This is a genomic window from Billgrantia hypersalina (assembly GCF_052584175.1).
The window spans coordinates 112,548-224,837 of sequence record NZ_JBMIQI010000017.1; the positions used below are offsets into that span (position 1 = coordinate 112,548).

Here is a 112,290-nt window from a genome sequence, read left to right on the forward strand (position 1 = left end):
CCAGCTCCTCGCGGTGTGCCGTCTCGATGATGAACCGCTCACCGGTATAGTCGTTGACGAAGGCCTCGCCGAGCCATTCCGCCACCAGCCGCGCCGGTCGCACCGCCGGGTTGATCAGCGCGGCCGCCAGGCCGTGGCGCTCCGCCAGGCAGGTCGCCAGGAAGCCACCCATGGAGCTGCCGACCAGCAGAGGATTCGGCCCCAGGCCCTCCAGCAATGCTTCGCCCTGTTGCAAGGCTGCCATGGGTCGATGCGACAGCTGCGGCGTTTCACAGCGAAGCCCCAGCGCCGCACACGCAACCCGCATCAGCGCGGCCTTGGGCGAACCATGGCCGCTGTTAAAGCCGTGCAAGTAGAGCAGGCCACTGGCAGGTAGCGACGCCAATGGCGCGCTCAGCATACCGAACGAACTGTATACATTGCCAGCCCCACCTCCAAGCCTAGGCCACGACTGACTTCAACGGTCCTCATCGCGCTCGGCGCTCCATACCGCTTCGATCAATGCCCGAGTGGAAGCATCCATCCCCTCGTGCCCCCGCTTCTCGGCCAGGATATGCTCGGTTTCGCCGGCGATCTGCTTGCCCAGTTCCACCCCCCACTGGTCGAAGGAGTTGATGCCCCAGATAGTGGCCTGGACGAAGACCTTGTGCTCGTAGAGGGCAATCAACGCCCCCAGGGTAGCCGGTGTCAAGCGGTCGAGCAGCAGCGTGGTGGAGGGCTGATTGCCTCGGTAGCGCTTATGCCCCGGCCGTTCGCCGGCCTCGTCGATGGCATCGTCCCCCAGCATCAGCAGGCGCGACTGGGCAAAGCAGTTGGCCAGGGTCAGGCGGTGCTGGCCCTTGAGGTGATTGCGTGTCGCCACGTCCTCGACGTCATCGTAGCGCTTCAGCGGGGCGATGAAGTCGCACACCACCGGCTGGGTGCCCTGGTGCAGCAGTTGGTAGAAGGCGTGTTGGGCATTGGGGCCGAGCTGCCCCCATAGGACCGGGCAGGTGGAGTAGCTCACCTGACGACCGTCGTGGGTCGCCGACTTGCCGTTGGACTCCATCTCGAGTTGTTCCAGATAGGCGGCGAAATGCTCGAGGCGGCCGTCGTAGGGCAGGATCGAGTGGGCGCGGATGTCGAGAAAGTTGACGTTCCAGATGCCCGCCAACGCCAGCAGCACCGGCAGGTTGTCACTCAGTGCGGCCTGCTCGAAGTGGCGATCCATGGCGTGAGCCCCGGCGAGCAGCGCACGGAAGTTGTCCATACCGACCACCAGCGCAATGGGCAGGCCGATGGCGCCCCAAAGCGAATAGCGGCCACCGACCCATTCCCAGAACAGCAGCTGGTTGGCCTCGGCGATGCCCCACTCGCTCATCTTGTCGGGCTTGGCCGAAACGCCAATGAAATGCTGGCGCATCACCATCTCTTCGTCCACCCCTTGGATACCGTCCTCCACCAGGCGCGCCATCAGCCAGTCGCGGGCGGTACGGGCGTTCGACAGGGTATCGATGGTGGTGAAAGACTTCGACGAAATCACGAACAGGGTGGTTTCGGGGTTGAAACGCTTGAGGTAGTCGACGAGCTGGGAGCCATCCATGGTGGAAGCGAAATGCACTTCGACGTGATGGGCATCGGCGGGCCGATGGTCGGCCAGCGCATGGGTCACCATCAGCGGCCCGAGATCGGAACCGCCGACGCCAAGGTTGACCACATCCTTGATCGGCCGGCCCGTGGCACCACGCCACTGGCGGGAATGGAAGCGCTCGACCATGGTCGCCATGCGGTCCAGGGTGGCATGCACGCCGGGCACCACGTCTTCGCCGTCGACGACCAATGACGCCTCGGCAGGCAGGCGCAGGGCCGTATGCAGGGCCGGACGGTCCTCGCTGACGTTGACATGCTCACCGCTCAGCAATGCCTGGATGCCTTCCGGCACCCTGGCTTCCCGGGCCAGATCGAGCAGCAGTTCGAGCGTCGTGTCGCTCCAGCGCTGCTTTGACAGATCGAGGGTCAGGCCCGCCGCCTGACGCTTAAAGGTACTGCCTCGCGCCTGGTCGACGAACAGATCGCGCAGGTGGGTACCGCGCATCTCCCTGGCATGGTCCATTAGCCGCTGCCAGGCACCGGTCTGATCGATTGGGGCTTGGGTCATAGCTATCCTCCTTGACGTCTTGCGAAAACCACCGCGTCGTTGACGACTCCCAACAGGAGCCGCGCGAAATCCTTCGCCCACAGGCTAGCCTTGTATCCGCCTGTAAATCCACAGGGCCGACTCAATATACGATCATCAGCCAGATCTCGCGACGATGCGGCGCTGCATCCGTGCAGCCGACCGGCGGCCAGCGTAGAATACCGGCCTGTTCCACGTTACCGGCTTGCTCATGAGTGACGCATCTTATCGCGACGCGATCTTTTCCACACCCCTGGACCGGGTCGCGCGCTTCTCCTTCGACGAAAGGGTGGTAGCCTGCTTTCCGGACATGATCCGCCGTTCGGTGCCGGGCTATGGCCAGATACTGGGCATGCTGGGGCTGATCGCGACGCGCCACCTGCGCCACGGCGCCCACGTCTATGATCTGGGCTGCTCACTGGGCGCCGCCAGCCTCGCCCTGGCCGGCCAACTGCCGGCGGATGCCTTTCGCCTCACCGCCGTGGATATCTCCCCTGCCATGGTCGCCCGTGCCCGCGAGACGCTTGCCAGCGAGTGCCCCGAGCATGCCATCGAGGTCATCGAAGGGGATATCCGCAGCCTGGACTATCGACCGTCCGGCATGGTGATCCTCAACTTCACCCTGCAATTTCTGCCGCCGGAGGATCGCGAATCGCTGCTGGCTCGCCTGTTCGAGGCACTGGAGCCCGGCGGTGTGTTGGTCCTGTCGGAGAAGGTGGTGGACCCCGACGAGCGCGACAATGCCTGGCGGGTCGAGCGCTATCACGACTTCAAGCGGGCCAACGGCTACAGCGATCTGGAAATCAGCCAGAAACGCACGGCCCTGGAGAACGTACTGGTGCCGGACACGCTCGAGGCGCACCATGCTCGCCTGTCCCGAGCCGGGTTCACGCGCTCGCTGACCTGGTTCCAGTACCTCAACTTCGCCTCGCTGATCGCGTTCAAGGAGGCCTGAGGTGACGATTCCCGTCGAACAGCGTCCGCTCTATCGCGCCTTTATCGATCAGGGGCTGGACAGCTGGCTCGCTCGCCTGCCTGAACAACTGGCCCTGGGCCTCGATCGCAAGCGCTACGGCGACCTGCCGGCCTGGGAGAAGGCGGTAGCCAAGCTGCCTGCCCTGCCCGACTCGCGCGACGTGCAGCTGAATGGCGACATGGTGACGGTCGACTGCCGACTCGACGACAGCCAGCGCCGCCAGTGCGAGAATCTGCTGCGAAAGCTGATGCCGTGGCGCAAGGGTCCCTACCGCCTGGCCGGCATCCACATCGATACCGAATGGCGCTCGGACTGGAAATGGCAGCGGGTCGCGCCCCACCTGGCCGACCTGCACGGCCGCCGCGTCCTCGATGTGGGCGGCGGCAGCGGCTACCACGCCTGGCGCATGGCCGGGGCCGGCGCCGCCTTCGTGCTGGTGATCGATCCCTCGCCGCGCTTCTACTATCAGTTCCAGGCGCTGCGACACTTCGTCGGCAATGCCGACGGCGGTCGCACCCACTTCCTGCCGGTGGGCATCGAAGACGTGCCCGAGCGGCTCGCCTTCTTCGACACGGTATTCTCGATGGGAGTGCTTTATCACCGACCCTCGCCGCTGGAACATTTGCTGCAGTTGAAGGATGCCTTGCGCCCCGGTGGCGAACTCATCCTGGAGACACTGGTGGTGGAAGGCGACGCGGCAACCGTGCTGCTGCCGGGCGAGCGCTACGCCGCCATGCCCAACGTCTACTTCCTGCCGTCATCAAGCGCGTTATGCCTATGGCTCGAGCGCTGCGGCTTCGACAGCGTTCGCGTCGTGGACGAGGCTCCCACCACCCTCGACGAGCAACGCAGCACTTCCTGGATGACCTTTCAGTCCCTGGCCGATTTCCTCGACCCTGCCGACCCGACGCGAACCCGCGAGGGCTACCCCGCACCGCGCCGGGCGGTGGTGATGGCCAATCGGCCCGACTAGACGCCAAACGGATAGGTATCGGGCACATCCTCCGGGCGCCACAGGTCGCCCTTGTCGAATGGCTGCACGGCGCGGGTCTCGTCGACGTGGAAGACGGCGTCGAACTGCTGGGCCACCGAGGCCTGGAAATAGTGGCTGATGCGCTCCGATTCGGGACGGTAGATCACGCCGATGGCGCGTTCCCACAGCGGTTCCTTAAAGGGTGCGGCGCGCTCGCCCAGCGGCAAGTAGAAATCGCCGGGGCCGCTGTCGTGAAACAGCCGCTCGACACTTCCCTCCATGGCGGGCCTGACCTTGCGATGCTCCACCGGGCCGTCCCAGTCTCGGGCCGCCGAGACGAAGCCAGTGTGGGTGGTGAAACCCACCAGCAGCGCCTGGTCGGCACCGAAGCGATGGCGCACCAGCTGGCCGACGTTGTGCTGGCCGCGATGCCAGCCCATATCGGTGAAGGATGCATCGCCCAGATGAGAATTGTGCGCCCATACGACTACCTTACCCTGCCCGCCATGGCGGCGCAGGTGCTCGCGCAGTTCGGCGATGGTATCGGTCATGTGCTCGTCGCGCAGGTTCCAGGTATCCACCCGTGAGCCGAACATGGCCCGGTAGTAGTGCTCCGCATTGACCACGACGCGGGCATTCTGCTCGGCAAGGAACTGCTCGTCCCGCAAGCGACGGCCATCTTCGCGCAGGTAGCCGCTCGATTTCTCCAGCAGATCGGAGAGCAGGCGCACGGCAGCATCCTCGCAGATTCGGCTCAGCCCAAAGGCGGCATCGTGACCGTAGCGAACCGGATCGCCTCCGTGATCGAGGCAGCCGTAGCCATCACGGGCGATACGCGCCTGTTCCGGGTCAATGCCGTCGAGGTACTCGATCACCGCTTCCGCCGAGCGATGCAGACTGTAGATATCCAATCCGTAGAAGCCTACCTGCTCGTTGGCATTCTTGCCGGCGTTGTGCTCCTTGAGCCAGCCGATGAAATCGCGCACCTCGGTGTTGCGCCACATCCATTGCGGGAAACGCTGGAAATCGTCGAAGGCCGTCTTCAGGGTGTCGTCGCCTTCGCCGCGGGCGTAGCGGTCGAGCCGCAGCGCATCGGGCCAGTCGGCCTCGACGATCACCGCCTCGAAGCCCTTTTCACGAATCAGGCGCCGCGTGATCTCGGCCCGCATGTGATAGAACTCTGCGGTACCGTGGGACGCCTCGCCGAGCAGCACCAGCGGACGATCGCCCACCTGCTCCAGCAGCGTGTCGTAATCGGTACTGCGTCCGTCAAGTGGCTTGGCATGGTCGCGAACGTAATCCTGGGGAGTCGTCATGATCGCACCTCCTTCGTGAAGGTCAGTCACCGCTCCCGAAACTTTAGAAAGCCCTCCCGCTTACGCTCAAGGTGAGGGAGCGGTCAGCGGCGAAGTATCACCAGCCAGCGCCCCAGGTTCAGAATGCTTGCCAGCGACGCCGCAACGTAGGTGAAAGCACAGGCGGTCAGCACGTGGCGGGCGCCGGGCATATCGTAGGGCGGCACGTACTCCCGGAGTAGCGGCAGGGCGCGATTGAAGCTGGCATCGAATTCCACCGGAAGGGTTACCAGATGCACCAGCGCTGCCGTGCCGAAGCTGATTACCGCCGCCACGATCACGATCGCCAGGCCACCGGGTAAGCGAGTCAATATGAAAAGAAAGGGAGCGGCCATCATCAGCAGCGTGCCGATCTTCTCGGCCCGCTGCGCCACGCCTACCATCCGCGCACGGGCAATCAGCGGTGCGTAGCCTTCATGGTGCTGGATGGCGTGGCCGACTTCATGGGCGGCCACGGTGACTGCGGTGAGCGAGCGCCCCTCGTAGTGCTCGCGGGAAAGTCGAACCCGACGCGCCTCGGGATCGTAGTGATCACCCTGCTCGGTCATTTCCACCTTGACCCCTTCGATCCCCAAGCGACGCAGTAAGTGATCGGCCAGTTCGGCGCCGGTGCCCGGATAGTCGTTGCGACCGCGCGCATGGCGCGCCAGCACCCAGCGGGCCCAGACGTTGGGTAGCAGAAAGACGGCCAGCAGCAGGACAATGGCGACGACGATCATGGCGTCCGGCATCTCGTTCAGGTCGTGGTTTGGTCCTAGCGTACCCGGTTCGGGTTCATGCTGTCGCGTCACTCTACCCGCGAACGACAAAACCCCGACCAGTTGGCCGGGGCTGTGCTGTTCGGCGCGATTTTCAGGTCGTGGCGGGGGAAGCCTCGACGTCTCGCATCAGCGTTCTGAAAGGCATGCCGGCCCTGGTCGGGGTGACGGACTGTACCTCGCCACCGCTGTCATGGTCGCGGGTAATGGCATACTCCACCGCCTCGACGGCGCACTTGCCATGGTCGATGGCAGCCAGTGCCCACTTCCAGCCGGTACCGTAGGCCACGGGGCCGTTTACCGGGATGCGAACCAGCTTGTTGAACATCTCGAAAACGCCATCGGGACCGGCGATGATCATCTCGACACGCGTCACATGGGGCTTGTCGTTACGTGGCGCCCCGGCGTTGAGCCACTCCATGACCTCCCACCACTCCTGCTGTTCGCCGGCGAAGGCCACCCACTCACCGCTGTCGAGCCGAAATAGCTTCTGCGCGTAATTGTAGGTCGAGCCGTTGACACTGATCAGCGAATCCGTCGCAAGAGTCGTTCCATCCCATACGATTGTGGTCATGTTGGGCACCTCGGTATCGATAGCGCGCAGGCTTCAACGAGAAATACACGAAGCCCCTTGCGTCAGGCGCAGAGTAACGAACAAAAACGCAAGAAATCGACACACAGCGTAACGCTTTTATTGATCGTCAAAAGGCTCGTTAGGACGAATCCCTGCCGCCAAATCGTTCTATCGAGAGGATTCCCGGCGCACCTTCTGCAGCCCTTCTTCTGCGATAAGTCCCTGATCGAAAGCGTGTTCGGCCATGGCCAGGCTGTCATCGGCCAGTACTAGGTCACAGCCGGTATGGCGTATCTCTTCGCGCAACGCATCGATGGCACGTTGACGCTCGGGCTTGCGTTCCACCCGGCGGATGTAGACCGCCTGAACTCGCTCGGGATACTCGTGAACAATACGGGCATAAACCTCGGGATCGTGCTGGCCGCTGTCACCGATCAACACGCAGGGCAGTTCGTCGCGCATCGCCAGCATGTGCTGGATCATGTCGTACTTGTGGTCCTCGGCGCGGCGCGGCCAGGGCTTGCGCCAGGAGACGCCCCATTCACGCAGGAACAGAATGGGTCCCACGGGTATGCGGTTGAGCTGGAAGAACTCCTCGAGCATTTCGTAGATGCTCCAGGGGCCGCGAGAGACGTAGAGGATGGGTCGCTTGGCCTTGCCGCTGCTGCCCACGTGCAGGGCCTGGTAGAGCGCCGCGGCACCGGGGAAGGCCATGCGCTGATGAGCCTGCTTGACGAACAGGCGATGCATCATGCGCAGCTTGTTCGCCACGCCGGTATACATCACCGTATCGTCGATGTCGCTGATGACCAGCAGGTCGGCCTCTGCCGGTGGGATATAGACTTCGGTGAACGACTGAACCGGCTCCACGCCCGGCAGCACCACGTGCAACTGGGCGTGATGCCAGGCGGTGTCCGACGGCAGCGGATGCGTGAGCGGCATGTGAACGTCGAAGTAGCCGTCGCTGTCAGTGGTGACGGTAGTGACGTTCTCACCCAGACTTACCTCGACGTCGACCTGCGGCAATCCGTGGCGAAAGAGGCGCCGGATCACGTCGGCCAAGTCGCGCAGCATGCCGTAGCGGGGAATGAAATCGCCCAGGGCGGCCTGGCGAAACACGCGCCCCATCAGGAAAACCTCGTGACGGGAACCATAGCCGCGATAGGGATGAACCACGTAGCCGCCCCGCCCCCGATCACGCCTCATCGGACGAGCAGCGATACGCAACAGTCGCCGCAGGAAACCGCTCTTGCGATGCCGCCTTACCATTGGCGACCTCGCCTGGCGCCATGCGGGTAATGCCGGCACGGTCGTATACCCCGATCTTGCATGGTGTCCCTCCCTGGCACGTCCATGACACTCTCTTACGACAAGACCCGACCTGACGGCCGGGTCCTTATAGTGTGGAAGAACGAGCGACGAGATCAACCGAAGAGAGCAATGCCTTTCTTCAGCGCTTGATCAGCTCGCGCACGTCTTTCGCTTCCCAATGGGGAAAATGGCGGCGCACCAGGGCATTGAGCTCCCGTTCGAAGGCGGCCCAATCGACCTCGTTGCGCGGCTGCCCCGCGGAATCGGCGGCGGCACGCACCATCCCCGCGCCCACGGTGACGTTCGAGAGCCGGTCGATGACGATGAAGCTACCCGTCCCGGGGCTTTGTTCGTACGGATCGAGAGCCACCGCGGCGGTCAGCTCGACCCGGCAGCGGGCGATAGCGTTCAGCTCGAGGCAGTCCGCCTCGTGCCGCTCCAGCGTGTTGACGTCGACCTGATACTGGATTTCACTCACCTGCCCCGAGACGGAGCGCCCGGCCAGGCGGATATCGTACTGCCGGCCTGGTGCCAGCGGCTGCTCGTGCATCCACACGATATCCGCATCGAAAGCATTGGTCAGGGCCACCTCGGCATCCAAGGCGACGATCCAGTCGCCACGGGAGATATCGATCTCGTCCTCGAGGGTCACGGTCACCGCCTGACCCGGCCAGGCCGACTCCAGGTCGCCATCGAAGGTCACCACGCGCTCGACGCGGCTGGTCTTGCCCGAGGGGAGCGCCTTGACGGCCAGGCCGGGGCGCAGCACGCCAGCTTCCAGCGTGCCGGCGTAGCCACGGAAATCGAGGTTGGGGCGGTTGACGTACTGCACAGGGAAGCGCAGGTCGGAGAGGTTGCGGTCGCGCTCGACCTCCACGGTTTCCAGCAGCTCCAGCAGCGCCGGCCCGGTCTTGCCGCCTACCCGGTACCAAGGCGTGCGATCGCTGCGGTTGACCACGTTGTCGCCTTCCAGCGCCGACATCGGCACGAAGTGCAGGTCGGTGACAGAGAGCTGCTCGGCGAAACGACGGTAGTCGGCGACGATCTCGTCGAAGCGCGCCTCGTCGAAGCCCACCAGGTCCATCTTGTTCACCGCGATGACCAGGTGCTTGATGCCCAGCAGGTCGGCAATGAAGCTGTGCCGGCGAGTCTGGGTCTGCACGCCGTAGCGGGCATCGATCAGAATGATGGCCAGATTGGCGGTGGAAGCGCCGGTGGCCATGTTGCGAGTGTACTGCTCGTGCCCCGGCGTGTCGGCGATGATGAACTTGCGCTTGTCGGTGGAGAAGAAGCGGTAGGCCACGTCGATGGTGATGCCCTGCTCGCGCTCCGACTGCAGGCCATCCACCAGCAGCGCCAGGTCGACGGCATCGCCTGTGGTGCCGCTTTTCTTGGAGTCGCGGGTAAGTGCCGCCAAGTGATCGTCGAAGATCATCTTGGAGTCGTGCAGCAGTCGACCGATCAGGGTCGACTTGCCGTCGTCGACGCTGCCGCAGGTGATGAAACGCAACAGGTCCTTGTTCTCGTGCTCGTGCAGGTACTGCTCGATGTTGTCGGCAATGAGAGAAGACTGATGGGCCATGGTGACATCCCGAAAATCAATGGTCAGACGCTGAGCGAAAAGTCAGCGAGATGCAGCGAATTTTCGCCAGCGACTAGAAGTAACCCTCGCGCTTCTTCTTCTCCATCGAGCCCGCCTGATCGTGGTCGATGGCTCGACCGCTGCGTTCACTGGTGCGCGTCAACAGCATCTCCTGGATGATCTCGGGCAGAGTATCCGCCTTCGATTCCACCGCGCCGGTCAACGGGTAGCAGCCCAGGGTGCGGAAGCGCACCCACTTCTTCTCCGGTATTTCGCCGGGAGCGAGCGGCATGCGCTCGTCATCGACCATCACCAGCATGCCGTCACGCGCCACCACCGGCCGCGGCGCGGCGTAGTAGAGCGGCACGATGGGAATCTGCTCCAGATAGATGTATTGCCAAATGTCCAGCTCGGTCCAGTTGGAGAGCGGGAAGGCGCGGATCGACTCCCCCTTGTTGACCCGGGCGTTATACAGGTTCCACAGCTCCGGACGCTGATTCTTGGGGTCCCAGCGATGGAACTTGTCGCGGAACGAGAATACCCGCTCCTTGGCGCGGCTGGCCTCCTCGTCGCGGCGGGCACCGCCGAACGCGGCATCGAAGCCGTACTTGTCCAGTGCCTGCTTGAGCGCCTGCGTCTTCATCACGTCGGTGTAGCCGCTGGAGCCGTGATCGAAGGGGTTGATGCCCGCGGCACGACCCTCCTCGTTGATATGCTCGATCAGCTCCATGCCCACCTCCCCGGCCATGCGGTCGCGGAAGGCGATCATCTCGCGGAACTTCCAGGTGGTGTTGATGTGCATCAGCGGGAACGGCGGCGGCCCGGGAAAAAACGCCTTGCGCGCCAGGTGCAGCATCACCGAGGAGTCCTTGCCGATGGAGTAGAGCATCACCGGGTTGCGGAATTCGGCCGCCACCTCGCGGATAATGTGGATCGACTCCGCCTCCAGCTGCTGAAGGTGAGTCAGCCGGCGTGGCGACAGGGAGGCCGGCGAGTCGGGAGCCTGGGAAACCGGCTTGTGCTCGGGAGCGTGGAGACTGGTCATCGGCCCGGGTACCTCGCATGACGATGGGCAAGTAGGATCATGCGCACAGGGTAACGCCAGGCCCATAATAACGTAAAAGAATGATTACCTATCTTTTTAGATCAAAAAGGCATCTACGTTCACAGGTCGACGCGTTCCACCCAGGTGGTCCACTCCTCGCCTTTCAGATCGAAGAGCCGATAGCCGGGGCGTGATGCCTCGTCAATGGCGAAATCGTCGGAGCCGGGCAGGAACTGGTCGGTGGTGGAGGGGCAGCCGAATACCCGGACCACGCCATGGTCGAGCGCCTTGCTGGCGGCGAATGCCTGGTGAACATGGCCGCAGAGTATCACCTTGACCTGAGGGAAGGAGGCAAGGGCCTGCCAGAAGGCGTCGCGATCCAGGAGACCGATCTCGTCGAGCCAGGCCGAACCGACGGCGAGCGGGGGATGGTGCATGGCCAGCAGAGTCGGCCTCTCGTCCTGGGCGAGGCGCTCGACCAGCGCGCCGATCCGCTCTTCGCCCAGTGCGCCATGGGCGTGCCCGCGGACGCTCGTATCCGCTATCACCAGTCGCCAGTCGGCCAGATCGATATCGTCGTGGAAGGGCTTGGTGTCTTCCATCAACCCTGGCTGATCATGATTGCCCGCCAGCCAGAACCAGGGGCAATCGAGGGTCGAGAAAAGGCGATGGGCATGCTGATAGGAGGCCGACGTCTGATCCTGGCTGACGTCGCCGCTGACGATGACCACGTCGGGCCGCTTGGCCCGAACGGAATCCACCACGGCTTCCAACTGCCTCAAGGGAAAGCCGGCACGGGAGCGCGCGTCGGGATCGGCATGCAGGTGGCAGTCGCTGACCTGGGCCAGACGCATCATCCCGGCAGTTCCGTCACGCTGCTGGGATGGCCATGCTCAAGACCGTGGGCCAGCCACTCACCCAGGAAGCGGTTGAGTTGCAGCTTCTCGTCGGGTTGGAACATGCGCACGTTGGGATAGCGATAGCGTCCATTGAAGTGACGCTCGCGCTGGAAGTCGGTGACCTCGGCCATGCGCACATCGTGGTAGAGATGTACGCGCATCCGGGGCGGTTCGATGACGGTATCCATCAGCCCGCTCTGGCTCACGCGCACGATAGTGGTATAGGGCGCCTGCTCCAGCACCGACAACCACAGGGTACCAAACCGGCCGCGCCGGCCCGTCAGCTCGAGCTCGAGCGTCTCGCCCGCACTCAGGTCGCCCAGCAGCCGCGTCAGTCGCAGGTAGTTGGCACTGCACTCGCCCTGCAGGCTTTTCAGATCGGTGACATAGGCGATTCTTGCCACGCTACCCCCTTGCTCGTAGAGATGCCCGTTCCGCCGCCAACCAGTAGAAGGCGATCAGACACATGGCATTGTCGAGTCTTCCAGCCTGCAAGAGTTCCCAGGCACGTTTGAACGGTAGCACGTGAACCCGGATATCCTCATGCTCCTCCTCCAGGCCATGGACGCCCCCCAACCCCTTACTGTCGACCAGGGCACAGAACAGCGTAACACGCTCTGAACAGGCGCCGGGGCTGGGATAGTAGGTGGGCAGCTCGATGAGTTCGCTGACCTCGCAGCCAGCTTCCTCCATGGCCTCGCGCCGGGCCACCTCGGCCGCGCTCTCGCCCGCCTCGACCAGGCCGGCGACGATCTCCAGTTTCCATGGCGACTCGGGATCGCCCAGGGCACCGGCTCGGACCTGCTCGACCAGCGCCACGCAGTCGCGCTCGACGTCGTAGAGCAGCACGCCCACGGCGTCATGCCGTACATGGACTTCACGCACCGTGGGGGGACTCCAACCGCCTTCGAACAGGCGATGGCGAAAATGGACCTCGTCGAGACGGAAGAAGCCCTCATGCAGGCAGCGACGCTCGATGAGCTCGACGTCGGCAGCGTTGAAGCTGGGCAGGCGGGCGGCATCCCAGCCGCTTTCGTGATGATCGGACATGCAGGCCTCCGAGTCTGCGGATGCCGTCCATTATCATGACCGGACGCGGCCATGCCAACCGCCACAGGACGAAACCATGCGCCTTTGCGCGAGGCGCACGGCAAATTCGCATCAAAGACGAGACAGCAGTACCCTGGCCTCCTCGCGCAACGCCTCGTCGGATGTCTGACGATCCTCGCGAGCGGTGCCGTCGACGGCACGCTGGGCATGCTCGCGCGCCTCGTCCCGGCGCCCCTCGTCCTCGAGGAAGGCGGCATAGTAGTAATTGACGTCAATGCCGTCGGGGCGGATCTCCAAGGCGCGCTGGAACATACGCTCGGCCGTCTCGCTGTTGCCGAAGCCAAGAGGACGACCCGGTGCACGATCATACAGCGCCCCCAGCGTCACGTAGGCCGAGCCATTCCCCCCCTCGGGGTCGAGCTCGATGGCGCGCTCCAGGGCGTCACGAGCCGAGCGGGCACTGCTGAGCGCCCCTAGGCCGCTGCGCTCGCGCGCATAAGAGGCTTCGATGATGCCGTACCAGATCAGCGGCCGGGCCTCACCGGCATGGGCCTCGGTCAACTGTTCGGCTTCGCTGGCCAGTGACTTGAGCGCGCCACGGCGCTCACCTTCGGCCTGCTGGGTGTTGATCCGCTCCCAACGCTGCTTGAGCGACTCGACGTCGCTCTCCCAGGCCGAGGCAGCCGTAAAGGGGGCGAGCAGTAGAGCGGCCCCCAGGGCGGCACCGATGAGTTGATGTCGTAGCATGGGCTGACTCCTTACGCGTGACTAACGGGTTGTTCTTGGAAACGGTCTTGCCGCCTCCAGAATGTAACGAACGTTTGAATGATCCGCCAGTCCGAACTCGATATGGCCACTGGCTCCCTGTGGACCAATCACGTATCTTGCGTCACTTGCAGGATAAAATCAGGAGCGTAACGGCATGAAGGGCCGCAACATGACACGCTGGCGCGACCCGGCCAAGGATCCGCGCCAGGAACCCAAGAGCAACCTGATCACCGCCGAAGGCGCCGAGCGACTGCGCGGCATTCTCGATCATCTTTCGCGGGTCAAGCGCCCTGCCCTTTCGGCCAAGGTGGGCGAAGCGGCAGCGCTCGGCGACCGCAGCGAGAACGCCGACTACACCTACAACAAGAAGGAACTCAACCGGGTCATCGCGCGCATCCGCTACCTGACCAAGCGGCTCGACGAGTTGCAGGTGGTGGACCGCCTCCCGGCGGATATCGACAGGGTCTATTTCGGTGCCTTCGTCACCCTTGAAGATGAAGCAGGCGAGGAGATGCGTATCCGCATCGTCGGCCACGACGAGACCGACACCGCCAAGCGCTGGATCAGCGTCGACGCTCCGCTGGCCCGTGCCCTGCTGGGCAAGTCCCTGGACGATGACGTCACCGTGACCGCACCAGCGGGCGACACAAGCTACGTGATCACGGAAATCGCTTACCGGGAACCGGCCACGCGGGTTCGATAGACCCGAAAGCGACGGTCGTCGGCGGTAATCTCGAAGTCACCGAAGGCACGCTCCAGCAGGCTGGGATAAGGCAGGAAGGCATTGGCCACCAACCACAGCTCCCCACCAGGCAACAGGTGCTCGCCAGCCTGGCGAATCAGACGCCCCGCCGGGCCGTAGTCGATGCTGCGCTCCTGATGGAACGGCGGGTTGCTGACGATGGCGGCGAAGCGGCATCCCGCCAGGGCCGAATAGACGTCACTTCCCAGCACTCGCCCGGTGAGCCCGTTGGCCGCCAGGGTACGCCGGGTGGCCTCCACCGCGAAGCCGTTGACGTCAACCGCTGTCACAGCGTGTCCCCGGCGCGCCAGCCAGGCCGAGAGGATACCGTCGCCGCACCCCATGTCGAGCACCTCGGGCATCCGCTCGGCCCCCGGCAATGTCCGCGCCAGATGCTCAAGCAACAGGCGGGTGCCGTCATCGAGCTTGCCATGACCGAACACGCCTGGGTGGCTGACGAGCGTCATTCCATCGACCTCGAAGCGAGTCCAGGCGGCATCCGGATCGATGCCCACGGCGCCAAGGCGCGTCTCGAAAAGTATGCAGCGCCGAGCGCTATCGCGCTTGCGACAGCCCAGCCCCAACGCGGCCAGCACCTTGAGCACGCGCTTGATGCCCCCCTGGTTCTCCCCCACCAGCTGCAGCGGCGTACCCGCCGGCAAGTTGGCGCACAGCCACAGCAGCCACCACTCGCCCAGCGCATGGGCCTTGGGCCAGAACAGCACCGCGCCGGGGGGGTCTCCGACCGGCTCGGCATCGAAAGGCGACATAGCTGGGCGGCCGCGTTCGCGCCACGCCCCGAGTACCGCATGATCGGCGCTGACCACACGGCCCTCGCCCCCTTCGAGCCAGGCATCGCGCGGCGGAGCCACCCACAGCCAGCCACGATAGTCGGCTTCCTGGCGCTCCAGCAGCTGGCATACCGGCGTTTCAGCCCTCATCGGACGTGCTCCTCGGTCGTTCCTGTGCGCTTCACCAGCGTGTAGAGCAGATACCGCCCCAGGCGCCAGTGCGGTTCAGCCCGGCAGCAGCGTTTCTCAAGTGCCACCAGGCGTTGCCAGTCGGCTTCGCTGGCCGGCGGATGGCGCAGATAGTCGTGGAAGATGCGTATGCCCGCCACCGCCCGAATCGTCAGGCCGCATTCGCGGCTCCAGACGGCGATGTCCTCATGGCAGAGCGGCGAAATGGGGGTCAGCCGCTGACGCCGACCGGTACCCTCGAGGCGGTCATCCAGGGCTTTTTGCAGGTTGCCCTTGACCACGTTGGAGAAACGCAGCGCGTCGCGGTTGAAAACCATCAGCGACAGTTGCCCCTCGGGGGCAAGCTGTCGAGCCAGCGTAGCGAAGGCGGCCCGGGGATCGCTGAGCCACTCCAGCACGGCGTGGCAGGCGATCAGCGGCCAGGGGCCGGAGAGGCGCTCCGGCAACGCCTGCAACGGCGCCTGCACCAAGCTCACCGGCAGGTCATCGAGCGTCTTGCGGGCCTGGTCGAGCATATCGCCGGCCGGCTCCAGCAGGGTAACCGGATGGCCTCGCTGGGCGAACCAGGCGGAAAGCTGGCCCAGGCCCCCGCCCACGTCCAGCACCGGCTGGCCGTCGAGATCGAGCATTTCCGGCAGCAGCGCATCGAGCATGGCCAGGCGCAATTCGCCACGCGGACCGCCGTAGAGGCTACCGGCGAACTTGTCGCCCAGCCCGTCGAAATGGCGGTCACCGGCCGGCGATAGCGGAGAGGAGTCGGTCATGGCTAAGCCCGGCAGTTACGTGTGGCGCGCATTCTACCCGTCCTGCATGCGCCTGGGCAGGTGCTCCCCCCAGTTCACCTCGGCCTCGACCTGTGCCGCCAATGCCAGCAGGCGGCGCTCATCGCCCATGGCGCCCATCGCCTGCACCCCTACCGGCAGCCCGTTCGCGGTGACATGCAGCGGCAGGGACATGGCCGGCTGCCCGGTGAGGTTGGCCAGTTGGGTAAATGGCGTGCGGGACAGGGCATCGCGTGCCAAGCGCTTGAGCATACCGGCCTTGAGTGCCAGTTTCGGCACACCGGGAACGGCCAACAGCGCCATCAAGCGCTCCTGGGCGTGCGGTGGGTAGAGCTCGCCCAGGCGTGGCGGCGGTGCCGCTGCTACCGGCATCAGCAGTATGTCTTGGCGACGGTGGAAGGCGCCCAAGGCGCGTGCCGCCGAGTTCCAGTCGCGTTTGGCCAGCTCGTAGTCGCGCACCGGCAGGTGACGCCCCAACCGGGCAATGGCACGGGTGGAGGGTTCGACCTCGAGACGCGAAACGGGCACGCCGGTTTCGCGGGCAATCCATTCCAGGTCCGCGCTGAGATGACCGAGATAGAGTGTCAGGTAGGCATTGGCCAGGCGCTCGCCATCCACTGGCGGTTCGGCCCACTCGACGTGATGCCCGAACCCTTCAAGCATGATCGCCGCCTGCTCCACTGCCCGGCGCACCTCCGGATCGAGCGTAGAGCCGAGCGGCTTGCTCAAAGGTTCACCCAGCGATACGGCGACCCGCAGCGGTGCCGGCGGGCGCTCGAGCGCGGTCAGGAAACCGGACTCATGCCTCACCGGATAAGGCGCCCCCGTATCCATGCCGTTGATGGCATCGAGCAGCGCCGCACTGTCTCGTACCGAGCGGGTCACGGCATGCTCTACCACGGCACCCTGCCAAACCTCGCCGTGCAGCGGGCCCTGAGGCACCCGCCCACGCGAGGGCTTGAGGCCGAACAGGCCGCAATAGCCTGCGGGTATGCGGATCGAGCCGCCACCATCGCCGGCCATCGCCAGCGGCACCAGCCCGCCGGCCACCGCTGCGGCCGCGCCGCCGCTGGAGCCGCCCGGGGAGAAGCGCTCGTCCCACGGATTGACGGGGTGGGGAAAGGCACGAGGCTCGGTGATCCCCATCAGCCCCAGCTCCGGCGTGGCCGTCTGGCCCAGGATAGCGAGGCCCGCCTGGCGCAGGCGAGTGACGAGGGTCGCATCCCGGGGGGCCTTCCAATCCGCCAGCGCAGCGCTACCGAAAGCCAGCGGCTCGCCCTCGATGGCCATCAGCAGGTCTTTCGTCAGCGTCGGCACGCCGGCAAACGGCGATGTTGGATTGGTGGCATCGGATTCGGCCCGGGCACGCTCGAAGCGAGTCCTTACCACCGCCTTGAGCCTGGGATTATCGCGTTCGATGGCATGGCAGGCGGCATCGAAGACCTCCGTTCGGCTCACCTCTCCCCGGCGTATCAACGCGGCCAGCCCCAAGGCGTCATACCGGCGGTACTCATCGATCTCCATGTACTTTTCCTGCTAAGTCGGCCAATCGATGATGGCGGTTCGACTCGCTGCTGGCAACAACGCCAGGCCCAGCGGTTTATCTCGCTGTCACAAGCGCTTATAATGCGCAGCCGTGCTGCCCCCATAGCTCAGCTGGATAGAGCGTCCCCCTCCTAAGGGGAAGGTCCCAGGTTCGAATCCTGGTGGGGGCGCCACTCTTTCCTCGCCCCCCCTGCGCCGCCGCATCGCTCAGTATCAACATCGGATCCGCAACGGGCGTTGCACGCCGGCGAGTATGCTGGGGCGCGCCATGCAGGACGTGGTGCCCCGGCTCATTCCGTCAAACGGCCACGCGCCCCTCGAGGTGAAGATAAAGGGGGTCGAACTCCCCTGCTTCCTTCAGCTTCTCCCAGTCGGGAATGGTAACCTGCATTTTCCTGTACTCCACCAGTCCCTTGGCACGCAGCGCCTGGAACGTCCGGCTTACGTGGACGGCGCTTACGCCAATGGCATCGGCGAGCTCCTCCTGCGTGATCGGAAGCGCAAAGGCGTGGTTCTCGACCAGCCCCACCGCCTTCATTCGTACCAGAAGTTCACATAGGAGATGGGCTACGCGCGCATAGGCATCGCGTTGCCCGATGCTGAGTAGCCACTCGCGAAACAGGGAGGCATCCACCAGCGTCTCGCGCCAGAAAGCCGCGGTGAGGCGCGGGTGTTGTTCGCAGACATGGCGCAAATCGTCATGCTGGACGAACCCCACCTGACAGGCACTGATGGTCGCGATGCTGTTGTCCATGACTTTCAGGTGCAGGCTCTGCAGGTCGGGGATATCCCCCGGTACGTGCAGTGCCATGATCTGTCGCCTGCCTCCGAAGCTCAGCTTGTAGACACAGGTGAAGCCCTCGAGAACCATGCAGCACTGATGTGGGCGCTCACCGAGGCGCACGATGTCCTGGTCGGCCTTCAAGGCCACCACCTGGATCGGCAGGTCCTGAAGCGCCTGTTTCTCTTCGGCCGAAAGAGGAAAAATGCTGTCGAGCTTGCGAACAAGCAGGTCGTTGGGGGTAATCGGATCTACGGTCATCTTGCGCTCCGTGCCGGCCGCCGGGTGAGGTTATGACAACCTTCCTGCCGAAGAGTGTAGGAAATGAAAAGGGTCAGCGACCAAACGCCTCGTGGCTGCGGCACGCTTACTCGACGCCATGCGGGCTTGCACAAAGAAACATTACGACAAACCGGAAGCGCCATTCCTGTGCCACGCTAATGCATGCATGACAAGCCATGCAATGAACCTGGCAAACAAGGAGGATGCCATGCGTTTCATCTCGACACGGGTACACGGTATGGTCGACTACGCGATGGGCTTGCTGCTCATCGTGGCTCCGTTTCTTTTCGGATTCGCCACCGGCGGCCCTGCCCAGTGGGTACCGATCGTCCTGGGCATCATCATGTTGGCCCAAGCCGTCATGACGAAATACGAAATGGGGTTGATGCATATGATCCCCATGCCCTTGCACCTTACCATGGACCTGATCAGCGGTGTTCTGTTACTGATCTCGCCGTGGCTGTTCGGATTTGCCAGTGTGATCGTCTGGCCCCACGTGATCCTCGGCCTGCTCGAGATCGGCGCCAGCCTCACCACCGAGAAACAACCCCGTAACGTGCGAGCCGCTTCGCATTGATAAACCGTCATGAGACGGTAAGGAAATCTGTGGTAGGGTAATGGCTCCCAAGTGAACTTCAGGCAGGAGGCCCGAATGTTTCAGCGCACAAGGAAAGTGGCGTGTCCCGAATGCAACGGCAGCAACTTCTGGAACGGCAACCCGAAGCCGACGGACCGGCTGATTTGCCGCTATTGCGACGCTGTCGTGACGACCTATGCCGACTATGTCGAGCAGACGGCCAAGCGTGAGGCCGAGCGACTGATTGCGGAGTTCGTCGAAACCGATATCTCCCGTGATCTTGCCCATCTCAAGGCCGTACTGGCCGCTCCCGAGCAAAGGGCGACCCCCTAGGCTCGATTACGGCACGGCCACCTACGGGTGGCCGTGTCGTTTCTCATCTCTCGAATCTCTCATGGCTTGGCGTCCCTGCTTGCCCCGCCGGAACAACCGCTAGGCATTGAACACGGTGTAGACCATCTGCAACGCGAGCCCCATCAGCATGAGGGCAAAGACACGCTTGAGCATGGCCACCGGCAGGCGATGTGCCAGCCTGGCCCCAACGGGCGCCAGCAGAATGCTGAACGGTGCCATCAACAGCAGCGCAGGTAGGTAGACGAAGCCCAGCGCCGCGCCAGGCAGGCCGGGCGTACCCCAGCCATTGATGACATAGCCCAGGGCACCGGCCAGGGCAATCGGCAACCCGACGGCGGCAGACGTCCCGATGGCCATGGGCAACTTGACGTTGCACCAAGTCAGGAACGGCACGGTCAGCGAGCCACCGCCAATGGCGACCAGCGCCGATATGCCACCGATCCCCAGACCCGCGCCGCCGAGCCCGACAGGCCCCGGTAGGCTTCGCGTAGGCTTGGGCTTGAGATTGGCCAGCATCTGCAGCGACATCAGGATCATGAAGCCGGCGAAGAAGATGGCCAGGCCACGAGTCGGCAGCAGGGCGGCGACGAAGGTAGCCAGGAAAGTGCCCACCAGGATGCCGGGCGTCAGATAGCGGACGATATCCCAGCGCACGGCACCGTGCCGACGATGAGAGAGAAGACTTGCAGTGGATGCGGGAATGATGGCGGCCATCGCCGTCCCCAGCGCCAGGTGGGCCAGGTGTTCGTGCGGCACACCCTGCACGACGAACAACGCGGTCAGAATCGGCACCATGATGCCGCCACCGCCAATGCCCAACAGGCCGGCCATGATGCCGACCACCCCACCCAAGGCCACGTAGGCCAGCCAGATAATCTCCAAGACCGTTCCTCGCACAGTCGGGAAAAGGCGAGCCAGTTTATCAGAAAAACGTCATTTGGGCTGTGCGGGCAGTCAGGCAAAACATGCAGGCATAAGAAAACCGGCCCCGAAGGGCCGGTTCTGTCGTCGAGCGAGTCGACGTGTCTTCGATCATCGCTTGCCGTCAGGCAGGGCGATTAGAAGTGGTAGCGAGCGCCAACCAGCCAGTAGAGGTTATCGCTGTTCTCTTCGACATCAACGCCACTATCAGTGCTGAGGGTGATGTTGCCCTGGTCGGCACGGTTCAGCTCGCCGAAGACGTCGAAGTTGCTGGACACCTTGTAGTAGGCGCCGGCGGCCCAGGCGGTGCGGCTGTCGGCATTGTCCGGGCTCACGCGGTAAACGTCAGCATTGAAGGCCCACTGACCCAGCGAGTAGCTGGCACCCAGGCCCCAGACATCGTGCCCTGAATAACGGTTGTAATCGGAACGGGCTGCATTCTCTTCAGCTTCCGTTGTTGCCGCTTCAAAAGCATCGGCAGCCGCATCACGCTGAGTGTTATTGGTGCTCTGTGTTTCGTAGCCGATACGGGCAGAGAAGTTGTCGTTGAAGGCGTAGGAAGCGGTAGCACCGTAGATGTTCTCGTCAGCGCCGCGCAGGTCAGCACCATTGTAACGATGGCGGGTGCCTACGCGCAGATCATCGTCGTCACCATACAGGGCGTTGTCGTCACGATCCTGGGCGAAACCGACGGCCAGACGCAGGCCAGCCATTTCGTACTTCACACCACCCTGAACATTGATGGCAGAGTCGCGGTCTTCACCAGTCTCTTCCAGGCCGTTACCGGTGTAATGCTTACCCATCAGGAAGGCCTGGAAGCCGCTCAGGTCCGGCGTGATATAGCCGATGGAGTCGCCGCGGGCCTGCAGGTCGCCGCCCGCACCGTCGGAGAATTCCAGACCACGATCGATGTAGACATCGAACGGGCTCATGACGTGGCTGTTGTAGAAACTGTCGAAGTTACCCGCCATCACGGTACCGAACGAAGCGCTCTCGAGGCCGAGGTAGCTGTGACGCACTTCAGAGAAACCGCCAGACTGGTCACGCTCGTCACCATTGAAACGCCACTCGATACGACCGAAGGCGCGAAGGTCGCGGTTGATGTCGTGGCTCATGGTAAGGCCGAGGCGAGAGTAGATATTGCGGAACTCAGTGCCGCCAGTCTTCGCGTCGCCCGGATCGGTGTCTTCTTCACCGCCGCCGGAGATACCCAGGGCAATACGGCCGTTGACGATCAGCTGAGTGCCGTCCTGGTCGTAAACGGTAGCGGCCTGAGCGGCAGCGGAGGCGCCCAGGGCACCGGCAATGGCAGTCGCTAACAGTGTCTTTTTCATCGCGATAGTTCCTTTCACTAGCTTACTGTTTCGATCGTTGCTGCACGGATCGGTGATCGGTGCAGGTAGCTTGCCGGGCATGGGTCCCGCCGTGCTTGGCTCGATCCTTCTCAGGAGTGGCCTGGGCCGGTCATGACCGCAGCGAAGCCTTGTTATAGTCCAATGCTCGCAGGTAGAACTCTATACCGGGAAAAATGGGAACGCAATAAGAAAAAACACTGTTTTCCTTCAGCGCCCGCTTCCCCGACGGAACTTTTCCCTGCTGGTGCGGTCTTGGGCGCTCCCGCCCGATGGCCGCGTGCCGCAGGCAATGGCAGTATGTTTTGCCTGGCAGCGATGAGCCCGCACATCATGCCCCGCTGATGGAAGAGAGGCAAGAGCGCGCTTTAACGCTCGGCTTCGCTCAAAGTTGGCTGTGCTCGCCGATTATTGGACGAAGCCTGGTCGAGCCTGGCTTTCAGTGTCCCTTGGCCTGACCATGCTTGGCCAACAGCGCCGAAAGCTTGGCCTCCATGCGCGCCTCGGGATCGGCAGGCACCTTAGCGGTTTCGGCCGGGGTAGGCTTGCTACCGGCCGATGCCGCCCGGGAGCTGCGCTCGGCCTTAGGCGCATGCCGGTCACTCTCGCTGCGGCGGCTGCCGCGGGTCTTGCTACCGTCGCGACGGGCGGCGCCGCCCGCCGCGAGGCCGCGCTCACGCCGCTCGCTCTGTAGCCGTTCCAGCTTGCGCTTGGCGTGCTCGGCGGCCTGGGCGTCAACGCTGCCGGCGGGTGCGCCGTCGAGATCGATGCGCTCGGCGCCTTCGCGTACGGCCTTGAGATAGCGCGGCAGGTTGACATAGCCCGCCAGCGCCCGGCGCACGAGTTTCTCGGGCCAGGGTTCGCGGACGGTGAGGTCGTGGTGGATGCCGACCTTGAGCGGCCGGGTGTGCCCCTTGAAGAAAGTGCGCGGGTAGCGCTGGTACCACTGCTTGAGCAGGGCATCGGCGGAAGGCGCCTGCTCGATGGCAAGCGCCCCCTGGCGATCGTCTTCCTTGCCTTCACCCCGCTCCCGCCCTGCCCCGGACTGGCGCGAAGGCTCGGGCGTGGCCGGCGCTTCGTCGGAGGTTGCCGCGGCCGGGCTTCGGCTCGGCATCGCCTCGTCGCATGCCGCTTCGGCCTCGTCTTGCGTCTGTTCGGGGCCGGCATCCTCTACCGCCCCGCGCTGATTTCCCGGGGCCGGCTCCTCCCGCGGGCGCTGCCCAATGAGTGCAGCTAGCCCTTGGGCGCGCCGCGCCGTGCCGGGGAAGACGGGGGCCGGTTCCCCCTTGCGCAGCCGCTCGCGCAGGCGGCTGTTGTCCTCTTCGAGTTCTCGGTTCTGCTCATCGAGCTCGCGGTTTTCTTCCGCCAGTTCGAGACGGGCCGCCTCCAGCTCCTGACGCAGTGCGTCGGACTCCGCAAGGCGGGTTTCGAGCTCCTGCACCTTGGCGCGGCAAACACGCAGTTCTTCGAGCGCATCGGCGGCACGTGCCTCGAGGTCGCTGAATAAAAGCAATGAACGCTCTTCGATCAAACCGGCATCCTCCCGGAAAACGCTGCACCAATGCCTGGGCGAGCGAATCGCCGCATTGCCCCCGTGCTTCCACCTAGTTTGTGCTACAAGCGTGGCGCTTACAACGTACGGTTAGCGGCGATGATATTCGACGAAGCTATAGGTCGGCTGGCCCGGGCTGGGTGAGCCAGGCACCCGCTGCACTTCCTGCCACTCATGCTCGTCGAGCGGCGGAAAGCGGGTGTCACCCTCGACCTCGATATCCACCTCGGTCAGGTAGACACGGCTGGCATGGGCCAGCGCCTGGGCGTAGATCTCGCCGCCTCCCATGACCATGATTTCTTCACTGGCGTCGATGGTAGCCTGCTGGTCGGCCAGGAACAGAGCCGACTCCAGATCGTGACAGACCCGCACACCGTCGTGGTGGAACTCGGTATCCCGCGTCACCACGATATTGAGCCGCCCCGGCAACGGCCGGCCGATGGAGGCAAAGGTCTTGCGCCCCATGACCAGCGGCTTGGCCTGGGTCATGCGCTTGAAGAACTTGAGGTCCTCGGGCAGGTGCCAGGGCAGCTTGTTGTCGATGCCGATCACGCCGTTTCGTGCCACGGCGGCGATCAACGCTATCGGCACCAGGGTCTCGTCTGTCATACCGCAACCTTTGCCTTGATATGGGGGTAGGGATCGTAGCCTTCGATGGCGATGTGCTCGAAGCGGAACTCGAACAGGGAGTCGACGCTGGGGTCGAGCACCAGCCTGGGCGCGGAACGCGGCGTGCGCGTCAGCTGCAGCTCGGCCTGCTCCAGGTGGTTGAGATAGAGGTGCGCGTCGCCGAGCGTGTGCACGAAATCGCCGGGCTCGAGCCCCGAGACCTGGGCGATCATTCGGGTCAACAGTGCGTAGCTGGCGATATTGAACGGCACGCCGAGGAAGATGTCGGCGCTGCGCTGGTAGAGCTGACAGGAGAGCCGCCCTTCTGCGACATAGAACTGGAACAGGCAGTGGCATGGCGGCAAGGCCATCTCGTCGACCAGCGCCGGGTTCCAGGCGGAGACGATCAGCCGCCGGGAGCGCGGGTTGACGCGGATCTGCTCCAGCAGCCTGGCGATCTGGTCGACATGGCCGCCGCGAGGGTCGGGCCAGCTGCGCCATTGATAGCCGTAGACCGGGCCAAGATCGCCCTTCTCGTCGGCCCATTCGTCCCAGATACTGACACCGTGCTCCTTGAGATAAGCGATGTTGGTGTCGCCGCGCAGAAACCACAAAAGCTCATGGATGATCGAGCGCAAGTGAAGCTTCTTGGTGGTCACCAGTGGAAAACCGCGCGCAAGATCGAAGCGCATCTGGTGGCCGAACAGCGAGCGCGTGCCCACCCCGGTGCGATCCTCGCTGTCCACGCCCTGCTCCAGTACCTGGCGCATGAGGTCCAGATACGGCTGTTCGAGAGCGGGCTGTTCGAGGGAAGGCGGCTCTAGCCCGGGCAGGGCATTATCGTCAGGCATCGTTGCAAGGCTCAGGAAAAGTGATCGATAGGTCCGAGAGTCTACCGCCTCTCTGCTTGGCGTCCTACTCCCGTTCGACTCCTCTCCGCCCTTCCATACCGTCTACCGGCTGGCGCCGCGACCAGGCGATCAGCACGAGGCCGAAGGCGATCATCGGCAGGGTCAGCAGCATGCCCATGGTGAACCAGCCGAAGGCGAGATAGCCGATATGCGCATCCGGCAAGCGGAAGAACTCGACCAGGAACCGGAACATGCCGTAGAGCAGCAGGAACAGCCCCGACACCAGGCCGCGACGCCGCGGCACCGCCGAGACCCACCACAGCACGACGAACAGCACCAGTCCCTCGAGCAGCGCTTCGTAGAGCGAAGTGGGGTGGCGCGGCTCCGGCCCCATGCCGGGGAACGGCATGCCCCAGGGCATGTCGGTAACGCGTCCGGGCAGTTCGCGGTTGATGAAGTTGCCGATACGCCCGGCGCCCAGGCCGATCGGCACCATGGGAGCGAAGAAGTCGGTCAGGGTGAAGAAGGCCATGCGCTTCTTGCGCGCGAACCACAGCGCTGCCAGCAGCACGCCAATCAATCCGCCATGAAAGCTCATGCCGCCATCCCAGACGCGGAACACCCATAGCGGATCGGCCAGCCATTGGTCCAGGCCGTAGAACAGCGCATAGCCAAGTCGACCGCCCACCACGACGCCGAGCGCTGCGTAGAACAGCAGGTCGCCAACGTCATCCTTGGTGAGGCCGAAGCGCTCGGCCCTCAGGCGACCCAGCCACCAGGCCCCCACGAAGCCGACCACGTACATCAGGCCATACCAGTAAACCTGGAAGGGACCGAGCGAAATGGCGACCGGGTCGATGTCAGGATAGTTCATGTACACCTCAGAACAGGAAACGGAGCCCCACGATGGCCAGCAGCGTGGCGAAGGAAAGCCTGAGCATGCGGGCCGGGAGCGTATGGGCCAGGCGTACGCCCAGCCTGGCGAAGGGTACGCTGGCCAGAACGATACCGAGGAAGGCGGGCCACATGACGAAGCCGGTCGCGCCCGACGGCAGCGCAGGGTGATGCCAGCCCACCACGACAAAGGTCATGGCACCGAACAGTGCAATGGGCAGACCACAGGCGGCGGACGTCCCCACTGCCTGAGTCATCCTTGCCCCGCAGCGGGAGAGCCAGGGCACGCTGAGGGTCCCCCCACCTATGCCGAACAGCGCCGAAACGCCGCCAATGACCACACCGGCCAGCCCCATGGCGAGGCGCCCGGGCGCCATTCGCCCTGCACGGGGTCCGCTGCCCAGCGCCATCCTGATCGCCACCAGCATCACGAAGACCCCGAACAGGGACCCCAGCAGCCCACCCGAGAGCGCACCGGCGACGAATACCCCTGCCATCGCCCCCAGCACCAGCCCGGGGAGCAGCGACAGGAGCCATGCCCATTGAATGCTGCCCCGCTGATAGTGCGCCCATGCCGATGAAGCGCTGGTGACGACGATGGTGGCGAGCGACGTACCGACGGCCAGATGCATGGTAACGGCAGCGTCAACGCCTTGCAGCCCGAAGGCGAACACCAAGGATGGAACGATGATCAGACCGCCGCCGATACCGAACAGCCCGGCCAGAGTGCCGGCGGCCGTTCCCAGGAATAGGTAGCCGAGGAGCGTCAAGACAAGCGTCATGTCTCTGAGGCTTCCTCGAAGGCATCGGGGCGCCAGTGCCTCATCAGATCGATCAGCTCCCGTGGGCCATAGGGCTTGGCCAGGTAATCGTCCATGCCGGCATCGAGAAAACGCTGACGATCGCTATCCGTGGCATTGGCCGTCAAAGCCACAAGAATGCTGCGGCCGGCATCGGGTGACTGCGCTTCCTGTTCACGCCAGCGCCGCGCCACCTCCACACCGTCCATTTCCGGCATGAAGATATCCAGCAACACCAGATCATAGGCCTGGCGCTGCTGCTCCAGCGCTTCGCGGCCACTGGCGACACTGTCGACACGAAATCCCTGCGCTTCAAGGAGCTGACTGGCCAGCATGCGATTGACCGGGCCATCGTCGACCACCAGCACCCGCAGCGGACCCGTACGGCCGGGCGGCAAGCGCGCACGGCGCTGTTCCGCCACCTCCTGCTCGCCCGCCAGGCTGCCGATCAACAGCATGACATCCGCAATGCGCTCTCTGAGATGGGCGTGGCGTTGCTTACCGGCGTGCTCGGCATCATGGTTCATGCTTTCCGCCATTTCCGACAGCAGCGGCTCCAATTCCCGCTGCAGCAAGGTAAGGTAGCGCGACTTGAGCCGTGAATCCTCACGCGCACGCTCACGCGCGGCCAGCAGGTCACCGAATTCATGCAGCCCGGTCCGTTCGAAGAGCAACAGCTGATAGGAGGAGGCTTCCAGCCACTCGACCTGAAACGTGCGCCAGCGCCCCTCCCAATCCAGCAGCTGCACCTCGGCCGGCTTGCCGCCCGAGTCTACCTTGGCGATCAGGCGAGAGGCGGGGTCCTGCCCCAGCAGCGTCTCCTCACCATCTCCCAGCAGCTGCTCCATGGCCCGGCTGGCAGCCACGATTTTACCGCGATACAGCAGCAGCACCGGGCGCTGACTGGTCATCAGCAGGTTCTCGGGGCTCGGTGCCAGTTCGAGACGCGACTGCAGATCGATCATGCCATCGTGCAGCCTCTCCAGACGTCCCATCAGCGTGCCATCCTGGGTATCGAATCGCCTGGAATGAACAAGCCAGCGCGGCAGCATCTGCTCGGCCTCCTGAAGCAGCCGCTCAATACGGTCGAGGCGACACTCGACCTGGTTTTCACTCTCGCGCATGCGGTGGCGCAACTGCAGGAGAAAGGCCGAGGTGGTCAGGGTCGTACCGACCAGCAGGGCCAGCAGTAGCCAGGCGGATTCCGCCCAGGAGGTAGGATCGGGCATGGCCAACCACAGCACCAGCCCCATCAGCACGCACAGCAGCACCAAGGCCGCCTGGGCCAGCAGCAGCGGCCAGAGCAGTGGCCAGATGAGATGCGACCAGAAATAGTCCTTGCGGGTTTTCACGGGCATTCCCATCCCTGTGCCATGCATGATGCGGTGAGTTTACGCCGCCGCGTTTCGGCTGTCATGAAAGCCCCGGGTGAGCCGTTACACGGGGTGCAGAGAAACGCTTACCCGATTCGCGCCGAGGAAATGCCCGCCGGGACCGAACCGGCGCTCCTCCAGTTCGATGGCTTCGGCGTGCCACGCAAGCCAGGTCGTGGCGCGGGTGCCATACTGCTCGCCGACGATGAAAGGCGACGACAGGCGGCGCTCCAGCACCAGGCCGACTCCCGTATCCGGCAGCTCGGCATCGTCGGCCGGCGTGGCATCGGTCAACGCATTGAGGGCGTCCTCGGGCCAGTGGCGCCGCAGCGCTGTCGCCAGGCCCTGGCGGGCCGCTATCAGCTTCGGCCAGGGCGTATCCAGGCTGGCATTGGAGAGCCCATGGATCCCGGGCGCGACTTCGGAAAGGAGCAGCCGTTCGCGTCCACGATGCAGATGCCACAACCGGTGGCCATCGCCGGCCAGGAGGTTGAAGCCGGCATAGCGCCAGCCCTCGCCCTCGGCCAGTCTCGCCAGCCAGGTGGCGAGATCGGGGCACTCCAACGCCTCCCGCACGAGACGCCCCCGGCTCGGGGCGTCGGGCGATACCTTGATGGCAGGATCGCGCACGTTGGTGACCGCGGCGATCCGCCCGCGGCGGTGCACCGCCAGCCAGCTGCCGCCGGCCTCCAGGTCACGGCCCCCGACGATATCGGGAACGTCCTCCCAGGCACCCAGGGGGGCCGTCGGTCGCTGATGGAACTCGTCGCGGTTGGCCACCAGGCGCAGCGGTGTCGACTCCTGCGGCTGAAAATCGAAGGCGATGAGACACATGGGGTAGCGTTCAGTCCCGAGGCGGCAAGAGATGGGCCAGCTGCCATTCACTCAGCCGGGTGAACAGGTGGCTGCGCACCGCGTAAGGCGTGTTCAGCGCCAGGGTTTCACGTACCAGCGCCTTGGCGGCATCCAGCGAGACTCGCCGGATCGCAGCCCTGACCCGCGGCAGACTGGGCGCGTTCATGGAGAGAGAGTCGAAGCCCATGCCCATCAACAGCAGCGCGCCAGCCGGATCGCCGGCCAACTCACCGCACACGCAGATCGGCTTCTTGAGCCGCTTGGCCTCCTCGGCCAGGCGTGCCATGGCGCTCATCACGGCCGGATGGCAGGCATCGTAGAGGCTCGCCACGCGGGGATTGTTGCGGTCCACTGCAAGCAGGTACTGAGTCAGGTCGTTGCTACCGACGGAGAAGAAATCGACGCGCTCGGCCAGGGCATCCAGTTGGTAGAGCGTGGCCGGCACCTCCAGCATCACCCCTACTCTCGGCCGCGGCGCCACGATGCCCTCCTCGCCCAGCTCGCGAATGGCGCGATCGAGCATGCGCAGGGCGTCGTCGACCTCGTCGACGTTGGTCACCATGGGCAGCAGGATCTGAAGATTGTCGAGCCCCTGGGAGGCGCGCAGCATGGCGCGCAGCTGTACCATCAGCACTTCCGGGTGGTCGAGAGTGACGCGTATGCCGCGCCAGCCGAGGAAGGGGTTGGCCTCGTCGATGGGAAAATAGGGCAGATCCTTGTCGCCACCGATGTCGAGCGTGCGCATGACCACCGGAAGCGGTGCGAAGCTCTCCAACTGGTCGCGATAGAGCCGCGCCTGCTCCTGCTCGCCCGGAAAGCGCTCGGCGATCATGAACGGCACTTCGGTACGGTACAGCCCCACGCCGCTGATGCGTTTCCTGAGCGATACCGTGGTATCGATGGCCAGCCCGGTATTGACCATCAGCGGCATCACGTGGCCGTCCGGGGTCTCGCTGGGCAGGTCCTGCTCGTGCTCTAGCACTTCGGTCAATGCGGCTTCTTCGGCGATCAGGCTGCGGTAACGGGTCTTCAGCTCGTCTGAAGGGCGCACGAACAGCCGCCCTCGATGCCCATCCAGAACCACCTCGCAGCCGGAGAGCCGCGGCAGCGGCAAGTCGACCATCCCCAGCACGGTGGGGATGCCCATGGCGCGAGCCACGATCGCCACGTGCGAGGTGCTCGAGCCGCGAACCGAGACCAACCCGGCCAGGTGCTCCCTGGGCACCTCGCCGAGCATGGCGACACTGATCTCGTCGCCTACCAGAATGGTGTCAGCGGGGAAGGCATCGGGGATCTGGGGCGTCTCTTCCTGCAGGTGAGCCAGCACGCGACGTCCCAGGTCACGTACGTCGGCGGCCCGCTCACGCAGGTAGTCGTCATCGACCCGTTCCAGATACTGCACATGGCGACGAACCACGTCGGCCAGGGCGCCGGGTGCCCACTGCCCCTCGCGTATGCGCTTCTCCACCTCCTGGGAAAGCGCCGCCTCGCTGAGCATCTGCTGGTAGACCTCGAACAGCGCCAGCTCCTGGGCCGAGATGCGGTTGGCCAGGCGCTCGCCGGCGGCGCGAATCTCTTCTCGCACGCGCTCGATGGCTTCCTTGAGGCGCGCGATCTCGTGCTCGACATCGGTGGGGATCAGGTCGGGAACGCTGTCCAGGTCGGCCAGTGGCGCCACCACCACCACCTCGCCGATCGCCATGCCGGGCGAGGCGGCGACACCGGTGAACAGCGCCTGACCGCCAGGTAGAGTGGGCTTGCTCAGGCTGCCGGTGGCCAGCGCGTGGGCCAAGACGCCGGCAAGCTGGGCACCCATGGTGATGAGGAAAGCCTCGTCCTCCTCGTCGTAGCGACGCTTCTCCGCCTGCTGCACGACCAGCACGCCAAGCATACGGCGCTGGTGAATGATCGGCACGCCGAGAAAGCTGGAGTAGCGCTCCTCTCCGGTCGCCTCGAAGTAGCGGAACCGCGGGTGCGCCGGGGCATCCTCCAGGTTGAGCGGCTCCTCGCGCTCGGCCACCAGGCCGACCAGACCCTCGCCCACCCTCAGGCTCACGTGTCCCACCGCTCGGCTGTGCAGGCCGATGGTTTCCATCAGGACGAGTTCCTTGACCTCGGCATCGTAGAGATAGAAGGAACACACATCGGTGCGCATCGCCTTGCGGATACGGCGAACCATGGTTGCCAGCGCCGCATCGAGGTTGCGTGCCCCGTTGACCTCCTGAATGACCCGGCGCAGCACCTCGAGCATCGGCGTCTTGCTTTCCATTGTTGTCGTCCCTCGCCTGGCTGAGGAGTCAAGGCCAAGCACCGGCGTCCCGAATGCGCGGCGCTTCGTATCGGAGCCCTGGGTCGCTCCTCTTATCTATCGGGGCCCTGCGTCGCCCCTTCCCGTCCATCTGCGGTAATGGCCGATCACCGCCCTTCGAGGGCCAACCGCTGCGCCCGCGGCGAAAGCTCACTCAGCGCCCGGCGATAGACCTCGCGCTTGAACGGCACCACCTGACCCAGCGGGTACCAGTAACTGACCCAGCGCCAATTATCGAACTCGGGCTTTTCCGACCCATCCATGCAGATGCGGCTCTCCTGGCAGCGAATACGCAGCAGGAACCACTTCTGCTTCTGGCCGATGCAGACCGGCCTGGAATTCATGCGCACCATGCGTCGTGGCAAGCGATAGCGCAGCCATCCCCGGGTACAGGCCAGTAGCTCGACGTCCTCGGCGGTGAGGCCGATTTCCTCCTCCAGCTCACGATAGAGCGCCTGCTGCGGTGTCTCGGTTGACTTTATGCCTCCCTGGGGAAACTGCCACGCATTCTGTCCTACCCGACGCGCCCAAAGCAGTTGCCCCCTGGCGTTGGCAATGATAATGCCAACGTTGGGGCGAAAGCCGTCAGCGTCGATCACGGACGTCACCTTGTGAAAATCGTCATTGACTGCATTCTTCCACAATGGCGCGAAGCGCATCAATACAACGATCGAGCAGGAGACCTGGGCTCGGCCCGCCATGCCGCGATAATTAACGTCAGCGGACTTAGCAGTCATGGCGTTGTCTGACATAATCGCCAGCTTTCACGCAATGCAGCATGACGTTACGACAACTCACCACATCGCAAGGGGTAAGCCGTGAGTCTGGCTATCTTCGATCTGGACAACACCCTGCTCTCCATCGACAGCGATCACGCCTGGGGCGAGTTCCTGCTCGAGCAAGGGGCAGTGGATGCCGAAGCCTACCGTGAAGCCAACGACCGCTTCATGGCCGACTACGAGGCGGGAACGCTGGACATCCATGCCTTTCTGGCCGTGGCGCTCAAGCCGCTGGCCGACAACAGCCCCGAACAGCTCGCGGCGTGGCACCAGCAGTTCATGGCCAGCAAGATCGAGCCCAGCATCCTGCCCAAGGGGGAGGAGTTACTGGCGCGCCACCGTAGCCGTGGCGACACCCTGCTGATCATCACCGCCACCAATCGCTTCATCACGGGCCCGATTGCCGCTCGGCTGGGCGTCGATCATCTGATCGCAGTGGAGCCGGAAGTGCAGGACGGCCGCTACACCGGCAGGGTCAGCGGCACACCGAGCTATCGCGAAGGCAAGGTGAAGCGGCTGGAAGAGTGGCTGGCAGGCACTGACTTCACGCTGGATGACGCCTGGTTCTACAGCGACTCGCAGAACGACCTGCCGCTGTTGGAGCGGGTGGAGCATCCGGTGGCGGTGGACCCCGACCCCACACTGCGCAAAGAAGCCGAGCGCCGCGGCTGGCGCATCATGAGCCTGAGGGACTGAGCGGCTCTGCCGGTAGAGAGTCGTTAGAGCGGCGCTGCGCGCCTGGCGAGGTAAATACGAAAGAAAAGAAAACCCCGAAGGTTCGAACCTCCGGGGTTTTCCTGGTGCTTGCCTATTCTTTCTTGACGCTTAACCCAGCAGGTGCTCGACGGCGGCGCGCTCCTGGCGCAGTTCGTCTTCCGTGGCCTTCATCTTGGCGCGGCTGAACTCGTCGATCTCGAGACCTTGAACGATCTCGTAATCGCCATTCTGGCAGCGCACCGGATAGGAGTAGATGATGCCTTCCTCGATGCCGTAGCTACCGTCGGAGGGAATCGCCATGCTCACCACCTGGTCGGTACCCAGCGCCCAGTCGCGCATGTGGTCAATGGCGGAAGAAGCGGCGGAAGCGGCGGAAGAGGCACCGCGCGCCTTGATGATGGCGGCGCCGCGCTGCTGCACGGTGGGAATGAAATCATTCTCGTACCAGTCGCGCTCGACCAGGTCGAAGGCCGGCTTGCCGGCCACCTTGGTGTGGGCCAGGTCGGGGTACTGGGTGGCGCTGTGGTTGCCCCAGATGATCATCTGCTCGACGTCGGTGACGCGCTTGCCGGTCTTCTGCGCCAGCTGGGTCAGGGCGCGGTTGTGGTCCAGGCGGGTCATCGCGGTAAACTGGCGCGGGCTGAGGTCCGGCGCGTTGCAAGAGGCAATCAGGGCGTTGGTGTTGGCCGGGTTGCCCACCACCAGTACGCGCACGTCGCGGCTGGCGTTGTCATTGAGCGCCTTGCCCTGCACGGAGAAGATAGCCGCGTTGGCTTCCAGCAGGTCCTTGCGCTCCATGCCCGGTCCACGCGGACGCGCACCGACCAGCAGGGCGAAATCGGCATCCTTGAAGGCGACATTGGGGTCGTCGGTGGCGACGATGTCCTGCACCAGCGGGAAGGCGCAGTCGTTCACCTCCATGACCACGCCGTTCAGCGCGTCCATCGCCTGGGGAATCTCCAGCAGTTGGAGAATGACAGGCTGATCCGGGCCCAGCATGTCGCCTGCTGCGATACGGAAGATAAGGGAGTAGCTGATCTGGCCAGCACCGCCGGTAATGGCAATACGTACGGGATCTTTCATCGTTGCTCCTTCGGTTGAGCCGCCTGAGGATGAGCCTGGTGGATGTGCATCCGCCCTGGCCGGAATCCGGACCGCCAAGATGGTATGCCTGCACCGCCCGAAACTCAATCCGACCTCCGACTAGGAGGGGACTACAAACACTGCGTTCGGCCATGCTGAGTTGACGTCATTACCCTACCAGGCAACTGCTACCTTCCTGCACATGCGCTATGATGCTGTGCCGAATATGCTAATGCAGGTTTTTATCCAGGGAAGGCCTTATGCTCAGACGCCCCCCCATTTCCGCTCTGTTGGCCGCCCTGGTGCTGCTGGCGCTTCTGCTATGGCTGGCACTCGGCGACTGGCAGCGTTTTCGCCAGGATGCGCCCCCGGCCGAAGCGCCGGAAGGCGAAAGCCTGCCACGGGTCGAATATCGCCTCAGCGAGGCCACCTCCTACATGCCGCGCCGTAGAGTCCAGGGCCAGCTGGAGGCGCTTCGTGAAGTCGAGCTGCGCTCCCGCCATAGCGGACGCGTCACCGAAATGCCGGTCGCCCAGGGCACGAGGGTGGAGGCCGGCACCACGCTGCTGGCCCTCTCACGCGATGCCCTGGAGGCCCAGCTCGAGCGGGCCGAGGATCAGCTGGAACTGGCCCGGTCCGAGCTTGCCGGAGCCGGCAACCTACGCCAGCGCAATCTGATCTCCCAGCCTGAGCTGCTACGCCTGCAGAGCAGCGTCAGCGTAGCGGCGGCAGAGGTGGCCGAACTGCGCCAAGCCCTCGACGAGACGCGCCCCGAGGCACCCTTCGATGGCGTGCTCGACCGCCTTGACGTGGAACTCGGCGAGCTGCTTCAGGTCGGCGAGCCTTTCGCTCGTCTCATCGACGACCGGCGCCTCACGGCAAGTGCCTGGGTCGCCCAGCGCGACGTGTATGACCTGAGCCCGGGGCTGCCCGTCGAGGCGCGCCTGCTGGACGGCAGTCGCCTCTCCGGCGAGCTGACCCATGTCGCGAGTCGCGCCGATGACGCCACGCGCTCCTTTCGTATCGAAGCCGAATTCGACAATCCGGCGCGTCGTCGTTTGGCCGGCGCCAGCGCGACCCTGGCCATCGCCTTGCCCGAGCGCGAGGTGCACCGATTCTCTCCCGCCCTGCTCGAGTTGGACGAGGAGGGCCGGCTGCGGGTGAAGCACCTGGATGAGAACGACCGGGTGGTGGGCACGCCCGTCGATCTGGTGGCCGCCGATACCAGCGAAGCCCGCGTGACGGGGCTGCCCGAGACGATCCGCTTGATCACCCTGGGCAGCGGCTTCGTGGCAGCCGGCGACGAGGTCATTGCCGTGCCGGAAGCCGAAGCCGCCAAGGCGAATACCGACGAGCGGGAGACGCCCTGACCATGCGCACCCTCATCGAGGCCGCCCTGGACCGGTCGCGCACGACCCTGCTGCTGCTGTTCGCTCTGCTGATGGCGGGCCTCGCCGCCTGGCAGGCCGTGCCCAAGGAAGCCAACCCGGACGTCCCCATCCCCCTCATCTACGTCTCGCTGGCGCTCGAGGGCGTGAGCCCCGAGGATGGCGAGCGTCTGTTGGTGCGTCCGATGGAACAGGAGCTGCGCACCATCGAGGGCGTGCGCAAGATGACGGCCCAATCCAGCGAGGGGCATGCCGCCGTCACCCTGGAGTTCGACCCCGGTTTCGACCCGCGCCAGGCACTGGCCGATGTCCGCGAGCGGGTCGATATCGCCAATGCCTCGCTGCCCGCCGAGGCCGAGGAGCCGCGCGTCTTCGAGGTCAACGTCGGTCTCTTCCCCGTGCTCACGGTAGGCCTCTCGGGGCCGATCGAGGAGACACGCAGGCTGGCTATCGCACGCCAGCTGCAGGATGCCTTCGAAGGCATACCCGAAGTGCTCGAGGTCGAGATCGGTGGCGAACGCGAGGAGCTCCTGGAGATCGTCGTCGACCCGCTGGTTCTCGATAGCTACGGCGTGGACTTCGACACCCTGTTCAACCTGATCAGCCGCAACAACCGCCTGGTGGCGGCCGGCAGCCTCGACACCGGCGCCGGACGTACCCCCGTGAAGGTGCCGGGCGTGATCGAATCCCTCGACGACGTCAGGAACATGCCGGTGAAGGTCGACGGCGACCGGGTGGTGACCTTCGCCGACGTGGCCTGGATACGCCCCACCTTCAAGGATCCGGAGGGCTTCGCCCGCATCGATCACGAGCCGGCCCTGGTACTGGAAATCTCCAAGCGCGCCGGTGCCAACCTGATCGCCACCATCGAGGGGGTACGCGACATCCTCGCCGAGGCCGCGCCGATGCTTCCCGAGGAGCTCTCCATCACCACCATGATGGACCAGTCGGTCACCGTCGAGCAGATGCTCTCGGAGCTGCTCAACAACGTGGTCACCGCCGTGGTGCTGGTACTTATCGTGATCCTCGCGGCGATGGGCGTACGCTCGGCATTGATGGTGGGGCTGACCATTCCCGGCGCGTTCCTCACCGGCATCCTGTTGATCTGGGCGATCGGCTATACCCTCAATATCGTGGTGCTGTTCGCCCTGATACTGGTAGCCGGCATGCTGGTGGATGGTGCCATCGTGGTCAGCGAACTGGCCGATCGCCACCTGCGCGAAGGCCAGCCGCCCCGGCAAGCCTGGATCGATGCCGCCGCTCGCATGAGCTGGCCCGTGATCGCCGCCACTGCCACTACCCTGGCGGTGTTCTTTCCCCTGCTGTTCTGGCCCGGCGTGGTCGGCGAGTTCATGAAGTATCTGCCGGCCACGGTCATCCTGTGCCTGCTGGCATCGCTGGCCATGGCGCTGATCTTCCTGCCCACCCTCGGCGGCGTCTTCAGCGTGCGTGCCGGCACGACCCACCGCGACGAAGAGATGGTCACTGCCGGTGGACGCCTATACCGCGCCACCCTCGCCCGGCTGCTGGCCCGGCCCGGCATGACTCTGCTGATCGCCCTGCTGGTGATGGCTCTGATCTACGTCGGCTACGGCCGCTTCCACCATGGCGTGGAGTTCTTTCCCGCGGTTGAACCGGAGAACGCCCAGGTCGTCATTCGCTCCCGCGGCGATTTCTCCGCCGTGGAGAAGGACGCCATCGTGCGCCGGGTCGAGGCACGGCTTGCCGGGATGAGCGAAGTGAGGGCGCTCTATGCCCGCTCCTACGGGGTTCCCAACGAGCAGATCGGCAGCGACGTGATCGGCGTGGTGCAGTTCCAACTGATCGACTGGCAGGAGCGTCGCCCGGCCCGGGCGATCATGTACGAGATGGCCGAACGCACCGCCGACCTGCCCGGCGTGGTGCTGGAGTTCCGTGAGCAGGAGGAAGGGCCGGGAGGCGGCAAGCCCATCGTGCTGGAGATCAGCGCCCAGCAAGAGGCCGACGGCACGGCCGCGGTGGCAGCCATTCGCCGCGCGATGGAGCGGCTCGGCGGCTTCCGCGACATCGAGGACAACCGCAGCCTGCCCGGCATCGAGTGGCGACTCAACGTGGATCGTGCCGCCGCCGCCCGACTGGGCGCCGACGTGGCCGCCGTGGGCAGCGCCGTCCAGCTGGTGACCAACGGCCTGCAGTTGGCCACCTACCGCCCCGCCCATGCACCCGATGAGGTCGACATTCGGGTCCGCGTTCCTGAATCCTGGCGCCATATCGATCAACTGGACCGACTGACACTCAACACGCCACGCGGCCAGGTGCCGGTATCCCACTTTGCCAGCCTGGAGCCGGCCCCCAGGGTGGGCACGCTGCATCGCATCGACGGCCAGCGGGCGATCACCCTGGAAGCGGACGTTGCCGAAGGCTACCAGGCCGACGAGCGCCTGAACGCACTGCTTCAGGAAGTGGGGCCGCCACCCGAGGGCGTCAGGGTCAACGTGGCCGGCGAACAGGAGGACCAGGAGGAAGCCAGCCGCTTCCTGATCACTGCCTTCCTGGTGGCAATCGGCCTGATGCTGCTGATCCTCGTCACTCAGTTCAACAGCCTCTACCAGGCGTTGCTGGTGCTGTCGGCGATCGTCTTTTCTACTGCAGGCGTGCTGATGGGCCTGCTGATCAACGGTCAGCCCTTCGGCATCGTCATGGTGGGCATGGGCATCATCGCCCTGGCGGGGATCGTGGTGAACAACAATATCGTCTTGATCGACACCTACAACGAACTGCGCCAGAACGGCCTTTCGCCCTATGAGGCCGCCCTCGGGGCAGGTGGCCTGCGCCTGCGCCCGGTCCTGCTGACCGCCGTCACCACCGTGCTGGGCCTGATGCCGATGGTACTGGAGATCAACGTCAACCTGTTCGCCCCGAGCCTCGGCATGGGCGCCCCCTCCACCCAGTGGTGGACGCAGCTTTCCAGTGCGATTGCCGGCGGGCTAATATTCGCTACCGGGCTGACGCTGTTGCTGACGCCCTGCATGCTGGTGCTGTGGCAGCGGCGCCCGGCACGTCAGGCGGACAAGCCCGCCGAAGCGTGATGACCATGGCGGCCTGAGACGTCCCCGGCTCGCCCGGCACAAGCAAACGCCGCCGCCGCGAGCTTGAGCCCGGGGCGGCGGCGTGACGTGAAATCAGGATTGCGGCTCGGCAGGCTATTGAGCCTGGGCTTCGGTCTGCGGGGTGTGCGCCGCATGCAGGCGAGCGATCAGCTGGTCTTCCAGCGCGAAGCGCTCGGTCAGCCCCTTGGCCAGACGATCGAGCCAGGCCGGAAGGCGCGGCAAGAAGTGCTGGCAGCGAACCGGCGTCGAATAGTCGGAATCGAACGCCAGGACCATTTCGGTGGAGAGCTCGAGCCGCTCGAGCAGCTTTCCGGCGATACCCAGGGCTTCGTGGTCTTCGAAGGCATGCGCTTCTTCGCGCAGCTGCGGATAGATCTCGAAGTGGCCGGCGCTGATATAGTCCATCAGCAGCTCGCTGAAGCGATCGATCTGGGGCTTGCCCACGGCTTCCAGCTCGGTATCGCAGGCCTCCTTGAGCTCAATGAAGCTGACCAGTAGTTCACGACGTTCGTCGAGCCATCGGTCGATGAGCTGATGCACGCCACCCCAGCGCTCCTTGGCCGTCTTGCACTCTTCCAGCATCGTGAGCCTCCTTCCCTAGTGAAGCCTGTTTGCAGCCCGGCCCCGCCGAACTCGAAGCCCCAGACTCGCCGCTGCCAGCCTGGCTGTCAATGCTTCGACGAGCGAAAAGCGACGGTCTCGAACAGGCCGATATGCCCTCCCCCTCACTTCCTTTACAGCGGGATGAAGCTAAGCCCCGAAGGCCACGCTTTTTTTAACAACCGTCAACCCAGCGTTCCCTTAGCCGTCAACAGCAGACGGTTTCCCGCTGCGGCACATTTCGGTAAAGGAAAGGCCTGGCAGGAAAAACCGTTCAAGCTTGAAATTTTAAGCTTGAACTATTTTTCTGGTGGGTCTAGCCTGCAGTCAGCACAACAACGACAACGGTTCATGCCAATGAGAATCGCCTGCCTCGGTGGAGGCCCCGCGGGGCTCTACTTCGCCATCAGCATGAAGCGCCGCGACCCCGGCCATGAAATTGTGGTGATCGAACGCAACCGGCCCGACGACACGTTCGGCTGGGGCGTGGTGCTCTCCGACGAGACGCTCGACAACCTGGCCGCCAATGACGCCGATAGCGCCGCGCGCATTCGCGAGCACTTCGCCTACTGGGACGACATCGCGGTGATCCACGACGGCGTGAAGACCGTTTCCACCGGTCACGGCTTCTGCGGCATCGGCCGCCGCCAGCTTTTGATCCTGCTGCAGCAGCGTGCCCGCGAGCTCGGTGTCGAGCTGCGCTTCGAAACCGACATCCCCGAGACGGAGATCGACGACCTGCGCCGCGAATTCGACTTGGTGCTGGCCGCCGACGGGCTCAACTCGCGCACCCGCCAGCGCTATGCCGAGCATTTTCAACCCGATATCGACGTTCGCGCCTGCAAGTTCGTCTGGCTCGGCACCCACCAGACCTTCAACGACGCCTTCACCTTCATCTTCGAGAAGACCGAGCACGGCTGGGTGTGGGCTCACGCCTACCAGTTCGACCGCGACACCGCGACATTCATCGTCGAGTGCAGCGAGGCCACCTGGCGCGCCTTCGGCTTCGGCGAGATGAGCCAGCCGGAGTCGGTCGCGACCTGCGAACGGATCTTCGCGCGCCACCTCGACGGCCACGCGCTGATGAGCAATGCCAACCACATCCGCGGCTCGGCGTGGATCAATTTTCCCCGTGTGCTGTGCGAACGCTGGAGCTACGACAACGTGGTGCTGATGGGCGACGCCGCCGCCACCGCGCATTTTTCCATCGGTTCAGGCACCAAGCTGGCGCTGGAAAGCGCCATCGCCCTGGCCGACTATCTGCACAGCGAGCCCGACCTGGCCAGCGCCTTCGCCCGCTACGAGGAAGAGCGCCGCACCGAGGTGCTACGCCTGCAGTCGGCGGCGCGCAATTCCACCGAGTGGTTCGAGCAGGTCGAGCGCTACCTCGATCTCGATCCGGTGCAGTTCAACTACTCGCTGCTGACCCGCTCCCAGCGCATCAGCCACGAGAACCTGCGCCTGCGCGACCCCAAGTGGCTAGAGAGCGCCGAGCGCTGGTTCCAGGCCCGGGCCGGTAACGAAGGCAGCAAGCGTGCGCCGATGTTCGCCCCCTTCCGGCTGCGCGACATGACGCTTGCCAACCGCGTGGTGGTCTCGCCCATGGCCCAATACAAGGCGGTCGACGGTTGCCCCACCGACTGGCACTTCGTGCACTATGCCGAACGCGCCAAGGGCGGCGCCGGGCTGGTCTATACCGAAATGACGTGCGTGTCGCCCCAGGGACGCATCACCCCGGGCTGCCCCGGGTTCTATTCCCCCGAGCACGAAGCGGCATGGAAGCGACTGTGCGACTTCGTCCACAGCGAGACTCAGGCCAGATTGTGCGCCCAGATCGGCCACTCCGGGCCCAAGGGTTCGACTCAGTTGGGCTGGCAGGAGATAGACGCGCCCCTGCCCGAGGGCAACTGGCCGGTCATGGCGGCCTCCGCCGTCCCTTGGTCGGCGCGCAACCCAGTGCCCAGAGCCATGGACCGTGCCGATATGGACCGCGTACGCGACGAGTTCGTCGCCGCCGCCCGCATGGCCGAGCGTGCCGGCTTCGACATGCTCGAGGTGCATGCCGCCCATGGCTATCTGCTGTCGTCGTTCATTACGCCACTGACCAACCGCCGCGACGACGAATACGGCGGCTCGCTCGAGAACCGCCTGCGCTACCCGCTGGAGGTGATCCGCGCGGTACGCCAGGCGTGGCCCGCCCACAAGCCGCTTTCGGTGCGCATCTCGGCCAACGACTGGGTCGGCGACGAGGGCGTGACACCGGACGAGGCGGTCGAGATCGCGCGCTACCTGCAGGCCGCCGAGGTCGACATCGTCGACGTCTCGGCCGGGCAGACCTCGACCCGGGCGCGGCCGAGGTACGGCCGCATGTTCCAGACCCCCTTCTCCGACCGCATCCGCAACGAGACCGGCATGGCCACCATGGCGGTGGGCAACATCTACCAGGCCGACCACGTGAACTCGATCCTGATGGCGGGTCGCGCCGACTTGGTGTGCCTGGCCCGGCCGCATTTGGCCGATCCCTACTGGACGCTGCACGCCGCCGCCGGCATCGGCGATGCCGAGTGCGACTGGCCGGCGCCCTACCGCGCCGGCCGCGACCAGCTGCAGCGCCTGGCCGAGCGCGGCGAGGGATGGACATGAGCATGCACGGAAATACCTCGATACGGGGCAAGCGGGTCGTGATCACCGGCGGCGGCAGCGGCATCGGCGCCGACATGGCAGTGGCCTTCGCCGAGGCCGGCGCCGATGTCGTGATTACGGGACGCCGGATAGCCCCGCTTGAAGCGGTGGCCGAGCGCCACCCGGCCATCTCCTTCACTCTTGCCGACGTCACCCAGGAAGACGACATGGTGTCGCTGTTCGACCATCTCGGCGAGGTGGATATCGTGATCGCCAACGCCGGAGCTGCAGAGAGCGCCCCGCTGGCCAGGACCGAGCTCGACCAATGGCAGCGCATGCTGGAGGTCAACCTGACCGGTGTGTTTCTCACCCTTCGCGAAGGGCTCAAGCATCTGCGCGACGGCGGGCGGCTGATCGCCGTGGCTTCCACCGCCGGACTCAAGGGCTACGCCTACGTGGCGCCCTACTGCGCCGCCAAGCATGGCGTCGTGGGGCTGGTACGCGCCCTGGCCCAGGAGGTCGCCGGGCGCGACATCACCGTCAACGCCCTGTGCCCCGGCTTCACCGAGACCCCGCTGCTGGAAGAGAGCATTGCCACCATCGTGGCCAAGACCGGGCAGACGCCGGAGCAGGCCCGCACGCACCTGCAAGCCACCAATCCCAGCGGTCGACTCGTTCAGCCCGCCGAGGTCACGGCCACGGCACTGTGGCTGTGCGGTCCGCACAGCGGCGCCATTCACGGCCAGGCGCTATCCATCTCGGGAGGCGAGACATGACGCCCCCTCCGCTGCAGCCGGAAACCTTGAGCAAGGAGCGCCTACGCCTGTGGCTGCGCATGCTGCGGGTGACGCGCCAGGTCGAGGCGGCCCTGCGCGAAAGATTGCGCGTGGAGTTCGATTCCACCCTGCCCCGCTTCGATGTCATGGCGGCTCTATTTCGCGACCGAGAAGGGCTCAAGATGAACGAACTCTCCAAGCGACTGCGCGTTTCCAACGGCAACGTCACCGGCATCGTCGACCGCCTGGCCGACGACGGCCTGGTCGAACGCATCGCCATCGAAGGCGACCGGCGCGCCACTCGGGTACGCCTCACCGCCGATGGGCGCGACGCCTTCACCACCATGGCGGCGGCCCACGAGGGTTGGGTCAACGAACTGCTGGATGGCGTCAGTCCCGAGGATGCCCATCATATCGGCGAGCTGCTGCACCGCTTGCCGGCCGACAGGGGAGAACAGCAACGATGAAATTGGCCAACCTGACGCCGCGACACTTCCTGTGGCGCATGGAGGGCGAAGTGGCGGTGATCCGCCTCGATCGCCCCGAGCGCAAGAACCCGCTTACCTTCGATAGTTACGCCGAGCTGCGCGACACCTTCCGCGACCTGGCCTACGCCGTGGACGTCAAGGCCGTGGTATTCGCCTCAAACGGCGGCAACTTCTGCTCCGGTGGCGACGTGCACGAGATCATCGCCCCGCTGGTCGGTCGCGACATGAAGGGGTTGCTCGAATTCACCCGCATGACCGGCGATCTGGTCAAGGCGATGATCCACTGCGGCAAGCCGGTGATCAGCGCGGTGGACGGCGTCTGCGTCGGGGCCGGTGCCATCATTGCCATGGCCTCGGACATCCGCTTCGCCACGCCGGAAGCCAGCACCGCCTTCCTCTTCACCCGGGTAGGGCTCGCCGGCTGCGACATGGGCGCCTGCGCCATGCTGCCGCGCCTCATCGGCCAGGGCCGTGCCGCCGACCTGCTCTACAGTGGACGCAGCATGAGCGCTGATGAGGGCCATCGGTGGGGCTTCTACAACCGCCTGGTGGAAGCCGACGCACTCGAAGCCGAGGCCATCGCCTACGCCACCCGCCTGGCCCAGGGGCCGACCTTCGCCCACGGCATCACCAAGACCCAGCTCAACCAGGAGTGGTCGATGAGCCTCGAGCAGGCCATCGAGGCCGAGGCGCAGGCCCAGGCGATCTGCATGCAGACCGGCGACTTCGAGCGTGCCTACCGCGCCTTCGCTGCCAAGCAGAAGCCGGAATTCCAAGGTGACTAGGTCAGGGGAGATGGAACGATGAGCGACACGAGCTTTCTCGGCTGGCCCTTCTTCGACGAGCGCCACCGCGATCTGGCCAAGCGCCTGGAGGCCTGGTGCCGGCGCGAGCTGCCACGCGACCACGCCGACGTCGACGCCACCTGCATCGAACTGGTGCGCGACCTGGGCCGGGCGGGCTTTCTCGAGGGCACGGCGGGCGACGCCATCGACGTGCGCAGCCTGTGCCTGATTCGCGAGACCCTGGCCCGCCACGACGGCCTGGCCGATTTCGCCTTCGCCATGCAGGGGCTGGGCACCGGTGCCATCAGCCTGTTCGGCAGCAGCGAACAAAAGCAGTGGCTGGAGCGGACCCGCCGCGGCGAGGCGCTGGCCGCCTTCGCGCTGACCGAGCCGCGCTCCGGCTCCGACGTGGCTCAGCTCGACACCACGGCCGAGCGCGACGGCGACGGCTACCGCCTCGATGGCGAGAAGACCTGGATCTCAAACGGCGGCATTGCCGACCTCTACACGGTATTCGCCCGCACCGGCGAGGGGCCGGGGGCCAAGGGGCTCTCCTGTTTCCTGGTGCCCGCCGACACGCCCGGGCTCGAGATTCGCGAGCGGCTGGAGACCATCTCGCCGCACCCGCTGGCGCGGCTCGGCTTCAATGCGCTGCGCCTGCCGGCCAGCGCCATGATCGGCCAGCCCGGCCAAGGCTTCCGTATCGCCATGTCCGTGCTCGACGTGTTCCGCTCGACGGTGGGCGCCGCCGCCCTGGGTTTCGCCCGTCGCGCGCTGGATGAGTCGCTGGAACGGGCACGCAGCCGCGAGCTGTTCGGCGCCAGCCTGGCCGACCTGCAGATGGTGCAGGGTCACCTGGCGGAGATGGCGCTGGACGTGGACGCCGCCGCCCTGCTGGTGTACCGCGCCGCCTGGACCAAGGACATGGGGGCCGAGCGGGTCACCCGCGAAGCGGCGATGGCCAAGCTCTACGCCACCGACCGCGCCCAGCAGGTGATCGACAAGGCGGTGCAACTGCACGGCGGCGACGGCGTGCGCAAGGGGCATATCGTCGAGAGCCTGTACCGCGAGATTCGCGCGCTGCGCATCTACGAGGGTGCCTCGGACGTGCAGAAGGTGGTCATCGCGCGTAGCGCGCTGGCAGAAGGCTGAACCGAGGGAGACCGATTAGAACCGACCACAACGATGATTGATGCCAGACCCGTATCCCCCTGTCGACGCTCAAGCGCCGCACAACAACAACGATGTACGGAGAATGGTCATGAACGCACCGTCGGCACATGCCGATACCTTTACCCGGGACAACCTGCCTCCCGAGGCTGAATGGCCCGAGCTGCGGCTCGACGGCTTCGACTACCCCGAGCGGCTCAACGCCGCGGGGGAGCTCTGCGACCGCTGGGTCGAACGCGGCCACGGCGAGCGCGTGGCACTGATCGGCAACGGCCGGCGGCGCACCTATCGCGAGCTTGCCGAATGGACCAACCGCCTGGCCCATGCGCTGGTCGAGGAGCTCGGCGTCCGCCCCGGCAACCGGGTGCTGATCCGCTCGGCCAACAACCCGGCCATGGTGGCCTGCTGGCTGGCCGCTACCAAGGCCGGGGCAGTGGTGGTCAATACCATGCCGATGCTGCGCGCCGGCGAGCTGGCTCAGGTCGTCGACAAGGCCGAGATCGGCCTGGCCCTTTGCGATACCCGCCTGCTCGAGGAACTCGAGATCTGTGCCGCCGACAGCGCCTTCCTGAAGCGCGTGGTGGGCTTCGACGGCACGGCCAACCACGATGCCGAACTCGATCGCCTGGCGCTCGACAAGCCGACCGACTTCGAGGCCGTTGCCACTGCCGCCGACGACGTGGCCCTGCTCGGCTTCACCTCCGGCACCACCGGCAAGCCCAAGGCGACCATGCACTTCCACCGCGACCTGCTGATTATCGCCGACGGCTATGCCCAAGAAGTGCTGCAGGTGACACCCGACGACGTTTTCGTCGGCTCGCCGCCGCTGGCCTTCACCTTCGGCCTCGGGGGGCTGGCGATCTTCCCGCTGCGTTTCGGCGCCAGCGCGGTGCTGCTGGAGAAAGCCACGCCGCCCAACATGATGGAGATCATTCGCGAGCATCGCGCCACCGTGGTATTTACCGCCCCCACGGCGTATCGCACCATGCTCGCCTCGCTAGACGGCGGCGACGCTCTCGACAGCCTGCGCCTGGCGGTCTCGGCCGGCGAGACATTGCCGGCCCCGATCTACCACGACTGGGTCGCCAAGACCGGCACGCCGATCCTCGACGGCATCGGTGCCACCGAGATGCTGCACATCTTCATTACAAACCGTCTCGACGACCATCGTCCGGCCTGCACCGGCAAGCCGGTCACCGGTTACGAGGCGAAGATCGTCGATGCGGAGATGAACGAGCTGCCGCGTGGCGAGGTCGGCCGCCTGGCGGTACGTGGTCCCACCGGGTGCCGCTATCTGGACGATCCCCGCCAGCAGGGCTACGTGCAGCAAGGCTGGAACCTGACCGGCGATGCCTTCTATCAGGATGACGAGGGCTACTTCCACTTTGCCGCCCGCAATGACGATATGATCGTCTCGTCCGGCTACAACATTGCCGGCCCCGAGGTGGAAGCCGCCCTGCTGGCCCACGAAGCGGTGGCGGAGTGTGCCGTGATCGGCGCACCGAATGGAGAGCGTGGGCAGATCGTCGAAGCCTTCGTGGTACTGTCTCCCGGTGTCGAGCCGGACGCGGATTGTGTCGAGCGGCTGCAGGCGTTCGTCAAGCAACGCATCGCGCCCTACAAGTATCCGCGCTCGATTCGCTTCGTCGAGACGCTGCCGAAGACGGCGACCGGCAAGGTACAGCGCTTCCGATTGCGCCAGGAGCACTATTCTGCTGCGGAAGTCAGCCCGACGGCGCGATCTGACGACTAACCGTAGGGCAGCGCTGGGCATGCGCTGAGAACACAACAAACGAGAACGAAGAGGGAAACCCATGAAGACACTAGCCAGCGTAGGCCTTGGCCTGTTGATGACCACCGCCATGGCGGCGGCCCAGGCCGAAGAGGTCAAGATCGGCATGATCACCACCCTGTCCGGCGGCGGTTCGCATCTGGGCGTGGACGTACGCGATGGATTCATGCTCGCGATCGAGCGTTCCGGCCGCGACGACGTCGAGGTGCTGGTGCAGGACGACGGCAACCGACCCGATCTGGCACGCAGCCTGTCCAACGAGTTCATGCAGCGCGATGAGGTCGACATCTTAACCGGCATCATTTTCTCGAACCTGGCGATGGCGGTGGTACCGGCTGCCGTGCGCCAGGGGACGTTCTACATCTCGCCCAATGCCGGGCCTTCCGACCTTGCCGGGCGCATGTGTCACGAAAATTATTTCAACGCCGCCTACCAGAACGACAACCTGCACGGTGCCATGGGCGCCTACATGCGCGAGCAGGGCCTTGAACGCCCTATCATCATGGCGCCCAACTATCCCGCCGGCACCGACGCCCTGGCCGGCTTCAAGCACCTCTACGAAGGCGAAGTGGTCGACGAGATCTACACCCAGATGGGCCAGACCGACTACGCCGCCGAGATCGCCCAGATCCGCGCCAGCGATGCCGACAGCCTGTTCTTCTTCCTGCCGGGCGGCATGGGCATCTCGTTCATGAAGCAGTGGGACGACTCGGGCGTCGACATACCGGTGTTCGGTGCCGCCTTCTCCTTCGACGAGATCATCATCAAGGCGGTAGGCAGCGCGGCCATCGGGGCCAAGAACACTTCGCTGTGGGCCTACGACCTGGACAACGAGGCCAACCACGCCTTCGTCCAGGCCTTCCGCGACACCTACGACCGCACTCCGACGCTCTACGCGGCCCAGGGGTACGACACCGCCAACCTGATCCTCAGCGCGCTGGACAAGGCGCACCCGGACGACCAGGACGCCTTCCGCGAGGCGCTGCGCGAGGCCGACTTCGACTCGGTGCGCGGCGAGTTCCGCTTCGGGCCCAACCATCACCCGATCCAGGACATCTACGTGCGCGAGGTCGTCGAGGGTGACGACGGCGAGCCGACCAACCGCCTGGTGGGCATCGCCGTGGAGGATATCCAGGACATCTACCACACCCAGTGCGAGATGTGATCCGTTACGGCCGGTCCACCCGGGCCGGCCGGTTCTCAACCCGATAATTTCCTGATGCCCTCATGACCTTACTCATCGAACAGCTCATCAACGGCCTTCAGCTCGGTACCATGCTGTTCCTGATGGCCAGCGGCCTCACCCTGGTATTCGGTGTGATGGGACTGATCAACCTGGCCCACGGCTCCTTCTACATGGTCGGTGCCTACGCCACGGCCGCGGTCAGTGCCGCCACCGGCTCGTTCCTCGTCGGCCTGGCAGCCGGCATCACCGCGGCGGCAGCGGTAGGCGCACTGGTCGAGCTGATCGTGATTCGCCGGCTCTACCACCGCCCCCACCTCGATCAGGTGCTGGCCACTTTCGCCCTGATTCTCATCTTTTCGGAAGGCACGCGCTGGTTGTTCGGCTCCTCTCCCCTTTACCTCAATCCTCCGGCGCTGCTGAACGGTTCGGTGACTCTGCCCGGTGGCCTGCGCTATCCCCTCTACCGGCTGGTCATCATCGCCGTGGGCGTTGCCGTGGCCGTGGGCATGTACTTCCTGATCGCACGCACGCGCCTCGGCATGCGCATCCGCGCCGGCGAGAGCGATCGCGAAATGATCGGCGCGCTGGGCGTGAACATCGCCCGGCTGTATACCCTCGTCTTCGCCATGGGCGCGGCGCTGGCCGGCCTGGCCGGCGCCATGGTCGGCGCCTTGCAGTCGGTTCAGGTCGGCATGGGCGAGCCCGTACTGATCCTCGCCTTCGTGGTGATCGTGATCGGCGGCATCGGCTCGATCAAGGGCGCCCTGTATGGGGCCCTCCTGGTCGGCGTGGTCGACACCCTGGGGCGGGTCTTACTGCCCGAGCTCTTCCGTCAATTCATGAGCCCTTCGGAGGCCGCCGGGGTCGGTTCCGCCATCGCCGCGATGCTGATCTATATCCTGATGGCCGTGATTCTCGCCTTCAAACCCAAGGGACTGTTTGCCGCCCATGACTAAGTCCGAGACTCAAACCCTCCCCCCTGGGTCGCGGCTGTCAGCGCCGTCGCCCCACTGGCACGACCGCAAGGGGCTGGTGCAGATCGGCCTGCTGGCCCTGCTGCTGCTGGCGCCTTTGGCGGCCTACTTCCTCGGTCATATCTACTATGTCAATCTCGCCTCGCGCATGACGTTGGTCGCCATGGCGGCGGTGGGCCTCAACCTGGCCATCGGTTATGGCGGCATGGTGAGTTTCGGGCATGCCGCCTACTTCGGCCTGGGGGGCTACGTGGCCGGCATCAGTGCCTATCACGCCTTCGACTTCACCCCGGTGATCGCCTGGCCATTCACCATTCCCGGCAGCGACAGCATGCTGACGATCTGGCTCGCGGCAATCGTGCTGTGCGGCCTGCTGGCACTGGCCATCGGTGCCATCTCGCTGCGCACCACCGGTGTCTACTTCATCATGATCACCCTGGCCTTCGCCCAGATGATGTATTACTTCGCCAACTCCTGGCCCACCTATGGCGGCGAGGACGGCTTGCCGATCTATCTACGCAACTCGCTGCCTTGGGTCGACACCAACGACGCGCTGACCTTCTTTCTGATCTGCTTCGGCGGGCTCGTGCTCTCGCTCGCGCTGACCTCGCGCATCATGAAGTCGCGCTTCGGCGCCGCCCTGACCATGGCCCGGCTCAATGACACGCGGCTCGCCACGGCCGGCATCGCCCCCTACCCCATCCGCCTGGTGGCCTTTGTCATCTCGGCGATGATCACCGGGCTCGCCGGGGCGCTCTACGCCGACCTCAACGGCTTCGTCAGCCCCACCATGCTCAGCTGGCACATGTCGGGAGAGCTCATGGTGATCGTTATTCTCGGCGGTGTGGGACGGCTCTACGGGCCGCTGGCCGGGGCCGTCCTGTTCGTGATGATGGAAACCCTGCTGGGCGGGCTGACCGAATATTGGAAGCTGTTCCTCGGCCTGGTGCTGCTCGGTGTGGTGCTGTTCGCCAAGCACGGCGTGATGGGCTGGCTGGCCGGGAGGGAGCGCCATGAGTGACGCCGTGCTGACACTGGCCAACCTCAACAAGCGCTTTGGCGCCTTGCAGGCGACCCGTGACGTGTCACTGGATCTCCACCCTGGCGAGATCCACGCCCTGATCGGCCCCAACGGCGCCGGCAAGTCGACCCTGATCGGGCAGATTGCGGGCGGCCTCAAGCCCGATTCGGGCAGCATCGTGCTGGCCGGTCAGGAAATCACCCCGCTCAGCGTGGCCCAGCGCGCACGACTGGGGCTGGGGCGCAGCTTCCAGGTCTCGTCGCTGGCCGAACCGCTGTCGGTAAAGCGCAACGTGATGATCGCCGTCCAGGCGCTGCAGGGACACAGCTTCCGGTTCTGGAAGCCGGTGCACCGCGACGAACGCCTGATCGAACCGGCGATGGAAGCGCTCGAGCGCATGGCGCTTGCGCATCGTGCCGACACGCCGGTGGCCGAGCTCTCCCACGGCGAGCGGCGACAGGTGGAAGTCGCCTGCGCCTTGGCGTTGAAGCCGAGGGTGCTGCTGCTCGACGAACCCATGGCCGGGCTCGGCCCCGAGGGCTCGGCACGCCTGACCGAACTGCTCGAGGCACTCAAGCATGAAGTGCCGATCCTGCTGATAGAGCACGACATGGACGCCGTGTTCCGCCTGGCAGATCGCATTTCGGTGCTGGTGGCCGGCGGCGTCATCGCCCATGGCGACAGCGCCGAGATCCGCGCCAACCCGCAAGTCCGCGAAGCCTACCTGGGGGACTGAGATGCTCAACGTCACCGCGATCGAGACTTTCTACGGCCCCTCACAGGCGCTGTTCGGCGTCGACCTCAGCGTTCAGGCCGGGGAGATGGTGGCGCTGATGGGGCGCAACGGCATGGGCAAGACCACCACCATCCGCTCCATCTTCGGTCTGACACCGCCACGCAGCGGCAGCATCACCTTCGAGTCCCGGGACCTGTGTCGGCTGCCGTCGTATCGCATCGCCCAGGCGGGGCTCGGGCTGGTGCCCGAAGGCCGGCGCTGTTTCGCCAACCTCTCGGTACGCGAAAACCTCCTGGTCACGGCACGTACTGGCCACTGGAACCTGGCACGCGTCGAGGCGCTCTTCCCTCGGCTGGCCGAACGACGCAGCCAGATGGCCAGCACCCTTTCCGGCGGCGAACAGCAGATGCTCGCCATCGGTCGGGCGCTGATGACCAACCCACGGCTGCTGGTCCTGGACGAGGCCACCGAGGGCCTGGCGCCGGTCATCCGCAAGGAAATCTGGTCGGCGATTCGCGAGCTCAAGGCCCAGGGCCAGTCAACGCTGATCGTCGACAAGTCGCTCTCCGAACTGCTGCCGGTGGCTGACCGCTGCACCATTCTGGAGAAAGGCTGCACGGTGTGGGAGGGAGCGCCCGATGCGCTCGACGATACCCTCCGCGACCGCTATCTCGGGGTCTGAGGAGGGCCGTCATGCCATTCGTCACCCAGCGCAAAATACGTTTCCAGCACTGCGACCCAGCAGGCATCGTCTTCTATCCCCGCTATTACGAGATGCTCAACTCGGTGGTCGAGGATTATTTCGCCGACGTGGTCGGCCACGATTTCAACCGCCTGCACGTGGAATCACGCACGGGCGTGCCCACGGCACGCATCGAGACCGACTTCCATGCGCCCAGCCGCCTGGGTGAGACGCTCATCTTCGAGCTGGCGATTCGCCATGTGGGTCGTACCAGCCTGGCACTGCGTACCGTGGCCCGCTGCGGCGAGGAGCTCCGCCTGACGTGTGATTCCACCCTGGTCTTCGTCGACCTGGAGAGCGGCCGGCCTCTGCCGTGGCCCGATACCCTGCGCCGCCATTTCGCCATCGACCTCTAGTAAGGACTCTCCGATGAATGACGCTTCCGTACACGAACAGCTCCACCCCAGCCACTGGAAGAGCGCCGTAGGTTATGCCAACGGCGTGCTCGCCTCGGGCCGCATGATCTTCGTCGGCGGCCAGATCGGCTGGAACGGCGATCAGGTCTTCGAGAGCGACGACTTCGTCGCCCAGATCCACCAGGCGCTGACCAATATCGTCGAAGTTCTGAGGCAGGCCGATGCGGGGCCGGAGCACGTGGTGCGCTTGACCTGGTACGTCACCGACAAGCAGGAGTATCTCACCCGGCTCAAGGAAGTGGGCGCCGTCTATCGCGAGGTGATGGGCAAGCACTTCCCGGCCATGACCATGGTACAGGTGGCCGACCTGATCGAGGACCGGGCCAAAGTGGAGATCGAAGCGACGGCCGTCCTGCCCTAGCCAACCTCGAAGGCAAGCCAGCCCGTGCAGCGCCGTGCTAGGCGAGGTCGTGGAAGGCGGCGATGCGCTGAACGAAATCGCCGCCGGGTGCATAATGGTCGAGAATCGAGAAGTGATCGTCGCCGGGCATCAGCTCGGCGCTGACCCTTACGCCGTCGTCATCAAGATGCTCGGCGTAAGCGAGCATCTGGCGTTCGAATTCTCTCGACTCCTCTCCTCCCGCTACCAGCTCCACAGGCGCGGGCACGCGACACGGAAGGAACAGCGGGCTGTAATCGGCCACCTCACGGCCGGTAAGCTGCAACTTGGGCTGCAGCCATGACCAGGGAAACGGGCGCAGATCGAAGAGCCCACTGATGCATAGCCCCCCTGCAATCAATTCGTCGGGTAGGCCGTAGCCACCCTGCCAGTCGGTGGCCAGCAGCATGGCGGCAAGGTGCCCGCCGGCGGAGTGGCCCGACACGCTCAGGCGCGACGGGTCGACACCCAGCGCGTTCCCGTTCCGATACGTCCAGGCCACGGCAGCGCGGGCCTGACGCACGACCTCACCGAACGCCACGCTGGGGCAAAGCGCATAGTTGACCACCCCCACGCTGATGCCCGCCTGGACCAGGCCCTCGGCGACGAAGCCGAACTCCCGGTGGCCCAGCGAGCGCCAATAGCCGCCGTGAAAGAAAAGATGAACCGGAGCAGCGTCATTTCCGGCGTGATAGAGATCCATGCGCTCGGCCAGCGTCGGACCGTAGGCCACGTCCAGCGACACGCGCAGGCGCTTCCGAACCGTCTCGCTGCGGGTTTGCCAGGCGGCGAGCAGCGCGGCCGGCTCGCGCCCGCGCATGGGGTCGTATTCGCGGTCGATCGCCTCCTGGGTGGGAAAATCGCGGTATAGCACCCCTCAGCCTCCTGTCGTCAACCTCAGGGCCACAGACCGCGGACTGAACGGTACAGGATCCCCAGCGGCACCAGTGCCAGGATGAGGAACCCGATCAACGTCCAGCCGGGCAACGAGATGCCCAGCAGCAGGAAATCGATCTCGGCACACTCGCCCGAACCCGAGAGCACCATGGCGACGACGTCGCGCATGGGCAGGATGTCCATCATGTAGTCGAGCCCCGGGCCGCAGTTCGGCACCTGGTCCGGTGGCAGCGACTGCAGCCACACGTGGCGCGCGGCAACGCCGATGCCCCCCAGCACCGCCACTAACGACAGCCCGCCGTAGACGACCGGCCCCAGCCGACCGCGAGGGTTGTGGATCGCGGCGACAACGAAGACCGCCGCAGCGGCCAGTACCGCCACGCGCTGGAAGATGCACAGCGGGCAGGGCTCGAGCCCGCCGATGTGCTCCAGGCCCAGGGCCACCAGCAGCATCACGATACAGAAGGCCAGCCCGGCCAGGCTCCACTGGCGCACGGAGAGAGAACGGAGACCCGCAAGCATCAGGCATTCCCCTGGCTGGCCATCACCACGCGCGGTTCGCGGGCACTGGCGAAGTACTCCTCGAGGAACTCCTCGAAGCGAAGGCTATCGGCCGCCTCGATGTCGCGCTGCTGCTGATGTGAGGTATCGACCAACTGATCCAAGGTCGTCTTTCGCGCCGGGCACATGGCTTCATGCCGCATCCTCTCGGCTTGCTCCTCGGCGATGGCAAGAACGGTCTCGACGAACTCTTCGCCGCTCGTTTCCAGCCGTGCCAGGAGGCGTCCCGACGGCGTCAACGCCGGGTCATCAAGCCAGGGGGCGAATTGCGCGACGGCCTCGGCATGGGGCGTACCCTGTTCCAGGGCGTCGAGCAGCGCTGCGGCCTGGTCAAGCTCGGCGAATATCTCCCCACCCCAGTCGGCCACGGAGCGGCTATGTCCGTCCTGAAGCAGACGCAGCTCGGGGTCACGTCCGCGCTCGACGACCAAACGTCGGTTGTCGTCCAGCCGGTCGCACTCCTCGTCGGGGATCCAGGGGCTGTCGGAGAGCAGGCACCACATCAGGAAAGTATCGATGAAGCGCAGGCGCGGCTCGTCGATGCCCAACGGCAGGAAGGGGTCGAGGTCCAGGCAACGCACCTCGATGTACTCCACGCCGCGCGCCTCGAGCGCCTGGCTCGGCGTCTCGTTGTGACGGGTGACGCGCTTGGGCCGGATGTCGCTGTAGTACTCGTTCTCAATCTGCAGGATATTGGCATTGAGCTGCTGCCAGTCAGTGCCGTCGCGCACCCCCAACGCCTCATAGGCGGGCCAGGGCGTGGAGATCGCATGGCGCAGGGTGCCCACGTAGTTGGACAGCGAGTTGAAGCAGATCTTGAGCTGCGCCTGCACCTTGTTCTGGTATCCCAGGTCCGACATGCGCAGGCTGGTGGCATAGGGCGAGACCAGCGTTTCGCTTCCATGGGAGCGCAGCTTGTCGGGCACGTTGCCCTCGGGCAGGAAGCTGCGGTCCAGCGCCGGCGAAGCACCGAACAGGTAGAGCAACAGCCAGCTGTGACGGCGAAAGTTGCGGATCAGGCCGAAATAGCGACTCGAGCGATAGTCGTCGAGCGACATCTCCGTGGCGCCGTCGTGCTCGCGCAACAGCCCCCACAGCTCATCGGGTAGCGAGACGTTGTAGTGAATCCCGGCGATGGCCTGCATGATCCGGCCGTAGCGCACATCCAGCCCCTTGCGATACACGTGCTTCATGGTACCGATATTGGAGCTGCCATAGTCCGCGATGGTCACGCTGTCATTACCATCGAGCCTGGCCGGCATGCTCGCCGGCCAGACCAGCTCATCGCCGAGATGGCGATAGCTGAAGCGGTGCAGGTCGGCCAGGAAGTCGATGGCATCACCGGGTCGACAATAGACCGGCGTGATGTACTCCAGCAGTGCCTCGGAGTAGTCCGTGGTGATATGCGGATGGGTCAACTTCGAGCCCAGCGCGTGCGGATGCGGCGTGGAAGCAATGCGCCCCTCGCGATCCACACGCAGTCCCTCCTTCTCCAGGCCTCGCCGCAGGCGCCCGAAGCGGCCCTGCGTCGCCAGCCCGGCGAGAAATGAAACGGTGGCGGAATATGTATCGGACAAGGCGTGAACCCCATGTCTCGGAGACCTTTGGCGGGCCTCACGGTCGAGGCAAGCCGGCTGCCTGCGACAGCCGGACATGCGATTGATGTCGAGAGTATGGCGAGAGGTGTATCGGGATCAAGATTTGCCCTTTCTGGCCTTGAGCAGTGCCTCCCCGAGAGCGCCCATCTGGTTGGGCTGGGCCTGCTCGCGAGGCGCGCCCTTGCGCGGCGCCTTGCCCTGTCCGCCGCGTCCCTCGCCCTGAACGTTGCGCGACGTTCTGCCGCGGCTCTTGCCGCCTTCGGCCTCGCCCGGCTGATCGTCGAGGCGCATGGTAAGCCCGATCCTGGCGCGCTCGATATCCACGCTCATCACCTTTACCTTGACGATGTCGCCAGCCTTGACCACCGAGCGCGGGTCCTCGACGTACTTGTCCGAAAGCGCGGATATATGCACCAGGCCATCCTGGTGGACGCCGATATCGACGAAAGCGCCGAAGTGGGTCACGTTGGTCACGCTGCCCTCCAGGATCATGCCCGGCTCCAGGTCCTTCAGCGTCTCGACCCCTTCGCGGAACTCGGCGGCCTTGAATTCGGGACGCGGGTCGCGCCCCGGCTTGTCGAGTTCCTTGAGAATGTCGCTGACGGTGGGCACGCCAAAGCGCTCGTCGGCGAAGTCGGCGGGCTTCACCGCCTTGAGCGTGGCGCTGTCGCCGATCAGGCTGGCCACCGGGCGCCCGCTGCGGCTGGCGATGCGCTCCACCAGGGGATAGGCCTCGGGGTGCACCGCGCTGCCGTCAAGCGGATTGTCGCCATTCATGATGCGCAGGAAGCCGGCGCACTGCTCGAAGGTCTTGGGGCCCAGGCGGCTCACATCGAGCAGCTGCTTGCGACTGCGGAAAGCCCCCTCGGCGTTGCGCCGCGCGACGATGGCCTCGGCCAGCGCCGGGTTGAGCCCGGCCACCCGCGACAGCAGCGCGCTCGACGCCGTGTTGAGATCGACACCCACGGCGTTGACACAGTCCTCGATCACCGCCTCCAGGCTCCTCGACAGCTGCAGTTGGGAGACGTCGTGCTGGTACTGGCCCACGCCGATCGACTTGGGCTCGATCTTGACCAGCTCGGCCAGCGGATCCTGCAGGCGCCGGGCGATGGAAACGGCGCCGCGAATGGTGACGTCGAGGTCGGGCAGCTCACGGGAGGCGTACTCGGAGGCGGAATAGACCGAGGCGCCGGCTTCGCTGACCATCACCTTGGCCAGGGCCTTCTTGCCGGCGAAAGCCTTGACCAGATCGCCGGCCAGCCTGTCCGTCTCGCGGCTAGCCGTGCCGTTGCCCACCGCAATCAGCGCCACATCGTGCTTGTCGACCAGCTTGGCCAATTCGGCTAACGAGGCGTCCCAACGGTTCTGCGGGGCGTGCGGGTAGATCGTGGCATGTTCCAGGAATTGGCCGGTGGCATCGACTACCGCCACCTTGCAGCCGGTGCGCAGGCCCGGGTCGATGGCCAGCGTCGCCTTCTGCCCCGCCGGGGCGGCCAGCAACAGGTCCTTGAGATTGGCGGCAAAGACATCGATCGCCTCCAGCTCGGCGCGCTCGCGCAGCCGCCCCATCAGTTCGGTCTCGAGGTGGGTATAAAGCTTTACCCGCCAGGTCCAGCGCACCACATCGGCAAGCCATTTGTCGGCAGCGCGACCCTCGTCGTGGATGGCGAAGTGTCGGGCGATGGCCACCTGGGCCGGATGGACCGGTGCCTCCTCCTCGCCGGGCAGGCGGATGGCCAGGGTCAGCACGCCCTCGTTGCGACCGCGGAACATGGCCAGCGCCCGGTGCGAGGGTGCCTTGGCCAGTGGCTCGTCGTGCTCGAAATAGTCGGAAAACTTGGCGCCCTCGCGCGCCTTCCCTTCAAGGACCCGCGCGCTGAGGATGCCCTCTTGCCACAGCCGCTCGCGCAGCGAGCCGACCAGCTCGGGGTCCTCGGCGAAACGCTCCATGAGGATCTGGCGCGCGCCGTCCAGCGCTGCCTTGGCATCCTCCACGGCCGGCACGTCGCCTTCCGCCGGCCGCAGGTAGGCGGCGGCCTCGCGTTCGGGGTCGAGCGTGGGGTCAGTCAGCAGCGCATCGGCCAGCGGCTCAAGCCCCGCCTCGCGGGCGATCTGCGCCTTGGTGCGACGCTTCTTTTTATAAGGCAGGTAGAGGTCTTCCAGGCGCTGCTTGGTGTCGGCCGCCTGGATCTGCTTCTCGAGCTCCGACGTCAGCTTGCCTTGCTCGTCGATGGCGGCGAGCACGGCGGCACGGCGTTCCTCGAGTTCTCGCAGGTAGCGCAGGCGCTCGTCGAGGTGACGCAGTTGGGTATCGTCGAGGCCGCCCGTGACCTCCTTGCGGTAGCGCGCGATGAAGGGCACGGTGGCGCCGCCGTCGAGCAGTTCCACGGTAGCTGACACCTGCTGCGGGCGAACGGCGAGTTCCTCGGCGAGGCGCGAGATGATCCGGGTCGTGGCGTCCATGACTTCCTTGGTGTTGCGGCAACGAAAGATCGCGCCAAGGTATCACAAACGCCACGCTGTCGCCGCTGCATCAACGCCACCAGCCGATGTCGTCCCAGACGCGGCGGCGCGCCTCGCGCGCCGCTTCATGGCGGGTCAGGCCGATATCACGCAGCATGCGGTCGCTGAGCTCACTGAGCTGCTTGCGTTCGTGGCGCAGTTGCATCCAGTGGCGCACTCTCGCCAGCCCGGCCCCGAGCAGGGAGAGGTCGAGGTGGCTCGCCCGGTCTCTTCTCGTTGCGGCACAGCAAGAGGCGTTGCAGGTGACGGTTCTCATGGGACTCCTCCGATACATGACGATCAGGGAGAGTCTCGGCAAGCCGCTTGAATCAATCCAACGAATAGTTATTATGCAATGTATCACCCTGCTTGATGGCAACCTTCTATGTTGAACACCATCGATCATGAGCTGCTGCGTACCTTCGTCGCCATTGTCGACCACGGCGGCTTCACCCGGGCCGCCCAGGCGGTCAACCGCACCCAGTCGGCGGTCAGCATGCAGATCAAGCGCCTCGAGGAGGACGTGATCCAGCGCCCCCTGTTCGAGCGTCATGGGCGCCAGATGCACCTGACCAGCGAGGGCACCACGCTGCTCGGCTATGCCCGCCGTATCCTCGACCTGCAGGGCGAGGCGCTCAACAAGCTGCGCAAGCCCGAGATGGTCGGGCGAGTGCGGATCGGCGTGCCCGACGATTTCGTCATGCGCTTCCTGCCCGGGATTCTCAAGTCCTTCTCCCAGACTTGGCCGCTGGTCGATGTCGAGGTGCAGTGCGCCCCCTCGTCGGAGCTGCTCGGGCGCCAGCAGGGCAGCCTCGACCTATGCATCGTCACTCGCGAAGTCGGCCAGGAGATCGGCACGATCCTGCGCCGCGAGGAGACGGTGTGGGTGGTGGCGGAGAGTCATGCCGTGCATCGCCAGGCGCCGCTGCCGCTGGCACTGTTCGAGGAGCCCTGCTTCTGCCGGCGCCACGCCTGCAACGCCCTGACCCGTGCCGGGCGACAGTATCGCATCGCCTACTCGAGCCCCAGCCTCGCCACTCTGCAGGCGGTGGTCGGCGCCGGGCTCGCCGTCTCCGCGCTGATGAAGAGCCTGGTCACGCCGGGCATGCGTATTCTCGGCGAGGCCGACGATTTCCCTCCCCTTCCTGATGGCTCCATTGTCCTGCTGCGCTCGCCCGAAGCCGCCTCACCCGCCGTGGATGGCCTGGCCCGGCATATCGTGGAGGGGTTCAAAGCATAGATCTTGAACGGCACCCTGCTACCGGGCGCAACGCCCTTAAGCCAACTCATTTTTTTCGCCGCATTCCGCTCCGGCATTAAAGCTCGGGGCAGATTATGCCGATAACGTCAGTGAATGCCCTCCTCCCTTAGCGCACACATAGCGCCGATAACGATAACGACGTGGCAAAAACCACTCGAACCGCACACTCCAGCAAGGGAGTCATGTCCGATGCGCAACAATCCCATGAACAAGATACGCGTCAAGTATGCCGTCGCCTTCATCGGCGTCGCCCTGTCACTACTGGTCGTGGTCGTCGCCGACCTGCTGCTGGTGCACTCCGTCAGGGACCGCATGACCGAATTCAGCGGCACCTTCAATGCCGCCATATCCGCCGTACTCAACGCCGACCGCGACCTCTACCAGGCCCGCGTGGCCGAGCTGGAAAGCCTGCAGGCGACAAGCGGCTCCGACCGGGCCCAGGCCCTGCAGGAGGATTACGCGGAGAATGCCCAGCAAGCCTATGAGCGCATGCATGAATTCACTCTGTTGCTTGCCGCCTACCCCGAGGTCGTCGACCGCCTGGACGATTTCGAGGCGCTATTCACCGACTGGTCGGCGCAATCCAGCGAGGTGCTGGCCCTACATGCCGCCGGTGATACCGAGGCAGCACGCGAACGGCTCGAGGGAGCCTCGCTCGTTGCTTTCGACCGCCTCAGGGACGTCTACAACGAGGCCGGCGAGTTGGCGGATGCCAAGGTCATCGAGCTCGAGGCCCTGACACTCTCACGAATCCGGACGCAGCAATTCAGCGTCCTCGGCTTTACTCTCCTGGTCTTTCTTGCTGCCGTCGCGATTGCGCTGGTTGGCCCTATGCTGATGTCGCGTGCCATTCGCCAGATCACCGGGCGCATCCGGGAAATCACCGAAGGCGACGGCGACCTGACGGCACGCATCGAGAGCCGGCGCAAGGATGAGCTGGGCGAACTGGCCGAGCAATTCAACGCTTTCATACTGCGCATCGACAGGACACTGCAGACCGTTCGCAGCAGCACCCTGAGCGTGCACAACGCTTCCAACGAGATCGCCAAGAGCAGTCAGGACCTGGCCTCGCGCACGGAACAGACCGCCGCCAACCTGCAGGAGACATCGGCCTCCATGGAGGAGATCACGGCAACGGTGGGCAACACATCGGACGCCACCCAGCAGGCCAACCAGCTGGTGCAGGAGACGGTGGACGTCGCCCGCCACGGCCAGGAAGCCATGGCCAAGGTCGAGAGCACCATGGACGACATCAGTCGGTCAGCGGCACAGATCAACGACTTCATCGGCTTGATCGACAGCATTACCTTCCAGACCAATATTCTCGCTCTCAATGCCTCGGTGGAAGCCGCACGCGCCGGCGAACACGGACGCGGCTTCGCCGTGGTGGCGCAGGAGGTCCGCACCCTGGCCAGCCGCTCGAGCGAGGCGTCTCGGGGCATACGCGAACTCATCGACACCTCGGTTTCCCGCACCCAGTCGGGCGCGAGCCTGGTGAAGAGTACGGGCAAGACCATGCAGGAAATCGTCACCAGCATCGAGCGGATCACCGGCGTGATCGGGGAAATCAGCGCCGGTGCCAAGGAGCAGAGTCAGGGCATCGCCCAGGTCAACACTGCCGTTTCCGAACTCGACAACATGACGCAGCACAATGCCTCGCTCGTCGAGCAGACCAGCGCCGCGGCGGCAGAGATGCGCGATCAGGTCGAGCGCCTGAACGACTTGATCGCCAGCTTTCGCCTGAGCGACGCCGCCGATGCATCGCAGACCTTCCTGCCAGCGCCCACCGGTCGTCAGTTCCAGCCCAGCCGAGCTGACACGAGACCTACCGAGGAAGCGTTCTAGGCTACCGCAGCATCGATTCGGTCAAGCCGGCACGAAACTCAGTGCCAGGCCGTTGTTGCACCAGCGCAGGCCGGTAGGTTCGGGGCCGTCGCTGAAGACATGCCCCTGGTGGCCGCTACAGCGGGCGCAATGGTACTCGCGCCGCGGCCAGACCAGGCTGAAGTCGAGCTGGCTGAGCAGATGCCCTTCGATATGATCGAAAAAGCTCGGCCAGCCGGTGCCCGAATCGTATTTCATGGCGCTTGTAAACAGCGGCAGATCACAGCCAGCACAGCGGTATTCTCCCTCACGGGTCTCCTTGTCCAGCGGGCTCGACCATGGCTCCTCCGTACCGTGATCGCGCAGGATCTCGAACTGCTCGGGCGTGAGGCGCTCACGCCACTCGTCGCGCGAGAGTTCGATACGCTCCAGCCCCGGCGCGGCTTCCAGGCTGAGCCGGGGAAACCCCCAGCCCACGCTCGGCAGAAGCCCGGCGGCTCCGGCCGTACCCAGCAGACCGAGAAAAAGACGGCGTTTCATGTTCCCCCCCGGCACCATGGTGCCTTGTGTGCGAGGCACGAGCGCATGCCTCTTCATGTTTTGACCTCCTGTTTTTCGAAGGAGTTCGAGTCTTGGCACCCTGCCCTCCGTCGACTAGAGTCGGGTATCCTACCTCGGCGCTCGGGATTCTTTTGTGCATCGCTTTATGCATCGCTGGCATCGTCTACTGGTCTGCCTAGGTCTGCTCGCCCTGAGCCTGGCCATCGGCGGGCCGTTGCTGAGCCAGACCCAGCGCCTGGTCGAGACAGGGCGAGTGGCGCATGATGCACCCCACCATGAAGGGCATCAGACCGCACAAACCCAGGCGCCATCAATCGACCGGCACACCGCACCTAAAGAGCGCCACACGACATTGGCGGCGTGCGATTATTGCCTCTTCTTTCTCCACATGCCGGCCCTGGGGGTCCGCGCAGTAACTCCCCTCGACCGGCACCAGTCCTCGCCTGCCCCACCCACCGTCGGGGAATGGCGCCTCGTCCAAAGCGAGCGATATCCACGCTATCGGGGACGTGCCCCTCCCTTGCGCTCCGCCTGAAAATGCGGTTCCCGAGGCCTGCTAACGCCTGGCAGGCCTTGCGGTCGTTCGTCCTCATACAGGAGCTGACACGTGACATCTCGATACCCGGCGCCGCCTTCGCGTCGCACCGGCAGGCTGCTGCTTGCACTACTAACCCGACTTCATGGCTATATCGGCCTGTTTGTCGCCCCTTTCATACTGGTAGCGGCCCTCGCCGGCATCGCCTACGTTCTCTCCCCCTCGCTCGAAGCCTGGCTCTATCGCGATGCCCTGACTGGCACGCAGAGCGGCGCGCCTCGGCCGCTCGCCGAGCAGGTGGAAGCGGCGCAGCAAGCCTTGGGCGAAGTCATCCTGCCCGCCGCGGTGCGACCGGCACCCCAGCCCGGCACCACCACACGAGTGATGTTCGCCGCCTCCGACCTCGGCCCCTCGGAGCATCGCGCCCTGTTCATCGACCCCGTAACGCTTGAGATCAAGGGTGACATGACCGTCTACGGCACCAGTGGCGTGCTACCCCTGCGCACCACCATCGACCTGTTCCATCGCCAGCTACTGCTGGGCGATGCAGGCCGGCTCTACAGCGAGCTAGCCGCTTCCTGGCTAGGGATCGCCGCCCTGGGCGGAGTCGTATTGTGGTGGCAACGTCGCCGGGCACCGCGTGCCCTGAGCGGACCCCAAGCCCGACGCCGGCATCATGCCACTCTCGGCGCGGTCGTGGCGCTGGGGCTGCTGTTCTTCTCTGCCACCGGCCTCACCTGGTCGAAGTGGGCGGGCGGCAACATCGCCGAACTGCGCCACGCCTGGGGCTGGGGCACGCCAAGCGTCTCGACCCGACTGCCCGAGACGGCAACCGACCACGAGCACGATGCGCATCGTGAACATGGCCACGCGCATGCGCCCGATGCGGAAGACTTGAGCCTGGCGGATTTCGATCGCGCCCTGAGCGCTGCGCGAGCGGCCGGCATCGATGCCGCGCTGCTCCAGCTCGACCCGCCCGGCAACGCGGAAGAAGCTTGGCGCGTCAGCGAAATCGACCGAAGCTGGCCCACCCAAGTCGACCAGTTGGCACTGCATCCCCGAACCATGGCCGTCACCGACCGCACCGACTTCACCACCTTTCCCCTCGCCGCCAAGCTCACCCGCTGGGGCATCGACCTGCATATGGGGGTTCTGTTCGGCCTGCCCAATCAACTGGCCCTGGCGGCAGTGGCTACCTGCCTGGTGGTGCTGGTGTGCTGGGGGTATACGATGTGGTGGCATCGCCGGCGGGCAACCCAGCGCAAACGCGGGGAAACGCTGAGCGAGATATTCGTAGCCCTGTCGTGGCCAGCCCGATTGGGCGTACTAACCCTTGCCGTGGCGCTGGGGCTGGCGCTGCCGGTGTTGGGTGCAAGCCTCGCCCTGTTTGTCGTCATCGACTTGCTGCGCTGGTGGGCGATGCACCGGCAGCAGCGGACGCTCGCCTCGAACCGTTAACGTAACGGGGGAGAGGCTTACGCCCCTCCCCCGTCGTACTGCGTATGCCCGGCTTCAGATCAGGCTGGGGCCGGCCTTGACGATGGACTCGCTGACGCCGTCGAACTTCTTGAAGTTGTCGACGAACTTGGCCGCCAGGTCGCGCAGCTTGCGGTCGTACGCGGACTGGTCTTCCCAGGTCTTGCGCGGGTCGAGCAGGCTGGAATCCACGCCAGGCACGGACACCGGCACGTCGAGGTTGAGCCCTTCGATGCGCTTGGTCTCGACGTCGCGCAGCACGCCGGACTGGATCGCGCTGATGATGGCACGGGTGGTCGGAATCGAGAAACGCGAGCCGCCTTCGCCATAGGCACCGCCTGTCCAACCGGTATTGACCAGGTAGACCTGGGCATCCTTGGCCTCGACCCGCTTGATCAGCAGGTCGGCGTAGACCCGGGCCGGCCGGGGGAAGAACGGCGCACCGAAACAGGTGGAAAAGGTCGCTTCCAGGCCCGAGGAGGAGCCCATCTCGGTGGAGCCCACCTTGGCGGTATAGCCGGAGAGAAAGTGATAGGCCGCCGCTTCCTTGGACAGTACCGACACCGGCGGCAGCACGCCGGACATGTCGCAGGTGAGGAAGATGATGGCGTTGGGTTCGCCCGCACGATTCTCCGGTACGCGCTTTTCGATATGCTCCAGCGGGTAGGCGGCACGCGAGTTCTGAGTCAGGCTGTAGTCGGTGTAGTCGGGCTCGCGACGGTCGTCGAGGACCACGTTCTCGAGCACGGTACCGAACTTGATGGCATCCCAGATCACCGGTTCATTCTTGGCCGAGAGGTCGATGCACTTGGCGTAGCAGCCGCCCTCGATGTTGAACACGGTGCCCGGGCCCCAGCCATGCTCGTCGTCGCCGATCAAATAACGCGCCGGGTCGGCGGACAGCGTGGTCTTGCCGGTGCCGGAGAGGCCGAAGAACAGCGCGGTTTCGCCATCCTCGCCGACGTTGGCGCTGCAATGCATGGGCAGCACGTCGGAAGCCGGTAGCAGGAAATTCTGCACCGAGAACATCGCCTTCTTCATTTCGCCGGCATAGCGCATCCCGGCGATCAACACCTTCTTCTGGGCGAAGTTGATGATCACGGTGCCGTCGCTATTGGTACCGTCACGGTTCGGGTCGCACTCGAAGAACGGTGCGTTGAGGATGGTCCATTCTTCCTTGGCGGCCGGGTTGTAGCCCTCCGGGCGCACGAACATGGTGCGGCCGAAGAGGTTGTGCCAGGCCGTCTCGGTCGTCACCCGTACTGGCAGGTAGTGAGTCGGGTCGCTGCCCACGTGAAGTTCGGAAACGAAGCGGTCGCCGCTGTTGAGATAATCCTCGACGCGCCCCCAAAGAGCATCGAATTGATCGGCGGGGAAAGGCCGGTTGACACTGCCCCAGTCGATATCGCCACTGGTCGAGGGTTCATCGACAATGAAGCGATCCTTGGGGGAACGGCCGGTACGCTCGCCGGTGTTCACTACCAGAGCGCCATTCGCGGCCAGACGACCTTCTCCGCGTGCCACGGCACGCTCGATGAGTTCGGCGCTACTGAGATTAACGTGTGCTTGAGGAGCGGCTTGGGATGTGGTCATGTCGTTTCCTGGGCCTTGCGGCCGGTTCTCTCTCGTGTGCCAGGCGTCGGTAACGCCAATTGCGTTTGAGTTTCCGATCGTCCGTGCGGATACATGCCGTCTTGTAATGCGGCGATCGGCCTTAAGGCGGGCGTCATTATGGCAAAAAGAGAGCTGGCAGGAAACGTTAACGTTGGCCGAAGTTCTTGTAGTTTTTCTACTACATCGAGGCAAATCGCCGCAGGTTGACGTCAATCAGCTTGTGCATCGCAGCAATGTCAGACGGAAGAACGAGGCGGCTGGTACCGCCTCGCTCGCCGATATCGCGTTAATGCAGTACGGGAGGCGGCCCGCCCTGAACATGCAGCAAGGCCTCGATCTCGCTCTCGGAAAAGCGATAGTAGGTATGGCAAAAGTGACACTGGGTTTCGATCTCGCCCTGCTCGGCCAGCACGTCGCGCAGTTCGTCGGCACCCAGGGTGAGCAATGCGTCACCGATGCGTTCCCGCGAGCAGGTGCAGCCGAACTGAAGCGGCTTGGGTTCGAAGACCCGCACCGTCTCCTCGTGATAGAGCCGATGCAGCAGTTCGCGCTGGTCGAGCCCGAGCAGTTCGTCGGTGCGCAAAGTACGCGCCAGGTGGACGGTACGCTCCCAGGCGTCTTCGTCCTGGTTCCGGGATTCGTCCGGAAGCCGCTGCAACAGGAGACCGCCGGCACGCTCGCCGTCGGCGCGTAGCCAGAGCAGGGTCGGCAGTTGCTCGGACTGGGAGAAGTAGGCCTCGAGACAGCCGGCCAGACTGTCCTGGTCGAGCGCCACGATCCCCTGGTACCGATTGCCCTCGCGGGGGTCGAGCGTGATCACGATATGCCCGTCGCCGACGAGTTCGCGGAAATTCGCCTCCTCTTCAGGCAGCGAGGCATCTTCCGCCAGACGCGCGATGGCGCGCAATTCCCCGCCGGGGTTGGACTCTGCCATTAGCAGCGACAGTTCTCCCTGGCCGCGTACTTCAATACTGAGGACGCCGTCGAGCTTGACGGTGTCGGTGAGCAGCGCCACGGCGGCCAGCAACTCGCCAAGAAGTCGGTTAACGGCCGGCGGATAGTCATGTCGGTCGAGCACTTCGCCGTAGGTCGTCTGAAGCGTGACGATCTCGCCACGAACGTTGGTGCGTTCGAACAAGAAACGCTGGATCTGGTCGGTCATGGTCGATTCCGGAAGAGTCGTTCGGTTCACCTGCCAGCGTGGAGTTCACTCCTCCCGCTGGCGCTGGAAACGTTGGATGTCGCGTCGCTGCTTCTTGTCGGGACGCTTGAGAGGGTGCTGCATCGCCTGGTTGGTCAGGCGGCGTCCTTCTGCCTCGCGAGCGCGGCGTTCGGCGCTCTCTGCCGTCTCGCGGTAAAGCTCCCGCGCCTCGGGAGCGCCACGGCGCTGGTCGGAAAGCGCCAGAACCTCCACTTCCCATACCTCCCAACCCTGAGGCACGCGAATCAGGGCGCCCACCTCAACGCTCTTGCTGGTCTTGGCACGCGCGCCATTGTACTGAACCTTTCCGCCTTCGATGGCCTTCTTGGCCAGGGCGCGCGTCTTGAAGAAGCGCGCCGCCCACAGCCATTTGTCGAGTCGTACGCTATCCACCGTGCCCTCCTGTCTCGGCAGACTCCCCTTTCTCCCCATTGCCGCGTACCTCCGAGGGTAGTTCCTCGGGAAGGATCGTGGCGAAGCGGTCCAGGGCAATGAACTCCTCCAGCTCTTTTTCCGGCCGCCTGCTGTCGGGCTGCTTGATGCCGAGGAGATGCCGAATGCCAAATTCCCTTGCGCTCTCCAGCACTTCAGGATTGTCATCGATGAACAGGGTCCGTGCCGGGTCGAACGGCTCGATTTCCTGCAGCGCGAACCAGAATGCCTGGGCCTCCTTGGGCACGCCGAGATCGGCCGAGGAGACAATGGCGTCGAGATAATTTTCGAGCCCGGTGAGCGGCAGCTTGAGCGCCAGGCTCTCACGGTCGGCGTTGGTCGCCAGCACCACCCGGGGGTGGGCCTGGCTGAGCCACTTGAGAAAATCCAGCGCATCGCCACGCAGGCCGATCAGGTGCTGGATCTCGCGCTTGAGGGCGACGATGTCCACGCCCAGCTCACGGCTCCAGTAGGCCAGGCTGTACCAGTTGAGGGTACCCCGCTCGCGCAGGATACGGGCGCGCACCTGCTCCTGGGTGGCCTCGTCCAGACGATGCAGCTCCACGTAGCGCCGCGGCAGGTGTTCCAGCCAGAAATGGCTGTCGAAGTGCAGGTCGAGCAGTGTGCCGTCCATGTCCAGCAGAACGGTATCGATGGCGCGCCAGTCGATCATGGCGACTCCCGGTGGCGTCTGAGCGGTGGAAGGCGTGGTATTGTACCCAATGCGGATATCCGACGCATTCCCGAAGCCCGCCCGATACGGAGCCTTCATGTCCGAGAAGAGACCCTTGCAGAAACCCCAGGTGCTGTCACGCCAGTCCGTGGCCCGGAGCCGCCTGTTCCACATCGAGTCGCTGGAACTGCGCTTCGCGAACGGTGCCGAGCGCACCTTCGAGCGCCTGACCGGCAGCGACCAGGGCGCGGTCATGATCGTTGCCATGCCCGACCCCGATCACGTACTGCTGATTCGCGAATATGCGGCGGGCTTCGAGGACTATGTGCTGACCCTGCCCAAGGGTCTGGTCGACCCGGGCGAGGACATCGTGACCGCGGCCAACCGCGAACTGATGGAGGAGTGCGGCTTCGGCGCCCGGCGTATCGAACCGCTGGTGGAGCTGTCACTGGCACCCAACTACATGCGCCACCGCATGCAGGTGATGCTGGCAACGGAGCTCTATCCCAAGCGGCTGCCGGGCGACGAGCCGGAGCCGCTGGTGGTCGAGACCCACGCCCTGGAGGAACTGCCGGCCCTGCTGATGCGCGAGGACTTCCACGAGGCCCGGGCCATTGCCGCCCTGTTCATCGCTCGTGATGCTCTGCGTCAGCGGCGCTACGACGAGCCGACCCTGGGCTGGTGATCGCCCCGCCGCCTGGCCATGATGACCGCTCAGCCGTATCGGTGTAGCTTGCGAAGCTTGCCATTGCCCTCCTTGCAGCGGATCCAGCGGCTTTGGCGATAGCTGTCCAGGCCGGATTGCAGCAGGGTCATGACCTCGATCCCCTCCTCCACGCCGACCGGCACCGGCGCCCCGTCCGCCAGCGTCTCGACGATGCCGGCGTAGTAGGCCAGGTAATCGCCCGGAGGCCCCACGTATTCGCGCGTCGCCAGTGCTCCCGTGCCGCTCTCATCGAGAACCGTCAACTGACCGGGGCGAGGGTCCACCCCCCAGTTGCGGCTTGGCGTCCGCCCCTCCCGCAGCCAGTTTTCCTGCGGGTCCCGGCCATACTTGACGAAGCTGCCACGCGTGCCGTGCAGCGCCAGCTGGGGCGTCGGCTCGGCTACCAGCGAGCTGGCACGAAGGGTGACCCGCAGCCCGTCATAGTCCAGCAGGGCGTGAAAATCGTCGTCCACCTCGGCGCCGTCGCGCGCCGCCATCAGATCGAGAAGAATGGCACGTGGCATGCCGAACAGCATTCGCGACTGATCGAGCAGGTGCGAGCCGAGGTCGTACCAGATACCGCTGCCCGGCTTGTGCTGTTCGCGCCAGCGATCGGCCACCTCCGGCCGGAAGCGATCGAAGCGCAGCTCCAGCGAAACCGCGCGCCCCAGCGTGCCTTCCGTGAGCAGCGCCTGCAAGGTGCGGAAATCGCTGTCCCAGCGGCGGTTATGGAAGACGCTGAGGTGACGCTCGGCCTTGTCGGCTTCGGACTTGAGCAGCCGCGCCTCCGACAGCGATACGGTAAACGGCTTGTCGACCACGACATGCTTGCCGGCGGCGAGCGCCGCCTTGGCCAGCGGGTAGTGGGTCTCATTGGGGCTGGCGATCACCACCACATCGATGTCGGCATGGGCGAACAGCGCCGCCGGCTTGGCCAGTACCTCCACCCCAGGCAAGGTTTCGTGCACACGCTCGGCTGAGCTGCTGACAACGGCCAACAGTTCCAGCCCAGGCGTGGCCTGGATCAACGGGGCATGGAAGATGCGACCGGCCGTGCCGAAACCGATCAAACCAACGCCAAAGGTCTGCTTGCGCATATCGTCGTCCCTTTCTGCTGCATCAAGAAGAGCCGGAGAGACGAACCGGGCCCAAGCCCGGTTCGTCATTGATCAGTCGAGCTTGGAGAGGTCGCGCACCGCTCCCTTGTCGGCCGAGGTCGCCAACAGGGCATAGGCCTTGAGCGCCGCCGAGACCTTGCGCACACGCTGGATGCTCGGCTTCCAGGCGTTCTTGCCCCGGGCCTCCTCCGCTTCACGACGTGAAGCCAGCTCCGTATCGGAAAGCTTGACGTCGATGCGGCGATTGGGAATGTCGATGCGAATGATATCGCCGGATTGCACCAGGCCGATGGCACCGCCCGCTGCCGCCTCGGGCGAGACGTGGCCGATGGAGAGGCCCGAGGTACCACCAGAGAAGCGTCCATCAGTGAGCAGTGCACAGGCCTTGCCCAGTCCCTTCGACTTCAAGTACGAGGTGGGATACAGCATCTCCTGCATGCCCGGCCCGCCCTTGGGCCCCTCGTAGCGGATGACGACGACCTCGCCCTCCCTCACCTCGCCGGCCAGGATGTGCTCCACCGCCTGATCCTGGGACTCGACCACGTGGGCTGGGCCCTCGAAGATGAGAATGGAGTCGTCGACACCGGCCGTTTTCACCACGCAGCCATCCAGGGCGATGTTGCCGTAGAGCACGGTCAGGCCGCCCTCCGTCGAGAAGGCGTGCTCGAGATCACGAATGCAACCGCCCGCGCGGTCGCCGTCGAGACTCGGCCAGCGCGCGCTCTGGGAGAACGCCACCTGGGTCGGCACCCCACCGGGGCCCGCCTTGAAGAACTCCACCACCTCCGGCGACGGGCTTCTCATGATGTCCCACTCGTCCAGGGCGTCCTTGAGGGTATCGCCGTAGACGGTGGGCACACGGGTATCGAGTACCCCGGCGCGGTCGAGCTCACCGAGAATCGCCATGATGCCGCCGGCGCGATGAACGTCTTCGATGTGGTATTTCTGCGTGTTGGGCGCCACCTTGCACAGCTGCGGCACTTCCCGCGACAGCCGGTCGATGTCGGCCATGGTGAAGTCGATCTCCGCTTCCTGGGCGGCAGCCAGCAGGTGCAGGATCGTATTGGTGGAGCCGCCCATGGCGATGTCCAGGGTCATGGCATTCTTGAAGGCTGCCTTGGAGCCGATGGCCCGGGGCAACAGGTGCGCCTCGTCACCCTCGTAGTAGCGCTTGGCCAGCCCGACGATGCGGTGGCCCGCGGTTTCGAACAGGCGACGACGATCGGCATGGGTGGCAAGCACCGTTCCATTGCCCGGCAGGGCCAGGCCCAGCGCTTCGGTCAGGCAGTTCATCGAGTTGGCGGTGAACATGCCGGAGCAGCTGCCGCAGGTGGGGCAGGCGCTGCGCTCGACTTCGGCCAGGGTCGCGTCGTCCACCGAGTCGTCGGCGGCCATGACCATGGCATCGACCAGATCGAGACCGTGGTCGAGCAGCTTGGTCTTGCCGGCTTCCATGGGGCCGCCGGAGACAAAGATCACCGGAATGTTGAGGCGCATGGCGGCCATCAGCATCCCGGGGGTGATCTTGTCGCAGTTGGAGATGCACACCAGGGCATCGGCGCAATGGGCGTTGACCATGTACTCGACGCTGTCGGCAATGATGTCGCGGCTCGGCAGCGAATAGAGCATCCCGTCGTGGCCCATGGCGATGCCGTCGTCCACGGCGATGGTATTGAATTCCTTGGCCACCCCGCCGGCCTTCTCGATCTCCCTCGCCACCAGTTGCCCCATGTCCTTGAGGTGCACGTGACCGGGCACGAACTGGGTAAAGGAGTTGGCCACAGCAATAATCGGCTTGTGGAAGTCCTCGTCCTTCATGCCGGTGGCGCGCCACAAGGCGCGGGCGCCGGCCATGTTGCGGCCTGCGGTGGTGGTACGGGAGCGATATTCGGGCATGGTGTCCTCGTCGTGCGCATTGGCGCTATGCGGTTCTCGCCGTCTCTGCCACCCGCGGGCGGCGACGGTCTAGGTCTGAAAAAACAGTCCGATTCTGTCATGCGCGGAGCGTAGCGGCTAGACCACCAGCGGACTGTCATGGGGCAGTGGCTGCGTGCCATAGAGAACCCAGACGTCCAGCGCAGGCCCCAGATCCTCGATCAGGCGCAGCGCTTGCGGATGCTGCTCCAGCGTTTGCCGAGCGCAGATGCCCGCCTCGAAGCGCCCCGCCAACAGCCCCTCGGCTACCGCCACGGTGGTGGGCGCATCGACCTCTTCGGCGAAGTCGGAGAGATCGGTGTAATAGCGCGTGGCCGGCTGGCGCGCCACCTGGCGAGGCATGGCGACATCGCGCCGTGCGAGCAGCGCCAGGGGGTGACTGCCGGCAACGAAGACGTCCACCGGATAGGCGCGATGCATGAAACGGCCCACACAATCGGCGTGGCTGAAGTGGGCCGTGCACTGCAACACCCGGTCCACCTCCCCCGCCACCAACGCCGCAAAGGCCGCCGGGAATTCTTCGAACAGCCTGATCTGCGCATCCTCGAGACCACGGCTTTCGAGATAGCGGCGCAGCACCAGTACATGATTGCTTCCCTCGAGCCCCAGCGTGGCGACGATCATCTCGCTCTCCTCGAGACTATTCCCGGACAGTTTCGCTTCATAATGCAAAAATTACGGCAGCACCCACTAGAATCAGCGCCAGTCGCAGCCAGGCCGCACGCTTGGCGATCACGCCATAGGAGATCGCCGCCAGGCCCAGCGCGATTTTCACGGCATCGAAAACGGCGGCGAACGGTTCGAAGGCCAGGCGGATCACATCCGGGTTGGCCACCATGGCAAGCGGGATGACGTAGAGCCCGATGCCCAGCGCCATCGCCTTCATCGCCACCTTGAGCCAGTTCTCCCCCACCATGCCGGCGGCGATGAACACGCCGCCACACACCGGCGGTGTGATGGTCGAGAGCAGTGCGAACCAGAACACGAACAGGTGCGCCAGCAGCGGCTCGATGCCAAGCGCGGTCAGCGCCGGGCCCGCCACCGAGACACAGATCACGTAGGCGGCGGTGGTCGGCACCTCCATGCCCAGCACCAGGCAGGCGAGTGCAGTGAGCAGCAGTGCCGGCCACAGCATTTCCCCCGAAAGCGAGAGGATGCCGGAGGTGATCTTGACGCCGAGCCCGGTCAGCGAGAGCACACCGATCACCAGTGAAGCGCAGATAATGATGGCGCCAATCACCGCCACTTGACGGCCGGCCGTGACGACCGCCTCGGCCAGGCGCGAGGCAAAGCCTCGCAGGGAGAACGCGAGCCTGACGTCGAAGAAAAGCAGCAGCAGCCCCGCGAAAATCGCGATGCTGGCCGCGTACTGGGGCGTATAGCCACCAAGAAAGATGCGCTCGAGCAGCAGCACGAAGGGTATGGCGAAGAACAGCGAGGTGACCGCCACCTCCTTGCCGCTGGGCTGGTCGGCGGCCGCCATGGGACGCAGGTCGTGACGGGTGGCGTAGGCATTGATACCCATCCACACCGTGGCGAAGTAGAGTATCGCGGGCAGCAGCGCGGCGGCCATGATCTGGGTATAGGGCGTCCCGGTGAGCTCGACCATGACAAAGGCGCCTGCCCCCATCAGCGGCGGCATGATCTGCCCGCCCGAAGAGGCCACCGCTTCGACACCGCCGGCCAGGGCGCGCGGATACCCCAGCCGCACCATGGAAGGAATGGTGATGGCCCCGGTGGAAGCCACATTGGCCGAGGCCGAACCGGAAATGGAGCCCATCAGCGCCGAGGAGATCACCGCCACCTTGGCCGCCCCTCCGGTCAAGCGCCCGGCGCAGGCGCTGGCCATGTTCATGAAGCCGCGCCCCGCCTCACCGGCGTTGAGCACCGCACCGAAGATGACGAAGATGGCCACCACCCCGACGCTGACCCCGGTCAACGAGCCCCACAGCCCGCCTTCGGCGATGGTCAGCGTGCCGACAAAGCTCTGCATCGGCAGCCCGGGATGCCCGAATTGCCCAGGGATATGCTCGCCGAGCACCGCATAGGCCAGCGCCGTCAGCGCCACCAGGGGCAGCGGCCAGCCGATTGCCCGACGTGCGGCCTCCAGCGCCAGCGCGATCAGGAACACACCGACCAGCATCTGGAAATGGGTATCGATGAAACCGTACTGACCGGACAGGGCCTCCTCGTTGAGCACGATGTAGCCACAGGCGGCGATGCCAAGCCCGGTCAGCAGCCAGCCGCTCCTGCGCTCGAAGGGGGTACGCGCCGCATGGATCAGGATCCAGGGCAGCGCCAGCGCCATGTGGATCGGCCGGCTGACCAGCGCCGGGGCCAGGCCGTAGAAGATCAGCCCCAGGTGAAAGACGACCGTGACCGCGCCCAGGATCACCCAGGCCGGATGCGTGCGCGGCAGACCGTCGCCGGCGGCCGAACCGGCCGTCGGGGAAGAGAACGTCATCGGCATAAGGAAGCCTTGAAGGGGGCCGGCGGCTAAGCTTGCCGGGCCGGCCCGGCAGGGTTAACGCAAGTCGTCGGGAATCGCAATGCCGGCTTCGTCGTAGTAACGCAGGGCACCCGGATGCAGGGTACCGGCAATGTTGCCGATCATGTCGTGAGTGATACTGCCCCACCAGGGGGATTCCTCGGCCATGGCTTCACGCCGCTCCCAGAAGGTCCGCGTCAGCGTATAGGCGGTTTCCTCGTCCATGCTGGCGGTGGTATAGGCGATCACCGGCAGCGAGGTAGTTTCCACGTCCCGCTCGATGCCGCTGTAGGTGCCGGCCGGAATGGTCTGGCGCGCAGCGCCGGTCTGCTCGATCTGCTCGTCGGTGAGGCTGACCAGGCTGATCGGCATGCTGGCGGCAGTCTCGATCACGTTGGGTGTGGGGAAGGAGCTCGCCGTGACGAAGGCGTCGATCTGGCCATTCTTGAGCGCATCGGGACCGCTACCGATCTCGGCATTGGCGACGCTCACTTTTTCCATCATGTCGAACAATTCCAGGTAACGCTCCGCCTCTCGGGCGCCGAACGTGCCACGGCCGATCAGGATTTCCTTGCCTTCGAGCTCCTCGAGACCGATCACACCGTCCTCGCCTTCGCCATCAACCACGAAGTGCATCGTGATGGCGGGAATCGGGAATAGACCGCGGATCTCCTCGAAGCGCGGGCTCTGGCGTTCGGCAAAGGGACCCTCGCCGGCCATGGCCTGTTCGATCAGCCCCGGGGGGGTGGTGAAGACGTAGTTGCCCTGGCGCGCCATGACCTCCATGACGTTCTGCACCGACCCCTGGCTCTCCTCCAGCGTCAGCACGACCTCGCCGTCGGTTCCCCGTCGGATCGCCTCGGACAATTCGACCCCCATCTGGTAATAGGCGGTACCGGCAGAGGCGGATTTATAGGTCACGCGGGTCTCGGCCTGGGCGATGGAAAGCGTGGTCAGGCCCATCAACAGGGCGGCTGATGCCAACAGTGAACGGGCGTAGGCAGGCTTGCGGTTTGACATGTGTCTCTCCGTATTGGCGTCCAGCATCGCAGCGCGATGGTGTCGTTACGACTTGTTATGGTGATGAAATCTTTATAAAGAAATGTCGGGCATCCGTCTATAATGCCGATTTTTTCATGCCTCGAATACCAGGGAAGCACACATGCGCATCGTGGCCGTAGTGGGCGGCGCCGGGGGAATCGGCAGCGCCATCGCCGAGTCGCTGCTCGCCGCGGGAGAGTTCGTCTTTCTGCTTGATCTCGATCAGGCACGGCATAAGGCAGAAGCCGTGCAGACCCGCTGGCCGGGGCGCTGTGCCTACGTCTCGTGCGACCTGTCCTGCCCCGACAGCGTTGCAACGGCCTTTGCCAATATCGAGCGGCGTGGCGCCGGGCTCGATGCCTGCATCAATGCCGCCGGCGTGATTCGCCGGGGGCGTTTCGTCGACGTCTCATCGGCGGAGCTGGGCGAGATGCTGGCGGTCAACGTCAGCGGTGCCTACCAGGCCCTACAGGCCGCAGCACGTCTGATGATCCCCAACGGCGGTGGACGTATCGTCATCGTCGCCTCGGCCCACGGCCTGCGCACCACCGTAGAACGCTCGGCCTACGCGATGTGCAAGGGCGCCATGCTGGCGCTCAGCCGGGCGCTGGCGGTGGAACTCGGCCCCCATGGCATCCTGGTCAATGCCGTGGCGCCCGGCCCGGTCAGCACCGGCATGCAGGACGCCGCATCGTCGTCGCGTCGGCGCTGGCAGCAAGCGGCCCCGCTCGGCCGGGTCGCCGAAGCCGACGAAGTGGCCCGGGCCGTCACGTTTCTCGCCTCTGCCGGGAATACCTTCATCACGGGAGATACGCTGGTGGTGGACGGCGGCGCCAACGTCGCCATGTAGTTGGCACCGCCCGCCCCTACAGACCGAAGGCGATCCTTGCCACGTCACGGTAGCGCTTGGCGAAGTGCACCGTCATGCCCTCCTTGAGGAAGTCGGGCAGTTCGTCGTAGTCGCGGCGGTTGGCCTCGGGCAGGATCACTTCGAAAATCTTGCTGCGCCGGGCCGCGATGATCTTCTCGCGTATCCCGCCCACCGGCAGCACCTGTCCGGTCAGCGTCAATTCGCCGGTCATCGCCAGCGGCCGGTCGATACCTTGATGACGCCCCAGCGACAGCAACGCCGTGGCCATGGTCACGCCCGCGGAGGGACCATCCTTGGGCGTGGCGCCTTCGGGTACGTGCAGATGCACGAAGGCGGAGTCGAAGAAGTCGGCGTCGACACCGTACTCGGCGAGATGACCGAGCGTATAGCTATAGGCGATATTGGCCGATTCCTGCATCACCTCGCCAAGCTTGCCGGTGAGCTTGAAGCCACGCGTCAGCGAATGTACCTTGCCCGCCTCGATCGGCAGGGTGGCCCCTCCCATCGACGTCCAGGCCAGCCCGGTCACCACGCCCTCGCCCTTGAGCACCTGCTCCTGGCGAAACAGGGGTGCGCCGAGATAATCCTCGAGGTTCTTGACGGAGATGCGCACCGATTCCTGATCGCCCTCGAGCAGCTTCACCGCAGCCTTGCGCACGATGCTGTGCAGCTGCTTCTCGAGCTGGCGCACGCCGGCCTCGCGGGCGTAACCCTCGATTACCTGTCGCAGCGCCGCATCGGTGAGGTTGATGCGACGACGCGGGATCTTGTCGCGCTCGAGCAGCTTGGGCCACAGGTGATGCTTGGCGATGGCCACCTTCTCCTCGGCGATGTAGCCCGACAGTCGGATCTGCTCCATGCGGTCGAGCAGCGGGCCGGGGATGGTGTCCAGCGCGTTGGCGGTACAGACAAAGAGTACCTTGGAGAGGTCCAGTCGCACGTCGAGGTAGTGATCGAGGAAATCGACGTTCTGCTCGGGGTCGAGCACCTCGAGCAGGGCCGAAGCCGGATCGCCCTGGAACGACTTGCCCAGCTTGTCGATCTCGTCGAGCATGATCACGGGGTTCTCGACCTCGACTTCCTTGAGCGCCTGCACCAGCTTGCCGGGCATGGCGCCGATGTAGGTGCGGCGATGGCCCTTGATCTCGGCCTCGTCGCGCATGCCGCCCACCGAGAAGCGATAGAACTGACGCCCCAGGGCTTCGGCAATGGAGCGGCCCACTGATGTCTTGCCCACCCCCGGGGGTCCGACGAGCAGCAGGATCGAGCCGCCCACGTCACCCTTGAAGGTGCCCTCGGCAAGGAACTCGATGATGCGCTCCTTGACGTCCTTGAGGCCGTCGTGGTCGCGGTCGAGCACCGCCCGTGCATGGGTCAGGTCCAGGTGGTCCTGGCTGCGCACCCCCCACGGCATCGAGGTGAGCCAGTCGAGGTAGTTGCGTGTCGTGCCGTATTCGGGAGAACCGGTCTCGAGCACCGAGAGCTTGTCGAGCTCCTCCTCGATGCGGGTCAGCACCTTGGGCGGCACCGTCAGGCCTTCGAGGCGGTCGCGGAAGGTATCCACGTCGTTTTCGCGGTCGTCCTTGGAGATGCCCAGTTCGCGCTGGATGATCTTGAGCTGCTCGCGCAGGAAGAATTCGCGCTGGCGCTCCTGCATCTGGGCGTTGACCTGCTCGCTGATCTCGGTCTGCAGCTGGGCGACGTCGATCTCCTTGCGCAGCAGCGGCAGCACCTTCTCCATGCGCGCCTGTACCGGCAGCGTTTCGAGAACCGTTTGCAGCTCGCGGCCTTTGGCCGAGGTGATCGCCGCGGCGAAGTCGGTCAATGGGCCCGGCTCGTGGGGGCTGAAGCGATTGAGATAGTGCTTGAGTTCCTCGCCGTAGAGCGGGTTGATCGGCAACAGCTCCTTGATGCCATTGATGATCGCCATGGCATAGGCCCGGGTCTCGTCCTCGTCGGTCTTGACCGGCTCGCGAGGGTAGCTGACCTCGACCAGAAAGGGAGGCTCCTTCGACAGCCAGCGCTGGATACGGAAGCGGCGCAGCCCTTGCGCGATGAACTGCAGCTGGCCCTCCTCCCCATGCAGCTTGTGCACCTTGACGGCGGTACCGATCTCGGGAAAGTGCTCATGGCCGAGTTCATCCACTGCCGTGTCACCGACGAAGGTCACCCCCAGCGTATGGTGCGGTGTATTGCCGACACGACGCATGGTTTCTTCCCAGCGCTCGCGGTTGATGACCAGCGGCTGGACCTGGGCCGGAAAGAAAGGCCGGTTGTGGATCGGCAAGAGATAGATGCGCTCGGGCAGGTAGTCGCTCGCAGGCACCACGGCGTGCTTGGCTACTTCCTCCACCTCCCCATCCGAGCCCAGCGACTCACCGGAATCCGTTCTCGCCCGCTGCCGGTTATGCTCGTCCTGATCGTGATCGCTCATGAATTCCTCGTCCAAAAGCCAATGAAAGCCAATGCTCACTGCCCTCAGGAATGCGGGCAGCATGAGAGAACTTCAAGGCGAGCAGCACTTCAATAAGCGATAGACGATACTAGGCTAGCGCCATAGCGGCGGCAGCGGACGCCCATTGACGCGGACCTGGCCTCGACCGACGTCGATTTCCAGCGTGCGGGTATCCAGCGGCAGGCCGAGCCAGAGCGCCACCACGGTGGGCAGCTCGTGCCAGGTAAAGTCCCCGTCGAGGCGCTGACGCCAGCGCGCCTTTTCCGCCGGCCGATCGAGCTCGACCAGACTCAGCGCCTCGATCCGGCGCCCGTCGAAGAAAAGCGAGCCATCGACCTGGGCGGTGAGTCCCAGCATGGGGCTTTCGAGATCCAGGCGCTGGAGGTCGAGGCGTGGCGAATCCTGCAGGATGGCCAGCAGGTAGGGCTCGAGCTCGGCCAGCAGTTCGCGACTCTCCAGATCGTGCTGTCCGCTGGCGGCCAACTTGCGCAGGCGGGACATGGCGCTGCGTATTGCATCGGCGTTGAAGCGGGAGAGCTCCAGTTCCATCAGACCCTTCATCAGCACCTGCTCGGCGGTATGGATCTCGCCCAGGTCCAGCGTGAGCTGAGTCCTGAGCTCCTGATCATCCAGCACGGTGCGATTCGCCAGGCGAAGACCGTTGGCGTCGAGCTTGAGTTGGGGCTGGTGCCAGGAGACGGACTCGATCTGGAGCCGGTCATCCTGGGTGAAGGAGTGCGCTCCCTCGGTGTAGGCGTACTGGCTATTGAGAATGGCGGGACCGACCCTCAGGCGCACCTCGCCGTCACTGAGGACCCATGGCTCGAGCTGGGCACGCATGCGCCAGTTCCCCTGCTCGCCGCTGAAGCGCAGCCGGCCACCCTCGAAGGCCAGCTCTCGCTGCTGCTGCGTGATGCGCAGGGGGGCTAGCTGAAGCCCGCCCTCGAGCGTGCCGCTCAAGGTATGGTAGCTCGCCTCCCACAAGGGAGGAGACGACGCCAGCGAGTCGCCGAAGAGATGCCTGCCATCGGGGCCGTGGCGCAGCATCACCTCGCCGTCCAGGTCGGTGCTGAGTACGCCATGGCGGGCATGGTAGGTCAATTCCAGCCGCCACATCTGGCCAAACAGCGGCGCCAGATGAATGCGCCCGGACGACGCCCACCAGCCGCGCTCGACATCCACCCGCTCGATATCGAGCTCGCCCCGTGCCTCCAGGTCGGCGAGCGTGCGCGCCATCTCGCGCTCGAACAGCCAACTCGAGACAGCCTGTACCGTCAGCCAGGCCAGCAGCAGCACGACCAGCAGCGGGACGATGAGACGCTCCTTGCGCATAGCTTGGCCTCCCTGTCGATTACCTTTCGCCAACCCGCCAAATCGAGAAGACGCACTGCATCACTGTCCGCAGGCGCCGCATCGCTGTGAATCGCTCGGCATGACGCCTGGCCTCCATACCAGAAGGGTAATTTAATGCAACCATAACCAGAGGTGCATCGTACTCCAGGCGTAGATGCCGGCGAGAACGTCATCGATCATGATGCCGAATCCCCCGGCGACGCGACGATCGGCCCAGCGAATCGGCCAGGGCTTGAAGACGTCGAAGATACGAAACAGCACGAAACCCCAAAGCGCCGCCTCCCAGGAGAACGGCACCGCGGCCATGGTGATCCAGTAGCCGACGAATTCATCCCACACGATACCGGAGTGATCGTGGACGCCGAGGTCGTGGGAGGTCTTGTCGCAGAGCCAGATCCCCACCATGAAGGAGACCGCGACCAGCGACAGGTACCAGCCCAGCGGCAGTTCGGACAGCAGCCAGTAGAAAGGAATCGCCGCCAGGGTGCCGAAGGTGCCCGGCGCCCAGGGCACGCCGCCGCTACCCAGGCCGAAAGCGAAGAAGTGGACGGGGCGGCGCCAGACGCTCTGAGGGCAGCGATTCATGACGCTTCCCCGTGGAAGTGCTGCCAGCCATGGGCGCCGTCGATATCGACCCCCGACAAACCCGCGCCGTCATGCACGGTGCCGATGGGCGTCAGCGCCAGCCCCTGTTCGGCCAGCCGCCGCTGGGCCGCCTCCAGTACCGAGACGGGCAGGCTGACCAGCAATTCATAATCGTCGCCACCGCTCAGCGCGGCCCGATACGCCGCCCTGTCGCCCAGCGCCTCGGTCAGTCCGTCTGCCAACGGCAGCGCCCCGGGCTCCAGCCGAGCTGCGACCCCCGAAGCAGCCAGCAGATGCTCGAGGTCGGCAAGCAGCCCATCGGAAATATCGATGGCGGCATGAGCCAGCCCGCGTAACGCCAGACCGGCTGCCAAACGGGGCTCGGGCTTCAGGTATCGCGCCAATAGCGGGTGACCGAAATCACGCTCACCACGCCGCCAGAGCGCCAGGCCTCCCGCCCCGCCACCGAGCGCACCGGTCACGGCGAGCACGTCGCCGGGAAGCGCTCCACGGCGCGTAAGCGCCTCGTCGGGAGGGACCTCGCCCATGACAGTGACACCGATGGCGAGCTCGCCGCGGGTCACATCGCCTCCCACGAGCGCCGCACCACTCGCCTGGCACAGCGAGTGGAAACCACGGGCAAAGCCTGCGAGCCAGGCTTCGTCGTCGCTCTCGAGCGCAAGCGCCATGAGGCACCAGCGGGGCTCGGCTCCCATCGCCGCGAGATCGCTCAGGCTAACCGCCAAGGCCCGGTAGCCGATCGCCTCGGCCGGCGCATCGGCGGGGAAATGCACGTTGGCAACCGACGTATCGACGCTGACCGCCAGGCGCCAACCCGCGCGCGGTGCGAGCAGCGCACAATCGTCGCCCACGCCAAGCGGCACGCCGGCATTCGGGCCGGGTGCAGCGGGCGTGAAATGACGGGCGATCAGGTCGAATTCACTGGCCACCGGGGCACCTTCAGCCGCGACGCGCCCTGACCTCGGCGCTACGCAACCGGGCGGCCAGCTTGTCGAGAATACCGTTGACGTACTTGTGACCGTCGGTGGCACCGAAGGATTTGGCCAGCTCGACGCCTTCGTTGATCGCAACACGATAGGGCACATCCAGCCGCCGACTGAGCTCATAGGTTCCCAGGCGCAGGATGGCCAGCTCGATGGGGTCGAGTTCTACCAGGCGGCGGTCCAGCAGCGGCGCAATGGCGGCATCCAGATCGTCACGAAAGCGCACGACATTGTGCAGCAGCTCATGGAACAGGGCCAGGTCGGCGATCTGCATCACCTTGGCCCAGTTCTCATGATCCTCGAGATCATCGTCGGGCTGTTGGCTGCGAAACTCCGCCTCGATGGCGGTAGCCGACTTACCGGTCAAATGCCACTGGTAGAGACCCTGCACCGCCAGTTCCCGGGCCGCACGCCGCGCCTGCTGGCCCGCAGAAGGGGTACGTTGCGGGCGAGATGCACTCATGAATCGTCTCCGCTCTGGTTGTCACCGAAGCCGCGCAGCAGCGAAACCATCTCCATGGCGGCCATGGCGGCTTCGGCCCCCTTGTTGCCGGCCTTGGTGCCGGAGCGTTCGATGGCCTGCTCAATGGAGTTGACCGTCAGCACGCCGTTGGCGATGGGCGTATCGAACTCGAGCTGGAGGTTGCCGAGCGCCGCATTGCAGCCGCCTGCCACGTATTCGAAGTGCGGCGTACCACCCCGGATCACGGCGCCCAACGCGATCACCGCATCGGGCCTCACCACCTGCAGGGCCCGCTTCACCGCCAACGGCAGCTCCCAGGCACCCGGCACGTGTACGATATCGATGTTCTCGGCATCCACGCCGTGACGAACCAGGATGTCCACGGCGCCTTCGACCAGACTGTCGACCACATGATGGTTGAAGCGCCCCACCACGATCACGTAGCGGCCGTCGACGTCGACGAAGTTGCCTTCCAGTTGAGACAGGGTATGCATCGCTAATTCCTGATGAAAAGGGTCAAGCTGAATACGATAGGGTCTGCTAGCACGATCGGCCGGTCGCAATGCGACCCGCTCCGTGTCGTCGGACGACGACTCAGCCCTCGGCGGCCTCCTGCTCGCCCGGCGCGATCAGCTCCACCACTTCGAGGTCGAAGCCGGACAGTGCCGAGAATTTCCACGGCGAGCTGAGCAGTCGCATACGCCCTACGCCAAGGTGTCGCAGGATCTGCGAGCCGGTGCCAATGGTCAGGTAATTGCCGGCACCATCAGAATCGCTGGTGCGCGGCAGGCGCCGCCGCTCGAGGAAGACTTCGAACTGGTCACGGAAGTCCTGGTGCGGCCGGCCGTCGTCGAGCAGCACGAAAACGCCGTGCTCGACCCGAGCGATTTCTTCCAGCGCACTGTGCGTCGTCCAGTTGCGGTTTTCGCCTTTCTGAAGTCCGAGCAGGTCGCGCATGGTATCGGCAAGGTGAACCCTTACCGTGGTCAACGCTTCTGGGTTCGGATGGCCCTTGACCAGCGCCACGTGATGGGCGTTCTGGATGCGGTCGTGGAAAACATGCAGGGTCAGCTTGCCCACGGCCGTATCGACCAGCGTGGACTCCACCGGCTCCACCGTCCGCTCGTTGTGGATACGGTAGTGGATCAGGTCGGCAATGGTTCCCATCTTCAGGCCATGCTCGGCAGCGAAGCGCTCGAGCTCGGGTCGACGCGCCATGCTGCCGTCATCGTTCATGATTTCGCAGATCACGCCGCTGGGATCGAAACCGGCCAGGGCGGCCAGGTCGCATGCCGCCTCGGTATGTCCCGCCCGGCGCAGCACGCCGCCGGGCTCCGCCATCAGCGGGAAGATATGGCCGGGCTGAACGATATCCTCGGGGCGCGCGTTGCGGGCGGCAGCCACCTGCACGGTGCGCGCCCGATCGGCGGCCGATATGCCAGTGGTCACGCCCTCGGCAGCCTCGATCGAAAGGGTGAACTTGGTACCGAAACCGGAACCGTTGTCGCTCACCATCAACGGAAGATTGAGACGCTTGCAGCGCTCGCGGGTCATCGGCATGCAGATCAGGCCACGCGCATGGCGCGCCATGAAGTTGATATGCTCGGCCTCGACTTTTTCCGCGGCCATGATGATATCGCCTTCATTCTCGCGATCCTCATCGTCCATGAGGATCACCATCTTGCCCTGCCGGATGTCCTCGATCAGGTCTTCGATGGGAGCCAGGCCCCCGGGGGAAGATTGCACGCTGGAATCTCCGAATGTCGATCGACTTGCTGAACGATAGTGCACCGCAGCAGATTGCTGCCGTCAGTATCGCACCACGTTGAATGGGCGTCAGAGTACATTGGCACGGCGTCGGGCGCCAGTAGCGAGTACCCAACTCCCTACCCTGCCCGGCTCGCCGTGTTGTTTCGAGGGCATCCTTGGCATCGGACATCCGCCGGGGCCCGCCCCGCTGCCTTCACGCTGCGTGTGTCAGGGCCGCGCGGTGATTCGCCAGTCGCGGCCCACGGCGCGTATGTCGAGAATCTCGAGCGGACGTTGCTGAGCCATGCGGGTCAGCCCCGGTAGGGCGAACAACGGCCGCGCCTCGCCGCCGAGCAGCGTCGGCGCCACGAACAGCTGCATCTCGTCGACCAGGCCGGCCTCCAGCATGGCACCGGCCAGCGTGGCCCCGGTCTCCAGCAGCAGCTCGTTGACCTGCTCCCGTTCGGCCAGGTGGCGCAGCAGGGCATGCAGGTCGACCCGCCCGTCCTCCCCGGCCGACAGTACCAACACTTCGGCGCCGGCCGCCTCGAGCCGCCTGCGACGCTCGGGGTCATGCTCGGTCACGGTCGCCACAAGCGTTCGCCCCGGTTCACGCAGGCAGGCGGCCGCCTGGGGCAGCCGCAGCTGGGTATCGACCACCACTCGCAGCGGCTGGCGCGAGGCGATGGCGTCGGCGTCGTCGAGGCCCAACTGCGACGCGCGCACCGTCAGGCGCGAATTGTCGAAGATGACCGAATCGACGCCGGTCATGATCGCACTGGCGCTGGCGCGTAGCCGCTGCACGTCGGTGCGGGCCTGGGGACCGGTGATCCACTGCGATTCCCCCGATTGCATGGCGGTGCGCCCGTCCAGGCTCATGGCCATTTTCAAGCGTACGAATGGGCGCCGGCGGGTCATGCGCGACACGAAGCCCGGATTGAGGGCTTGCGCCTCCTCCTCGAGCAGCCCAACCTCCACCTCGATGCCCGCCTCGCGCAGCATGGCGATACCGCGCCCCGCCACTGCCGGATTGGGGTCCTGCATGGCCACCACGACGCGACTGACATCGGCTTCAATCAGCGCCACCGCGCAAGGGCCGGTACGTCCGTGATGGGAACAGGGCTCGAGGGTGACGAAGGCCGTGGCGTGACGGGCGGCCTCTCCTGCCATGCGCAACGCGTTCACCTCGGCGTGCGGCTCGCCGGCACGCACATGCCAGCCCTCGCCCACCGGCTGCTGATCCTTGACCAGCACACAGCCCACCCGAGGGTTGGGATGCGTGGTGTAGCGGCCACGACGGGCGAGCTGTAGCGCGCGGGCCATCCAGGCGGCATCGGTCGACTTGTGCATAACGTTTCTGCCTTGTCAGGAGCGCGAATCGTCAGCGGCGCCGGGCGAATCCCCCGGCTCCTGGGCGAGGCGATCGATCTCGGCACGGAACTCGTCGATATCCTGAAAACGCCGGTAGACCGAAGCGAAGCGGATATAAGCCACCTGATCCAGCCGCTTGAGTGCCTGCATCACGGCCTCGCCGACGTCTCGCGCCTGGATTTCGCGTTCCCCGCTCGCCCGCAAGCGATGGCGAATCTGCTCGACGGCCGCCTCGATGGCCTCGACGCTGACTGGCCGCTTCTCCAGGGCGCGTAGCATCCCGGCCCGTAGCTTCCTGTCGTCGAAGGTTTCCCGTGAACCATCGGACTTCACCACCCGGGGCATCACCAGTTCGGCGGTTTCATAGGTGGTGAAGCGTTCGCCACAATCGGTGCACTGGCGGCGTCGACGCACCTGGTCGCCCTCCGCCACCAGGCGGGAGTCGGTTACGCGGGTGTCATGGGCGCCACAAAAGGGGCAATGCATGGTATCGATCCGAAGGTGAGACAGGCAGCCTGCGTGGCCACGCTTGGGTCACGAAGAATAACGGCAAAGCCCGCATTGTACCCGCTCGTCCTTCACCCGCCCAGCATCGGCAGAGCGGTACCAGCAAGTAAACGTCAGTGATCGTGACCGCCCTCTCCCTCGTCATGCTGGTGTGCCTCGTCGTTCACGGTGATGCGCTTCACCGGGGCTTCGAGGCGTTGCGACTCGCCCGACTCGAAGTTCAGCTCGATCTCGACGGGCTCTCCTTCGACAAGCGGGGCGGCAAGGCCGATCATCATCATGTGCAGCCCGCCGGGAGCCAGTTCGGCGACACCCCCGGCGGGTATGGCGATCTGTGCCACCCGACGCATCTTCATCATACCGTCCACGCTCTCGTGGTTATGCAATTCCATGCTCTCGGCTGCAGGGGAGCTTGCCCCCAACAGGACCACCTCCTGCTTGCCAGGGTTGTGCAACTTCATGAAAGCCGCTGAGGTCTGCGAACCGGGTGGCACCGCGCGTATATGCGCTTCTTCTATGACCAGCGGTTCAGCGAAAGCCGACAACGACAGCAGCGACAAACCGGCAGCGACCAGCAATCGACAAGGCAACATCATGATAGCCAGACTCCAAAGTGTAGGATGGTGCTTACGTCAGGGTAATGAAGCAACTAGCATACTATGACGTTTTCAGGCCGCTGTCGGGCTACGGTAACCCGACGCAACAGACCATCCCCGTCACGCGAACCGATCCGTCAGGCCACCGAGGCCGGGCCGCTTCGCCATCCCACAAGGAAACCGTGCATGCTACTTCGCTATGCGCTGCGCTGTGCCACCCTCGCCGCCTGTGTCTTCGCCCCGTTGTCGCATGCCGAAGAGTGGCCGGCACCCATCCGCGCGCTGGTCGCCGATGGGCTCGAGATCCATGCCCAGTTTATTGCTCCGGGAAGCCTCAGGGGCTACGCCGCCAGCCATCAGGGGCAGGAGATGACAGTGTTCGTGACAGCTGACGGCGAACACGCCATCGTCGGCACGCTGGTCGATGCCGAAGGCAACGACCTTTCAGAAGCCCCGCTGGACGAGTGGGTTCGTGCCCCCCAGGAGAACGAACTCTGGCAACGTCTCGAGGAGAGCCATTGGATTGCCGACGGCAGCGCCGACGCGGATCGCGTGATCTACACCTTCACCGATCCCAACTGCCCCTACTGTCACCAATTCTGGGAAGTCGCGCGCCCCTGGGTGGAGGCCGGGAAAGTCCAGCTGCGCCATGTCATGGTAGGGGTCTTGCAGCCCGACAGTCCGGCAAAGGCGGCCGCCCTGCTGGGCGCCGACGACCCCGAAGCCGCCCTGCATACCCATAGCAGCGGTGACGGCATCGCCCCATCGGCCCAGCCACGCGACATAGAAGACCAGGTCTATCGCAACAACCAACTGTTCGATGAACTGGGTTTCTACGCCACCCCCTCTACGCTGTTCCAGCTTGAGGGCCGGCTCCAGCGTGTGGATGGGATGCCGAGCGAACCGCGCCTGACGGAAATGATGGGCGGCGAGGCGCCCTGAGTGTAGACGCTACCCTTCGCTAGGCGCTGGGGCATGGCGGAAGTTCAGCCGCGAGCCGAAACCCTCCTGGCCACGAACCAGCCAGCCACCATGGCCAACAGCATGGCGAAAAGCGGTGCAGTCAATCCCGCGATCGAAGCGATGGCCGGCCCCGGGCAGTAGCCGGAAAGCCCCCAGCCGATGCCGAACAACGCGGCACCCCCGATCAGGCGACCATCCAGATCCTGACGGGTCGGCAACTGAAAGGTCTCGCTCAGCATCGGCCGCTCGCGGCGAAACACGATGGGGTAGCCGATGAAAGTCGTCACGACCGCCCCTCCCAGGACAAACATCAGGGTCGGGTCCCAGGCGCCGAACAAATCGAGAAAGCCCAGCACGCGGGCCGGATCGGTCATTCCGGCAAGCGCTAGACCCAGGCCGAACAGCAGCCCGGCGATATAGCCCATGAAGGTCTTCATGCTCCACCTCCGAACACGTGGCGAACCATGTAGACGGTGACGATCGCCGTTACCAGAAAAGTGACCGTGGCCACCATCGAGCGGGGCGAGAGTCTCGCCAGGCCGCAGACACCGTGGCCGCTGGTGCAACCGCTGCCCAGACCGGTTCCGACCCCGACCAACAAGCCAGCCACGAGCATTAGCCAGACGCCGCCAGCGGGCTCGCCGACTACCGCTCCCGGTACGCCGGCTACGTTGCCGAGGCCGCCACCCCGCGCCATGAGCAGCAGCGGGCCGCTGACCAGACCCAGCACGAAGGCCACGCGCCAGGCACTGTCGCCCTTGGGCAAGGTCGTCACCAGGCTACCGACGATACCGCTGATACCGGCGATCCGGCCCAGCGTCGCCATCAGCCAGACGGCTGACAATCCAATGAGTACACCTCCAACCAGGCCTTGCAGGGCAGAGTTCCAGTCCACGTTTACCTCCACGATTCTCGCTCACGCCATGCCACGTCGCACATTGACTACGTCAGAAGCGATTGATTGGTACCTTGAGGTAGACCTGACCGTTGTCCTCGGGAGGCGGCAGGTGGCCGGCACGCATGTTGACCTGCACCGAGGGAAGGATCAGTCGCGGCATGTCGAGGGTAGCGTCGCGTTCGTTGCGCATCTTGACGAACTCATCCTCGCCGATCCCTTCATTGACGTGGACGTTTCGGATGCGCTGTTCGGCTACGCTGGTTTCGTGCTGGTACTCCTCGCGCTCCGGCGCCTTGTAGTCGTGGCACAGGAAGAGTCGTGTTTCATCCGGCAACGCCAACACCTTGTGGATGGAACGATACAACGTGCGGGCATCTCCGCCGGGGAAGTCGCAGCGGGCAGTCCCGTAGTCGGGCATGAATAAAGTGTCGCCGACGAAGGCGGCTTCGCCAATCACGTAGGTCAGGCAGGCCGGGGTGTGTCCCGGGGTATGCATTACGTATCCCTCGAGGTTGCCGATGGCGAAGGTGTCCCCCTCGTCGAAGAGACGGTCGAACTGGCTGCCGTCGCGGGCAAATTCGGTGCCGGCGTTAAACGCCTTGCCGAAGATCTCCTGTACCTCGACGATACGGGCACCGATGCCGGTCATCCCGCCCAGCTCATCATGCAGGAAGGGCGCCGCGGAGAGATGATCGGCGTGAACATGGGTTTCGAGAATCCACTCTACGCTCAGCCCTTCGCGCTGGACGAAGGCGGCGATTGCCTCCGCCGAGCGTGTATCGGTGCGTCCCGCGGCGTAGTCGAAGTCAAGCACCGAGTCGATGATCGCACAGGCGCGGCTGTCGGGATCCCGTACCACGTAGCTGAAGGTATGGGTCGGCTCGTCGAAGAAATGGGTCACGATGGGCTTGGACACGGATATGACCTCCCTGGGCGTCGTTACCTGTAAATGGGGGGCAGTCTACCGCTTTTAAAGTTCTAACTATATATCTTTTTAGAATAATCACCAGATGCCTTGAAACTCGAAGAAATAGCGGTGGATGCGTTGTCCAACAGGAGAAATAGGCTGGGCCCTGCTCGGCTTCGAAGCGAAGAATCACCCACCTCTAAAGCCAGCGCCCCGCGCCGTCATCGACGGTGCGGGGCGCTGGCAGGCCCGACTGGAACCTAGCAGTTCCCGGACTCAGCGATAGACCGGGAAGCGCGCGCAGACGGTTTCGACCTTACCCTTCACCTCGGCCTCGATGGCGGCGGTATCCGCGCCCTTGGCCATGGTATCGAGGATGTCGCAGATCCAGCCGGCCAGCTCGCGGCATTCGCCTTCACCAAAGCCACGGGTGGTCACCGCCGGGGTGCCGATGCGCAGGCCGGAGGTGACGAACGGGCTCTGCGGATCGCCGGGCACGGCGTTCTTATTGACGGTGATGTGGGCACGACCCAGGGCGGCATCTGCATCCTTGCCGGTCAGGCCCTGCTTGATCAGCGAGAGCAGGAACAGGTGATCCTCGGTACCGCCCGAGACGACTTCGTAGCCGCGTTCAATGAACACGCCGGCCATGGTCTGGGCATTCTTCACCACCTGCTGCTGGTAGCTCTTGAACTCGGGCGCCATGGCCTCCTTGAAGCACACCGCCTTGGCGGCAATGACATGCTCCAGCGGGCCGCCCTGGCCGCCGGGGAAGACAGCGGACTGCAGCTTCTTCTCGACCTCGGTGTCGCCCTCGGCAGAGAGAATCAGGCCGCCGCGCGGACCGCGCAGTGTCTTGTGGGTCGTGGTGGTGACCACGTGGGCATGCGGCAGCGGGCTGGGATAGGCGCCGGCGGCTACCAGGCCGGCAATGTGCGCCATGTCGACCAGCAGGTAGGCGCCCACCTCGTCGGCGATTTCGCGGAACTTGGCCCAGTCGATGATCTGAGAATAGGCCGAGAAACCGGCGATGATCATTTTCGGCTTGTGCTCACGGGCGAGCCGGGCCACTTCGTCGTAGTCGATGCGGCCGTTTTCGCCGATGCCGTACTGCACGGCATGGTAGTGCTTGCCGGAGAAGTTGGGCTTGGCGCCGTGAGTGAGGTGCCCGCCGGCGTCGAGACTCATGCCCAGCACCGTATCGCCCGGCTTGACCAGCGCCTGGAACACGGCGCTATTGGCTTGGGAGCCGGAGTGTGGCTGAACGTTGGCGTAGCTGGCATCGAACAGCTGCTTGGCGTAATCGATGGCCAGCTGCTCGACGATATCGACGTATTCGCAGCCGCCGTAGTAACGCTTGCCGGGATAGCCTTCCGCGTACTTGTTGGTCAGTTGGCTGCCCTGGGCTTCGAGAACGCGAGGGCTGGCATAGTTCTCGGAAGCGATCAGCTCGATGTGCGCCTCCTGCCGAGCGACCTCTTTCTGCATCGCATCGAACAGGGCGTCATCGAAACCGGCAATCGTCATGTCACGGCTGAACATCGGCGGGAAACCTCGCATCACGGGGAAATCAGGATGCGCCATGATACCCCAGCCCATGACGGCTTTCACATGAAAGGCCGTCATGGGTGGATGCAGAATTTCTCATGCCGGGTTTAGGAAACAGCACCCAGAGGCTGGCGGCATAGCCTACGCGGGCTCAGCGGGTCTCGACCTTGAGGGCCAGTTTGCTGGGTAATCCCAGCGGGTCGTCCTGGTACGTGGCCAAGGTACTCTCCGACGGCAGGGTGGCCCGGACCTCAAGCCGTTCGGCGCTGCCTTCCAGCAGTTCCACCAGACCCAGCAGAACCGCCTGCGCTTCAGGGCCGAACATCATGCCGAGTCCCTGCGCTTGGGTGCGTGCCTGCTCGACGTACTGCGCCTCGGTCACGCCCTGCGTGGCTGCGCCCAGGATAGCCAGGCGAGAGAAGAGGCCCTGGTCGGACAGACTCAAGTGCAGATCGCCGCCCAGGAGCGTGGCGGCCTCCAGCCACTCCGCATCGGCAAAGGCTTCGGCAGGTGCAACTCCCGCTGGTAGCCGCACCGGCAAGTTGACATCGAATCCCATGAGCAACGCCTCGCTGATGTCCACTTGGCTGTCGCTGACCAGCACATGGTGATCGCCCTTCTCCTTCCAATTGCCGAGGAAGGCGGCATCGAGCCTCAGCTCGCCGCTGCCGTCGGTCAGCACGTTACTCGCCATGCGCAATTGTGTCCGCTCCTCCTCCGGCGCAAGCGCGATCATGCGCGCCAGGTCGAGCTGCAGTCCTTCGAGGCGCACGCCGCCCTTGCCGTCGCTGAAATCTCCGTCCATATCGAGAAGCGCCAGGCTACCCACCAGCTCGCGGGCCTCCACCGCCATGTCACGCAGCACCAGCGACGCCAGCCTCTCCTCGCCTTCGCCATCGATGCCGGTCAGCCCTTCGAGGCGCAGCGAAGCCAGGGTAAAGGAGCCCGCGCCGAACTCATCCAGGTCTTCTGCCGCTCCGTCTACGCCGCTGATCTCGAGCATGCCAATGGCATTGTGGGTCAGCGACTCGCCACGCACCCGCTCGATGGTCATGCGTCCCCGGCCTTGTTGCATTGGGGTGTCGAAGAAGAGCTCCTCGGCCAGCTCCGAGGCGAGCTCCATCACGATGCCGTCAATGGCAAGACTACCGATGTATACCTCCTCTTCGGCAGCCAGCCCGGCGTGCAGCGGGAAAACCGCCCGCGAGGGCTCGCCCAGCACGAGTCGATCGACGCTCATCATGGTCAACTCGGTAAGACTGTCCTCGATGCGTATGCCTTCCAAGGTAACCTCGTCGGGTGCGTCGTAATCGCCGCTGACGATGTAACGGTCGATGAGCAGGCGCTCACCCTCCTGGGCCTCGAAGACGATGTCCTCGGCAATCGACCGGGAGCGCAACATGCCGCTCGAAACCTCGCCCAGCGTAAGCTTGCCGCCCGCGCCGAATAGCGCTCGCAGGTCGGCCTCGAGCCGCTCGGCGTCGGCAAAGGCCGTACCCGATGCGCCCAGGAACGTGACAAGAGCCAGAGTCAGGCCCTGGCGCATCGGTAACCGTCGGAAAGCAGGCATCGACCCACCTCATAGGAGCTGTGAAAGAAAGATGGCGTTGTCAGCCAGCGCCACGCTTACACAGTGTAACCGCATCGGCACTTTTGCCCCGTCTTGCCGGGTGGCGCTGGCCAATGGCTGTTCAACGCAAGGCCAGCGCCGCGGCAGCGATCAGGCCTCTCCCAGCAGCCCCAGACTCGCCGCCGGTGCCTGACGCCGCAGCCCGCGCGACAGTGCATGGCCGATCGCGCCGATCAGCAGTGCGCCGCCGAACGGCAACGCCAGCCATAGCCAGGGATGTAGCCGTGGCGGCAGGTCAAGCCAGACAATGTAGATGCCGGCGGTGGCAAGCTCCGCCAGCAGCGCCCCCATGAGTCCGCTGGCCAGGCCGAGAATCGCGAACTCGGCGCCCTGCACGCGAGAGATGAGCCCTCCGCCGGCACCGAACACGCGCAGCAGGCCGCTCTCGTGTGCGCGAGCCGGTCGGCTTGCGGTCAGCGCCGCATAGAGCACGCTCACGCCTGCCAGCAGCACGAAGGCGAGCACCAGCTCCACCGCCCGGGTTACCTGGGTGACGACGTCTCGCACCTGGGCCAGGATCGCGTCGACGTTGAGCAGCGAGACCCCCGGGAAGTGGCGCACCAGGTAACGCAGTGTCTCGCCCTGGCCGGCATCGAGATGGAAGGCGGTGATGTAGCTGTGGCCGAAGCGCTCCAGCACCTCCGGCGGGAAGATGACGAAGAAGTTGGGGCGGAAGCTGTCCCAGTCCAGGTTGCGCAGGCTCGCTACCTCGCCGACGATCTCCTCGCCCCCGATGGTAAAGGTCAAGCGGTCGCCCAGTGAGAGCCCGAGACGCTCGGCCAGGCCATCCTCCAGCGAGATCGGCACTGCGGCATCAAGGGGCTCGGCCTCCACGGCCCCCAGCCAGCCGGCCTGCCCCTCGGCCTCCAACTCGTCGAACCAGCGCCCGGCCACCAACCGGTTGCCTTCCGGCAGCTCGGCCTGCCAGGTGAGGTTGAGCTCGCGCCGCAGCGAGCCATCGCCGCGCGACTCCAGCGGCACGGCCTCCCGGGCGGGCTCGCCGTTAATCGCCGTCAGACGACCGCGCACCATGGGATAGAGCGCCGTACGGTCCTCGGCATTGGCCTCGAGGGCCTCGATGAAGGCGTCGCGCTCCCCTGGCTGGATGTTGATGGCGAAATAGTTGGGGGTGTCCTCGGGCAGCTGTGCCTGCCAGGTGGAAAGAAGGTCGCCACGCACCAGGGCGATCATCGCCATGGCGAAGAACGTCACCGCAAAGGCCAGTAACTGACCCAGGCTGGCGCTGCGGCGCCGGGCCAACTGGCGCCCACCCAGGCGTAGGGCCTGAGAGAGCTCGTTTTGCCGGCCATTGCCTTGGGGCAGGCGTGCCGCCACGCGCAGTACCAGACCGAGCAGCAGCGAACCCAGCCCCCAGAGCACCACCAGCATGGCGAGGCCACCGACCAGCAACGATGCCGCCAGTGCAAAGTCCCCTGAGTAGAGCCAGAGCAGGCCGCCGAAGACCAGGCTGGCCACCAGCACCACCAGCCAGGCCGAGGCCGGCAAGGGGTCGAGCTCCCGGCGCAGCACCTTGAGCGCACTGACGCGCTTGAGGCGCAGCAGCGTCGGGCCGGCGAAACCGACCAGCACCGCCAACGCCGTGAGGACGCCCAGCCATAGCGGCAGCCAGCCCGGCGGTGGCAGGCTAAGCGGCAGAAAGGTCGTCAGCAGCGACAGCAGCGCGGCCTGGCCGGCCAGGCCCAGGAGCGCTCCCAGGCTCGACGCCGCCAACGCCAGCCACAGCAGTTGAAGCGAGAACAACCCGGTGAGGTCGCGTTGGGTGGCACCGAAGCAGCGCAGCAGGGCTGCCGTGTCGAGATGGCGCTCGACGTAGCGCCGCGTGGCCATGGCCACTGCCACGCCGGCCAGCAGCACGGCCGCGAGCCCGGCCAGGCTGAGGTATTTCTCGGCTCGCTCCAGGGCGTTTCCCAGCCCCGGGCGGTCGTGCCTGACGTCGCGCACCTCGACGCCATCACGACGCAGCCGCTGGAGCAGCGGAGCCAGCTGCTCCAGGGCCTGAGGCGGTCCGGCGGCGAGCAGCTCGAACTCCACCCGTGCCCCAGGCTGCACCAGGCCGGTGGCGTCGAGGTCGTCGACGTGCAGCATCAAGCGCGGGTTGAAATTACCGAAACCGGCAGATTGATCCGGCTCGCGCTCGATCAGGCCGGTCACGGTGAGCTCGCCCTCACCGACCTGAATGCGGTCGCCCAATTCGGCCTCGAGCAGCAGTGCCAGGCGCGGCGCCAGCCAGGCCTCACCCGGAGCGGGGCCGTCGGCCACGGTCTCGGTGCCCTCACCACGGTCGACATGGAGCTGGCCGTAGTGGGGGTATACGCTGTCGACCGCCTTGAGGCTCGCCGGCTGGAAGGCATCGCCGAGGCTGACCATGGTGACAAGGTCGACCTGGTCGCTCAGCGTCAACCCGGCCTCCTCCAAAGTACGGCGCAACTCGTCGTCGAAGGGGCGACCCTGTTCGATGACCAGGTCGCCGCCTAGCAGCTGCCCGGCCTGCCGGGTCAGCCCCCGGTCGAGGCGGTCGAGAAAAAAGCCGATCATGGTGGAGGCGGCGACCGCCAGCGCCAAGGCGACGAAAAGGGCACGCACGTCGCTGGCACGAAGGTCACGCAACAGCCCACGCCCCGAGAGCCTCAGCAGGTTGGCGACGGCCGAACGGGACGTCGAGCGACTCATGCATTCACCTCGTCGCGTACCAGCTCGACCAACTGCCCCTCCTCCAGGCGCAGGCAGCGGTCGCAGCGTGCCGCCAGGGCGTGATCGTGGGTCACCAGCACCAAGGTGGTGCCGGCTTCGCGATTGAGCTGGAACAGCAGCTCGATGATACGCCCCCCGGTGGCCTGATCCAGGTTGCCGGTAGGCTCGTCGGCAAACACCAGCTCGGCGCCGGTAACGAAGGCACGCGCCAGCGCCACCCGCTGTTGCTCGCCACCCGAAAGCTGCTTGGGCAAGTGCTCCAGGCGCTCGCCGAGCCCGACTCGGGCCAGCCAGTCGCGCGCGCGCCTCGACGCGTCGGGCACCGGCGAGAGTTCAAGCGGCAGCAGCACGTTTTCCAGCGCGGTCATGGTCGGCAGCAGCTGGAAATTCTGAAACACGAAGCCGACACGGCCAGCCCGCAGCCGGGCGCGACCATCCTCGTCGAGCTTGCCCAGCGATTCGCCGAACAGGGCCAGCTCACCGCCGCTGGGTTCGTCTAGCCCGGCCAGCAAACCGAGCAGTGTCGACTTGCCGGCACCGCTCTGCCCCAGGATCGCCACGCTCTCCCCGGGGAACACTTCGAGCTCCAGACCACTCAGAATGGTGAGCCGCCGCTCTCCGCTCACCACCTGCTTGCTCAGCTGCCGGGCGTGTAGAATCGGGCTGACGTTGCGCCCGGAGGCGGTGGCAGGCGTTCTAGCATCTTGAGTCGAGGAGTCGGTCATGGCGATAGGTTTCCCCGTTGGTTTGGTATGCATGTTTCCTGCCCGGCTGGCCCGGTGGCGTTCCCGTTGCGCCGGGCCGGCCGGAGCGCTACTGCTCGTTCTGCTGTCAACGGCAGCGCTCGCTGCCGAGCGACCGCTGGTATTGATCCTGGGCGACAGCCTGAGCACCGCCTATGGCCTTGAAGAGGATGCCGGCTGGGTCACCCTGCTGGAAGAGCGACTCGATGGCCGCGCACGCGTGGTCAACGCCAGCATCAGCGGCGAGACGAGCAGTGGCGGCGCCAGCCGGCTCCCCGAGCTAATCCGACAGCACGCCCCGGACATCGTTCTGCTCGAGCTGGGCGGCAACGACGGTCTGCGCGGCCTGCCCCCCAACCAGCTCGAAGCCAACCTGGCCGACATGATCGAGACCAGCCAGGCCGCCGGTGCCGAGATCCTTCTGCTCGGCATCGATATCCCGCCCAACTACGGGCAAGCCTATCGCCGGGCCTTCACCGCTGTCTTCGATCGCCTGGCCGACACCTACGATACGCCGTTGGTGCCGTTCCTGCTCGAAGGCGTGGCTCTCGAGGAAGGCATGATGCAGGACGACGGCATCCACCCGACCCGCGACGCCCAGCCAATCATCCTCGATAACGTCTGGCCCGAGCTTGAGCCATTGCTGGAAAGCAGTCGCGCTCGAATAGCCGAGCGGACTCACGACTGATCCGCAGCCGGGCTCTTCTGCCTCTGCTGCAACCCCAGCCCGCCGAGGATCAGCACCAGCCCGACCAGGGTGGAGATCTGGATCGGCTCGCCGACCACCAGGTGAAGCAGCAGCAGCGACACCGGCGGCGACAGGAAGATCAGGTTGGAAACCCGGGCCGTGCGCGACACCCGATGCATGGCCAGCTGCCACAGCACGAAGGCAATGCCCATCTCGAACAGGCCGACGTAAACGCCGGCACCCAGAGCCGCCCAGCCCGGCCAGGTGAAGCCGGGCCCAAGCAGCATCAACAGCGTGAGCACAGGCAGCCCCACACCGAAGTTCTGCCACTGGGCCACCAGCGGTGGGCGCCGATCCCGTACATTGAGCAGCCAGTAGAGTGCCCACAGCAGGGTAGACGCAAGCGCCATCCCCACCCCGAGAGGGTTGGCGAACGCGACGTCGAATACCTGGCCGCGCGTGGCGATCACCCACACCCCGGCGTAGGCGATCAAACCTGCCAGCACGTCGATGCGCGTCAGGCGCTGGCCCAGGATAGGCACCGCGAGGAAGGCCATCGCCAGCGCCCAGGTATAGTTGAGGGCCATGGCTTCCTGCCCGGGCAGGCGGTCGTAGGCGCCGAACAGCACCAGGTAGTACGCCACCGGATTCATCAACCCGGCCCAGGCGGCGGTGCGCCAGCCACGTTGCAAAGCCTCGCCGAGCAGGCCCTGGCGAACCACCAGCACGCCCATCAGCAGCCAAGAGACCAAGGAGGCCAGCCACATCAGCTCGAGCGGCGACATGTAGGTCAGCGCCACCTTGAACGCAGTGGCCACGGTGGACCACAGCGCCACCGCCCCCAGGCCGAAGAGGATCGCCTGGCGGTCCTGGCTCGGCGCGTCTGCACTCGTTGCCCCAGCCCTCATCGATCGATATGCCCCAGGTCGCGCCCGGGTGCGAGTTGGTCGCGTACCCGCTGCTTTAGCTGCTTGCTGTCGGGAAAGCCGCCGTCACGCTTGCGTTCCCATAGCGATTCGTCGTCGTAGAAGATTTCAAAGTAACCGCCGTGAGAGGGTACCAGGGCCACCTCCTCGAGTGCCTCGCCGAAGGTCGACAGCAGTTCCTGGGCGAGCCAGGCGCTGCGCAGCAACCACTGGCATTGGGTGCAGTAATGAATGCGGATACGTGACATGGGGTCACCCTGTCGCAACAATGGAATCCATGATGATAGCAGCCAGGGGGGCCTGATGGCCGAACGCGAGATCAGTCAATCACGCCTGTACGAATGGCTGACCGGCGACGAAGTCAGCCGTATGTGCCGGGACATCTCCGACGAGGCGTGCCATGAGCAGCCGCGCAACTTCTTCCTGCATCTCTTCGCGGCACTGGGCAATAAATTGGCCGATGAACTGGCAAGCGCCCGCCTGGTACTGCCCTGGCTGCTCGGCGTAATCGGTGCCCCGCTATGGATGGTCGGTTTGCTGGTACCGCTGCGCGAGTCGGGCGCGCTATTGCCGCAGCTTTTCGTCGCCGGCTTCATTCGCCTCAAGCCGCAGCGCAAGTGGGTGTGGGTAACGGGCGGCTGTCTCCAGGCGGCGGCGGCCGCGATCCTGGCGCTGCTCGCCCTGTTCGGGGAGGGCGACGTAGGCGGCGCCCTGGTGCTGACCACCCTGGCAACCCTGGCGCTGGCCCGTGGCCTCTCCTCCATCGCCACCAAGGACGTTCTGGGCAAGACCATTGCCAAGCGTCGCCGTGGCAACCTGATGGGCTGGAGCGCCAGCGTGGCCGGTGCTGTCACCCTGGCGGCCGGCGGCGTGCTGATGGTGTTCGAAGACCGTCCCGGCGAACTGGCGCTCGCGGTGTTGCTGGGAACCGCTGCACTGGGCTGGGCGATCAATGCCCTGTGTGCGGCGCGCATAAGCGAACAACCAGGAGCCGTTGAGGGTGGCGAGAATGCATGGAGCAGCATCAGGCTGGGGTTTCGCCTGCTGCGTGACGATCGCCCCTTCCTGCATTTCAACTTGTCGCGTTCGCTACTGCTGGCAAGCGCCCTGGCCCTGCCCTACGTGGCCCTGCTCGGCCAGCAGCAGAGCGGCGCCGAGCTGGGCGGCCTGGGCGTGCTGATCGTGGTATCCGGGCTCGCGGGAATGGTGGCGAGTCCTGTGTGGGGCAAGCGCTCCGATGCTTCCAGCCGCACCGTCCTGCGCGATACTGGCCTGGGTGCCGCCGCCTGCTGCCTGCTCGGCGCCGCCATCGCCTGGCTACCGGGCGCATGGACCGCGACGGTATGGCCCTACGCCGTCGTCTATGCCCTGCTGGTCATCGTCCATGCCGGGGTGCGCCTGGGTCGCAAGACCTACCTGGTCGACATGGCGGGCCAGGACCGGCGAGCACTCTACGTGGCGCTATCGAATACCATCACCGGCGGGATGCTGCTGCTGGTGGGCGGGGCGACCGGGCTTCTGGCCCAGTGGCTGGGCACCGACTGGCTGCTGGTGTCGCTGGCCGTGATGGCGCTTGCCGCTGCCGCCTCGGCCGCACGCTTGCCCGAAGTCGAGCAATAGGCTCACCGTCGTTGTCAACGTGGCGCAGGCTGGCCATCATGTAGCATAGTGACTTTTGGTTACGCCGAGCCCCAGCCAGGAATGCCTGAATGAAACGCACCCCTTTGATCAGCCCGGAACTGCTCGAACGCATTGTGAATGCCTCGGAAGACGGCATCGTTGTCGCCGAGCAGGAGGGTGACGAGAATATCCTCATCTACGTCAACCAGGGCTTCGAGCGGCTCACCGGCTATAGCGCCGACGAGATTCTCTATCAGGATTGCCGTTTCCTGCAGAACGGCGATCACGAGCAGCCGGCGCTCGCCAAGATCCGCAAGGCTCTCAGCGAAGGCCGCCCGTGCCGCGAAGTGCTGCGCAATTACCGCAAGGACGGCACCCTGTTCTGGAACGAACTGTCGATCACCCCGCTGTACGACGACGACGACAAGCTGACCTACTTCATCGGCGTACAGAAGGACGTGACGGAACGCGTCGAGGCACAGAGAGAACTCGAGCGACTCAAGATCGCGCACGGCCTCTCCTGAACCCTCCCCGCAACGCGAAAAAAATTTAGCATACCGCTTGCTCTCGGCTCATTGGGGATATATATAGCCGTCAGGTGCCGATCGTTGGCACCGATGGCGCTTCAGGTCCGTCGCTTCGGACGCGAAGCGAATGTACGATACGTCGATCGCCGAGCGGTCGACACCGGGCCATGGGAGGATTTCGCATGAGCCATGAACCCCTTGTCAGCGACTCTCACGACGACGACGAATTCCTCGAAGCGGTGAACGACGACGAATACGTTCGCCCCCGCGCCTCCAGCCGCGCCGATACCCTGCGCGCTCGACGTCGCGTCGAGGCCCTGCTGGAAGAGCGACGCCTGCAGCGCGCCATCGAAGACGACTGGATGCTGCTCGACGAGGAAGAAGAGGAGTAACCGTCTCGCCAGCGAGGCATCTCCGGGTGCCTCGCCAAGCGCTGTCCCGCCACCGCCCTTGCGTTCCCCACCCGAAAGACGCCGAACGGCGGCACTGGCCTTTGCCCTGAACGGCCACTATCATCGTGGCCATCAAAACCCTCAACCCCAGTGGAATTCCATGGCGCAATACGTCTTCACCATGAATCGCGTGGGCAAGGTCGTTCCGCCCAAGAAACAGATTCTCAAGGACATCTCGCTGTCCTTCTTCCCGGGCGCCAAGATCGGCGTGCTGGGCCTCAATGGTGCCGGTAAGTCGACCCTGCTGCGCATCATGGCCGGGGTGGACAAGGAGTACGAGGGCGAAGCACGCCCGATGCCCGGCATCAACATCGGCTACCTGCCCCAGGAACCCGAGCTCGACGACGACAAGAACGTACGCGAAACCGTGGAAGAGGCGCTGGGCGAGATCAAGGAGGCCCAGGCCAAGCTCGACGCCGTGTATGCCGCCTACGCCGAGCCGGATGCCGACTTTGACGCCCTGGCCGCCGAGCAGGCGCGCCTGGAGAACATCATCGAGGCCGCCGACGCCCATAACCTGGAGCGCAAGCTCGAAGTGGCCGCCGAGGCGCTGCGCCTGCCACCCTGGGACGCCAGGGTGGGCCATCTATCGGGCGGCGAGCGGCGTCGCGTGGCACTGTGCCGCCTGCTGCTCTCCAATCCCGACATGCTGCTGCTCGACGAGCCCACCAACCACCTGGACGCCGAATCGGTCGCCTGGCTGGAGCGTTTCCTGCACGACTACAGCGGTACCGTGGTCGCCATCACCCACGACCGCTACTTCCTGGACAACGTGGCCGGCTGGATCCTCGAACTCGACCGCGGCCACGGCATCCCCTTCGAGGGCAACTACTCGCAGTGGCTCGAATCGAAGGAGAAGCGCCTGGAGCAGGAGGCCAAGCAGGAGGCCTCGCGACAGAAGGCGATCAAGCACGAGCTGGAGTGGGTGCGCAGCAACGCCAAGGGTCGCCAGGCCAAGAGCAAGGCGCGCCTCAACCGCTTCGAGGAGATGCAGTCGGGCGACTTCCAGAAGCGCAACGAGACCAACGAGATCTACATTCCGCCCGGCCCGCGCCTGGGCGACAAAGTGATCGAGTTTCATGGGGTGTCCAAGCGCTTCGAGGACAAGCTGCTCTACGAAGATCTCTCCTTCAACGTGCCCAAGGGGGCCATCGTCGGCATCATCGGCGGCAACGGCGCCGGCAAGTCCACCCTGTTCAAGCTGATCGCAGGCCAAGAGCAGCCCGACAGCGGCGAAGTGGTGATCGGCGACACCGTCGAGATTGCATACGTCGAGCAGCTACGCGACGCGCTGGACGACAAGCAGACGGTGTGGGAAGCGGTTTCCGACGGCCAGGACATTCTCAACATAAATGGCTACGAGGTTTCCTCGCGCGCCTACGTGGGTCGCTTCAACTTCAAGGGCAACGACCAGCAGAAGTTCCTCAAGGATCTTTCCGGCGGTGAGCGTGGCCGCCTGCAGCTGGCCCAGACCCTGAAACAGGGCGCCAACGTGCTGCTGCTCGACGAGCCGTCGAACGACCTCGATATCGAGACCCTGCGTGCCCTGGAAGAGGCACTGCTCGCCTTCCCCGGCTGCGCCCTGGTGATATCCCACGACCGCTGGTTCCTCGACCGCATCGCCACGCACATCCTGGCGTTCGAGGGCGATTCCCACGTGGAGTTCTTCGAAGGCAACTATACCGACTACGAGGCGGACCACCGCAAGCGGGTCGGCAACGATACGCCGCATCGCATGAAGTACAAGCGGATCGACGCCTGACGGTCAGGTCGCACACGCTGCGTCAAACCGACGAGGCCTCGCAATGGCGAGGCCTCGTGCATTCTGAGTGGCAGGAATTCGGATCCGCGCACAACGTCCCGTTACGGTCGCCTTCCGGTGACCAGGGAGACGATAAACAAGACGATGAAGAGGAAAAACAGGATTTGGGCAATGGTGGTCGCAGCACCCGCGATACCGGAGAAGCCGAGCACCCCCGCAATGATGGCGATAATCAGGAACAGCATTGCATTGCCGAGCATAACAGACCTCCTTGGCTGTCTAGGCGCCATGTTCCTTCGGCGCGGTTTTCCCTAACAGGTGCCTTTCAGCCTTGCGTAAGCTGACCGAAGCGTCAAGTCGCCGTCCGTTACGCCTTGTATCCCGAGATGCGCTGCCATGAAAGCCGGCTTCAATAGAAACCCGTCTCGCCCGCCGGCCGTGTCTTGAAGCGTCGATGTAGCCACAGGTACTGCTCCGGGTGCTTGCGTATCGCCTCCTCGATGAGGGCGTTGATACGCGTGGCGTCGGCCACCTCATCGCCGCTGGGAAAGTTTTCCAACGCCGGGCGCCACTCGATGGTGTAGGTGCGATCGTCGGGGTTACGGTGAAACATCAACGGCACTACTGGCGCGCCGGTTATCCGTGCGATCTTGGCCGTGAGCCGGATCGTCGCCGCCTCGACGCCAAAGAATGGGGCAAAGACACTGACGTCACGGCCGAAGTCCTGGTCCGGCGAGTACCAGACAATATGCCCCGCCTTGATCCGCCGTACTACGCCGCGCAGGTCGTGACGATCGATCGCCTCACCGAAGATGCGGCTGCGCGCCCGGGTCATGAAGCGGTCGAAAAGCGGATTGTTGTGCGGCCGGTAGACCACGTCGGCGGGGAAGAAGAGGGAATGCAATGCCCCTCCGAGGTCGAGTGTGGAGAAATGAATGCCGACGACCAGGACGCCCTTGCCCCGGGCATGGGCTTGCTCGAGGTGATGCCGGCCCTTGCAGGCAACACGGTGGCGCAAGTGGCGTGGGTCACGGCACCAACCGGTGGCGGTTTCGAGGATGCCGATGCCATTGGCCTTGAAGGTATTGCGGGCAAGTTCGGTGCGTTCACTCTCACTGAGTTCGGGAAAGCACAGGCGCAGGTTAGTGTCGACGATGTGACGACGACGCGGCACTGCCCACCATGCCAGCATGCCCAGCCCCCGCCCGATGACAAGCTTGAGCCGCCACGGCAGCCAGGCGCCGAGCCACATGCTACCGATGGCCAGCCAGGCCGGCCAGAAGCGGGGATGGGCGAAGGAAGCGGGCCAGTTGCGCTTGGACATGCAGGGTTCCGTTCAGGTCGAGTTCAGGCCGGGGTCGCCCAGGCTCAGGCGGGCTGTGAATAGCGCCTGGGGACTCGCGGCAGGATGCCGGTCAGCAGCGTATAGCTGATGGTGTCGCAGTATCGGGCCACCTCATCGACCGAAAGCTCCTCACCATGGCGAGATCTCCCCCAGAGCACTACCTCGGTTCCGATATCGGCTTCGGGAATATCGGTGATATCCACTGTCAGCATATCCATCGAGACCTTGCCGGCAAGCATCGTGCGTCGCCCAGCCACCAGCACCGGCGTGCCGTCCACGGCATGCCGATCATAGCCGTCACCGTAGCCACAAGCCACCACCGCGATGCGCGACGGCCGCGGTGCTCGCCAACGGCCCCCATAACCGACCGGCTCCCCCAGCGCCAGGTCGCGCACGGCGATGATCTCGGAGCGCAGCGTCATTACCGGCTCGAGCCGACGGCTGGCCTCGCTGGGTCGCTCCAACGGATCGCTGCCATACAACATCACACCGGGGCGAACCCAGTTGCCGTGCGCTTGCGGCCAGGCCAGGGTCGCCGGCGAGTTGGCCAGGCACAGCGGGGCTCCCAGTCGATCCGACAGCGCCCGCATGCATTCGAGCTGTCTTTCGAAATAGGCGGAGTCGACTGCTTCGGCCGTAGCGAAATGGCTCATCAGATGCAGGTCGGTGGCGCATTCCGGTTCGCCGGCCAGGCGCTTCCAGATGGACTCGGCCTGCTCGGGCGGGAAGCCCAGCCGATGCATGCCGGAATCGACCTTGAGCCATACGGGGATGGGCTTCGCCGGACGATAATCCAGCAGGGCCCTCACCTGCCATTCGCTATGTACCGCCAACCAGAGCCCCAGCGCCTCGACACGTGAAAGCTCGGCCGCCTCGAAAATTCCCTCGAGCAGCACGATAGGCGTCATGATGCCGCCCCTGCGCAGCGCCTCGGCCTCCTCCAGGCAGGCCACGGCAAAGGCAGGCGGGCGCCGGTCCTTGGGCAGTGCTTCCAGGGCCGCAGCACAGGCAACGGCACCATGGCCGTAGGCATCGGCCTTGATCACGGCCACGGCGCGGCTGCCAGCAGCCAGTTCGCGAGCCAGCGCGTAGTTGTGACGCAACGCATCGAGATCAATCTCAGCGACCAGCGGCCTGGCCATGGCAACCTCCGTTGAAGACAGAAAGCCTGGATATTTATCGCTCATCACGAAGAAAACCACCGATCTCTCGGTGGCTTTCAAACTGACGCTAGAACGTCGCTTCCTTCAGCATCGCATCAGGAAGGCGCCTGGGGACGCTCACCGATGTTCATGACGGGGTCGTCATTGGCCTCGTCGGGAAGTTCCAGCGACACGCTCTCGTCATCGGCGAGCCAGTCGTTGATGGCCTGGATCGAGTCCGGCCCCAGCAGCCCCGCCTGTTGCTGCAGCTGAAGCAGGCCCAGCACGTAATCGTAACGCGCTTCGGCATGCTCGGCGATGGCATTGAACAGGTTACGCTCGGCGTTGAGGACATCGACGATGTTGCGCGTGCCCACCTCGTACCCCGAGCGAGTCGCCTCCAGGGCACTCTGGTTGGAGACGATCGCCTGGCGTCGTGCCTCCACCGTTTCCACGTCGTTATTGACCCGAGTGAAGAGCGAGCGTACCTGCTGGACGGTATCGCGCCGCTGAGCCTCGAAGTCGTACTGGCTGGCCTCGAGGAGAAAGCCGCTCTGGCGGATCTGCGCCTGGGTCGTACCGCCGGTATAGAGCGGCAGACTGGCGCGCAGGCCGACCTGGCTCTCCGACTGGTAGTCGGTTCCGGTGCGGTCGCTGTCGGACCAACCATAGTTGGCAAAGGCGGACACCACGGGCTGCTGCCCGGCGCGAGACACGTCGACGCTGCTGCGCGCCACCTCGATGCCGGCTTCGGCCATGAGTACCATTGGGCTGTTGGCCATGCCCAGCGCCACCCACTCCTCACGGTCGGCCGGTTCGGGGCGCGAAATCGGCACCTCGTCCTCCAGCGGCTCGATACTCTCGTAGCGATGACCGGTCAACCGCTCCAGGGCCTCGAAGCTGACCTGCATGGCGCCTTCGGCCGCGATGCGCTGGGCGCGAGCCAGATCGAAGGAGGCCTGGGCCTCGTGCACGTCGGTGATGGCAATCAGGCCCACCTCGAAGCGCTCCCGGGCCTGCTCCAGCTGGCGGCTGATGGCAGTCTCCTGGGCACGGCGCGAGCTGAGAATGTCGTGTGCCCGAAGAATCTCGAAATAGGCGTTGGCCACGTTGTAGAGCAGCTGCTGCCTGGCCACGTCCACCGACAGGGCGTCGCGGTCGACCTCGCGCTCGGCGCGCTCCAGCTGGGCGCGGCGAGACGGATCGTAGAGCGCCTGCTCGGCATCCAGGCTCAAGCTCACGCTGTTGACCGTATCGTCCTGGGCGAACGCGCCAGTGGGCTGTCCTCCGCCACCCGGCGGGACCTCGGCCCCGGCCGAGCCGGCAGCGCTGTTGTAGACCCGCGAATGCGCCGCGTTGCCGCCAGCGGAGATCTGGGGCAACAGGGTGCCGCGCTGTGCGTCCCTCGCGGCCTCGGTCGCCTGGAAACCGGCCTGCGTGGAGGAGAGTTCGGCGTCGTTGGCCAGAGCGTCCTGGGTGATGGTCCAGAGGTCGGCAGCCTGGACACTACCGGTCATGGCGAAGCCCACGAGAGCGGCCAGCCCGCGGCGTGGTAAGCGTCGTGCGAAAGGTGGGCGAAGCATATGTTCTTTTCCCTTGTTCATCCCTGCATGATGAGGAAGCTAATGATACCGCACCAGCATGCAGAAAATATGCAGCCGACCTGAGGGTCGGCTGCATCATCTTCGCCGCTGCTGCTATTCGTTGAAGATGTTATCCATGGAAAGGCCCTGTTTCTCGAGCACGCGACGCAGCTTCTTGAGCGCCTCGACCTGAATCTGACGCACCCTTTCGCGGGTCAGGCCGATCTCGTCGCCGACCTCCTCCAGCGTGGCCGCCTCATGGCCACGCAGGCCGAAGCGCCTCACGACCACCTCCATCTGTTTCTCGGTCAGCTCCGCCAGCCACTCGTCGACATGCTGCTTGACATCGACATCGACCAGCGAGGACTCGGGCCCCTGCTCGTTGTCGTCGGCCAGGGTCTCGATCAGCGGCTTGTCGCTCTCGCCGCCCATCGGATAGTCCACGGAGGAGACGCGTTCGTTGAGCCCCATCATCTTCTTCACCGACTCGACAGGCTTGTCGAGATAGTCGGCAATCTCTTCCGGCGTGGCCTCGTGATCCAGCTTCTGGGTCAGCTCGCGGGCCGCGCGCAGGTAGATGTTGAGCTCCTTGACGACGTGGATCGGCAGCCGGATGGTACGGGTCTGGTTCATCAACGCCCGTTCAATGGTCTGGCGAATCCACCAGGTGGCATAGGTAGAAAAACGGAAGCCGCGCTCGGGGTCGAACTTCTCCACCGCCCGGATCAGTCCCAGGTTTCCCTCCTCGATCAGGTCGAGCAGTGTCAGCCCCCGGTTGAGGTAGCGCCGCGCAATCTTGACCACCAGGCGCAGGTTGGACTCGATCATCCGCGCCCGACCTGCCGGGTCGCCCTTCTGAGCCAGGCGGCCGTAGTAGACCTCCTCCTCGGGTGTCAGCAGCGGCGAGAAGCCGATTTCGTTGAGATAGATCTGGGTGGCGTCTAGGCTGTGGTGGTAGTGCTTGTCTTCGCGACTCAGTGCCTTCTCGAAGGCAGTGTCGTCGTCGCTGTCGCTGGCCGAATTGTTCGAATCCGCAGCGAGGTCCTGTTCGGCCTCGGTAACGTCTTCGAGATCAACATCCTGAAGGTCCCGTTCAAGCATGCTCATCGATTGCTACCCCGTGGTTTCGTCCTGAAATGTCGTTCTCTCTGGCATGGCTTGCAGCAAGCAGAGTTCTATTTGTTGTTGACTCCTCATGACACCCGCCGGGTGCCAACGACCACCTTGCTGCCGTACCGCTAGCCGCTACGCGACTATCGTTCCGGCAAGTACTTCAGAGGGTCCTGAGGCTGGCCATCCTTGCGCACCTCGAAATGCAGCCTGGCGCTCTCGGCATCGCTATCGCCCATCGTGGCGATCACCTGACCGGCGTCGACCACATCGTTCTCCTTCACCTGGAGAGTGTCGTTGTGGGCATAGGCGCTCAGATACTGGTCGTTATGCTTGAGCAGGATGAGGTTGCCGTAACCGCGCACCCCACTGCCAGCATAAACCACGATACCCGGTCCGGCGGCTTTCACAGGTTGCCCCTTTTGCCCGGCGATATCAATGCCGGCGGTGATGCTTCCACCTTCACCGAAATGGCCGACGACCTCTCCGTCCGTGGGCCATTGCCAGTCCACTTCCTCCACCGGCGTATAGGTACGACCATCGCCATCGGGTTGGCGTTCCGGGGCGCCTGCCACCTGGGTGCCGGCATCCGCTTCAGGCTCGTCCGCCGACGCCGGCGGTTGCTGCGTCTCGGCCTCGGCAGCGGCGTCTTCCTCGGTTTCAGTGCTGGGCTGCGGCTCGGGGTCACGCTGAGGCTCAGGCTCCTGCGGGGCCGTTGACGGAGAAACCGTCTCGGCGACCCGCTGCGCTCCCGCTACCGCCGTGTCGCTGGGAGCAGTGCGGTTGTCCGCCTCGAGGGGCTCGGCCGCCAGCTGTCGATTGCGCGCGATGGCTTCCTCGTCCGGCATCAGCCAATCGTTGTCGCCCGATTGCGCCGCACTGCCCCCACCCAGGGCCGTGGCAACGGCCACCTGCGCCTCGCCCAGCTCACGCGAACGGTCCTGGTCGGACGGTGCTGACGCGCCATCATCCAGGCGCAGCCGCTGGCCGGGGTTGATCCGGTAAGGCGGACCGATCTGGTTGAGCCTGGCCAGATCGCGATAATCCATGTCATGGCGCCAGGCGATGCCGTACAGGGTATCGCCCTCTTCGACGGTGTAGTGACTGTCCGTGGCACGCTCTCGGCTCACCGAGAGGTCGCGGACCTGAGGAGAACCATACTCCTGGTGTGTGGCACAGCCGGTCATTGCCATGGCAATGGCCGAGACGAGAAACACCTTACGCATTGGGGCCCTCCTGTTTGTCGGGCGATTGATGAGAGCCGCTTCCTGCCTTGCCGGACGTACCACCTCCGGAATGGCGTCCCAGCCCCAGCACCAGGGCGGCACCCAGCACCATGGCCACCACTACGGGGAGCATCAAACCGGGCTCTCCGGTCAGGTTGGCGTAATCGCCGGGCGTCAGGTAGCGGTAGTCGAGCGGAATCATTTGCCCATCGGGGCCAAGCTGGTAGCGCACCAGCTCACGCCAGGGCCACAGCACCGGCAACGAGCCGACAATGAAGCCGATCAGCAGTTGCAGGGTCGCGGTACGATAGTGACGCAACAGCCAAGAGAGCAATCGGGAAAAACCGAACAGGCCGATCAGGCAACCCACCGCGAAGGTGGATAGCAGTGCCAGGTCGAAGCTGCGGATGCCCTGCATCACCGTGCCGTAAAGCCCCATGGTCAACAGCAGGAAACTGCCGGAGACACCGGGCAGCAGCAACGCGCTGATGGCGATGGCTCCGCCGACGACCAGCACCAGGGTGGGGCTGCCCAGCTGGTTGACCCAGGGCATCAGTGACGGCAACCCATGCGCCAGCAGCAATCCCACGACAAGGGGAACCACGTGCCACAGTTTCCAGTCGGCCGGATCACGGCTCACTACGATGGCCGATGCGGCCACCAGGCCGAAGAAGAAGCCATTGAGCAGCAGGGGATGGTCGTCCATGAGCCACACCACCAGATGCGCCACGCTGACCAGACTGAGCCCGATGCCGAGCAGAAGCGGTACGGCGAACCCAAGATTCAGATGGGTGAAGAGCCCCGCCATGCCCCCACGCCGCCACGCCGGCAAGGCGCTGGGGCCGAACTGCTTGATCGTATGTATGAGCTCCTCGTAGATGCCCGTGACGAAGGCAATGGTGCCGCCCGAAACGCCGGGCACGGCGTCGGCCGCCCCCATTCCGGCACCCTTGAGAAAGATGGAGAATTGGCGCTTCAACGAATCACTCCTTGCAGCAACGGGACGAAGCGTACGCGCTCCAGCCGTTGAACGTCATTATGAGAACCGGCGCGGCGCACCCGGGTCAGCCACTGCTCGCCGTCGGGGTCGGCCAGTGGCAGGATCATCACACCCTCTTCGGCAAGCTGCGAAATCAGCACCTCGGGCAACTCGTGAGCACAAGCGGTCAGCAGCACGACATCGAATGGCGCCGCCTCTTCCCAGCCGTGTCCGCCGTCGGCCAGACGCAGGCGTGCGTTGTGCGCCTCGAGCAGGCGCAGCCGCTTGGCCGCCCGGTGATGCAGGGCATTGATGCGCTCGACAGACCAGAGCTCCGCCACCAGGCGGGCGAGAATCAACGTCTGGTAGCCGGATCCGGTGCCGATCTCCAGTACCCGGCGTGGCGACTCCTGCATGACCAGCTCGGTCATGCGCGCCACCATCCAGGGCTGCGACAGGGTCTGACCGTGGCCGATGGGCAGCGAGGTATCCTCGTAGGCGCGATGGGCCAGCGCCTCGTCGAGGAAGAGATGGCGTGGCTCACGAGCCATGACGCTCAGTACCCTCTCGTCGGCGATGCCCTGCTCGGCAAGACGGGCCACCATACGGTCACGGGTGCGCTGCGAGGTCATGCCAACGCCACGCAACAGTTCCGGCAATTTCTCAGGTGAATGCATCCAGCCAGCCCTGCACGTCATCAAGCGCCGCATGTCGAGTCAGATCGGTCTGCAGCGGTGTTATCGATACATAACCCGCCTCGATGGCGGCAAAATCGGTGTCTTCCCCATCATCGGCATTCTGCCCCACGGCCGCAATCCAGTAGCGCAAACGGCCGCGGGGGTCGCGGACTTCCATGGGCCGCTCCGCCGGGCCGCGATACCCCATGCGGGTCACCCGGAAGCCCTGGATCTCATTCCACGGCAAATCGGGCACATTGACATTGAGCAGACTGCGCGGCGGCAGCGAGAGCTGGTCGGCCGCTCCGACCAGGCTGGCCGCCACGCGGCCGGCGGTGTCGAAATGATGCGACCCCACCAGTGACATGGCGATGGCCGGCATGCCCAGGTTGCGCCCTTCCATGGCTGCCGCCACGGTACCGGAGTAGAGCACGTCGTCGCCCAGGTTGCCGCCGTGATTGATTCCCGCGATGACCAGGTCCGGGCGTTCGTCCCAGAGGGCGTTCACGCCCAGGTAGACACAGTCGGCCGGCGTACCGTCGACACAGTGAAAGCCATTGTCCAGGGCGGTCAGCGACAGGGGACGGTTGAGGGTGAGCGAGTTGCTGGCGCCGCTACGGTCGCGGTCGGGCGCCACCACGCGAAGCCGGGCATGGGGTTCCAGCGCCTCGTACAGGGCACGCAGGCCCGGCGCATGGACACCGTCATCGTTGGAGAGCAGGAGTCGGCGCATTCGGTCAGGCCTCCGCAGTAAGCGTCAGGGTAGGATGGACGATCAGTTCGCGCAGCACCGCCGTGGCGAAGCTGCCTCGCGGCAGCCGGAAGTCGAGCCAAATGGCGTTCTCTTCCCGGGTCAGCTGCGGCTGGTCCAGGCGCATACGCAAGGCACGCCGGGCCAGCTTCACGCCGGCCCGTTCCAGTCCTTGACATAGCGCTGCATGGCGCTCGACCAGGGCGTGCTCGTAGCATGCCGCCTCGCCGGTGGTGAGAGAGGAGCCCGTGCCCCAGAGCACACCGGAAGGATGCAGGTCGAGCCTCTCGGCCCGCTCATTCAGTTCGGCATCGACGTCACCCACGGCGAATTGGCTCGCCGTTCCGTCGAGCATCGCCACGTCGCCCGGTATCAGCTTGCGCCAGCTCCCGTCCTGTAGACGCATGGCCGCGAGTTCATTGAACAGGTAGCTGCGCGCCGCGGAAAGCAGCATGCCTTCGCGGTCGTCGCGCTTGCGCCAGCCGCGCGCCAGCACAGCACGGGCACGGGCCAGGTTCCGCCCCTGAGGCCCGAAGCGCTGCGGACCGAACAGGTTGGGCGCGCCGTGCTGGCGCAGCCAGGCCCAGCGCGCCTCGAGATCATCCGCTGCCACGAGTCCCGAGATACGCAGCGAGAAACGATTGGCCCGGTGAACGCCACGCTTGAGCTTGCGCGGGTGGCGTACCTGTTCGAGCACACGGATGCCGAGAGTGGCCAGCCGCGCGGCCAGATCGTCAGGCGCCTGCTGGCCCGGCAGGTGCACGGAGAGCCACTGCCGGGTCACCGCGAAGCGATCCTTCATCCCCGAATAGCCTACCGCGCGCGGCGCCGCGCCACAGGCCCGTGCCAGGTGTCGCACGACTTCCAGGGTCGTGAGTTCGCGCTTCTCGATCCACAGCCAGAGATGCTCGCCGTGCCCCTCGGGGGCGAAACCGAGGATCTCCTCGACCCAAAAATCTTCAGGCGTGGTGCGGAAGTGGCCGACAGGCGGGGGGCCGAATTCGGTTTCGGTGACACGGGGCCAGGCGCTCGCCAGTGAAGGGTCGCTCACGCGGCGCCCCCCGTGCTTGTCAACAACACCACGGCCTCGGCGGCAATGCCTTCGCCGCGTCCGGTGAAGCCCAGCCGCTCGCTGGTGGTGGCCTTTACGTTGACCGCATCCAGGGTGAGCTCGAGATCCTCGGCGATACGCTCGCACATGGAGGCGACATGAGGTGCCAGCCTGGGCGCCTGGGCGATGACCGTGGCATCCACGTTACCAACCCGATAACCGGCCTCGCGCACCAGGCCGATAACGCGACGCAGCAACGCACGACTGTCGGCGCCGGCCCAGGCCGGATCGGTGTCGGGAAAGTGGCGGCCGATGTCGCCCAAGGCGCAGGCGCCGAGCAGCGCATCGCTGATGGCATGCAGCAGGACATCACCGTCGGAGTGAGCGACGAACCCGCGCTCGAAGGGGATGGCAACGCCACCGATCATGAGGTGGTCGCCGTCGCCGAACCGATGGACGTCAAAGCCGTGGCCGATGCGCAGCATTCAGGAAGTCTCCTCAGGCAGGTATCCCGGTCCTGACAGACGCTCGCCCCGCTGGGCGGACAGGATGTGGCTCGCGAGGGCCAGATCCTCCGGGTGCGTGATCTTGATGTTGTCGCGTCGGCCGGGCACCAGCCGCGGCGAGCGGCCCAGCGCCTCCACCGCCGACGCCTCGTCGGTGACTTCCCGCCCGCTTGCCGCCGCCTCATCGAGCGCCCGACGCAGCAGGCCATAGCGAAACCCCTGTGGCGTCTGCGCGTGCCACAATCCGCGTCGCGACTCGGTTCGCGCCACGCGGCCATGGCCGTCGTCTCGCTTCATCGTGTCGGCCACGGGGGTCGCGAGCAGCCCGCCCACCTCGTCCTCGCAAAGCGCGGCATACAGCCGCGCCAGGTCCGCCAAGGCAACGCAGGGGCGCGCCACATCATGCACCATCACCAGGTCGTCGTCGCTGGCGATGCCGGCCACGGCGAGCAGGGCGTGGCGTACCGAGTCGGCCCGCTCGTCGCCTCCCGGGGTCCGCTGCCAATAGGCAAAAGGCACCCAAGCGGGATCGAAGTGGGGATCGTCGGCGGCAAGACACAGGCACAGGTGGGCCTGCGGCAGGGCCCGGTGCAGCCGCGCCAGGGTATGCGCCATCACCGGCCGCCCATCCAGCATAAGGTACTGCTTGGGCAATGCAGCGCCCATTCTCTGCCCACGCCCCGCCGCAGGCACTACCAGCCACAGGCGCGCGGCACCGCTACGCTTAATCACCGGACGCTCCCTGCCGCTTGCCTGTCGCGGCGTTCGCCGCTTCGGCCGGCTTCGCACCCTCGATCAGCACCCCGGGCACCCAGTAGAACTGCTCGTCGGTGCGCACCATGCCGATATCGCTGCGTGCCCGCTCCTCGATGGCGTCAAGCCCCGTCTTGAGGTCCACCACCTCGGCAGCCAGCCGCGCATTGCGGTCGCGCAGCGGCTTGTTATCGTCATCGAGCAGGGCCACGCGCTGGCGTATTTCGCGAAGCTCGTGAATGCCGCCGTCACCTAGCCACAGGCGATACTGCAGCAGCGCCAGCAGCAGGAACAGGGCGATGGCGAGCCACTTGAGCATCGGCTGTACGTCCTCATCATGGAATGGGCGGCATTATGCCATTATCCCCGGCGCGGCTCACGCCCGAAACGGCAGGGCGCACTCGGCGGAGCGACAGTAGGCCTCGACGTGGCGCCGCTCTTCGTCGCAGAAGCGAGCCACGGCGTCGCGCAGCCCCGGGTCGGCAACATGGTGAAGCGAGCGCAGTCGCCTGGGCGCAAAACCCCGCGTCAGCTTGTGCTCTCCCTGGGTTCCGGGGTCGAAGCAGCTCAGCCCATGCTCCAGGCAATGCTCGATACCCTGGTAGTAGCACGTCTCGAAGTGCAGGCAGTCGGCCAACACCTCGCTACCCCAGTAGCGCCCATAGAG

General features: G+C 65.1%; 109 protein-coding genes, 1 tRNA gene and 1 pseudogene (2 of these 111 running past the window's edge). 34 read left to right on the forward strand and 77 right to left on the reverse strand.

What is annotated here, in order from left to right:
• Positions 1 to 418 (reverse strand): annotated as a pseudogene (locus ACOJCM_RS13530) (YqiA/YcfP family alpha/beta fold hydrolase); its annotated part reaches 233 nt to the left of the window's first position; the annotation flags it as partial.
• Positions 419 to 457: 39 nt separating this feature from the next.
• Complete coding sequence (pgi, locus tag ACOJCM_RS13535; RefSeq protein ID WP_445212585.1) at positions 458 to 2,137, reverse strand: glucose-6-phosphate isomerase; 1,680 nt, start codon at positions 2,135 to 2,137, stop codon at positions 458 to 460.
• 229 nt (positions 2,138 to 2,366) lie between these two features.
• On the opposite strand from pgi, the gene cmoA reads away from it, so the two are divergent.
• Positions 2,367 to 3,110 (forward strand): carboxy-S-adenosyl-L-methionine synthase CmoA, encoded by a 744-nt coding sequence (gene cmoA / locus ACOJCM_RS13540; RefSeq protein WP_445212586.1) that lies wholly within the window; start codon positions 2,367 to 2,369, stop codon positions 3,108 to 3,110.
• 1 nt (position 3,111) lies between these two features.
• The gene (gene cmoB, locus ACOJCM_RS13545; RefSeq protein WP_445212587.1) at positions 3,112 to 4,104 is read left to right on the forward strand and encodes a tRNA 5-methoxyuridine(34)/uridine 5-oxyacetic acid(34) synthase CmoB; all 993 of its coding nucleotides are present in this window, start codon (positions 3,112 to 3,114) and stop codon (positions 4,102 to 4,104) included.
• On the opposite strand, the gene ACOJCM_RS13550 is transcribed toward cmoB, so the two are convergent.
• The 10 genes from ACOJCM_RS13550 to ACOJCM_RS13595 form a co-directional block, all read right to left on the reverse strand.
• Positions 4,101 to 5,420 carry an erythromycin esterase family protein gene (locus ACOJCM_RS13550; protein ID WP_445212588.1) on the reverse strand — a complete coding sequence of 440 codons (1,320 nt, stop codon included), beginning with the start codon at positions 5,418 to 5,420 and terminating at the stop codon, positions 4,101 to 4,103. The genes cmoB and ACOJCM_RS13550 overlap by 4 nt on opposite strands.
• A gap of 83 nt (positions 5,421 to 5,503) precedes the next feature.
• Entirely contained in the window at positions 5,504 to 6,178 is a 675-nt protein-coding gene (locus ACOJCM_RS13555; RefSeq protein ID WP_445212792.1) for a zinc metallopeptidase, read from the reverse strand.
• Between the two features lie 133 nt (positions 6,179 to 6,311).
• The gene (locus ACOJCM_RS13560; RefSeq protein WP_445212589.1) at positions 6,312 to 6,791 is read right to left on the reverse strand and encodes a 20S proteasome subunit A/B; all 480 of its coding nucleotides are present in this window, start codon (positions 6,789 to 6,791) and stop codon (positions 6,312 to 6,314) included.
• 168 nt (positions 6,792 to 6,959) lie between these two features.
• Positions 6,960 to 8,060: an App1 family protein gene (locus tag ACOJCM_RS13565; RefSeq protein ID WP_445212590.1), complete on the reverse strand. Its 1,101-nt coding sequence runs from the start codon at positions 8,058 to 8,060 to the stop codon at positions 6,960 to 6,962.
• 181 nt (positions 8,061 to 8,241) lie between these two features.
• A complete protein-coding gene (cysN, locus tag ACOJCM_RS13570) occupies positions 8,242 to 9,684 on the reverse strand; it encodes a sulfate adenylyltransferase subunit CysN (protein WP_445212591.1) in 1,443 nt (480 codons plus the stop codon).
• A gap of 73 nt (positions 9,685 to 9,757) precedes the next feature.
• Positions 9,758 to 10,729, reverse strand: coding sequence for a sulfate adenylyltransferase subunit CysD (gene cysD, locus ACOJCM_RS13575; RefSeq protein WP_445212592.1), 972 nt, complete (start codon positions 10,727 to 10,729; stop codon positions 9,758 to 9,760).
• A 119-nt stretch (positions 10,730 to 10,848) separates the two neighbouring features.
• Positions 10,849 to 11,586 carry a metallophosphoesterase gene (locus ACOJCM_RS13580; protein WP_445212593.1) on the reverse strand — a complete coding sequence of 246 codons (738 nt, stop codon included), beginning with the start codon at positions 11,584 to 11,586 and terminating at the stop codon, positions 10,849 to 10,851.
• Positions 11,583 to 12,032, reverse strand: a complete 450-nt coding sequence (locus ACOJCM_RS13585) for a DUF1249 domain-containing protein (RefSeq protein ID WP_445212594.1) — start codon at positions 12,030 to 12,032, stop codon at positions 11,583 to 11,585. The genes ACOJCM_RS13580 and ACOJCM_RS13585 overlap by 4 nt, the downstream gene beginning before the upstream one ends.
• A 1-nt stretch (position 12,033) precedes the next feature.
• The gene (locus tag ACOJCM_RS13590) at positions 12,034 to 12,678 is read right to left on the reverse strand and encodes an NUDIX domain-containing protein (RefSeq protein WP_445212595.1); all 645 of its coding nucleotides are present in this window, start codon (positions 12,676 to 12,678) and stop codon (positions 12,034 to 12,036) included.
• Between the two features lie 111 nt (positions 12,679 to 12,789).
• On the reverse strand, positions 12,790 to 13,425 hold the full coding sequence (locus ACOJCM_RS13595) for a TRAP transporter TatT component family protein (RefSeq protein ID WP_445212596.1): 636 nt from the start codon (positions 13,423 to 13,425) through the stop codon (positions 12,790 to 12,792).
• A gap of 175 nt (positions 13,426 to 13,600) precedes the next feature.
• Between ACOJCM_RS13595 and greB the strand changes: the two genes are divergently transcribed.
• A complete protein-coding gene (greB, locus tag ACOJCM_RS13600; RefSeq protein WP_445212597.1) occupies positions 13,601 to 14,149 on the forward strand; it encodes a transcription elongation factor GreB in 549 nt (182 codons plus the stop codon).
• Here greB and ACOJCM_RS13605 read toward each other — a convergent pair.
• Genes ACOJCM_RS13605 through ACOJCM_RS13615 form a run of 3 tightly spaced genes read right to left on the reverse strand, consistent with a single transcriptional unit; the run spans position 14,119 to position 17,474 of the window.
• Complete coding sequence (locus ACOJCM_RS13605) at positions 14,119 to 15,129, reverse strand: methyltransferase (protein WP_445212598.1); 1,011 nt, start codon at positions 15,127 to 15,129, stop codon at positions 14,119 to 14,121. The genes greB and ACOJCM_RS13605 overlap by 31 nt on opposite strands.
• Positions 15,126 to 15,932 (reverse strand): methyltransferase domain-containing protein, encoded by an 807-nt coding sequence (locus tag ACOJCM_RS13610; RefSeq protein WP_445212599.1) that lies wholly within the window; start codon positions 15,930 to 15,932, stop codon positions 15,126 to 15,128. Before ACOJCM_RS13610 ends, ACOJCM_RS13605 begins: the two co-directional genes overlap by 4 nt.
• A gap of 33 nt (positions 15,933 to 15,965) precedes the next feature.
• Positions 15,966 to 17,474, reverse strand: a complete 1,509-nt coding sequence (locus tag ACOJCM_RS13615; RefSeq protein WP_445212600.1) for an amidase — start codon at positions 17,472 to 17,474, stop codon at positions 15,966 to 15,968.
• Positions 17,475 to 17,591: 117 nt separating this feature from the next.
• On the opposite strand from ACOJCM_RS13615, the gene ACOJCM_RS13620 reads away from it, so the two are divergent.
• Positions 17,592 to 17,668: transfer RNA gene (locus ACOJCM_RS13620), tRNA-Arg, on the forward strand.
• Between the two features lie 125 nt (positions 17,669 to 17,793).
• Here the strand turns inward: ACOJCM_RS13620 and ACOJCM_RS13625 are convergent.
• Positions 17,794 to 18,537, reverse strand: a complete 744-nt coding sequence (locus ACOJCM_RS13625; RefSeq protein WP_445212601.1) for a Crp/Fnr family transcriptional regulator — start codon at positions 18,535 to 18,537, stop codon at positions 17,794 to 17,796.
• A gap of 229 nt (positions 18,538 to 18,766) precedes the next feature.
• Here ACOJCM_RS13625 and ACOJCM_RS13630 point away from each other — a divergent pair, with 229 nt between their 5' ends.
• Both ACOJCM_RS13630 and ACOJCM_RS13635 read left to right on the forward strand, forming a co-directional pair.
• Entirely contained in the window at positions 18,767 to 19,135 is a 369-nt protein-coding gene (locus tag ACOJCM_RS13630) for an SPW repeat domain-containing protein (protein WP_445212602.1), read from the forward strand.
• Between the two features lie 75 nt (positions 19,136 to 19,210).
• Positions 19,211 to 19,468: a hypothetical protein gene (locus ACOJCM_RS13635; protein ID WP_445212603.1), complete on the forward strand. Its 258-nt coding sequence runs from the start codon at positions 19,211 to 19,213 to the stop codon at positions 19,466 to 19,468.
• Between the two features lie 99 nt (positions 19,469 to 19,567).
• On the opposite strand, the gene ACOJCM_RS13640 is transcribed toward ACOJCM_RS13635, so the two are convergent.
• From ACOJCM_RS13640 to ACOJCM_RS13690, 11 genes are all read right to left on the reverse strand, one after another.
• Positions 19,568 to 20,371 (reverse strand): sulfite exporter TauE/SafE family protein, encoded by an 804-nt coding sequence (locus ACOJCM_RS13640; RefSeq protein ID WP_445212604.1) that lies wholly within the window; start codon positions 20,369 to 20,371, stop codon positions 19,568 to 19,570.
• Positions 20,372 to 20,547: 176 nt separating this feature from the next.
• Complete coding sequence (locus tag ACOJCM_RS13645) at positions 20,548 to 21,744, reverse strand: porin (RefSeq protein ID WP_445212605.1); 1,197 nt, start codon at positions 21,742 to 21,744, stop codon at positions 20,548 to 20,550.
• Positions 21,745 to 22,201: 457 nt separating this feature from the next.
• On the reverse strand, positions 22,202 to 23,293 hold the full coding sequence (locus ACOJCM_RS13650; protein ID WP_445212606.1) for a ProQ/FINO family protein: 1,092 nt from the start codon (positions 23,291 to 23,293) through the stop codon (positions 22,202 to 22,204).
• 111 nt (positions 23,294 to 23,404) lie between these two features.
• Positions 23,405 to 23,923, reverse strand: coding sequence for a dihydrofolate reductase (locus ACOJCM_RS13655; protein WP_445212607.1), 519 nt, complete (start codon positions 23,921 to 23,923; stop codon positions 23,405 to 23,407).
• The gene (locus tag ACOJCM_RS13660; RefSeq protein ID WP_445212608.1) at positions 23,920 to 24,774 is read right to left on the reverse strand and encodes a thymidylate synthase; all 855 of its coding nucleotides are present in this window, start codon (positions 24,772 to 24,774) and stop codon (positions 23,920 to 23,922) included. Before ACOJCM_RS13660 ends, ACOJCM_RS13655 begins: the two co-directional genes overlap by 4 nt.
• 64 nt (positions 24,775 to 24,838) lie before the next feature.
• Entirely contained in the window at positions 24,839 to 25,648 is an 810-nt protein-coding gene (lgt, locus tag ACOJCM_RS13665; RefSeq protein WP_445212609.1) for a prolipoprotein diacylglyceryl transferase, read from the reverse strand.
• A gap of 7 nt (positions 25,649 to 25,655) precedes the next feature.
• Entirely contained in the window at positions 25,656 to 26,450 is a 795-nt protein-coding gene (locus ACOJCM_RS13670) for a sulfite exporter TauE/SafE family protein (RefSeq protein ID WP_445212610.1), read from the reverse strand.
• Entirely contained in the window at positions 26,447 to 27,820 is a 1,374-nt protein-coding gene (locus ACOJCM_RS13675) for a response regulator (RefSeq protein ID WP_445212611.1), read from the reverse strand. The genes ACOJCM_RS13670 and ACOJCM_RS13675 overlap by 4 nt, the downstream gene beginning before the upstream one ends.
• Before the next feature lie 84 nt (positions 27,821 to 27,904).
• The gene (locus tag ACOJCM_RS13680) at positions 27,905 to 28,675 is read right to left on the reverse strand and encodes an NRDE family protein (protein ID WP_445212612.1); all 771 of its coding nucleotides are present in this window, start codon (positions 28,673 to 28,675) and stop codon (positions 27,905 to 27,907) included.
• Positions 28,676 to 28,685: 10 nt separating this feature from the next.
• Positions 28,686 to 30,947: a phosphoenolpyruvate--protein phosphotransferase gene (gene ptsP, locus ACOJCM_RS13685; RefSeq protein ID WP_445212793.1), complete on the reverse strand. Its 2,262-nt coding sequence runs from the start codon at positions 30,945 to 30,947 to the stop codon at positions 28,686 to 28,688.
• A gap of 164 nt (positions 30,948 to 31,111) precedes the next feature.
• Positions 31,112 to 31,603, reverse strand: a complete 492-nt coding sequence (locus ACOJCM_RS13690; RefSeq protein WP_445212794.1) for an RNA pyrophosphohydrolase — start codon at positions 31,601 to 31,603, stop codon at positions 31,112 to 31,114.
• Positions 31,604 to 31,822: 219 nt separating this feature from the next.
• Between ACOJCM_RS13690 and ACOJCM_RS13695 the strand changes: the two genes are divergently transcribed.
• Positions 31,823 to 32,479: a histidinol-phosphatase gene (locus ACOJCM_RS13695; protein WP_445212613.1), complete on the forward strand. Its 657-nt coding sequence runs from the start codon at positions 31,823 to 31,825 to the stop codon at positions 32,477 to 32,479.
• A gap of 129 nt (positions 32,480 to 32,608) precedes the next feature.
• Here ACOJCM_RS13695 and ACOJCM_RS13700 read toward each other — a convergent pair whose 3' ends face one another.
• Positions 32,609 to 33,583, reverse strand: a complete 975-nt coding sequence (locus ACOJCM_RS13700; protein WP_445212614.1) for a malate dehydrogenase — start codon at positions 33,581 to 33,583, stop codon at positions 32,609 to 32,611.
• A gap of 260 nt (positions 33,584 to 33,843) precedes the next feature.
• Here ACOJCM_RS13700 and ACOJCM_RS13705 point away from each other — a divergent pair, with 260 nt between their 5' ends.
• Together ACOJCM_RS13705 and ACOJCM_RS13710 are read left to right on the forward strand one after the other, a co-directional pair.
• Positions 33,844 to 34,953 carry an efflux RND transporter periplasmic adaptor subunit gene (locus tag ACOJCM_RS13705; protein ID WP_445212615.1) on the forward strand — a complete coding sequence of 370 codons (1,110 nt, stop codon included), beginning with the start codon at positions 33,844 to 33,846 and terminating at the stop codon, positions 34,951 to 34,953.
• Between the two features lie 2 nt (positions 34,954 to 34,955).
• Positions 34,956 to 38,039 carry an efflux RND transporter permease subunit gene (locus ACOJCM_RS13710; RefSeq protein WP_445212616.1) on the forward strand — a complete coding sequence of 1,028 codons (3,084 nt, stop codon included), beginning with the start codon at positions 34,956 to 34,958 and terminating at the stop codon, positions 38,037 to 38,039.
• Positions 38,040 to 38,153: 114 nt separating this feature from the next.
• On the opposite strand, the gene rsd is transcribed toward ACOJCM_RS13710, so the two are convergent.
• A complete protein-coding gene (rsd, locus tag ACOJCM_RS13715) occupies positions 38,154 to 38,642 on the reverse strand; it encodes a sigma D regulator (RefSeq protein WP_445212617.1) in 489 nt (162 codons plus the stop codon).
• A 369-nt stretch (positions 38,643 to 39,011) separates the two neighbouring features.
• Here rsd and ACOJCM_RS13720 point away from each other — a divergent pair, with 369 nt between their 5' ends.
• From ACOJCM_RS13720 to ACOJCM_RS13780, 13 genes are all read left to right on the forward strand, one after another.
• Entirely contained in the window at positions 39,012 to 41,303 is a 2,292-nt protein-coding gene (locus tag ACOJCM_RS13720; RefSeq protein WP_445212618.1) for a bifunctional salicylyl-CoA 5-hydroxylase/oxidoreductase, read from the forward strand.
• Positions 41,300 to 42,058, forward strand: a complete 759-nt coding sequence (locus ACOJCM_RS13725; protein WP_445212619.1) for an SDR family NAD(P)-dependent oxidoreductase — start codon at positions 41,300 to 41,302, stop codon at positions 42,056 to 42,058. Before ACOJCM_RS13720 ends, ACOJCM_RS13725 begins: the two co-directional genes overlap by 4 nt.
• Complete coding sequence (locus tag ACOJCM_RS13730; protein ID WP_445212620.1) at positions 42,055 to 42,525, forward strand: MarR family winged helix-turn-helix transcriptional regulator; 471 nt, start codon at positions 42,055 to 42,057, stop codon at positions 42,523 to 42,525. Before ACOJCM_RS13725 ends, ACOJCM_RS13730 begins: the two co-directional genes overlap by 4 nt.
• Positions 42,522 to 43,331, forward strand: coding sequence for an enoyl-CoA hydratase family protein (locus ACOJCM_RS13735; protein WP_445212621.1), 810 nt, complete (start codon positions 42,522 to 42,524; stop codon positions 43,329 to 43,331). The genes ACOJCM_RS13730 and ACOJCM_RS13735 overlap by 4 nt, the downstream gene beginning before the upstream one ends.
• A gap of 18 nt (positions 43,332 to 43,349) precedes the next feature.
• On the forward strand, positions 43,350 to 44,483 hold the full coding sequence (locus ACOJCM_RS13740; RefSeq protein WP_445212622.1) for an acyl-CoA dehydrogenase family protein: 1,134 nt from the start codon (positions 43,350 to 43,352) through the stop codon (positions 44,481 to 44,483).
• 109 nt (positions 44,484 to 44,592) lie between these two features.
• On the forward strand, positions 44,593 to 46,254 hold the full coding sequence (locus tag ACOJCM_RS13745) for a benzoate-CoA ligase family protein (RefSeq protein ID WP_445212623.1): 1,662 nt from the start codon (positions 44,593 to 44,595) through the stop codon (positions 46,252 to 46,254).
• Between the two features lie 61 nt (positions 46,255 to 46,315).
• Positions 46,316 to 47,458 carry an ABC transporter substrate-binding protein gene (locus ACOJCM_RS13750; protein WP_445212624.1) on the forward strand — a complete coding sequence of 381 codons (1,143 nt, stop codon included), beginning with the start codon at positions 46,316 to 46,318 and terminating at the stop codon, positions 47,456 to 47,458.
• A 62-nt stretch (positions 47,459 to 47,520) separates the two neighbouring features.
• Positions 47,521 to 48,435 (forward strand): branched-chain amino acid ABC transporter permease, encoded by a 915-nt coding sequence (locus ACOJCM_RS13755; RefSeq protein ID WP_445212625.1) that lies wholly within the window; start codon positions 47,521 to 47,523, stop codon positions 48,433 to 48,435.
• Positions 48,428 to 49,474, forward strand: a complete 1,047-nt coding sequence (locus ACOJCM_RS13760; protein WP_445212626.1) for a branched-chain amino acid ABC transporter permease — start codon at positions 48,428 to 48,430, stop codon at positions 49,472 to 49,474. The genes ACOJCM_RS13755 and ACOJCM_RS13760 overlap by 8 nt, the downstream gene beginning before the upstream one ends.
• Complete coding sequence (locus tag ACOJCM_RS13765) at positions 49,467 to 50,210, forward strand: ABC transporter ATP-binding protein (RefSeq protein WP_445212627.1); 744 nt, start codon at positions 49,467 to 49,469, stop codon at positions 50,208 to 50,210. The genes ACOJCM_RS13760 and ACOJCM_RS13765 overlap by 8 nt, the downstream gene beginning before the upstream one ends.
• A gap of 1 nt (position 50,211) precedes the next feature.
• Positions 50,212 to 50,892 (forward strand): ABC transporter ATP-binding protein, encoded by a 681-nt coding sequence (locus ACOJCM_RS13770; protein ID WP_445212628.1) that lies wholly within the window; start codon positions 50,212 to 50,214, stop codon positions 50,890 to 50,892.
• 11 nt (positions 50,893 to 50,903) lie between these two features.
• Complete coding sequence (locus tag ACOJCM_RS13775; RefSeq protein ID WP_445212629.1) at positions 50,904 to 51,308, forward strand: acyl-CoA thioesterase; 405 nt, start codon at positions 50,904 to 50,906, stop codon at positions 51,306 to 51,308.
• Between the two features lie 13 nt (positions 51,309 to 51,321).
• The gene (locus ACOJCM_RS13780; RefSeq protein WP_445212630.1) at positions 51,322 to 51,729 is read left to right on the forward strand and encodes a RidA family protein; all 408 of its coding nucleotides are present in this window, start codon (positions 51,322 to 51,324) and stop codon (positions 51,727 to 51,729) included.
• Positions 51,730 to 51,766: 37 nt separating this feature from the next.
• Here the strand turns inward: ACOJCM_RS13780 and ACOJCM_RS13785 are convergent, their stop codons facing one another.
• The 5 genes from ACOJCM_RS13785 to ACOJCM_RS13805 all read right to left on the reverse strand — a co-directional run bounded on the left by ACOJCM_RS13785 (position 51,767) and on the right by ACOJCM_RS13805 (position 57,582).
• On the reverse strand, positions 51,767 to 52,621 hold the full coding sequence (locus ACOJCM_RS13785; protein ID WP_445212631.1) for an alpha/beta hydrolase: 855 nt from the start codon (positions 52,619 to 52,621) through the stop codon (positions 51,767 to 51,769).
• A 23-nt stretch (positions 52,622 to 52,644) separates the two neighbouring features.
• On the reverse strand, positions 52,645 to 53,166 hold the full coding sequence (locus ACOJCM_RS13790; RefSeq protein ID WP_445212632.1) for a disulfide bond formation protein B: 522 nt from the start codon (positions 53,164 to 53,166) through the stop codon (positions 52,645 to 52,647).
• A complete protein-coding gene (gene gshA, locus ACOJCM_RS13795; protein ID WP_445212633.1) occupies positions 53,166 to 54,782 on the reverse strand; it encodes a glutamate--cysteine ligase in 1,617 nt (538 codons plus the stop codon). The genes ACOJCM_RS13790 and gshA overlap by 1 nt, the downstream gene beginning before the upstream one ends.
• 117 nt (positions 54,783 to 54,899) lie before the next feature.
• A complete protein-coding gene (locus tag ACOJCM_RS13800; protein ID WP_445212634.1) occupies positions 54,900 to 57,266 on the reverse strand; it encodes a Tex family protein in 2,367 nt (788 codons plus the stop codon).
• A gap of 70 nt (positions 57,267 to 57,336) precedes the next feature.
• A complete protein-coding gene (locus tag ACOJCM_RS13805) occupies positions 57,337 to 57,582 on the reverse strand; it encodes a DUF1127 domain-containing protein (protein WP_445212635.1) in 246 nt (81 codons plus the stop codon).
• A 108-nt stretch (positions 57,583 to 57,690) separates the two neighbouring features.
• Here ACOJCM_RS13805 and ACOJCM_RS13810 point away from each other — a divergent pair, with 108 nt between their 5' ends.
• Both ACOJCM_RS13810 and ACOJCM_RS13815 read left to right on the forward strand, forming a co-directional pair.
• Positions 57,691 to 58,545 (forward strand): LysR substrate-binding domain-containing protein, encoded by an 855-nt coding sequence (locus tag ACOJCM_RS13810; protein WP_445212636.1) that lies wholly within the window; start codon positions 57,691 to 57,693, stop codon positions 58,543 to 58,545.
• A gap of 210 nt (positions 58,546 to 58,755) precedes the next feature.
• Positions 58,756 to 60,411 (forward strand): methyl-accepting chemotaxis protein, encoded by a 1,656-nt coding sequence (locus ACOJCM_RS13815; RefSeq protein ID WP_445212637.1) that lies wholly within the window; start codon positions 58,756 to 58,758, stop codon positions 60,409 to 60,411.
• Positions 60,412 to 60,432: 21 nt separating this feature from the next.
• On the opposite strand, the gene msrB is transcribed toward ACOJCM_RS13815, so the two are convergent.
• Positions 60,433 to 60,930 (reverse strand): peptide-methionine (R)-S-oxide reductase MsrB, encoded by a 498-nt coding sequence (msrB, locus tag ACOJCM_RS13820; protein WP_445212638.1) that lies wholly within the window; start codon positions 60,928 to 60,930, stop codon positions 60,433 to 60,435.
• Between the two features lie 166 nt (positions 60,931 to 61,096).
• Here msrB and ACOJCM_RS13825 point away from each other — a divergent pair, with 166 nt between their 5' ends.
• Positions 61,097 to 61,486 carry a DUF2946 family protein gene (locus tag ACOJCM_RS13825; RefSeq protein ID WP_445212795.1) on the forward strand — a complete coding sequence of 130 codons (390 nt, stop codon included), beginning with the start codon at positions 61,097 to 61,099 and terminating at the stop codon, positions 61,484 to 61,486.
• Between the two features lie 72 nt (positions 61,487 to 61,558).
• Positions 61,559 to 62,944 (forward strand): PepSY-associated TM helix domain-containing protein, encoded by a 1,386-nt coding sequence (locus tag ACOJCM_RS13830; protein ID WP_445212639.1) that lies wholly within the window; start codon positions 61,559 to 61,561, stop codon positions 62,942 to 62,944.
• A 54-nt stretch (positions 62,945 to 62,998) separates the two neighbouring features.
• On the opposite strand, the gene ACOJCM_RS13835 is transcribed toward ACOJCM_RS13830, so the two are convergent.
• The 4 genes from ACOJCM_RS13835 to yrfG all read right to left on the reverse strand — a co-directional run bounded on the left by ACOJCM_RS13835 (position 62,999) and on the right by yrfG (position 66,882).
• Positions 62,999 to 64,555 (reverse strand): phosphoenolpyruvate carboxykinase, encoded by a 1,557-nt coding sequence (locus ACOJCM_RS13835; protein ID WP_445212640.1) that lies wholly within the window; start codon positions 64,553 to 64,555, stop codon positions 62,999 to 63,001.
• Positions 64,556 to 64,862: 307 nt separating this feature from the next.
• Complete coding sequence (hslO, locus tag ACOJCM_RS13840) at positions 64,863 to 65,738, reverse strand: Hsp33 family molecular chaperone HslO (RefSeq protein ID WP_445212641.1); 876 nt, start codon at positions 65,736 to 65,738, stop codon at positions 64,863 to 64,865.
• Between the two features lie 45 nt (positions 65,739 to 65,783).
• On the reverse strand, positions 65,784 to 66,170 hold the full coding sequence (locus ACOJCM_RS13845; protein WP_445212642.1) for an RNA-binding S4 domain-containing protein: 387 nt from the start codon (positions 66,168 to 66,170) through the stop codon (positions 65,784 to 65,786).
• Positions 66,163 to 66,882: a GMP/IMP nucleotidase gene (yrfG, locus tag ACOJCM_RS13850; RefSeq protein ID WP_445212643.1), complete on the reverse strand. Its 720-nt coding sequence runs from the start codon at positions 66,880 to 66,882 to the stop codon at positions 66,163 to 66,165. Before yrfG ends, ACOJCM_RS13845 begins: the two co-directional genes overlap by 8 nt.
• A 97-nt stretch (positions 66,883 to 66,979) precedes the next feature.
• On the opposite strand from yrfG, the gene nudE reads away from it, so the two are divergent.
• Positions 66,980 to 67,567, forward strand: coding sequence for an ADP compounds hydrolase NudE (nudE, locus tag ACOJCM_RS13855; protein ID WP_445212644.1), 588 nt, complete (start codon positions 66,980 to 66,982; stop codon positions 67,565 to 67,567).
• Between the two features lie 29 nt (positions 67,568 to 67,596).
• On the opposite strand, the gene ACOJCM_RS13860 is transcribed toward nudE, so the two are convergent.
• The 5 genes from ACOJCM_RS13860 to ACOJCM_RS13880 all read right to left on the reverse strand — a co-directional run bounded on the left by ACOJCM_RS13860 (position 67,597) and on the right by ACOJCM_RS13880 (position 74,149).
• Positions 67,597 to 68,685 (reverse strand): oxidoreductase, encoded by a 1,089-nt coding sequence (locus ACOJCM_RS13860; protein WP_445212645.1) that lies wholly within the window; start codon positions 68,683 to 68,685, stop codon positions 67,597 to 67,599.
• A gap of 72 nt (positions 68,686 to 68,757) precedes the next feature.
• The gene (gene ilvD, locus ACOJCM_RS13865; RefSeq protein ID WP_445212646.1) at positions 68,758 to 70,602 is read right to left on the reverse strand and encodes a dihydroxy-acid dehydratase; all 1,845 of its coding nucleotides are present in this window, start codon (positions 70,600 to 70,602) and stop codon (positions 68,758 to 68,760) included.
• Positions 70,603 to 70,719: 117 nt separating this feature from the next.
• Positions 70,720 to 71,265 (reverse strand): hypothetical protein, encoded by a 546-nt coding sequence (locus ACOJCM_RS13870; protein ID WP_445212647.1) that lies wholly within the window; start codon positions 71,263 to 71,265, stop codon positions 70,720 to 70,722.
• Between the two features lie 37 nt (positions 71,266 to 71,302).
• On the reverse strand, positions 71,303 to 73,105 hold the full coding sequence (locus tag ACOJCM_RS13875) for a TRAP transporter permease (RefSeq protein WP_445212648.1): 1,803 nt from the start codon (positions 73,103 to 73,105) through the stop codon (positions 71,303 to 71,305).
• Positions 73,106 to 73,165: 60 nt separating this feature from the next.
• The gene (locus ACOJCM_RS13880; RefSeq protein ID WP_445212649.1) at positions 73,166 to 74,149 is read right to left on the reverse strand and encodes a TAXI family TRAP transporter solute-binding subunit; all 984 of its coding nucleotides are present in this window, start codon (positions 74,147 to 74,149) and stop codon (positions 73,166 to 73,168) included.
• A gap of 142 nt (positions 74,150 to 74,291) precedes the next feature.
• Between ACOJCM_RS13880 and ACOJCM_RS13885 the strand changes: the two genes are divergently transcribed.
• Positions 74,292 to 75,020 carry an SDR family NAD(P)-dependent oxidoreductase gene (locus tag ACOJCM_RS13885; RefSeq protein WP_445212650.1) on the forward strand — a complete coding sequence of 243 codons (729 nt, stop codon included), beginning with the start codon at positions 74,292 to 74,294 and terminating at the stop codon, positions 75,018 to 75,020.
• Between the two features lie 16 nt (positions 75,021 to 75,036).
• Here the strand turns inward: ACOJCM_RS13885 and lon are convergent, their stop codons facing one another.
• The 10 genes from lon to ACOJCM_RS13935 all read right to left on the reverse strand — a co-directional run bounded on the left by lon (position 75,037) and on the right by ACOJCM_RS13935 (position 85,124).
• Positions 75,037 to 77,475, reverse strand: coding sequence for an endopeptidase La (gene lon / locus ACOJCM_RS13890; protein WP_445212651.1), 2,439 nt, complete (start codon positions 77,473 to 77,475; stop codon positions 75,037 to 75,039).
• 114 nt (positions 77,476 to 77,589) lie between these two features.
• Positions 77,590 to 78,828, reverse strand: coding sequence for a DUF945 family protein (locus ACOJCM_RS13895; RefSeq protein WP_445212652.1), 1,239 nt, complete (start codon positions 78,826 to 78,828; stop codon positions 77,590 to 77,592).
• Positions 78,829 to 78,960: 132 nt separating this feature from the next.
• The gene (locus ACOJCM_RS13900) at positions 78,961 to 79,434 is read right to left on the reverse strand and encodes a phosphatidylglycerophosphatase A family protein (RefSeq protein ID WP_445212653.1); all 474 of its coding nucleotides are present in this window, start codon (positions 79,432 to 79,434) and stop codon (positions 78,961 to 78,963) included.
• Positions 79,431 to 80,384: a thiamine-phosphate kinase gene (gene thiL, locus ACOJCM_RS13905; protein ID WP_445212654.1), complete on the reverse strand. Its 954-nt coding sequence runs from the start codon at positions 80,382 to 80,384 to the stop codon at positions 79,431 to 79,433. Before thiL ends, ACOJCM_RS13900 begins: the two co-directional genes overlap by 4 nt.
• Positions 80,385 to 80,394: 10 nt before the next feature.
• Positions 80,395 to 80,901: a transcription antitermination factor NusB gene (nusB, locus tag ACOJCM_RS13910; protein ID WP_445212655.1), complete on the reverse strand. Its 507-nt coding sequence runs from the start codon at positions 80,899 to 80,901 to the stop codon at positions 80,395 to 80,397.
• Entirely contained in the window at positions 80,898 to 81,395 is a 498-nt protein-coding gene (gene ribH / locus ACOJCM_RS13915; RefSeq protein WP_445212656.1) for a 6,7-dimethyl-8-ribityllumazine synthase, read from the reverse strand. The genes nusB and ribH overlap by 4 nt, the downstream gene beginning before the upstream one ends.
• Before the next feature lie 100 nt (positions 81,396 to 81,495).
• Positions 81,496 to 82,647 carry a bifunctional 3,4-dihydroxy-2-butanone-4-phosphate synthase/GTP cyclohydrolase II gene (ribBA, locus tag ACOJCM_RS13920; protein ID WP_445212657.1) on the reverse strand — a complete coding sequence of 384 codons (1,152 nt, stop codon included), beginning with the start codon at positions 82,645 to 82,647 and terminating at the stop codon, positions 81,496 to 81,498.
• A gap of 231 nt (positions 82,648 to 82,878) precedes the next feature.
• Positions 82,879 to 84,000 carry a bifunctional diaminohydroxyphosphoribosylaminopyrimidine deaminase/5-amino-6-(5-phosphoribosylamino)uracil reductase RibD gene (gene ribD / locus ACOJCM_RS13925; RefSeq protein WP_445212658.1) on the reverse strand — a complete coding sequence of 374 codons (1,122 nt, stop codon included), beginning with the start codon at positions 83,998 to 84,000 and terminating at the stop codon, positions 82,879 to 82,881.
• Positions 84,001 to 84,015: 15 nt separating this feature from the next.
• Positions 84,016 to 84,507 carry a transcriptional regulator NrdR gene (nrdR, locus tag ACOJCM_RS13930; RefSeq protein ID WP_445212659.1) on the reverse strand — a complete coding sequence of 164 codons (492 nt, stop codon included), beginning with the start codon at positions 84,505 to 84,507 and terminating at the stop codon, positions 84,016 to 84,018.
• A 134-nt stretch (positions 84,508 to 84,641) separates the two neighbouring features.
• Positions 84,642 to 85,124 (reverse strand): copper chaperone PCu(A)C, encoded by a 483-nt coding sequence (locus ACOJCM_RS13935; protein WP_445212660.1) that lies wholly within the window; start codon positions 85,122 to 85,124, stop codon positions 84,642 to 84,644.
• A gap of 186 nt (positions 85,125 to 85,310) precedes the next feature.
• Between ACOJCM_RS13935 and dsbG the strand changes: the two genes are divergently transcribed.
• Positions 85,311 to 86,066, forward strand: coding sequence for a thiol:disulfide interchange protein DsbG (dsbG, locus tag ACOJCM_RS13940; RefSeq protein WP_445212661.1), 756 nt, complete (start codon positions 85,311 to 85,313; stop codon positions 86,064 to 86,066).
• Between the two features lie 44 nt (positions 86,067 to 86,110).
• Here dsbG and ACOJCM_RS13945 read toward each other — a convergent pair whose 3' ends face one another.
• The 7 genes from ACOJCM_RS13945 to ACOJCM_RS13975 form a co-directional block, all read right to left on the reverse strand.
• Positions 86,111 to 86,524: a DUF6691 family protein gene (locus ACOJCM_RS13945; RefSeq protein WP_445212662.1), complete on the reverse strand. Its 414-nt coding sequence runs from the start codon at positions 86,522 to 86,524 to the stop codon at positions 86,111 to 86,113.
• Entirely contained in the window at positions 86,521 to 86,982 is a 462-nt protein-coding gene (locus ACOJCM_RS13950; protein WP_445212663.1) for a YeeE/YedE family protein, read from the reverse strand. Before ACOJCM_RS13950 ends, ACOJCM_RS13945 begins: the two co-directional genes overlap by 4 nt.
• Positions 86,983 to 87,034: 52 nt before the next feature.
• Positions 87,035 to 87,901 (reverse strand): MBL fold metallo-hydrolase, encoded by an 867-nt coding sequence (locus ACOJCM_RS13955; RefSeq protein ID WP_445212664.1) that lies wholly within the window; start codon positions 87,899 to 87,901, stop codon positions 87,035 to 87,037.
• A gap of 267 nt (positions 87,902 to 88,168) precedes the next feature.
• Entirely contained in the window at positions 88,169 to 89,434 is a 1,266-nt protein-coding gene (gene glyA / locus ACOJCM_RS13960) for a serine hydroxymethyltransferase (RefSeq protein ID WP_445212796.1), read from the reverse strand.
• Positions 89,435 to 89,591: 157 nt separating this feature from the next.
• A complete protein-coding gene (locus ACOJCM_RS13965) occupies positions 89,592 to 91,010 on the reverse strand; it encodes a hypothetical protein (RefSeq protein ID WP_445212665.1) in 1,419 nt (472 codons plus the stop codon).
• 150 nt (positions 91,011 to 91,160) lie between these two features.
• On the reverse strand, positions 91,161 to 93,761 hold the full coding sequence (locus ACOJCM_RS13970; RefSeq protein WP_445212666.1) for an ABC transporter permease: 2,601 nt from the start codon (positions 93,759 to 93,761) through the stop codon (positions 91,161 to 91,163).
• The gene (locus ACOJCM_RS13975) at positions 93,758 to 94,507 is read right to left on the reverse strand and encodes an ABC transporter ATP-binding protein (RefSeq protein WP_445212667.1); all 750 of its coding nucleotides are present in this window, start codon (positions 94,505 to 94,507) and stop codon (positions 93,758 to 93,760) included. The genes ACOJCM_RS13970 and ACOJCM_RS13975 overlap by 4 nt, the downstream gene beginning before the upstream one ends.
• Between ACOJCM_RS13975 and ACOJCM_RS13980 the strand changes: the two genes are divergently transcribed.
• On the forward strand, positions 94,506 to 95,213 hold the full coding sequence (locus ACOJCM_RS13980) for an arylesterase (RefSeq protein ID WP_445212668.1): 708 nt from the start codon (positions 94,506 to 94,508) through the stop codon (positions 95,211 to 95,213). The genes ACOJCM_RS13975 and ACOJCM_RS13980 overlap by 2 nt on opposite strands.
• On the opposite strand, the gene ACOJCM_RS13985 is transcribed toward ACOJCM_RS13980, so the two are convergent.
• Both ACOJCM_RS13985 and ACOJCM_RS13990 read right to left on the reverse strand, forming a co-directional pair.
• Complete coding sequence (locus tag ACOJCM_RS13985) at positions 95,204 to 96,121, reverse strand: DMT family transporter (protein WP_445212669.1); 918 nt, start codon at positions 96,119 to 96,121, stop codon at positions 95,204 to 95,206. The two genes, ACOJCM_RS13980 and ACOJCM_RS13985, sit on opposite strands and share 10 nt — an antisense overlap.
• On the reverse strand, positions 96,118 to 96,387 hold the full coding sequence (locus ACOJCM_RS13990) for a SelT/SelW/SelH family protein (RefSeq protein ID WP_445212670.1): 270 nt from the start codon (positions 96,385 to 96,387) through the stop codon (positions 96,118 to 96,120). Before ACOJCM_RS13990 ends, ACOJCM_RS13985 begins: the two co-directional genes overlap by 4 nt.
• 55 nt (positions 96,388 to 96,442) lie before the next feature.
• Here ACOJCM_RS13990 and ACOJCM_RS13995 point away from each other — a divergent pair, with 55 nt between their 5' ends.
• The 4 genes from ACOJCM_RS13995 (at position 96,443) to ettA (ending at position 100,500) form a co-directional block, all read left to right on the forward strand.
• Positions 96,443 to 97,759, forward strand: coding sequence for an MFS transporter (locus tag ACOJCM_RS13995; protein WP_445212797.1), 1,317 nt, complete (start codon positions 96,443 to 96,445; stop codon positions 97,757 to 97,759).
• 89 nt (positions 97,760 to 97,848) lie between these two features.
• Positions 97,849 to 98,283, forward strand: coding sequence for a PAS domain S-box protein (locus ACOJCM_RS14000; protein ID WP_445212671.1), 435 nt, complete (start codon positions 97,849 to 97,851; stop codon positions 98,281 to 98,283).
• A 185-nt stretch (positions 98,284 to 98,468) separates the two neighbouring features.
• Positions 98,469 to 98,678, forward strand: a complete 210-nt coding sequence (locus tag ACOJCM_RS14005) for a PA3496 family putative envelope integrity protein (protein ID WP_445212672.1) — start codon at positions 98,469 to 98,471, stop codon at positions 98,676 to 98,678.
• 160 nt (positions 98,679 to 98,838) lie between these two features.
• Positions 98,839 to 100,500 (forward strand): energy-dependent translational throttle protein EttA, encoded by a 1,662-nt coding sequence (gene ettA, locus ACOJCM_RS14010; RefSeq protein WP_445212673.1) that lies wholly within the window; start codon positions 98,839 to 98,841, stop codon positions 100,498 to 100,500.
• Positions 100,501 to 100,601: 101 nt separating this feature from the next.
• Here the strand turns inward: ettA and ACOJCM_RS14015 are convergent, their stop codons facing one another.
• From ACOJCM_RS14015 to ACOJCM_RS14080, 14 genes are all read right to left on the reverse strand, one after another.
• On the reverse strand, positions 100,602 to 100,760 hold the full coding sequence (locus ACOJCM_RS14015; RefSeq protein WP_111413928.1) for a DUF1328 domain-containing protein: 159 nt from the start codon (positions 100,758 to 100,760) through the stop codon (positions 100,602 to 100,604).
• 149 nt (positions 100,761 to 100,909) lie between these two features.
• A complete protein-coding gene (gene lpxL, locus ACOJCM_RS14020; RefSeq protein ID WP_445212674.1) occupies positions 100,910 to 101,824 on the reverse strand; it encodes an LpxL/LpxP family Kdo(2)-lipid IV(A) lauroyl/palmitoleoyl acyltransferase in 915 nt (304 codons plus the stop codon).
• Between the two features lie 44 nt (positions 101,825 to 101,868).
• Entirely contained in the window at positions 101,869 to 102,987 is a 1,119-nt protein-coding gene (alr, locus tag ACOJCM_RS14025; protein ID WP_445212675.1) for an alanine racemase, read from the reverse strand.
• A 116-nt stretch (positions 102,988 to 103,103) separates the two neighbouring features.
• Positions 103,104 to 104,570, reverse strand: coding sequence for a TolC family outer membrane protein (locus tag ACOJCM_RS14030; RefSeq protein WP_445212676.1), 1,467 nt, complete (start codon positions 104,568 to 104,570; stop codon positions 103,104 to 103,106).
• A 114-nt stretch (positions 104,571 to 104,684) separates the two neighbouring features.
• A complete protein-coding gene (gene rpoS, locus ACOJCM_RS14035) occupies positions 104,685 to 105,677 on the reverse strand; it encodes an RNA polymerase sigma factor RpoS (protein WP_445212677.1) in 993 nt (330 codons plus the stop codon).
• A gap of 146 nt (positions 105,678 to 105,823) precedes the next feature.
• Positions 105,824 to 106,906: a peptidoglycan DD-metalloendopeptidase family protein gene (locus ACOJCM_RS14040; RefSeq protein ID WP_445212678.1), complete on the reverse strand. Its 1,083-nt coding sequence runs from the start codon at positions 106,904 to 106,906 to the stop codon at positions 105,824 to 105,826.
• Entirely contained in the window at positions 106,899 to 107,885 is a 987-nt protein-coding gene (locus ACOJCM_RS14045) for a DUF368 domain-containing protein (RefSeq protein ID WP_445212679.1), read from the reverse strand. Before ACOJCM_RS14045 ends, ACOJCM_RS14040 begins: the two co-directional genes overlap by 8 nt.
• A complete protein-coding gene (locus tag ACOJCM_RS14050; RefSeq protein ID WP_445212680.1) occupies positions 107,882 to 108,562 on the reverse strand; it encodes a protein-L-isoaspartate(D-aspartate) O-methyltransferase in 681 nt (226 codons plus the stop codon). The genes ACOJCM_RS14045 and ACOJCM_RS14050 overlap by 4 nt, the downstream gene beginning before the upstream one ends.
• Positions 108,549 to 109,295, reverse strand: a complete 747-nt coding sequence (gene surE, locus ACOJCM_RS14055; protein WP_445212681.1) for a 5'/3'-nucleotidase SurE — start codon at positions 109,293 to 109,295, stop codon at positions 108,549 to 108,551. Before surE ends, ACOJCM_RS14050 begins: the two co-directional genes overlap by 14 nt.
• Before the next feature lie 4 nt (positions 109,296 to 109,299).
• A complete protein-coding gene (truD, locus tag ACOJCM_RS14060) occupies positions 109,300 to 110,364 on the reverse strand; it encodes a tRNA pseudouridine(13) synthase TruD (RefSeq protein WP_445212682.1) in 1,065 nt (354 codons plus the stop codon).
• Entirely contained in the window at positions 110,361 to 110,849 is a 489-nt protein-coding gene (gene ispF, locus ACOJCM_RS14065; protein ID WP_445212683.1) for a 2-C-methyl-D-erythritol 2,4-cyclodiphosphate synthase, read from the reverse strand. Before ispF ends, truD begins: the two co-directional genes overlap by 4 nt.
• Entirely contained in the window at positions 110,850 to 111,602 is a 753-nt protein-coding gene (gene ispD / locus ACOJCM_RS14070) for a 2-C-methyl-D-erythritol 4-phosphate cytidylyltransferase (RefSeq protein ID WP_445212684.1), read from the reverse strand.
• Positions 111,595 to 111,942 carry a cell division protein FtsB gene (gene ftsB, locus ACOJCM_RS14075; protein WP_445212685.1) on the reverse strand — a complete coding sequence of 116 codons (348 nt, stop codon included), beginning with the start codon at positions 111,940 to 111,942 and terminating at the stop codon, positions 111,595 to 111,597. Before ftsB ends, ispD begins: the two co-directional genes overlap by 8 nt.
• A 57-nt stretch (positions 111,943 to 111,999) precedes the next feature.
• A protein-coding gene (locus ACOJCM_RS14080) for a GNAT family N-acetyltransferase (RefSeq protein WP_445212686.1) crosses the window boundary here: on the reverse strand, positions 112,000 to 112,290 show its 3' end. It continues 843 nt past the right edge of the window; 291 of the gene's 1,134 nt are visible here — the last part of the coding sequence; its start codon lies off the right edge, out of view; the stop codon is at positions 112,000 to 112,002.

Bases quoted from the DNA above. Each gene is read 5' to 3' on its own strand.
- pgi (WP_445212585.1), bottom strand. From the start codon at position 2,137: ATGACCCAAGCCCCAATCGATCAGACCGGTGCCTGGCAGCGGCTAATG.
- cmoA (WP_445212586.1), top strand. From the start codon at position 2,367: ATGAGTGACGCATCTTATCGCGACGCGATCTTTTCCACACCCCTGGAC.
- ACOJCM_RS13550 (WP_445212588.1), bottom strand. From the start codon at position 5,420: ATGACGACTCCCCAGGATTACGTTCGCGACCATGCCAAGCCACTTGAC.
- ACOJCM_RS13555 (WP_445212792.1), bottom strand. From the start codon at position 6,178: ATGATCGTCGTCGCCATTGTCCTGCTGCTGGCCGTCTTTCTGCTACCC.
- ACOJCM_RS13560 (WP_445212589.1), bottom strand. From the start codon at position 6,791: ATGACCACAATCGTATGGGATGGAACGACTCTTGCGACGGATTCGCTG.
- ACOJCM_RS13565 (WP_445212590.1), bottom strand. From the start codon at position 8,060: ATGGTAAGGCGGCATCGCAAGAGCGGTTTCCTGCGGCGACTGTTGCGT.
- cysN (WP_445212591.1), bottom strand. From the start codon at position 9,684: ATGGCCCATCAGTCTTCTCTCATTGCCGACAACATCGAGCAGTACCTG.
- cysD (WP_445212592.1), bottom strand. From the start codon at position 10,729: ATGACCAGTCTCCACGCTCCCGAGCACAAGCCGGTTTCCCAGGCTCCC.
- ACOJCM_RS13580 (WP_445212593.1), bottom strand. From the start codon at position 11,586: ATGATGCGTCTGGCCCAGGTCAGCGACTGCCACCTGCATGCCGATCCC.
- ACOJCM_RS13590 (WP_445212595.1), bottom strand. From the start codon at position 12,678: ATGTCCGATCATCACGAAAGCGGCTGGGATGCCGCCCGCCTGCCCAGC.
- ACOJCM_RS13595 (WP_445212596.1), bottom strand. From the start codon at position 13,425: ATGCTACGACATCAACTCATCGGTGCCGCCCTGGGGGCCGCTCTACTG.
- greB (WP_445212597.1), top strand. From the start codon at position 13,601: ATGAAGGGCCGCAACATGACACGCTGGCGCGACCCGGCCAAGGATCCG.
- ACOJCM_RS13605 (WP_445212598.1), bottom strand. From the start codon at position 15,129: ATGAGGGCTGAAACGCCGGTATGCCAGCTGCTGGAGCGCCAGGAAGCC.
- ACOJCM_RS13610 (WP_445212599.1), bottom strand. From the start codon at position 15,932: ATGACCGACTCCTCTCCGCTATCGCCGGCCGGTGACCGCCATTTCGAC.
- ACOJCM_RS13615 (WP_445212600.1), bottom strand. From the start codon at position 17,474: ATGGAGATCGATGAGTACCGCCGGTATGACGCCTTGGGGCTGGCCGCG.
- ACOJCM_RS13625 (WP_445212601.1), bottom strand. From the start codon at position 18,537: ATGACCGTAGATCCGATTACCCCCAACGACCTGCTTGTTCGCAAGCTC.
- ACOJCM_RS13630 (WP_445212602.1), top strand. From the start codon at position 18,767: ATGCGTTTCATCTCGACACGGGTACACGGTATGGTCGACTACGCGATG.
- ACOJCM_RS13635 (WP_445212603.1), top strand. From the start codon at position 19,211: ATGTTTCAGCGCACAAGGAAAGTGGCGTGTCCCGAATGCAACGGCAGC.
- ACOJCM_RS13645 (WP_445212605.1), bottom strand. From the start codon at position 21,744: ATGAAAAAGACACTGTTAGCGACTGCCATTGCCGGTGCCCTGGGCGCC.
- ACOJCM_RS13655 (WP_445212607.1), bottom strand. From the start codon at position 23,923: ATGACAGACGAGACCCTGGTGCCGATAGCGTTGATCGCCGCCGTGGCA.
- ACOJCM_RS13660 (WP_445212608.1), bottom strand. From the start codon at position 24,774: ATGCCTGACGATAATGCCCTGCCCGGGCTAGAGCCGCCTTCCCTCGAA.
- lgt (WP_445212609.1), bottom strand. From the start codon at position 25,648: ATGAACTATCCTGACATCGACCCGGTCGCCATTTCGCTCGGTCCCTTC.
- ACOJCM_RS13670 (WP_445212610.1), bottom strand. From the start codon at position 26,450: ATGACGCTTGTCTTGACGCTCCTCGGCTACCTATTCCTGGGAACGGCC.
- ACOJCM_RS13680 (WP_445212612.1), bottom strand. From the start codon at position 28,675: ATGTGTCTCATCGCCTTCGATTTTCAGCCGCAGGAGTCGACACCGCTG.
- ptsP (WP_445212793.1), bottom strand. From the start codon at position 30,947: ATGCTCGAGGTGCTGCGCCGGGTCATTCAGGAGGTCAACGGGGCACGC.
- ACOJCM_RS13700 (WP_445212614.1), bottom strand. From the start codon at position 33,583: ATGAAAGATCCCGTACGTATTGCCATTACCGGCGGTGCTGGCCAGATC.
- ACOJCM_RS13705 (WP_445212615.1), top strand. From the start codon at position 33,844: ATGCTCAGACGCCCCCCCATTTCCGCTCTGTTGGCCGCCCTGGTGCTG.
- ACOJCM_RS13710 (WP_445212616.1), top strand. From the start codon at position 34,956: ATGCGCACCCTCATCGAGGCCGCCCTGGACCGGTCGCGCACGACCCTG.
- rsd (WP_445212617.1), bottom strand. From the start codon at position 38,642: ATGCTGGAAGAGTGCAAGACGGCCAAGGAGCGCTGGGGTGGCGTGCAT.
- ACOJCM_RS13720 (WP_445212618.1), top strand. From the start codon at position 39,012: ATGCCAATGAGAATCGCCTGCCTCGGTGGAGGCCCCGCGGGGCTCTAC.
- ACOJCM_RS13725 (WP_445212619.1), top strand. From the start codon at position 41,300: ATGAGCATGCACGGAAATACCTCGATACGGGGCAAGCGGGTCGTGATC.
- ACOJCM_RS13730 (WP_445212620.1), top strand. From the start codon at position 42,055: ATGACGCCCCCTCCGCTGCAGCCGGAAACCTTGAGCAAGGAGCGCCTA.
- ACOJCM_RS13735 (WP_445212621.1), top strand. From the start codon at position 42,522: ATGAAATTGGCCAACCTGACGCCGCGACACTTCCTGTGGCGCATGGAG.
- ACOJCM_RS13740 (WP_445212622.1), top strand. From the start codon at position 43,350: ATGAGCGACACGAGCTTTCTCGGCTGGCCCTTCTTCGACGAGCGCCAC.
- ACOJCM_RS13745 (WP_445212623.1), top strand. From the start codon at position 44,593: ATGAACGCACCGTCGGCACATGCCGATACCTTTACCCGGGACAACCTG.
- ACOJCM_RS13750 (WP_445212624.1), top strand. From the start codon at position 46,316: ATGAAGACACTAGCCAGCGTAGGCCTTGGCCTGTTGATGACCACCGCC.
- ACOJCM_RS13755 (WP_445212625.1), top strand. From the start codon at position 47,521: ATGACCTTACTCATCGAACAGCTCATCAACGGCCTTCAGCTCGGTACC.
- ACOJCM_RS13760 (WP_445212626.1), top strand. From the start codon at position 48,428: ATGACTAAGTCCGAGACTCAAACCCTCCCCCCTGGGTCGCGGCTGTCA.
- ACOJCM_RS13765 (WP_445212627.1), top strand. From the start codon at position 49,467: ATGAGTGACGCCGTGCTGACACTGGCCAACCTCAACAAGCGCTTTGGC.
- ACOJCM_RS13770 (WP_445212628.1), top strand. From the start codon at position 50,212: ATGCTCAACGTCACCGCGATCGAGACTTTCTACGGCCCCTCACAGGCG.
- ACOJCM_RS13775 (WP_445212629.1), top strand. From the start codon at position 50,904: ATGCCATTCGTCACCCAGCGCAAAATACGTTTCCAGCACTGCGACCCA.
- ACOJCM_RS13780 (WP_445212630.1), top strand. From the start codon at position 51,322: ATGAATGACGCTTCCGTACACGAACAGCTCCACCCCAGCCACTGGAAG.
- ACOJCM_RS13790 (WP_445212632.1), bottom strand. From the start codon at position 53,166: ATGCTTGCGGGTCTCCGTTCTCTCTCCGTGCGCCAGTGGAGCCTGGCC.
- ACOJCM_RS13800 (WP_445212634.1), bottom strand. From the start codon at position 57,266: ATGGACGCCACGACCCGGATCATCTCGCGCCTCGCCGAGGAACTCGCC.
- ACOJCM_RS13805 (WP_445212635.1), bottom strand. From the start codon at position 57,582: ATGAGAACCGTCACCTGCAACGCCTCTTGCTGTGCCGCAACGAGAAGA.
- ACOJCM_RS13810 (WP_445212636.1), top strand. From the start codon at position 57,691: ATGTTGAACACCATCGATCATGAGCTGCTGCGTACCTTCGTCGCCATT.
- ACOJCM_RS13815 (WP_445212637.1), top strand. From the start codon at position 58,756: ATGCGCAACAATCCCATGAACAAGATACGCGTCAAGTATGCCGTCGCC.
- msrB (WP_445212638.1), bottom strand. From the start codon at position 60,930: ATGAAACGCCGTCTTTTTCTCGGTCTGCTGGGTACGGCCGGAGCCGCC.
- ACOJCM_RS13825 (WP_445212795.1), top strand. From the start codon at position 61,097: ATGCATCGCTGGCATCGTCTACTGGTCTGCCTAGGTCTGCTCGCCCTG.
- ACOJCM_RS13835 (WP_445212640.1), bottom strand. From the start codon at position 64,555: ATGACCACATCCCAAGCCGCTCCTCAAGCACACGTTAATCTCAGTAGC.
- hslO (WP_445212641.1), bottom strand. From the start codon at position 65,738: ATGACCGACCAGATCCAGCGTTTCTTGTTCGAACGCACCAACGTTCGT.
- yrfG (WP_445212643.1), bottom strand. From the start codon at position 66,882: ATGATCGACTGGCGCGCCATCGATACCGTTCTGCTGGACATGGACGGC.
- nudE (WP_445212644.1), top strand. From the start codon at position 66,980: ATGTCCGAGAAGAGACCCTTGCAGAAACCCCAGGTGCTGTCACGCCAG.
- ACOJCM_RS13860 (WP_445212645.1), bottom strand. From the start codon at position 68,685: ATGCGCAAGCAGACCTTTGGCGTTGGTTTGATCGGTTTCGGCACGGCC.
- ilvD (WP_445212646.1), bottom strand. From the start codon at position 70,602: ATGCCCGAATATCGCTCCCGTACCACCACCGCAGGCCGCAACATGGCC.
- ACOJCM_RS13870 (WP_445212647.1), bottom strand. From the start codon at position 71,265: ATGATCGTCGCCACGCTGGGGCTCGAGGGAAGCAATCATGTACTGGTG.
- ACOJCM_RS13875 (WP_445212648.1), bottom strand. From the start codon at position 73,105: ATGACGTTCTCTTCCCCGACGGCCGGTTCGGCCGCCGGCGACGGTCTG.
- ACOJCM_RS13880 (WP_445212649.1), bottom strand. From the start codon at position 74,149: ATGTCAAACCGCAAGCCTGCCTACGCCCGTTCACTGTTGGCATCAGCC.
- ACOJCM_RS13885 (WP_445212650.1), top strand. From the start codon at position 74,292: ATGCGCATCGTGGCCGTAGTGGGCGGCGCCGGGGGAATCGGCAGCGCC.
- lon (WP_445212651.1), bottom strand. From the start codon at position 77,475: ATGAGCGATCACGATCAGGACGAGCATAACCGGCAGCGGGCGAGAACG.
- ACOJCM_RS13895 (WP_445212652.1), bottom strand. From the start codon at position 78,828: ATGCGCAAGGAGCGTCTCATCGTCCCGCTGCTGGTCGTGCTGCTGCTG.
- ACOJCM_RS13900 (WP_445212653.1), bottom strand. From the start codon at position 79,434: ATGAATCGCTGCCCTCAGAGCGTCTGGCGCCGCCCCGTCCACTTCTTC.
- nusB (WP_445212655.1), bottom strand. From the start codon at position 80,901: ATGAGTGCATCTCGCCCGCAACGTACCCCTTCTGCGGGCCAGCAGGCG.
- ribH (WP_445212656.1), bottom strand. From the start codon at position 81,395: ATGCATACCCTGTCTCAACTGGAAGGCAACTTCGTCGACGTCGACGGC.
- ribD (WP_445212658.1), bottom strand. From the start codon at position 84,000: ATGCACAAGTCGACCGATGCCGCCTGGATGGCCCGCGCGCTACAGCTC.
- nrdR (WP_445212659.1), bottom strand. From the start codon at position 84,507: ATGCATTGCCCCTTTTGTGGCGCCCATGACACCCGCGTAACCGACTCC.
- ACOJCM_RS13935 (WP_445212660.1), bottom strand. From the start codon at position 85,124: ATGATGTTGCCTTGTCGATTGCTGGTCGCTGCCGGTTTGTCGCTGCTG.
- dsbG (WP_445212661.1), top strand. From the start codon at position 85,311: ATGCTACTTCGCTATGCGCTGCGCTGTGCCACCCTCGCCGCCTGTGTC.
- ACOJCM_RS13945 (WP_445212662.1), bottom strand. From the start codon at position 86,524: ATGAAGACCTTCATGGGCTATATCGCCGGGCTGCTGTTCGGCCTGGGT.
- glyA (WP_445212796.1), bottom strand. From the start codon at position 89,434: ATGTTCAGCCGTGACATGACGATTGCCGGTTTCGATGACGCCCTGTTC.
- ACOJCM_RS13965 (WP_445212665.1), bottom strand. From the start codon at position 91,010: ATGCCTGCTTTCCGACGGTTACCGATGCGCCAGGGCCTGACTCTGGCT.
- ACOJCM_RS13970 (WP_445212666.1), bottom strand. From the start codon at position 93,761: ATGAGTCGCTCGACGTCCCGTTCGGCCGTCGCCAACCTGCTGAGGCTC.
- ACOJCM_RS13980 (WP_445212668.1), top strand. From the start codon at position 94,506: ATGGCGATAGGTTTCCCCGTTGGTTTGGTATGCATGTTTCCTGCCCGG.
- ACOJCM_RS13975 (WP_445212667.1), bottom strand. From the start codon at position 94,507: ATGACCGACTCCTCGACTCAAGATGCTAGAACGCCTGCCACCGCCTCC.
- ACOJCM_RS13985 (WP_445212669.1), bottom strand. From the start codon at position 96,121: ATGAGGGCTGGGGCAACGAGTGCAGACGCGCCGAGCCAGGACCGCCAG.
- ACOJCM_RS13990 (WP_445212670.1), bottom strand. From the start codon at position 96,387: ATGTCACGTATCCGCATTCATTACTGCACCCAATGCCAGTGGTTGCTG.
- ACOJCM_RS13995 (WP_445212797.1), top strand. From the start codon at position 96,443: ATGGCCGAACGCGAGATCAGTCAATCACGCCTGTACGAATGGCTGACC.
- ACOJCM_RS14000 (WP_445212671.1), top strand. From the start codon at position 97,849: ATGAAACGCACCCCTTTGATCAGCCCGGAACTGCTCGAACGCATTGTG.
- ACOJCM_RS14005 (WP_445212672.1), top strand. From the start codon at position 98,469: ATGAGCCATGAACCCCTTGTCAGCGACTCTCACGACGACGACGAATTC.
- ettA (WP_445212673.1), top strand. From the start codon at position 98,839: ATGGCGCAATACGTCTTCACCATGAATCGCGTGGGCAAGGTCGTTCCG.
- ACOJCM_RS14015 (WP_111413928.1), bottom strand. From the start codon at position 100,760: ATGCTCGGCAATGCAATGCTGTTCCTGATTATCGCCATCATTGCGGGG.
- lpxL (WP_445212674.1), bottom strand. From the start codon at position 101,824: ATGTCCAAGCGCAACTGGCCCGCTTCCTTCGCCCATCCCCGCTTCTGG.
- alr (WP_445212675.1), bottom strand. From the start codon at position 102,987: ATGGCCAGGCCGCTGGTCGCTGAGATTGATCTCGATGCGTTGCGTCAC.
- ACOJCM_RS14030 (WP_445212676.1), bottom strand. From the start codon at position 104,570: ATGCTTCGCCCACCTTTCGCACGACGCTTACCACGCCGCGGGCTGGCC.
- rpoS (WP_445212677.1), bottom strand. From the start codon at position 105,677: ATGAGCATGCTTGAACGGGACCTTCAGGATGTTGATCTCGAAGACGTT.
- ACOJCM_RS14040 (WP_445212678.1), bottom strand. From the start codon at position 106,906: ATGCGTAAGGTGTTTCTCGTCTCGGCCATTGCCATGGCAATGACCGGC.
- ACOJCM_RS14050 (WP_445212680.1), bottom strand. From the start codon at position 108,562: ATGCATTCACCTGAGAAATTGCCGGAACTGTTGCGTGGCGTTGGCATG.
- surE (WP_445212681.1), bottom strand. From the start codon at position 109,295: ATGCGCCGACTCCTGCTCTCCAACGATGACGGTGTCCATGCGCCGGGC.
- ispF (WP_445212683.1), bottom strand. From the start codon at position 110,849: ATGCTGCGCATCGGCCACGGCTTTGACGTCCATCGGTTCGGCGACGGC.
- ftsB (WP_445212685.1), bottom strand. From the start codon at position 111,942: ATGCTCAAGTGGCTCGCCATCGCCCTGTTCCTGCTGCTGGCGCTGCTG.